Here is a 111,026-nt window from a genome sequence, read left to right as displayed (position 1 = left end):
CCCGACAGCGAATGTGTTATCAATTTCGTTAAAAAAACATGTATTTAAAGCTTAGATGTTAGCGCAATAACATATCCCCGCGGATATGCATTCTCCTTCCAGTAAAAAATGATGGGTTTACGAGCGCCGTTAGCGCTCGATATCCCAATGAAGCGGGAACATGGGGTCGAATACCGTGACCGGACCGGCGCCGGTCTCGATCTTAACAGGAAACGACACGGGTTCGGCGCGCTTCACCAGCGTTATTACTTCTTCGTTTATCGGAAGGCCGTACCAGGCCGGGCCGTTCAGCGAGGAGAAGGCCTCCAGTTTGTCGAGGGCATTGTCCTGCTCGAAGACATGCGCAAGGCAGCTCATCGTGTTGATCGAAGTATAGATGCCGGCGCAGCCGCAGCCGCATTCCTTGAGCGGATCGACATGCGGCGCGGAATCGGTGCCGAGGAAGAAGCGCGCGTCGCCGCTCGTAGCTGCCTGGCGCAACGCGACACGGTGGTGTTCGCGCTTGGCGACCGGCAGGCAGTAATAATGCGGGCGAATGCCGCCAACGAGAATGGCGTTGCGGTTGATGATCAGGTGGTGGGTGGTGATCGAGCCGGCGAGGTTGCGCTCGGCCGACTTGATGTAGTCGATGCCGTCCTTGGTCGTCACATGCTCCATCGTCACCTTCAGCTCCGGCAGTCGCTTGCGCAACGGATCAAGCACGGTTTCGATGAAGACGGCTTCGCGGTCGAAGATATCGACATCCGATGTCGTGACTTCGCCATGGACACAAAGCGGAAGACCGATCTTGGCCATGCGCTCGAGCACCGGCATGGCCTTGTCGATATCGCGTACGCCGCCATGCGAATTGGTGGTGGCGCCGGCGGGGTAGAGCTTGACGGCGGTGATCAGGCCGCTGGCCTTGCCCTTCTCGACATCGTCGGGATCGGTGTGCTCCGTGAGATAGAGCGTCATCAGCGGCTCGAAGCGGTCGCCCTTCGGAAGCGCGGCCATGATGCGGCCGCGATAGGCCTCGGCATCCGCTGTCGTGACAACCGGCGGCACGAGGTTCGGCATGATGATGGCGCGGGCGAAGTCGCGGCTTGAATCGGCAATCACGCCTTCCAGCATGGCGCCATCACGCAGGTGAAGATGCCAATCATCGGGGCGGCGGATGGTGATCGATTGCATGACTGTAACTCCGGCAAGGCTGCGCTTTAGGGCTCAGCCTTGGGAATTACATCCAAGCATGGGGGATGGCAAATGGTTTGCCCGTCGCAGCCAGGCAATTCGAGATCAGGCGATCTCCAGGGTGACGTCGGCGCGGCGGCGATTGCCGAGAATGAGGCGACCGTTCGGAAGATCGTTCTCATAGACCTTGCGCGCCGATTCCTCCTCGCTCAGCTTGTAGCCGCGCCAGCGCGCCCACAGCCGTTCCTCCAGCACCTCGATCGGTGGGGCGAGCATGATCGAATAATCGAACACGCCTTCGAGCTCCGCCCACTTGCCGAGGCTGAAGAGCAGATAGTTGCCCTCGACGATGATGAAGCGATGCTCCGGGCCGATGGGACGCGCCGAGGCGATGGCAAGCTCACGCGAACGATCGAACACCGGCACCAGCACTTCCTGATCGGCCAAGCGAACGGCGCGGATGATATCTAGGAAGCCGCGCACGTCGAAGGTCTCGGGGATGCCCTTGCGGGCAAGCTGGCCGCGCTCGATCAGGATGGCATTGTCCATGTGGAAGCCGTCCATCGGCAAGACTGCGGCCGTTTCGCCGCCGGCGCGCAAGGCGTCGGCGATGTGGTCTGCCATGGTGGATTTGCCGGCGCCGGGCGGGCCAGCGATGGCGATAAGAAAGCGCTTCGCGTCGCCGGCGCGGGCAAGAACCTCGCCGGCGATATCCTCGATCGTCATCGTCATGCGGCAACGGGCTCCGTAGGAACTGACTTGGCGCCGGTCATGAAGGCGACGGCGTCCGACATTGTGTATTCCTTCGGATTGATCACCGTCAAGCGACGGCCGAGGCGGTGGATGTGGATGCGATCCGCAACCTCGAAGACATGCGGCATGTTGTGCGAGATCAGCACGATCGGGATGCCGCGCGAGCGGACGTCGAGGATCAGCTCCAGCACGCGACGGCTTTCCTTGACGCCCAACGCCGCCGTCGGCTCGTCGAGAATGATGACCTTGGAGCCGAAGGCCGCCGCGCGGGCAACCGCCACACCCTGGCGCTGGCCGCCGGAGAGGGTCTCGACCGCCTGGTTGATGTTCTGGATGGTCATCAGGCCAAGTTCGGTGAGCTTCTGCCGCGCCATCTTTTCCATCGCCGAATGGTCGAGCTTGCGCATGACCTTGCCCATGAAGCCCGGTTTGCGGATTTCGCGGCCGAGGAACATGTTGTCGGCGATCGAGAGCGCCGGCGAGAGGGCAAGGTTCTGGTAGACGGTCTCAATACCGGCCTTTCTGGCTTCCATCGGCGAATGGAAGTTGATCGGCTGGCCCTCGAGGCGGATCTCGCCTTCATCGGGGCGGATGGCGCCGGAGATCGCCTTGATGAGCGAGGACTTGCCGGCGCCGTTATCACCGATCACCGCCAGGATTTCGCCCGGATAGAGATCGAAGTCGGCATGGTCGAGGGCGGTGACGCGGCCGTAGCGCTTGACGAGACCACGCGCCATGAGAAGGGGTTCGGTAGCCATCAGCCTGCTGCCTTTCTGATCCACTGGTCGATTGCGACGGCGACGATGATGAGGACGCCGATCAAGAGGTAGGTCCATTGCACGTCCGTGCCGAGCAGGCGCAGGCCGAGCGAGAAGACGCCGACGATGAGCGCGCCGAACATCATGCCAAGAACGGAGCCGCGGCCGCCGAAGAGCGAGATGCCGCCGATGACCACTGCGGTGATGCTTTCGATGTTGGCGAACTGGCCGGCGGTGGGCGATACCGAGCCGATGCGGCCGATAAGGGCCCAGCCGGCGAGCGCGCAGATGATGCCAGAGAGCACATAGACCGAGATCAGCATGCGCTTGACGTTGACACCCGACAGCTCGGCCGCCTCAGGATCGTCACCAACGGCATAGAGATGACGGCCCCAGGGCGTGTGATTGAGCACGTACCAGAGGAAGGCCACGAGCAGCACCATGGCGATCACACCATAGGTGAAGACCGCGCCGCCGATGCGGAAGGTGTCACCGAAGAGCTGCAGCAGCGGCGCCGTGGTTTCGATTTCCTGGGCGCGGATCGTCTCGTTGGCGGAATAGAGGAAGTTCGTCGCCAGAACGATCTGCCACATGCCGAGCGTGACGATGAAGGGCGGCAGTTTCATGCGGGCGACGAGCCAGCCATTGATGAAGCCGCAGAGCGCGCCGACGGCAAAGCCGCAGAGGATGGCGAGCTCGACCGGAAGGCCGTAGCGGAAGACGAACTGGCCCATGACGACCGAGGACAGCACCATGATGGCGCCAACCGACAAATCGATGCCTGCCGTCATGATGACCAGCGTCTGCGCGGCGCCGACGATACCTGTGATTGCCACCTGCTGAAGAATGAGCGTCAGCGAGAAGGCGGAGAAGAACTTGGTGCCCAACAGGGCGCCGAAGATGACCAGCGACAGCACGAGCACGATCAGCGATACCGCCGATGGGCTCGAATGCAGGAAATGCCGGAATTTCTGAAGGAAACTCTTGTCGTCCGTGTCGAACGAGGCGACGTCGGTCGAACTGTCCTTGAGGACTTTTTCGTAATCGTGATGCGGCGATGCCGCGGTTGGCTCACTCATGGAAATCCTCCGCGTGGCCCCACTCCCAAAGGGCATCCCGCCGATGCAGGCGAGACGTGGGTAGGCTGCACTCAATTCGGTGCGCTGTCAAAGATGAGCAGGGTGCGGGGACGCGCTTGGCGCATCCCCGCTTTCTTTATCAGGCTGTCAGGGCATCAGCCCCAGCACTTGCCAAGGCCTTCCTTGGTGTCGATCGACTTGACGCCGGAGACCGGCTTGTCGGTAACGAGCGTCACACCGGTGTCGAAGAAGTTCTTGCCTTCGGTCGGCTTCGGCTTTTCGCCGCTGTCGGCGAACTTCTTGATCGCCTCGATGCCGAGCGCTGCCATCTGCAGCGGATACTGCTGCGAGGTGGCGCCGATGACGCCGTCGGCTACGTTCTTGACACCCGGGCAACCGCCGTCGACGGAGACGATCAGCACGTCCTTCTCGCGGCCGACAGCCTTCAGCGCTTCATAGGCGCCGGCGGCAGCCGGTTCGTTGATGGTGTGGACGACGTTGATGGTCGGATCCTTCTGGAGAAGGTTTTCCATCGCGGTACGGCCGCCTTCTTCGTTGCCGTTGGTGATGTCGTGGCCGACGATGCGCTTGTCATCCTCGTCGCCGATCTTGTTCGGGTCCTTCGGGTCGATGCCGAAGCCCATCATGAAGCCCTGGTCGCGCAGAACGTCGACCGACGGCTGCGACGGCGTGAGGTCGAGGAAGGCAACCTTGGCGTCCGCGGCCTTGTCGCCCAGCGTTTCCTTGGCCCACTGGCCGATCAGCTTGCCGGCGAGCAGGTTGTCGGTGGCGAACGTCATGTCGGCGCTGTCGATCGGCTCAAGCGGGGTGTCGAGCGCGATGACGAGCAGGCCGGCGTCGCGGGCCTTCTTGACGTTCGGTACGATGCCCTTGGTGTCGGAAGCGGCAATCAGGATACCCTTGGCGCCATCGGCGATGCAGGTCTCGATCGCGGCTACCTGGCTTTCAGAGTCACCATCGATCTTGCCGGCATAGGACTTCAGATTGACACCGAGTTCCTTGGCCTTTGCGGTCGCGCCTTCCTTCATCTTGACGAAGAAGGGGTTGGTGTCGGTCTTGGTGATCAGGCAAGCGGAGACGTCCGCGGCCTTTGCAGGCGCCGAGAAGGCGACGCCGAGAGCCAGCGCGGCGAGCGCTGCGGAAAGCACTGATTTCTTCATTTACTCCTCCCAGAGTGTAGCCGGACCGCCCCATGGCTGGCCGGAATTTTAAAGCACGAACACCGCCTTCGAATACCGCCGATGGCTTCCTCCAAGCCGTTTCGTGCTGTTTACGATGCTAATTAAGGGCGAAAGAATTTGGCTTGTCAATAAATAAATCCAATTGAATTATTAATTCCTTGTGGCATGCTCAGCGAAAATAACGCATAGGCCGATCAAGGGAGGAATGGCCAATGTCGTCGATGAGAGGTCCGGTTCACTTGCCGGCCCAGCTGCCTGGCGTCAGTCCGGCAGGCGGTGCGAACCAGGTTCGGGTTCGCGCATACAATGAGAGATTGGTGCTTTCGCTGGTGCGCCTGCATGGCGCCCAGTCGAAGGCGGATATCGCACGCCGCACGGGCCTTTCGGCGCAAACCGTGTCGGTGATCATGCGCGTGCTGGAAAAGGAAGGGCTGCTTTCGCGCGGCGAGCCGATCCGTGGACGCGTGGGCCAACCGTCGGTTCCGATGCGGCTAAACCCCGACGCCGTCTACTCTTTCGGGGTGAAGATGGGACGGCGCAGCGCCGATTTGGTGCTGATGGATTTCGTCGGCAAGATCCGCATGCAGCTGCATGTCACCTACGCCTATCCCCTGCCCGACCTGTTTCTCGACTTCATCGTATCCGGCATACAGGAGCTGGAAAGCCGGCTGAGCGAGGACGAGCGCAGCCGGATCGCCGGTGTGGGCATCGCGGCACCTTTTGAGCTGTGGAACTGGGAAGAGGAAGTGGGCTCGCCGAAGGGCGCGATGGACGTCTGGCGCGATTACGACCTACATGCCGAGGTGGCGGCGAACCTCCCTTACCCCGTCTATCTGCAGAACGACGCGACCAGCGCCTGTGGCGCGGAACTCGTCTTCGGCATCGGTCCGCAACATCCCGATTTCGTCTATTTCTTCATCGGCTCCTTCATCGGCGGCGGCATCGTCTTGAACTCGGCGATCTTTTCCGGCCGCACCGGCACGGCCGGCGCGATCGGTCCCCTACCTGTGCGCGGCAAGAACGGCGAGACACTGCAGTTGCTCGAGGTCGCCTCGATCTTCGTGCTCGAAAACATGCTGCGCGAGCGCGGCATCGATCCGGAGCCGCTCTGGTATTCGGCCGACGACTGGATCGATTTCGGCGAGCCGCTGGAATTGTGGATCCAGGACACTGCCAAGGCGCTGGCACAAGGCATCGTCGCGGCCGCCTCGATCATCGATTTCAGCGCCGCCGTCATCGATGGCGGCTTTCCGGCCTGGGTTCGCGAGCGGATCGTGCAGGCAACGATTTTTGAAGCGGACAGGCTCGACCTGCAGGGCGTCGTCATGCCCGATATCATCGAGGGCGCGGTGGGGGCGCATGCGCGCGCCATCGGCGGCGCCAGCCTGCCGATCTTCGCCCGCTATCTCACGGACCAGAACGTGCTCTTCAAGGAGGTGGAGAATGCTGAAGGGACTTAACCCGATCCTGAGCCCCGAACTGCTCTCGACGCTGCGCGCCATGGGCCATGGCGACGAGATCGCCATCGTCGACGGCAATTATCCGGGCCTCGAGGATGCGCGTCGGCTGATCCGGCTCGATGGGCATGGCATCATCCCCGTACTCGATGCCGTGTTGAGCGTGCTTCCGATCGACGAGTTCGTGCCGGAGGCGATCTTCCGCGCCACGGTGAAAGGCGAGCGCGACAAGCTCGACCCCGTGCACGAGGAGATGATCGACTGCTGCGCCCATTACGAGCCGCACCGGCAGGTGGTGCCGCTGGTGGGGCCGGATTTCTACAACAGGGTGAAGGCGGCGCATGCGCTGATCCAGACCAGCGAACCGCGCCTTTACGGCAACATCATCCTGCGCAAGGGCGTGATCCATCCGGGCAAGCCGGGCGACAAGAGCAAAGCCCAAGTCGACCCGTTTCCCTACTAACGGATAAGCCGGCGATCAAATCTCGCCGGCGAGCGGTCCCCAGACATCCGTCAGCGCGAAGCCGCCAGGGTGCGGATCGAAGGGATCGAGCGCCACCTGCGACAGGCCGAAGGTGAAGCCGCGCCCGGCGATCGTCGGGATGACGGCGGGGCGGCCGGCGACGGTGGTCTCGGCCAGAAGCCCGACCTCGAATTCGGAATCGATGATCGAGAGCGACTTGAAGACATCGCCGATCTTTGCCTTGCCACGGGCATGCAGCGTCGCGAGGTTGGCGGAGTTGCCGGTGCCGCAGGGCGAGCGATCGGCGCGGCCCGGCCACATGGTGGTGCAGGTGCGCACCGTGCCATCGGCTTCGAGATCGCGGAACATCACATAGGCGACGCCGGAGATCGCCGGGATTTCCGGGTGCACGACCTTGATCTCGCGGTTGATTTTTTCCTTGATCACCATGCCGGCGCTGACGAGAGCTGCGGCATTGGACTTGGCTATCGTCAGGCCGATCTGGCCGACATCGACAAGCGCGTAGAAGATGCCGCCATAGCAGAGATCGAGCTTGATCGTGCCCCACGCCTCGGTCTCCAGCGAGACGTCGAGCTCGTGCACGAAGGACGGCACCATTGTCAGTTTGACCTTCTCGCAGCGGCCATCACGGCAGGTGGCGGTCGCCTTGACGAGGCCGGCCGCCGTTTCCAGCGTGACCACGGTTTCCGGCTCGTGCATCTCGACGATGCCGGATTCGAGCAGCGCCGTGGTGACGCAGATCGAGTTCGAGCCGGAGCTTGCATGCGCCTGATCGGGCTGCAGGATGATGAAGGCGGCGTCGGCATCCGGGTGCTTGGGCGGCAGCAGCAGATTGACGGATCCGATCGGCGCGCCGCGCGGCTCGAGGCAGAGGAAGCGGCGAAGCTCCTGACCCTTCGGATCGGTGTTCAGCCAGTGCAGCTGCTCGGCAACCGTGTTGCCCGGGATCTTCGGAACGCCGCCGATCGCGACCTTTCCGATCTCACCTTCGGCGTGGACATCCAGAAGCTGGATCGTGCGCTTCCATCTCATCGGCGTCTCCCATCATCCGCCGGCAGGGCGACCCCGTCGCCACCGGCAATCTCTGTTATGTCTCAATAGCGGTCAATACGGAACGGCGTCATGTCGACGGCGGATTTCACGCCCGTCACCATATCCGCGATCAGCTGGGCCGTGGTAGCCGAATAGGTGAGGCCGAGATGGCCGTGACCGGTCGCATAGTAGAGGCCCTGCATTTTCGACGACGGCGAGATGATCGGGATCGTATCGGGCAGCGCCGGGCGATGACCCATCCACTCTGTCGCGTCCTTGACCTCAAGGCCCGGCACGGCGCGCTGGGCATGGCGAACGAGAACGCGGGCGCGGCGGAAATCGGGCGCGGCATCGAGCCCCGCCAGCTCGACATTGCCGCCGACACGGATACCGCCCGCTGTCGGCGTGATCATGAAGGCGCGATGCGGCCAGATCACCGAATAGCGCATGGAGACGTCGGGCTGCATGATCTGCGTGTGATAACCACGCTCGGTCTCGAGCGGGATCGGCTCGCCGAGCTTTTCCGCCAGGAAGCGGGTGTGGACGCCGGCCGCCAGCACGACGAAATCGGCCGCGATACGCTCGCCGCTTTCAAGCAGTACGACGGATGTGCCGTCGGCGTTCTGTTCAACCGTGCGAACGGCGCCGGACACAAAGGTCGCGCCGCGTTCGCGGGCGGCATCGGCGAGCTTCACCACCAGGCGATAGGGATCGCGGATGGTCTTGTTGTCGGGCAGCAGCACCGCCTTGGCGATCGATGGCGAGAGCGAGGGCTCCAGATCGCGGATGGCAGCACCTTCGAGCACGTCGAAATCGAAGCCGTAGCGGCGCATGAAATCGATGTGGCCGCGGTCGCCTGTGAATTCCGCCTCGGTCTCGTAGATCGCCAGGCAGCCTTCGTCGGTCATCAGCTCGGGTGCCGAGATCGTATCCAGCATGGCGCGGAAATCGGCGAGCGCGGGGTTCGACAGGCTCATGCCCGCATCCTCGATGTCACGCAGCCGCGAGGGCCTGCCGGCGGCGATGAAGCGCAGGAACCATGGCGCCATCTTCAACGCATAGGCGGGGCGCAGCCAGACGGGACCTTCGGGATCGAGCAGCCAGCGGGGGATCTTGCGCCAGGTATTGGGGCCGGAGCCGGCGGCGAAATCGAGCGCGATGCTGGCCATGTTGCCATAAGAGGTGCCGCGCCCGGGCTCGCCCTTGTCGATCAGCGTGACCTGCAGGCCGCGACGCTGCAATTCGAGCGCGATCGCCGCACCGATGACGCCTGCGCCGACAACCGCGACCGTCTGCTTCTTCTCGTTCATCCCTCACCGCCCATTCGCGCGGCGGACCACACCACCGACCGCACTGTGATATATCAGAACACGGGCGACTTCCATCTGAATTTTCGGCTCTGGCGACCGCCGCGACATCGCATTACGCTGGACATGACGATGCAATTGCACAACGAAAAATGCGGGTGAAGGATGCAAAGGAGATGGGAAGGTCCAGAATGGAAAAGAGCCCGGTGCGGGAGGAGGTGCACCGGGCTCTTGATCCTGACTGACAACTGGGAGGAGGAGTGTTGTCAGTCCGATGAAGGAGCGCTGGGAGGAGGAGTGCGCTGCCTTCGAGGGGATAGATAGCCCATCGTTTCGATCAGGAATAGGGAGAATACCGCAACGCAGCAATGCGCCAAGCGCATAACACGCCCCTTCAAGCCGCCATTCGTATTCGCTTTATGCACATCATTTCATCAAATCTATCAAGATATAAGCAATTCAGCCGTCGCGGGCCGAAGGCGGCGGCCTGCGCTGCCGCCTTCGAGACCGACTTACCACTCGTTGCCGCATGGCATGGAGCCGTCGCCATTGGTGCCACCGAAGGTACCCTGGCAATAGGCCTGCCTGTGCATTTGCTGCATTGGGGGCTGCATCGGGCGCTCAGTGATCGAGCCGGTGGTCTGGCGGTCGACGCCAAAGGCGGCGTCAGGATACCAGTAGCCGTCGTGGCGGCGGGTGCCGGGCCGCTCGGTGCGCGAGCCATGATAGCCGTGCCAATAGCCCGGCTGGGTCTGCGCCACCTGAATCACTTGAGCCTGCGGCATGGACTGGTCGGCAGGTGCTGCCTGAACAGGCACCGCGGCCGAGAGCGCCGCGATGACGCCAAGCGACAGGACGGACGGGATGTAACGGGAGATTTTCATGATAAACCCTCCTTCAGGATTCACATGAAGAAAATGCCGTCTCAGCTTGCAAAGTTCCGCGCCTGCACGCGCGCTCCAACAGTCGTGATCGCAGGCGATTGCGCGTGATCCCGATTACGCCTACGGCGTGATTCCGGTCACGCTTGAGGCGTGACCTCGCTTATGCTCACTGCGTGACTCCGGCCGCTCCTACTGGTCGTAGACGGCGCGATAGCCCTGGCTGGAGATGCAGGTCACATATTGACGGCGCGCGGCCGCCCTCGCCTGCGCTTCCTCGTTGGCCGGATCGGTCGCATAGCGCGACATCTGCGCCCGCGCCTCGTATTGCTTGCGCGCCTCGTTATACATGACGTTGCCGTCGGCGACGCAGATGTTGTGGGCGATGCCGGGCGGATTGAGCGGCGGGTCGAGCGTGTTGACGGGCGTCAGCATCGGACCGTTGGCGTGATCGACGCAACCGGCCAGGGCCGCCACCGACGCCAGAAACACCATTCCACGAACCATATTGCTCAGCATTCAATCTCTCCGGCCCACGGCCACGGCATGTCCTGCCCCAAAGGCATCTTGCCGAGACAATCGTCTGGCAACATTGTGCCAAGCTAGCGCCACGCCCGCATCGCGCAGGCGCCAACATCAAGATGGAGGATCAGACAGTGTCAGCTCTTCAGGACGAACGCGCACAAGACATCCCCTCTCACCCGGAGGAAATGAAATCGGTCTTCGACCTGCGCGTCGGAAAGCACATCACGCTGCAAGGCAGCGCCAGGATCACGCCCGCCGGCGTCATCAGCACCGGGATCGCGGTGGCCGCGATGACGTTTGCCGTGGGGTATCTGATTTCGTCGGTTGGTCGGCGGCGGTAGGGCGATCAATCAGACGCGCTAGGCACGCCCTCAGACATAGATCCACCCTTTGCGAACGGCCTCTATAAGCTCGAGCTCGTAGCTATATTCGGCGGCCACGGCAAAGACCTTGATATCGCTGCTGGTCATGTCGATCCCGTGCCGTCGCGAGACATATTCGAAGGTCTCGATCCAATCCAGGCCCGACAAATGCAGCATGGCGATCTCCAGGGTGAAAGGGGCTTCCCGCTTCTTCTTGCGGCGGGCCATCAAGGTTGGAACCCGTGCCGATCAAGCAAAGCGCGCTCCTGCGCAAACATGCGGGTGGTGAGCTCCTCGAAATCGATCAGACCGGCGGCAGCAAGCGCATAGCAGGCCGCATCCGACGCACACCGGTCCCGCTCGAATCGATCTCGCAGAGATGACCCCGCATGACGAGAGCGGTTCGTCAAAACGTCAGTGGCTAGCTGCGCATAGAAATTTGAGTCCATCGGCCTGACCTCGCAACGAATGCGCGGACACACCTGCCCAGCTTCCGTGAGGAAATGCCGGCCTGTGCGACGCTCTGGTGATCGTATGGATTTCGTACCGGGGAAGTGTCTCACGACTCGCAGAGGATGGGAATCGCGGAGATCGACTTTAAAAATTTAGACGATCAGAATTCGACCTTGCTTGAGGTCGTCGTGCTAAATTTTCGTGAGAAAAGAGAAGTGGCGCACCCGAAGAGATTCGAACTCCTGACCCCCAGATTCGTAGTCTGGTGCTCTATCCAGCTGAGCTACGGGTGCGTCTGCAGCGGTGTGTCCCGCTGGCGTGAGCGGTTCTCTAAAGGGTCATCTGGATGAATGCAATAGGGTTTGTAAAAAAAGTGACGTCTTTCTTCGCGAGCTGCCGGGATCGCGGGATTGCATCACTTTTCCAAGAGGCTGCGGCCGCGGTAATCGTCCAGCGAGACAGGGCGATCCGGGATTTCGATGCGGAACTGCGTGCCGATCGATGGTTTTTCCACAAGGGCGATGGTGCCGCCGTGGGCGAGCACCAGTTCGCGGGCAATCGCCAGACCAAGCCCCGTGCCACCGGATCGGGCGGAGCCGCGAAACGCGGTGAAGAGGTTCTGGCGGGCCTTCTGCGGCATGCCGGGGCCGGTGTCGTCGACGGTGATGCTGACGACACTGCCGATGCGGTGAGCCGACACGGTGATGCGCCGTGGGCTTGCGCCTGCGTTGTTTGACGTCAGCGCCTGCAGGGCGTTGCGGCAGAGATTGTGGATGACGCGGAACAGCTGCTCGTTGTCGGCATCCACTTCGAGATCGGCGTTGATCTGCTCGACGAACTCTACATCGCTCTGCGGATCGATCGCCAACATGTCCCTGACGTCCTCGACCAGCGTGGTCACCCTTACAAGGCGGCGGCGGGGGGCCGATTCGCTGGCCTGGCCGTAGGAGAGAACTTCGGTGGTGTAGCCGACGGCGCGGTCGATGGTGCGCAGCAGTTTCGGGGCGAAGCGCTTCACCATGGGGTCGTCGACATCGACCAGGCGGTCGGACATCAGCTGCGCGGAGGCGAGGATGTTGCGCATGTCGTGATTAATCTTGGAGACGGCCAGGCCGAGGGCCGCGAGATTGCTCTGCTGCTTCAGCGTCTTTTGGAGCTGCAGCTGCATGGCGGTGAGGTGGCGGCCGGCGATCGCCAGCTCGTCGCGCCCGCCATCGCCGACGAAGACATGCTGCGGGTTTTCGGGATCGGCGGAAAATTGCTGCATGCTGCCCGTCAATCTACGGATCGGCCGGATCAGAATGCGGTTGATCGCGAAGAAGACGAGTGTGGCGGTAAAGAGCGAGATCAGGATCGACAACAGGAAGACGTTGCGGGAATAGAGCAGCATCGCATTGCGCAGATGCTTGTCCTTCATCAGCACCTCGACACCGATATTGGTGTCCTGCACCGGCCCGTAGACGCGGATCATCCGGTCGCCGCCAAAGACGAGCGTGTCGAGCGCGTCGCGCATGGCGGTAACGGCCGGCACGCTGGTCAGATCATATTGCGCATCGACGGATGCCGGCATGTCCCAGGTGGCGAGCAGGCGCGAGGTGCCGTCCTTGCGCAGCACGATCGCCTTGGTGCCCGTCGCTTCCAGGGTTTGCCGCTGCAGGTCGCGCGGCAGTTCCACTGGCTGCAGGCCATCGATGGCGATGGCGGCGGCGGCGGCGGCGTTCAGCCGCTCGTCCAGCCAGCGAAGGCGCATGGAGGCCACCGAGGGAAAGAAGATCAGCACTTCTGCGAGCATGATGCAGACAACGGTCAGCCACAGGAGCTTGCCGGAGATGCCGCCGAACATGCCAGCGGGCCGGGCGGCGTCGGTCGCCGTCGTGAGTGCTTCGGGAATAGTTTGGCCTTGATCAGGGGCGGGCATCGCTTCTCGTCCAATCGGCGCCACGCGCCACGGATTCAATCTCTATATTAGACGAAACCGCGTCGCTTTCAAATCTTTGCGAGCGGTGCGACATATTGCCGAAACGCGAACGCCGCCCGAAGGCGGCGCTCTTGTTCAGTTTGCAGGGCAAGAGATCAGAACTCTTCCCAGCTCTGGTCGACCGCGGCGTTGCCGTTGAAGGCGCGGGCAACGCTGCCGATCGCGCGGCGGGCGGGCGAGGCAACCGGGCGGTGCTCCTCGTAGCGGGCGACGGCCACGGGCGCCGCATGCTGCGCGTTCGACACCTTGAAGCGCGAGATCAGGCGCACGAGGCTGTCTGCTTCCGACGACAGCTTGTGGGTGGCCGCCGAGGTTTCCTCGACCATGGCGGCATTCTGCTGCGTCACCTGGTCCATCTGGTTGACGGCCGTGTTGACCTCCTTCAGACCGGTCGACTGCTCCTTGGCGGCCGTGGCGATCGAGTGGATGTGGTCGTTGATGGCGTTGACGCGGCGCTCGATCTGCGAGAGCGCCTCGCCGGTTTCCTGCACCAGCTTGACGCCGATCTGGACTTCGCCGCCGGACTTGGTGATCAGGCCCTTGATGTCCTTGGCGGCCGTTGCGGAGCGCTGCGCGAGTTCGCGAACTTCCTGTGCGACGACGGCAAAGCCCTTGCCCGCTTCGCCGGCACGCGCGGCCTCGACACCGGCATTGAGCGCCAGCAGGTTGGTCTGGAAGGCGATCTCGTCGATGACGTTGATGATCTGGCTGATTTCGCGCGAGGCCTGCTCGATGCGGCCCATGGCATCGACGGCGTTGCGAACGACGACGCCCGACTTGCCGGCATCGTCCTTGGCCTCGGAGACCATGACGCTGGCTTCCTGGGCGCGATCGGTCGAGTTGTTGACGACGGCGGTGATCTCATCGAGCGCCGCAGAGGTTTCCTCAAGCGCTGCCGCCTGCTGTTCCGTGCGCTTGGAGAGGTCGTCGCTTGCGGCGCGCAGCTCGTTGGTATTGCCGTGGAAGCCCTCAGCTGTCTCGCGCACTTCGCGCATGGTCGATTGCAGCGTGGCGAAGGTGCTGTTGACGTTCTTCTGCAGTTCGGCGAAGGCGCCCTGGAAGTTGCCGCGCATGGTCTGCGTCAGATCGCCTTCAGAGAGGCTCGCGATAACACGGCGGGTTTCACCGACGCCGCCATCGACGCCCGAGAGCAGCTGGTTGATGTTGCTGGCGAACTGGTTGAGGTTGTCGTCCTGGTAATCCTTGTCGATCCGGCGCGAGAAATCGCCGGCGGCGGCGGCGGCCACGACGACGGACATGCTCGACTGCAGGTCGTCGCTCTTGGCGCGCATGGCGGCTTCCTGGGCATTCATGCGGCGAACGGCCAGGCCGTTCTCCTTGAACACCGCGACGGCCGCGGCCATTTCGCCGATCTCGTCATTGCGGCCGGGGAAAGGAACATCGGTGTCGAAGTTGCCGTCGGCGACATTCTTGATCGCTTCGGTGACCTTCTTGATGGGACGCGAGAGATGGATGGTGCCGACATAAAGGCCCATGCCGATGCCGGCCGCGATGCCGAAGCCGGTGATGCCGAGAACCAGCCAGAGAACCGAGGTGCGGAAGCTTTCGACTTCCTGGTTGACAGCGTCGAGCGTCGCCTTGTCGGTGGCGACGATCGCGTCGATCTCGGCCTGGAAGGCCTTGCGGTTGGCGCGGTTGGCGTCGTTGTTGCCCTGCTCGTTGGCGGCCTGCGGGCTGACCTCGGTGCCGAGGCGCGCGGTTTCGGCGCGGAAGGTGCGGAATTCGGCCGAGCGGGCCTTGAGCTTGTTGAACGCATCCATCTGGTTGTCGGGAACCAGCGGCGTCCAGGATGTGATGGTGGCATCGATCTGGTCGAGTGCTGCCAAAAGGCCCTTGGCGAAGCTTGCGGCGTCCTTTGTCGAGGCAGCGCCATAGATGCCGCGCGCTTCCATCACGGTCGCGGTCACGTAGCGGTTCAGGCGCTCGCCGGAATAGGCGCGGCTGGCGGCATCCTCATAGGCGGAGAGATTGTTGTTGTAGCGCTGCACGGCCCAAAGTGCGGTCGCGCCGATAACCAGCGCGACACAGGACATGGCGCATACGAGTATGTTGATCTTGCCTCGGATTTTCAAAGGATCCCCCCAATAAGACTAGAGGCCGAAAACTGGATGCCCGGCCGTTAGATCAAATTGCGCTAAAACAATTAATGTTGAATTTCCGATATTTTCGCCGGCTACTGTAAAAAATCATCCATGAACGATGGTTGCCGGCCCTATTTTTTGCGCGAAAAACGCACATAGGCTCGATAGGCGCACGTTTGGGCTGCGGAAACGGAATAAAATGATAGCGGGCGCGATGTGGACCCGATGGCGCAATCATTAACAGCATCTGCTAATTTTCACACCCAAGAGGCGAGCGGAAGGGATTCTCCCTGCGATAATTGACTTTCGCGACCTTCGTCCGTATAAGCCGCCGCACGTCCGGTCATATAAGGCTTTTTGAGCCTCCCGCCGTTCGAAAAACAACGCTCCTTGCATTATGCAAATTCAAGAAGGGCCGCACTCCGCGGTGATTAAAATAAATGAAGCGTACTTACCAACCTTCCAAGCTTGTTCGCAAGCGTCGTCACGGTTTCCGTGCACGTATGGCTACCAAGGGCGGCCGTAAGGTCATCGTTGCTCGTCGCGGCCGCGGCCGCAAGCGTCTTTCGGCCTAAGGCCGGAAGTGCCCGATCAGATGACGGGCGATCCGACGACCAAAGATCCCAAAATAACTGCCGGGCGGCTGAAAAGCCGCCCGCAGTTTCTTGCTGTTCGCAATGGCGAAAAACGCAGGGGTGGATTCTTCCTTCTCGAGGTGCTCGACAGGAAGGAACCCGATACCGAAGCCCGCGTCGGCTTCACCGTCACCAAGAAGCATGGCAACGCGGTTGAAAGAAACCGCATGCGTCGGCGCCTGAAAGAGGCGGTACGGCTGCATGCAGGGTTTGCAATGAAGCCCGGACACGACTATGTGGTTGTCGCGCGAAGGGACGTGCTCCAAGCATCCTTCCATCAATTAGCCGCTGAGCTTACGGCTCGCGTCGAGACGAAGCCGAAACACAAGCGGTCCGGAGACGGCCGCCCCAGGAACGTATGATGCAAAACAACCGCAACTACTTCATTGCGATCGCTCTCTCCGTGCTGATCGTTCTCGGGTGGCAATTCCTTTACATGAGTCCGCGCATCGAAGCGCAACGCAAGGCCGAGCTTGCCCAGAAGGCACAGCAGACGACCCAGCAGACGCAGACACCGGCCGCCAATGGCGCAGCCGGTGGCGCGCAGACGAATGGCGCTGCTCCGACCGGCCAGGCACCGGCGACCACGTCGCTCGCCGACGCCCTTGCCAAGAACCCGCGCGTCATCATCGACACGGCAGCGCTTTCCGGCTCGATCAACCTTGCCGGCGGCCGCCTCGACGACCTGAAGCTCAAGGGCTACCACGAGACCGTGGATGACTCGAGCCCGATCATCACGCTGTTCAGCCCGTCGGAAACCAAGGACGGCTACTTCGCCGAACTCGGCTATATCGGCGACGCCGCGACCGGCAACGTCCCCGGCCCCTCGACGCTGTGGACGGCTCCCGAAGGTGCGAAGCTGACCGAAAAGACCCCGGTTACGCTGACCTACACCAATGACAAGGGCATCACATTCGCCCGCACGATCTCGGTCGACGAACGCTACATGTTCACGATCACCGACAAGATCACCAATGCCGGCCAGGCACCCGCCGCACTCTCCTCCTACGGCCGCGTGACGCGCTACAACAAGCCCGCGGTCGCCTCGACCTACGTGCTGCACGAAGGCTTCATCGGCGTGATCGGCGAAGATGGTCTGATCGAGAGCAAGTATGCTTCCGTCGAGAAGGAAGCCGTGACGCCGGCAACGGCGACCGGCGGCTGGCTCGGCATCACCGACAAGTATTGGGCCGCGACGATCATTCCGCCGCAGACGACCGCCTACGATGCCCGCTTCAGCCACTTCACGGATGGCCAGCCGCGCTTCCAGGCCGACTACAAGCAGAACGCCGTCACCGTCGCCCCCGGCCAGTCGCTCGAACTGAAGAACCTCGTCTTTGCCGGCGCCAAGGAAGTTCCCGTCATCGACGGCTACGAGGCTACCTACCAGATCCCGCGCTTCGACCGCCTGATCGACTGGGGCTGGTTCTACTTCCTGACGAAGCCGATGTTCAAACTGATGGACTTCTTCTTCCGTTACTTCGGCAATTTCGGCGTCGCAATCCTGATGACCACGATCGTCGTCAAGGCGCTGTTCTTCCCGCTCGCCAGCAAGCAGTACGCTTCGATGGCGAACATGAAGCGCGTGCAGCCGAAGATGGAAGAGCTGAAGGCGAAGTTCGGCGACGACCGCATGGGCCTGCAGCAGGCAACCATGGCTCTCTACAAGGAAGAGAAGATCAACCCGATCGCCGGTTGCTGGCCGATCGCGCTGCAGATCCCGATCTTCTTCTCGCTCTACAAGGTGATCTACATCACCATCGAGATGCGCCACGCGCCGTTCTTCGGCTGGATCCAGGACCTTTCGGCCCCCGATCCGACCTCGTTCATCAACCTGTTCGGCCTGCTGCCGTTCGCCGCTCCGACCTTCCTGCATCTCGGCGTCTGGCCGCTGATCATGGGCGTCACGATGTTCCTGCAGATGCGCATGAACCCGACCCCGCCGGACCCCACGCAGGCGATGATCTTCAACTGGATGCCGCTGGTCTTCACCTTCATGCTGGCGAGCTTCCCGGCCGGTCTGGTCATCTACTGGGCCTGGAACAACACGCTGTCAGTCATCCAGCAGGGCGTGATCATGCGCCGCCACGGCGTGAAGATCGAGCTCTTCGACAATCTGAAGGGGCTGTTCAAGCGAAAGCCGGCGCCAACAGAGAAATAGCAAAAAGCCCCGGTTCGCCGGGGCTTTTTCTTTTGTGGCACCAGGATGCTTCTCGCGACATTCAGGGCTGCCGGTTGACAAAATCGCCCGAAACCTGAATGCCATAGGTTCACTGGAATTGGACGCGCTGGAAAAGGCCGAATGACCGACAATAAAGACAAGCCGCTCTTCGGCCGCCCCTGGATCTTCATCCGCGGCGTGCCCTCCCTGAAGTTCCTGCCGCCGGAAGGGCCGGCCGAGGTGGCCTTCGCCGGCCGCTCGAATGTCGGCAAGTCGTCGCTGATCAACGCGCTCGTCGGCCAGCATGGTCTGGCGCGCACCTCGAACACGCCGGGTCGTACGCAGGAGCTGAACTATTTCGTGCCCGATGGCTATTCCGGCGAGGCCGGCGATCTGCCGCCGATGGCGCTGGTCGACATGCCCGGCTACGGCTATGCCAAGGCGCCGAAGGAGCATGTCGATGCCTGGACCAAGCTGGTATTCGACTATCTGCGCGGCCGCGCGACGCTGAAGCGCGTCTATGTGCTGATCGACAGCCGCCACGGCATCAAGAAGAACGACGACGAGGTTCTGGATCTGCTCGACAAGGCCGCCGTCTCCTATCAGGTGGTGCTGACCAAGACTGACAAGATCAAGCCGCCGGCGGTGGTGAAGCTGCTCGCCGAGACGGCCGAGAAGATCAAGAAGCGCCCCGCCGCCTATCCCGGGATCATCGCCACCTCGTCGGAAAAGAGCGAGGGGCTGGACGATCTGCGCGAGGCAATCGCGCTCACCGTGGGCGCCGATCACTGGAAGTGAGGTGGAGGCGCCCCAGTGGTGTTGATAGGGCGCCCCCGTTTGCTGCCTGAACTCAAGATTACATCTTCGGCAGCAAGACCTTGTCGATGACGTGAATGACGCCGTTCGACTGCTTGACGTCGGCGATCGTGACATGGGCGACGCCGCCGCTTTCGTCGGTCAGCGAGATCTTGCCCATGTCTTCCTTGGCCTTCAGCACGCAGCCGCCGACCGTCTTGATGTCATGCTCGCCGCCATCGTCCTTGATCATCTTGGCGACGGTCTTGGCCATGGCATCAGCGGCCACGACGTGGCAGGTCAGGATCTTGGTGAGCTTGGCCTTGTTCTCAGGCTTCAGCAGCGTGTCGACGGTGCCGGCGGGGAGTGCCGCGAAGGCTTCGTTGGTCGGCGCGAAGACCGTGAACGGACCCTTGCCCTCGAGCGTCGAGACCAGACCGGCAGCTTTCACGGCGGCGACCAGCGTCGTGTGATCCTTCGACTTCATGGCGTTTTGGACAATGTTCTTGGTCGGATACATGGCGGCGCCACCGACCATCGGGTTCTTGGCCTGCGCGGCAAAGGCGATTGCGGATACGGCGACTGCAAGGGCTGCGGTACGCAGTGCGGACTTGATCATGACTGGTTCTCCTCATCCGTCCGCTCGCGGGTCGCCGGCTGAATGCATCAGCGTCGCTGGGACATGAGGATCTACGGAAGGTTGCTGGAAAAAGTTTCAGCCGATCTTACGGCCGGTGCGCGGCACCGCTTGCAACGACGGGGCCGGTCGGCGCGCCCGTCGGCGAGCCGCCGAAGGGTTCGAGGCTGACCGCGAAGCTCGTGCCCTCGCCGATGGCGGAGCGCATATCCACGGGGATCACCAGTTCGCCGTCGCCGCCCTCTCCCGCGGCGAAGATGCCGAGCGACTTCGGCGTGCCGCCTTCGGGCAACAGCCACAGCTCGAGCGACTTCTCCTCAGGCTTGCCCGCGGCGACCGGAATGATCCGCATCCGGCCGGTTTGGGCCTCATAGGACGCAAGCAGATTGACCTGGCTCGCCGGTCCCGACAATTGCGCAACCAGCGGCGGAACGGTCGGCTTCAGCGGCGATACCGTCGCGACCGTCAGCGACAAGGCAGCCGACGTGATGACGAGCGAGACGGCGGCGAGACAGCGCCAGAAGAAAAGGGAATTCCAGACGCCTCTGCCCGGCACGGCTACCTGCTGCGGTGTGCCGAACAGGCGGGCTTCGACCTGCTTGAAGGTTTCCTGGCCGGGGGTGACGGCGTCATAATCGTCATTGAAAGTGGAGAGGTTCGCCTCCCAGCGACTGACGATCGCGGCGAACTGCCGGTCGACCCGCATCCGGTCTTCGACGACGCGACGATCCTGGAAAGAGAGAACACCGAGAACATACTCACCGGCGAGTACCTCATCGCGGGAGCGACCTCCCTTGCTTTGATCGGACGACGTCATCGTTCCAGGCACTCTCTCAGCTTCAATAGGCTGCGCCGCAGCCATGTGCGCATCGTGTTCAGGGGCACGCCGAACTCACCGGCCAGTTCCTGATAGCTCAGCCCTTCGACATAAGCCCGTCTGACCGCCACCGCACGATCAGCTTCCAACTGTTCCATGCAGGTGTCAATCCGCCTTCCTTCATCGCGGATCACAGTTGTCGCTTCCGGATCAAGTTGGCTGTCCGCGAGATCATAGGCACTGTCCAATTCGTCGGCTACCGGCTTGCGGCTTCTCAAGGTGTCAATCGCCTGGTTGCGCGCGATCGCCGCAAGCCAGGACGAAGGCGTTCCCGAAGAGATCGCGAAGGCGGAAGCGCGTTGCCAGACCTTGATATAGACCTCCTGCAATGCTTCCTCCCCCTCCGTCTTGTCCTTCAAGATACGCAGGCAGATCGCAAAAAGTTTCGGGCTTGTTTCACGGTACAGAGCCACGAAAGCCTTTCGGTCGCGCATTGCAACCCGACCGATCAGTTCGGCGATTTCCTCGCTCGTCATGCCGTGTCTCTTCCCCAATGTCCTTCCCTAACTATGGGTGTTCGGTCACGCTTGGCAAGACGGCGGCGCGTGCGCAAATTGCGCGAACTATCGGGCCATTGATTATTCCATCTGTCAAAAACTTGGGATAAAAGGCCGCAACCATTTTTCTGCGGGGTATCCGATGACCGAGACCGAAAGCGAAATCCAGGCACGGCTGCTGGCGCAGGCACTGCCCTTCATGCAGCGTTACGAAAACAAGACGATCGTCGTGAAATACGGCGGCCATGCCATGGGCAATCCCGAGCTCGGCAAGGCCTTTGCCAGCGATATCGCGCTTCTGAAGCAGTCGGGCGTCAACCCGATCGTCGTGCACGGCGGCGGACCGCAGATCGGCGCCATGCTGACGAAGATGGGCATCGAATCGAAATTCGAAGGCGGCCTGCGCGTCACCGACGCCAAGACGGTCGAGATCGTCGAAATGGTTCTCGCGGGCTCGATCAACAAGGAAATCGTCGCGCTGATCAACCAGACGGGCGAATGGGCGATCGGCCTTTGCGGCAAGGACGGCAACATGGTCTTCGCCGAAAAGGCGCAGAAGAAGATCAAGGATCCCGACAGCAACATCGAGCGCGTTCTCGACCTCGGCTTCGTCGGCGAAGTGGTTGAAGTCGACCGCACGCTGATCGACCTTCTGGCTCGCTCGGAAATGATCCCCGTCATCGCCCCGGTTGCTCCGGGCCGCGACGGCGCGACCTACAACATCAACGCCGACACGTTCGCAGGCGCGATTGCCGGCGCGCTCAACGCGACGCGCCTCCTGTTCCTCACCGACGTTCCCGGCGTTCTCGACAAGCAGGGCAACCTGATCAAGGAACTGTCGGTCTCGCAGGCCCACCAGCTGATTGCCGACGGCACGATCTCCGGCGGCATGATCCCGAAGGTCGAAACCTGCATCGACGCGATCAAGGCCGGCGTGCAGGGTGTCGTCATCCTGAACGGCAAGACGGCCCATTCCGTGCTGCTCGAGATCTTCACCGAGCGCGGCGCGGGTACGCTGATCGTTCCGTAAGGGCGGTCGTTTTTCTTCTCGGACGGGTGAAGTCCCCTCCCCCAACCCCTCCCCACAAGGGGGAGGGGCTAAGTCGTTGCGCCCTCCGTCATCTCACACCATCAGCGTCTATTGAGAGGCTTTGGCTTCATAGAGAGGGTGCGCCCAGCAAGCCCCTCCCCCTTGTGGGGAGGGGTTGGGGAGGGGTCTACCTCACAGCGCTCCGTAAACCGCCGCAGCCGCCTCTTTCAGCTTCTCCATCATCGCCCGATACGGCCCCGGCCCGTAGCTGACACGGCTGACGCCGAGCTTCGCCAGCGTCTTCACATCAGGCGCGCCCGGCCGCATCATGATGTTGACAGGCAGCGATGACGCCGCGCAGACCTTCTCGATCAAGGCTTCATCGATCAGCCACGGCACGAAGAAGCCATCGGCACCGGCGGCAGCATAAGCCTTGCCACGCTCCAGCGCCTCCTCGACCAAGCTGGCATGCTTGGCAAGATCACCTTCGCGCAAGAACAGGTCGGTGCGCGCATTGATGAAGAACGCGATGCCGCGACGATCCGCCATTTCGCGGATGGCGCGGATGCGGGCGGCCTGTTTCTCCACCGGGTGTAGCCCGTCTCCACCAACCACCTGATCCTCGAAATTAATGCCGATCGCGCCGGCATCGATCAGCTCACCGACATTGGCGGCAGCGCCTGAGGGATCGGTGGAATAGGCGCCCTCGAAATCGACGGAGAGCGGCAGATCGTTAACGGCGGTGATCTGGCGGGTCGTGGCGACCAAAGCCTCCATCGGAATCTTCTCGCCATCGCCATAGCCCTGCGCTGCCGCGACCGACCAGCTTCCGGTCGCCAACGCCTTGGCGCCGGCCTCGGTCACGGCCTTTGCCGTTCCCGCGTCCCACACATTGTAGAGAACGACAGGATTGCCCTTCTGGTGCAGCGCGCCGAACGTCTTCGCCTTCTCAGCCTGATTCATCTTCGCCTCCTCATTTCTCGTGCCGGAAAACTAGTGCGATCACGTCAGGCGATCAATCGGCCGGCGTGAATGGTCGCATTCCGGATTTCAATCGAAGGCGACGCGTGGCATAAGGCAAAGATGAGCAAGATCGATCGCACGCCCACCCATTCCGACTTCTCGCATGTGACAGAGTGGGTCTTCGACCTCGACAACACACTCTATCCGCATCATGTCAATCTGTTCGCGCAGATCGACAAAAACATGACGGCCTATGTCTCGACGCTGCTGCAGATGGAGCGGGACGAGGCGCGCAAGCTGCAGAAGCAGTATTATTACGATCACGGAACGACGCTGCAGGGGCTGATGATCCACCACGGCGTCGATCCCAACGACTTCCTCGAGAAGGCGCATGCGATCGATTATTCCAGCCTGACGGCGCAGCCGGAGCTGGGCGCCGCGATCAAGGCGCTGCCCGGCCGCAAGTTCATCTTCACCAACGGCAGCGTCAAGCATGCGGAGATGGCAGCCGGCGCGCTTGGCATCCTCGACCATTTCGACGATATCTTCGACATTGTGGCGGCCGAATTCGTGCCGAAGCCGGCGCAGCAGACCTACGACAAGTTCACCCAGCTGAAGCGCGTCGAGACGCAGAAGGCTGCGATGTTCGAGGATCTGCCACGCAACCTGATCGCGCCGAAAGCGCTTGGGATGCAGACCGTTCTGCTGGTGCCCAACAATCTCGAGGACACGGTTGTCGAGTGGTGGGAAAAGACCAGCGGCGAGGACGATCACATCGACTTCGTGACCGACGATCTTACTGATTTCCTTGGCAAGATTACGCCCAATATTACCGGCTAAATTACGAAAGTTTCATCCAGCTTACCGATGTTTAACTGGGTAATCGGCCTTGTCCGCCCTACCTTTTCGTCTGTGATCCCCAATGAGATTGCACACTGAAAGGAACCCAAATGTCTCGGAACAAGCTGATACTGGCCGCACTCTCCTCCGTCCTGATCGTCGGTGCCGCAGCCGGCAGCAGTTTTGCCGCGCCCGGCGACAAGCAGAAGCATCCGCCAAGGCCACACCACGCGATGATGGGCGGCGGAATGCGCGGGCCGATCATGCGTGAGGTCGTCTTCGTGCGCATGCTGCAGCAGTTCGACACGAACAAGGACGGCCAGATCTCCAAGGACGAAGCCCAGAAGGGCATGGAAGCGATCTTCGCGGCGATCGACACCAACAATGACGGCTCGCTGACGCCGGGCGAGATCCGCAAGTATCACGAAGCGCAGATGGCCAAGATGAAGGCGCCTGCCGAAGACATGGCGGCCGATGACGAAGCCCCGCCCGCCCCGCCGCCGGCTGACGCAGACGCTGGCCAGCCCGCACCGCCGCAGGACGAAGCCGGTCGTGGCCCAGGCCGACACGGCATGCGCGGCCCCGGCATGATCCGCGAACTGCTTTTGATGCAGCGCATCGACACGGACGAGAACGGCCAGATTTCCAAGCAGGAAGCCGAAGCCGCCTTCGACAAGTTCTTCACGCGGATGGACACCAACAAGGACGGCGTCATCTCGATTGCCGACATGCCGCAGCGTCCATTCCTGTAAAAACGGGAAACACCGACAACCGAGCCCGCCGCGACGATCGCGGCGGGCTTTTTCGTCTGATTGAAATACCCAAGTTGTTGGGTTATTTTTTCCACATGGTCACGAACAAGATCACCGACGCCGAACTCGCGCAGGCAAAGCAGCGTTGGGAAGCGGAGCGCGCCGAGCGGCCGATACCCGCATCGGTTCGCTTCGATGCGGCGTCGGAGCGCATCATCCTCGATTTCACCAATGGCGCATCATTTATCTTCCCCGCGCGGGCGTTGCAGGGATTGGAAGAGGCGACCGTGGCGGAGCTTGCGGAAGTCGAACGGCTTGGAGAGACCGGCCTTCACTGGGAAAGCCTTGACGCCGACTACACGATTTCAGGTCTGATGAACGGCGTGTTCGGCACCAGGAGTTTCATGGAAGCACAGCGTCGTGGCGGGCAATCCCGCTCGCCCGCGAAGGCGGCTGCAAGCCGGGCGAACGGCGCCAAGGGCGGCCGGACGAAGAAGGCCGGCGACGCCCCCTGAGCGCACCCTATTCCGGGTGTTCGTAGAATTCCTGGATGATCTTCCAGGCGGCGTCGGCGGTGTCGACGAAGCTGATCAGGTCGACATCATCGGGCGCGATCGTGCCGAATTCGGCCAAAGCTTCGAAATTGATGATGCTCTTCCAGAATTTTTCGCCGAACAGGATGAGCGGCATCTTTTCCATGCGTCCCGTCTGGATCAGCGTCAGGCATTCGAAGAACTCGTCCATCGTGCCGAAGCCGCCGGGGAAGACGGCGATTGCCTTGGCGCGCACCATGAAATGCATCTTGCGGATGGCGAAGTAGTGGAAGTTGAAGCTGAGCTCCGGCGTGACATAGACATTCGGCGCCTGCTCGTGCGGCAGCACGATGTTGAGGCCGATCGAGGGCGCCCCCTCGTCGGCAGCACCCCGGTTGCCTGCCTCCATCACGCCCGGGCCGCCGCCGGTGACGACGACATATTCGTGGAAATCGAAGCCGGCCGCGTATTTCGAGCACAGGCGGGCGAACTTGCGCGCCTCGTCGTAATAGACGGATGCCGCCTCAAGATTGGCGCGCTGCGTGTCGTTGCGCGCCGCCCAGGCGCTCTGGCCGGGCGCCGGAATGCGGGCGCCGCCGAACATCACTACTGTTGATTTGATGCCGCGCTCGGTGAGCAGCATTTCCGGCTTCATCAGCTCCAGCTGCAACCGGATCGGCCGCAGCTCCTCGCGGCACAAGAAGTCCTCGTCGGCATAGGCGAGACGATAGGCCGGCGACAGGGTCTGCGGCGTTTTCGGCACGGCTTCGGCGCGCTGCTTGTCGGTCTCGCTTGATTTCAACGGATCCCAGACGCCGTCCTTGCGCCGCAGTCTGCCGTTCTTCGCCTTTGCCATTCCAATGCCTTTCAGTCCTGCCGGCAGTACAGCCGGTATGTCGTTTTGTAGCAGCGATCGGGAGCCAAGCGGTCCCGAAAAATCATTCCATTTTAGCCCTGCATGCGATAGAGCAGATCGCATCCCGCCAATCACAATTCCCGGAGGCCTCCGCCTCCACGATTCCGCCTCCAACGATAAAGATCGAAGTTTAAGGAATTCTCATGAGCGCCACCGACCTCTCCGCCCTCGAAAAGACACTCGAAGCCGCCTTCGACAACCGCGACAGCGTCAACACCTCGACCAAGGGCGAAGTACGCGACGCGGTCGTAACCGCGCTCGAGCTTCTCGACGGTGGCAAGGTGCGCGTTGCCGAACGCGGCGCCGATGGCGCGTGGAAGGTGAACCAGTGGCTGAAGAAGGCCGTTCTCCTCTCCTTCCGCCTGAACGACATGGAAGTCGTCAAGGGCGGCTCGGGCAACTCGACCTGGTGGGACAAGGTGCCGTCGAAGTTCGAGAACTGGGGTGAGAACGAGTATCGCGCCGCCGGCTTCCGCGCCGTGCCGAACTGCGTCGTGCGCCGCTCGGCCCATATCGGCAAGAACGTCGTGCTGATGCCGTCCTTCGTCAACCTCGGCGCCTTTGTCGACGAGGGCACGATGGTCGATACCTGGGCCACCGTCGGCTCCTGCGCGCAGATCGGCAAGCACGTGCATCTCTCGGGCGGCGTCGGCATCGGCGGCGTGCTCGAGCCGATGCAGGCCGGTCCGACCATCATCGAAGACAATTGCTTCATCGGCGCCCGCTCGGAAGTCGTCGAAGGCTGCATCGTCCGCGAGGGCTCGGTTCTCGGCATGGGCGTCTACATCGGCAAGTCGACCAAGATCGTCAACCGCGCCACCGGCGAAGTCTTCTACGGCGAAGTACCGCCTTACTCGGTCGTCGTCGCCGGCTCCATGCCATCGGGCAACGCCACCATGCCGAACGGTCTTGCCGCGCCGCACCTCTACTGCGCCGTGATCGTCAAGACGGTCGATGAAAAGACCCGCTCGAAGACCGGCATCAACGAACTGCTGCGCGACTAATTCTGCTTCTATCCGGTGCCGCGCGTGACAGAATTCGTGCGCGGCATCGGACATTTCCTGCCCGATATCAGGCTGCCGTAAGCGAACGGCGCATTTCGCCTGATGCAACTCTCCCTTGCCTTTTCTTTGCCATTACCGCCGGATAGTTCCACTGTCATGACCGCTACCGATCCCGTTGCCAATCTCCAGACCCTGATCCGCTGCCCATCCGTTACGCCCGCCGAGGGCGGCGCGCTTTCGGCGTTGGAAGCGATGCTGTTGCCGCTCGGCTTTGCGGTGGACAAGGTGAAGGCGACGGAGCCCGGCACGCCCGATATCGAGAACCTCTACGCCCGGCTCGGCAATGACGGCCCGCACCTGATGTTTGCCGGCCATACCGATGTCGTGCCTGTCGGCGACGAAGGCGCGTGGACGCATCCACCCTTTGCCGCCGAGATCGCGAATGGCGAATTGTTCGGTCGCGGTGCTGTCGACATGAAGGGAGGCGTCGCCTGCTTCGTGGCCGCCATCGCCCGCCATATCGAAAAGCATGGCGCGCCGAAGGGTTCGGTCTCGTTCCTGATCACCGGCGACGAGGAAGGCCCCGCCGTCAACGGCACGATCAAGCTTCTGCAATGGGCCGCCGAGCGCGGCGAACGCTGGGACGCCTGCCTTGTCGGCGAACCGACCAACCCGAACACGCTGGGCGAGATGATCAAGATCGGCCGCCGAGGTTCGCTGTCGGGCAAGATCACCGCCCATGGCGTGCAGGGCCATGCCGCCTACCCGCATCTGGCAGACAACGCCGTGCGCGGTATCCTGCAGCTGACGCAGGCGCTGATGCACCCACCCTTCGATGCCGGCACCGAGAACTTCCAGCCTTCCAATCTCGAAGTGACGACCGTCGACGTCGGCAACCCGGCGACCAATGTCGTGCCGGCCAAGGCGACGGCGAGCTTCAACATTCGCTTCAACGACACCTGGACGGCCGAGACGCTGCAGCAGGAGATCATCCGCCGCCTCGACGCCGCCGCCAGCGACGGCGTGCTCCGGCCCGGCCGCGCGCCGTTCAAATACGATATCGTCTGGGCGGAGCGCCCGAGCCACGTCTTCCTCACCCGTAACAACGCGCTGATCGCCTCGCTGTCCTCGGCCATCGAAAGCGTGACCGGCCAGTCGCCCAAGCTGTCGACCACGGGCGGCACGTCGGATGCACGCTTCATCAAGGATTACTGCCCCGTCGTCGAGTTCGGCCTCGTCGGGCAGACCATGCACATGGTCGACGAACGCGTCGCCGTGGATGACCTCGAGCGGCTGACGGTCGTCTATGAAACCTTCATCGCGCGCTGGTTCGAGAATGCCGGGATTTAGGGAAGTCCAGTATTATCTGGCCGGCCTCTGGTTGCTGATCCGAATGGATCCGGCCGGCTTCCGGTTTCTCGACATGTCGGACCGCGGCGTCAACCGCTCCTTCTGGGCCTTCGTCTGGTGCCTGCCGCCGATGGGGATTTCCTGGCTCTGGTGGCGCGAATCCTTCCTGCGCACGATGCCGCCGCACACGGATGTCGGCCTGGTCTTCTACTTCAGACTGGGGCTGGTCGAAGCGGCGAACTGGTTCGTGCCGCTGGTACTGGCGGGGCTGCTCTTGCTCGCCATGAAGAAGGGCGAGCGCTTCTCAGCCGTCGTCGTCAGCGTCAACTGGCTGGGCGTGCCGCTCTCCTATATAAACGGTCTGCTGCTCGCGCTGGTGTTCTTCCTGCCCGGCACGATCGGCATCGTCTCGCTGCTGCTACTTGCCTTCATGCTGGCCCAGGTCTTCGCCATCGCCCGCATCTTGCGAATGATCTTCAACGGCAACGGGCTCTTGATCGGCGCGATGACGCTGGTGCTCTTCGTGCCGGCGCTGATGCTGTCGGAATTCATGCAGCGGTTTTTGGGAATCTATCCGGTTTAGACCGCGTGCTTGAGCCGGTGTTCGAGCATGTAACGTGTGGCGAAAGCGATGTGGCGCGGGATCGGCTTGTCCTTGCGATAGTCCGCGACCAGCCGCCTCGAAATCTGTAACGCCGCCGCCATCCCATCCAGGCTGTTGCCGAGCTCATCCATCGCCGCCCGGAAATCCGCATTCGAAAACTCGATCGGCGGAAGGCTGGCGAGCCAGACGGCGGAAAACTCCAGATCCTCGCCCGGCCATTCGATGCCATCACCATCCTCGTTGACGGCCACGCGGCGGAAAAGCGCGTCGTCTGCGCGCAGCGGAATGTAGATGCGCCGGCTCTGCAAGGCGGGGGCGAGGTCGAGCACGACCGTTTCTCCCGACGCCCAGTCTATCCTGACATTGCGCGCATCAAGCGCTTTAACCGCTGCGATTCTCGGGAGCGGTTCACCGACGACAATGATGTCATCGCGCGTTGAGACGTTGCCACTCATGTTCCAGACGCTCCCTGTTTTCAGCCGCCCATTTCACGGCGATCTCATAGCTGCGGCGATCGATCGAGCCACGCAGCACTGCGAAATCGGAGATCCTGACCAGCGCCTCGTAATCCGGTGTCAGCACATGGAAATGCGGCGGATTGTGATCATCCGCAAACATCCGCACCTTAATATTGCCGATCGTCACGAGGGTCGGCATCGCTGTCCTGTTGCGATCTCTGTTGACGATCGCAACAATAGTGCAACAGGCGCACTATTTCAAGCTGACTGCGTGGTCTAGCGACTACCGACGACCTCGCCGTCTTCCTTCGTAAAGACGCCGATACCGGGGTTCTCCAGTATCTCCAAAACGACTTCCGACGGGCGGCAGAGGCGGGTGCCCTTGGCGGTCTGGACGATGGGGCGGTTGATGAGGATCGGGTGGGCGAGCATGGCGTCGAGGAGGTGCTCGTCGCCGAGATCAGGGTCGGCGAGGCCGAGGTCGTGGTAGGGCGTGCCCTTCTCTCGAAGCAGCGCGCGGACGGAGATGCCCATTTCGGCGATGAGCGCGACCAGCGTCTCGCGGCTTGGCGGGGTCTTCAGATATTCGATGACAACGGGTTCCTCGCCGGACTGACGGATCATGGCCAGCACATTGCGCGAGGTGCCGCAGGCGGGGTTATGATAGATCGTCGTCGACATCGGTTGTTTCCGTTTCTTGTCTGCGGTCGACGATCACGTCGGGATAATCGACCTGCATGAAATAGAGACCGTCAGGCGGGGCGACGGGACCGCAGGCCTTGCGATCCCTCGCCTCCAGCGCCGTGCGGACATCATCCGGCGTCCAGCGCCCCTCGCCCGCAAGCTTCAGCGTGCCGGCGAAGGAGCGGATCTGGTTGTGCAGGAAGCTCTGGGCGGTGGCGCGGATTTCGATGAGATCGCCTGATCGCGTCACATCCAGACGATCGAGCGTGCGGATCGGGCTGTTGGCCTGGCAATGGGCGGAGCGGAAGGTGGTGAAATCGTGCTTGCCGACCAGCGTCTGGGCGGCGGCGTGCATGACGTCGTGATCGAGCGTCTTCGCCACGAACCAGGCCTTGCCAGCCTCCAGCGCCAGGGGGGCGCGGCGGCTGATGATGCGGTAAAGGTAATGCCGGCGCAGCGCCGAGAAGCGCGCATCGAAAAATTCGCTGGCGTTCTCTACATCGAGGATCGCGACGCGTTCGCCTGCTAGCCTCAGATGTGCATTCAGCGCGTTCTGCAGCTTGAAGGGCGACCACTCCCTGGAGAGATCGGCATGGACGACCTGGCCCATGGCATGGACGCCGGAATCCGTGCGGCCGGCGCCGCGGATGGAGACGACCTCGCCGCTCGCCGACAGGATGGCCTTCTCGATGGCGCCCTGTACCGATGGGCCATTCTCCTGCCGCTGCCAGCCGACATATTGCGAGCCGTCATATTCGACGATCATGCGGTAGCGGAACATCAGGCGAGCCTCGTGCCCTTGGCAAGGGGCGTGCCGCGCAGGAAGTCGGCGGCCGCCAACGGCTTGCCGCCGGCCTTCTGCAGCCTGGTCAATCTCACGGCGCCAGTGCCGCAGGCAACAACGAGATCATCGCTCAGCAATTCTCCCGCAACACCCGATCCCTCGGCGCGCTCGGAGCCCAGCACCTTGACGCGCTCCGGCTTGCCAGACATCTCGAGCTCGAACCAGGCGCCCGGGAACGGGGCCAGACCGCGAATGTGATTGTGGACGTCGGCGGCATCGCGGGAGAAATCGATTCGCGTCTCGGCCTTGTCGATCTTCGATGCGTAGAGCACGCCCTCTTCAGGTTGCGGCGTCAGCGGCAGGTCGTCCATCTCGAGCTTGACCATGGCCTCGGCCATCGCCTTGGCGCCCGTGAGCATCAAACGATCGTGAAGCTCGCCGGCGGTCATGTTTTCGCCGATCGCCACTTCGCTGGTGATGGCGACGGCGCCGGTGTCCAGCCCCTTGTCCATCTTCATCACCATCATGCCGGTCTTCTCGTCGCCGGCCATGATCGCGCGCTGGATTGGCGCTGCGCCGCGCCAGCGTGGCAGCAGCGAGGCGTGGCCGTTGTAGCAGCCATAGCGCGTGCCGTTGAGGATCGCTTCGGGCAGCAGCAGCCCGTAGGCGACGACGACGGCGACATCTGCCTTGTGGGCAGCGAAGCGTTCGCGCTCTTCCGGGCCCTTGAAATTGACGGGCGTGAAGACGGGCAGGCCCAGAAGTTCGGCCGCCTGATGCACCGGCGACTTCTGTAGATCAAGCCCCCGGCGGCCGCCCGGACGCGGCGGCTGGGTGTAGACCGCTAGGATCGTGTGACCGGCGTCGACCAACCCGCGCAGTGTCGGAACGGAGAAGTCGGGCGTACCCATGAAGATGATGCGAAGAGACATTCTATGCCGCCAATTCCTGGCTCGAGGCCAATCTTGAAGATCAGCCGCCTTCAAACGGGTTTACGAGCTTGAGATCAAGCCCTTCGAAGTCTTTTGTGTTGCGCGTCGCAAGCGTGGCGCCGTGGATGAGGCAGATTGAGGCGATCATGGCCTCCTGCACCGAGATCGGCCGACCGACCGATTCGCGGCGGGCGAGGAGTTTGCCTGTTTCGATTGCCGCAGAGCGGTCGCATGAAAGTATCCTACCGCTATAGGCGACCAGCAGCCTGTCGAGGGAGTCATAGTAGCGGCGGGATTTGTCACGGAGCCAAACGCGCTCGGCTCCGTACGATTGTTCCATCAGCACCGTATCACAGAGATACAGCCGATCTTCGGCCTGAACGGCAGTCCACGCGAGCACCCGTGGATCGCATCCCGGCTTTATAACTTCCGAAATTACGTTGGTGTCGAGAACGATCAATCGAAGCCCTCGAGCGGCCGGCCAAAATCCTTCTTCCGCTCTGCCTCGATGTCATCCATGATCTTCGCAAATTCTTCCCGCTCGTCATCGGTCAGCGGCGAAAATATCTCGCGAAAAACATCTAGAGCCGACCGCGTCGGCGTATCGGCGCCCGAGACATCGATTATGGCCTTCTGCAGGAGGTTCTTCGCCTCATCGGAAAGGCTATTCCCGTTCTTCTCGGCGCGCGCGGAAATATCGCGCTTTAACGCGTCCGAGATATTGCGGATCAGAAGATCACCCATATCGGCACCTCCTATTTGATATCAATGATATCATAGAAGGGCCGGGCGCTGTTTTCAAGCAATCGCTCAGAGCGCCTTGGTGGTCTTGGCGGCCTTGGTGAACTTCTTGATGACCATCTCGCGCTTCAGGCGGGAAATGTGGTCGATGAAGAGGACGCCGTTCAGGTGGTCGATCTCGTGCTGCAGGCAGGTGGCGAGCAGGCTGTCTGCCTCCATCGTCTGCTCCTTGCCGTCGCGGTCGAGATACTTGACGCCGACGGTGGCCGGGCGTTCGACCTCGGCATAGTAGTCCGGGATGGAGAGGCAGCCCTCTTCATAGACCGAGCGCTCGTCGGAGGACGAGACGATTTCGGGATTGATGAAGACGAGCGGCTGTTTTTCCTCGCCTTCGCGCGCAACGTCGATGACAAGCATGCGGCGGGCAACGCCAATCTGGATGGCGGCCAGCCCGATGCCAGGGGCATCGTACATGGTCTCCAGCATGTCGTCGGCGAGACGCTGCAGATCGCTGTCGACGCGCTCGATCGGCTTGGAAACCTGACGGAGCAGCGGATCGGGAAGAATGATGAGTGGCTTGATGGTCATGGCGTTCCCATAACCCATCTTTTTGCGGGATGGAATTATCCGATAGCCGGAGGCGGCGCTTTTTTACGCCGCCTTCGCAATTTCGACGCTTTTGCCTCAGGCGGCGCGGCGCGAGGCCTGATAGCCGGAGTGGCTGGCGCCGTCGGTACGGAAGCGCTCGAGCAGGCCGACCAAGCCTTCCACCTCGTTGCGCAGGCGCCGGGTTTCCGACGAGGTACGCTCCACCATGCCCGAATTCTGCTGGGTGATGGTGTCCATGTTGCGGATGGCGACGCTGACCTCGTTGACGCCGGTCGCCTGATCGCGCGCGGCGGCGGCAATATCGGCAACGAAGCTGCTGATGTTGTCGATGCGGTTGATCATGTCGCTGAGCGACTCGCCGGTGCTGCTGACGATGTCGACACCCTGGTTCACCTGCGCGGAGCTCTCGGAGATCAGCTTCTTGATCTCCTTGGCGGCATCGGCCGAGCGCTGCGCCAGCTGGCGGACTTCCTGGGCGACGACGGCGAAACCCTTGCCGGCTTCGCCCGCGCGGGCCGCTTCAACGCCGGCGTTCAGCGCGAGAAGGTTGGTCTGGAAAGCAATATCGTCGATGACGCCGATGATCTTGGTGATCTCGCTCGACGACTTTTCTATGCCGGCCATGGCGGAGACGGCGCTGGTGACCAGCTCGCCGGAGTTCTTGGCCTTCTGCTGCGTTTCGCGCACGGCTGCCGATGCCTTTTCGGCGTTGGATGCCGTCTGGCCGACGCTGACGGAGAGCTGCTGCAGGGCGGCCGAGCTTTCCTCGACGCCGGCGGCCTGCTGGGCGGTGCGCAGCGCCAGATCGTCGGAGCCCTTGGCGATCACATCGGTGCCGCGCAGGATTTCGCCTGATGTGGCGCGAACGGATGCGAAGGAGGCGCGAAGGGCGGCCACTGCGCGGTTGTAGTCGTCGCCCATATCCTTGAAGTTGCCCGGCAGATCAGCCGGCAAGGTGGCTTCGAGATCGCCGCGCGACAGCGCTTCGAGACCGCGACGGAGATGGCTCAGCGCCATTGCCTGATCGGCTTCCGCCTTTTTGCGTTCCTCTTCGAGCTTCAGCCGCTTTTCTTCGAGCGCTTCCAGATAGACCGAGATCGAATAATCCATATCCAGCATCGCGGCCTTGACGACGGCCGTGAGCTTTTCGCCGAGCAGCTTGCCCTGGCCGCGACCGAAGCGCGACGGCCATTCCTTGGCCATCAGCCCCTTGATCAGATCGCTCATCAACAGCGCGTAGCCGCCGATGTACCAGCGCGGCTCGAGGCCGATGCGCGCATGGGTCTTGCCGACCGCGACCACGCCCTTGACGTAGGCTTCGTCGAAATTGCCGCCGGCGAGGTTGGCCCAATGGGCTTCCTGCCGGGTCTTGGCGCTATTCATATGCGACTTGTCGGAGAAAAAGCTCGCGACCGAGGGTGTGCGTGCCAGCTTCCCGTAGAATCGTTCGAGCGCGCCGCTCAGCAGCTCCGAAATCGCCGGGCGCATCTGGCGCAGCGACTGGCGTGCGCTGTCATCCAGCTCGATGAAATCGAGGCGTTGCTTAAGACCGTTCTCAGGCTGCTGGCTGCTCATAATATATTTCTGCTTTTTCATTTGATGAAGGGCAATTTTCGCGCAGCTTTTCCCTAATATAGTTTCTTAAGCGTTAAATTATCGGGTTATTTGTTAGCTAGCGCTCGAATGCCGCATCACGCATCGTCGGAAAGACCATTTACGATGTTCACGTTTTGATCTGGAAATGCCACGCGACTTTGCTATGGTGCAATCATGACAACAAGCACCGACTCGCTTTCCGCCACCCTTTCCGGTCTCAGCCCCATGTCGCTCGCGCTTGCCGGCGCGGCACTGGCTATCGTCATCGTCTTGATGCTCGCCTTGCTCGTTCGTGGCGGCCAGGCGCGGCGCGAGCAGGCCGAGGAGGCGCTGGAGCGTGCCGCCGAGGCGGATGCGCGGATGATGGAGCTGTTGCGGATCCAATCGGAAATGCAGGGACGAATGGCGGCGATGGCCGAGGTGTTCGGCTCGCGCCAGTCGGAGCTCAACCAGGCGATCAGCCAGCGCCTGGATGGCATGTCGCAGCGGGTCAGCACCACGATTACGGAGCAGACCAAGTCCACGCATGAGAACCTCAGGAGGCTGCAGGAGCGGCTGGCGGTGATCGATGCGGCGCAGAACAATATCCAGACGCTCGCCAAGGACGTCGTCGGGCTGCAGGCGATCCTGTCCAACAAGCAGACGCGCGGCGCCTTCGGCCAATCGCGGATGGAGACGATCGTTGCCGATGGCCTGCCGATCGGCGCCTACGCCTTCCAGCAGACGCTGAGCAACGGCTCACGCCCGGATTGCACCATCCGCATGCCCAATGGCGCGCCGCCGCTTGTCATCGACGCCAAGTTTCCGCTGGAGGCATGGAACGCCATTCGCGATGCCGGCGGGCCGGATCTCGCCAAGGCCGCATCGCAGCAGTTTCGGCGCGACATGGAGACCCATATCCGCGATATCGCGGAGAAGTATCTGATCCAGGGGGAGACGCAGGATACCGCGTTTCTGTTCGTGCCGTCGGAATCGATCTTCGCGGAAATTCACGAGAATTTCGAGGCGATCGTGCAGAAGGCGCATCGCGCCCGCGTGGTCATCGTTTCACCCTCGCTTCTGATGTTGTCGATCCAGGTTATCCAGGCTGTCTTGAAGGATCAGCGGATGCAGGCGCAGGCGCATGTCATCCAGGGCGAAGTCGCCAGTCTGATGGATGATCTCGGCCGCCTCGACGATCGCGTGCGCAAGCTGCAGGGGCATTTCGCCATGGCGCAGAAGGATGTCGACATGATCGTCACCTCGGCCGACAAGCTGACCAAGCGCGGCGCCAAGATCGAGGCGCTGGAATTCGAGGGTGCGGATGCAGGCCGCGTTCCGGATGAAAGTGCTCCTACATCGAAATCCGTGGAGAGTAGAACAGGACTTCTCAAGCTGAGGGTGGTTGACGACGAGTGATGGCTTCGGCAGTGTCGCGCCCGACAAAAACACTGGGAAGGACACCTCGCATGATCACCGTTTTCGGCTCCATCAACATGGACCTCATCGCCACGACGCAACGGCTTCCGAAGCCTGGCGAGACGGTGGCCGGCAACGGCTTTTCGACGGCCGCCGGCGGCAAGGGCGCCAACCAGGCGCTGGCCGCACGTCGCGCCGGGCGCAGCGTGACCATGGCGGGCGCCGTGGGTCACGATGGATTCTCGGACGAGGCGCTGGCGCTCCTCAAGGACGCCGGCACGGATCTCCAGTCCGTCAAGCGCGCCGACCAGCCGACCGGAACCGCGATCATCCTCGTGGGCGGAGACGGCGAAAACATGATCGCCGTTGTGCCGGGCGCCAACGGTACTGTCACCGCGCAGGATGCGGATCAGGCCGTCGGCGCGATGAGCAAGGGCGACACGCTGATGCTGCAGCTGGAAATTCCGGTTGCCGCCGTCGAGCAGGCTCTGGCTGCCGCGCGGGCCAAGGGCGTCACCACCGTTCTCAATCTCGCGCCGCTGATCGACGATGCCGCCCGCCTCGGGCGCCTGGCCGATATCGTCATCGCCAATGAAACCGAGTTCGAGCTTCTGGCCGGGCAGGAAAACATGAGCGCGGAAGACCGCGAAGCCGCGCTGAAGCGCCTCAACGCCGAGACGGGGCAGACGCTGATCGTGACGCTTGGCGGCGATGGCGTGGTCGCGATCCGCGACGGCGTGATATCGCGGGCGAAGGGGTTGAAGATCGAGCCGGTGGATACGGTCGGCGCGGGCGATACCTTCTGCGGTTACTTCGCGGCCAGCCTCGATGAAGGGCTCGATTTCGAGCCGGCGCTGCGTCGCGCAGCCGTTGCCGGCTCGCTCGCATGCCTCAAGGCAGGCGCCCAGCCTTCCATTCCCTCGCGCGAAGACGTCGCAAACAAACTATAAGCGTTATCCGCCGACGACATCGGCGATGCGTTTACTTGCGATGGATCGAAACATCATCGCATTTCACTTAAATTTAATAGGTTTCCGGCGATCTTCCGCGTGATCGCCGGCTCCTTCTCCAAGGGGATACGGCACTCGCCACGGCGGCTCCATGATGTAGCCGCCCTCGCTTCTTGTGCCGGCGGATGCTTCGCCTGGCCCATCCTTGATCCCCCCGAGGAATGCATGTTCATCTTTCGCATGAAATCGCTTGCGGCCAAACTCATTGTGATTACCGGCAGCGCGATCGCGCTGGTTCTCCTGATTTCCAATTTCTTCCTCATCGGCGAGACCCGTGATCGCGTGGAAACGCTGACCATGGATCAAGCCAATCTCGAGGCGAAATCAATCGCCAACGAAGTCGCGTCCTCGGTCGGCGAACTCGCGGGTGCAGCGCGCTCCATGGCCGGCGTCATCGGCCGCGGCCACGAAGGCAAGTATCTCGATCGCAAGGCGATCGTCGACATGCTGAAGGCCAATGTCGAGCGCAACCAGTTCGCCTTCGGCAGCTGGTTCGGTGAAGAGCCGAACGCATTCGACGGCCAGTCGCCATCGCTTGCCGGCCGCACGGATCTCGGATCGGACAAGACAGGCGCCTTCAACGCCTATTGGACCAAGAAGCGGGATGGTGGCTTCACCTTCTCCGTGTTCGCATCGGACTACAAGGCCGAATGGTACAGCCTGGCAGCCGCCAGCAAGAAGGGCGCGATCTCGTCGCCCTACGCTGAAACCACCACCGGCGAGAATACCGCGATGACCTCGATCGCCTATCCCGTCATGTCGGGTGGCAAGATGATCGGCGTCAGCGGCGTCGATATTTCGCTGAAGTCGCTCGCCGACAAGCTCGGCGGACTGCACCCCTTCGGCACCGGCCGCGTGACGCTGCTTTCGCAGGGCGGCAACTGGATCGTCGCGCCGTCCAAGGATCTGGCGATGAAGCCCTACGAGGGTGAAGGTGCCGATGCGGTCAAGACCGGCCTCTCGACGCTTGCGCCTGCCGTCGTCAAGAACCTCTCGATCGATGGCGGCGAGCAGTTCGACCGCGTGGTCTATCCCTTCGCGCTCCCCGACGTGAACACCAACTGGGTCATCCTCGTCGACGTGCCGCATAGCGCGATCAACGCGCCGGTGCAGGACCAGACCTTCATGATGATCGTGGCCGGCATCGTCGTTCTGGCAGCCGTCATGCTGGCGCTCTACTTCGCCGTCCGCTCCTTCGTGCAGAAGCCGCTCGGCGGTCTCGTCGCCAGCGTCAAGATGCTGAGCGAAGGCCGCTACGAGCAGCCGGTCGCTGGCCAGGATCGCTCGGACGAAACGGGCTCGGTTGCCAAGGCGCTCGAAGGCTTCCGCCATGCGCTCGCCGACAGCCGCCGTCTCGAAGCAGAAGCCAAGAGCCAGCGCCAGGAAGCGGAAGACGAGCGTGGTCGTTCGGAAAGCGAACGCCAGCAGTCGGTTTCGCTGCAGCGCCACATCGTGTCCATCGTCGGCGCGGGTCTTTCGGAACTGTCGCAGGGCAATCTGAGCCACCGCATCACCGATGAATTCCCGGGTGAATACGGCAAGCTGAAGCAGGACTTCAACGCGGCGCTGGCCGCCCTTGAAGAAACCATCACGACGATGAACCTCAGCGTCGTCAACATCGGCTCCGGCACCAGCGAGATCAGCGGCAGCGCGTCTGATCTGGCCAAGCGCACGGAACAGCAGGCGGCGAGCCTCGAAGAGACGGCAGCGGCCCTGAACGAGCTGACCGCGCAGGTCAACTCCAGCGCCGACAATGCCCGCACCGCTGCCGACAACGTCAACCACGCCTGCGAGGATGCGGAGAAGTCGGGCGATGTCGTGCGCAAGGCGATCGCCTCGATGCACGGGATCGAACAGTCCTCCACCGAGGTCTCGCGCATCATCGGCGTCATCGACGAGATCGCGTTCCAGACCAACCTTCTGGCGCTGAATGCCGGTGTCGAAGCCGCGCGTGCCGGTGAAGCCGGCAAGGGCTTCGCGGTCGTTGCCCAGGAAGTGCGCGAACTGGCCCAGCGTTCGGCGAACGCCGCCAAGGAGATCAAGACGCTGATCAACACCTCGGCCGTCCAGGTCAAGGAAGGCGTCGATCTCGTCGGCCGCGCCGGCGATACGCTGCACAACATCTCCGAGCAGGTAATGCGCATCAACGGCTTGATCCGCGAGATCTCGGCATCGGCCAGCGAGCAGGCGATCGGCCTCAAGGAAGTCAGCCAAGCGATGAACCAGATGGACCAGGTGACGCAGCAGAATGCCGCGATGGTCGAGGAGACGACCGCGGCAAGCGTCACGCTGAACGAAGAGGCACAGACGCTGCAGCATCTCGTCGCCCGCTTCCGCGTCAGCAACGCCAACCATGGCGCATTGCTGCGCTCAACCGCTCAGCAGATGCGGGCACCGGCGGCACCGAGCTATCGCCCGTCGTCGCAGCCGGGCTACCGCCAGGCAGCCGCCCCTGCCCCGCGCCGCGCTGTTGCGCAGTCGCACGGATCGGCAGCCGTCGCGCAGGACAATTGGGAAGAATTCTGAGCCGATCGGCTGAGCTGAAACAAAAAGAGGCGCCGGAGCGATCCGGCGCCTCTTTTCATTTGAATTGAATAGGATCAGGCCGCGTTGGAGGTCTGCTCTTCATTGAGGAAGGCATAGATCGCCGAGGCGCTGTCGGTGGCCCGCAGCTTGGCCACGAGATCGTGGTCGCGCAGCACGCGGGCTATGCGCGACAGGGCCTTCAGGTGATCGGCGCCGGCGCCCTCGGGCGCCAGAAGCAGGAAGACGAGATCGACCGGCTGATCGTCCAGCGCTTCGAAATCGACCGGCTGGTCGAGACGCGCGAAGATGCCGACGATGGAATTGACGCTTGCCAGCTTGCCGTGCGGAATGGCGATGCCATTGCCGACGCCGGTGGAACCAAGCCGCTCGCGCTGCAGGACAACGTCAAAAATCTCGCGCTCGGACAGCCCGGTGACTTTCGACGCCTTGGCCGACAATTCCTGCAGGAGCTGTTTCTTGGAGTTGACCCTGAGAGCGGGAATGATCGCATTCTGCTGCAGCAAATCTGCCAAAGCCATTTCTTTTTCCTTTTGTGCCAAGCCGGGGGAGCGGCAGATGCCTGCCGCTCCGCTCCGTTTTCTCAGCTTTTGATGTTGGCTGCGTCTATCCAGCCAATGTTGCCGTCGTGCCGACGGTAAACGATGTTCAACTGTTCGTTACCCGGGCTGCGGAAGAGCAACAGGGGCTCGTCCGTCATGTCGAGCGCCATCACGGCGGTCGCGACGGACATGGTCTTCATCTGCTTGGTGCTTTCGGCAACGATCGCTGGTGCGAAATCATCGGCGATCTCGTCGTCATGATCCGGCATGCCATCCATGACGGTATAGGCGACTTCTGCAAAACCATTCAGATGATTCCCGGCATGGTGATCCTTGAGCTTGCGCTTGTAACGGCGAAGTCGCTTCTCGATACGCTCGGAAGCGGCGTCGAATGCCAACTGCGGATCCATTGCCTCGCCGGCCGCGTGCAAAATCACGCCACTGTCGAGATGAACCTTGCAATCGGCGGCGAAACGGGCGTTGGCCTTTTGTACGATCACTTGACCAGAATACCCTCCGTCGAAGTATTTCGTGACGGCCACGGCAATTTGGTCCTCTATCCGCTGACGGAACGAGTCACCAATTTCCATATGTTTACCGGATACACGCACACTCATGGAGTTTCCCTTCTTATGTGGTTTGCGAGTACCAGTTTACGCCAAGCCTGACTCTCATCCAAGCACTTCGCGCAATCTCAAGCAAGATCGGCCGAAGTTCTCGGCAGTGGGCGCCCTTAGGATTGATGGGGATAACCTCAGACACCATTCACAGCGTCAATTTGGCGCGGCTTCTAGCCAGAAGTTACCAAAAAGTCAACACACGCCCTGTTTTCTCGCGGGGGCGGGACGCGTCGGCCGCAACAGACCGAACTCCTCAGAAGCCCGCGACCTTCGCGAGCGCCCGCTTTTCCCGCCGGCGCTGGACGGAAGAAGCGATATTCATGGCTTCACGATACTTCGCGACCGTTCTGCGGGCAAGCTCCACCCCACTCCCCTTTAGGATGTCCACGATATCATCATCTGAGAGTACGGCGTCGGGGCTTTCCTGCGCTATAAGTGCGCGGATCTTGTGACGGACGGCTTCCGCCGAGTGGCTATCGCCGCCTTCGACCGCGCTGATCGACACCGTGAAGAAGTATTTGAGCTCGAACAGGCCGCGCGGCGTCAGCATGTACTTGTTCGACGTGACGCGGCTGACAGTGGATTCATGCATCTTGATGGCGTCGGCCACGGTCTTCAGATTGAGCGGGCGCAGGTGATCGACACCGTGGAGCAGGAAGGCATCCTGCTGGCGGACGATTTCGGTCGCCACCTTCATGATCGTCTTGGCGCGCTGATCGAGGCTGCGCGTCAGCCAGTTGGCGGTCTGCAGGCACTCCGACAGGAAGGCGTGATCGTCGCCGTTCTTGGTGACCTTGGCGAAATAGGCCTGGTTGACGAGCACACGCGGCAGCGTATCCGGATTAAGCTCCACCAGCCAGCTGCCGTCGGCGCTCGGGCGGACCACGACGTCGGGCATGATCGCCTCCGACACCGCCGTCTCGAAACCGCTGCCCGGCTTGGGGTTGAGCTGGCGGATCTCGCTCAGCATGTCGAGCAGATCCTCTTCATCGACACCGCAGAGCCGCTTCAGCGTCGCGAAGTCGCGACGGGCGAGCAATTCGAGATTGCCGACGAAAGCCTGCATGGCCGGATCGAGGCGATCCTTCTGGCGCAGCTGGATCGCCAGGCATTCCGACAGATTGCGCGCGAAGACGCCGGGCGGATCGAGCGTCTGCAGTGCCGCCAGAACCCGCTCGACATCCGCAGCGCCGGCACCCAGCCGTTCGGCCGCTTCCGCGAGATCGGCATGGAGATAGCCTGCCTCGTCCAGCTGGTCGGCGAGATATTGGCCGATCAGCTGGTCGGCCATGTCGGGAAGGACGAACGGCATCTGCTGGGCGAGATGATCGCGCAGCGAGACCTGGCCGGCGACGAAATCGTCGAGGTCATAGCCATCGGCACCGCCCTCACCGCCACCCGGCATCGACTTCCACTGGCTGATCAATTCGGGAGCGTCGGCGCGCTGCGGCACGCCATCGTCGGGAAAGACGTTGTCATAGTTGGCGTCGAGTTCGTCGCTCATTCTGGTGGCGCCGGCGCCATCTGCGCGATCGGACCAATCGCCGGACATCACTTCGGAGCGGCTGTCGTAATCTTCGTCGAAGCTCTGTTCTTCGGCCTGGCGGGAATGGCCATCGTCGTCATCGCCGGCGCGCTCACTGCCTGTTTCGGCGTCATTTGACGGAAACTCAAGCAGTGGGTTCTTTTCGACTTCCTGGGCGATGAACTGGTTGAGCTCGAAGTGCGTCATCTGAAGCAGCTGGATGGACTGCATCAGCTGTGGTGTCATCACCAGCGATTGGCTTTGGCGCAGGTATAAATTGGCCGAAAGTGCCATGATGGACGCAAAACTCCCGCTCGGTTCCTCCGGGAAACAGTGTCCTATAACGGGGCTAAGGCCACTGATATCCAAGTTGGCCCAAAAATTGCTTTTTTATTCTATTTGGTCAAGCGGAACTATGCGGGAAGGTGAATTTCCGCTGCGGGAGCCCCATGATCAAAGGGGCTCGCAATCAAAAAAAGATAAGCAATCAGAGGCTGAAGTTGTCGCCGAGATAAAGCCTGCGAACTTCGGCATTGTTAACAATGTCGTTTGCCCGGCCATGCGTCAATACTTCGCCCGCATGGATGATATAGGCGCGGTCGATCAGCCCGAGCGTCTCGCGCACATTGTGGTCGGTGATCAAGACACCGATGCCACGCGCCGTCAGGTGATGGACGAGGTTCTGGATATCGGAGACCGAGATCGGATCGACGCCCGCAAAGGGTTCGTCGAGCAGCATGAAGGTCGGGTCGGTCGCCAATGCGCGGGCGATTTCCAGACGGCGGCGCTCACCGCCGGACAGGGAGACCGCGGCACTCTTGCGCAGCTTGCGAATGTGGAATTCGTCGAGCAGCTCGTCGAGCTTCTTTTCGCGCGCCGCCTTGTCCTTCACATGCACTTCGAGAACGGCGCGGATATTCTCCTCGACCGTCAGCCCGCGAAAGATCGAGGCTTCCTGCGGCAGATAGCCGACGCCGAGGCGCGAGCGGCGATACATCGGCATCGACGTCACATCGTTGCCGTCGATCTCGATCGTGCCTTCGTCGACAGGGACCAGGCCCGTGATCATGTAAAAACAGGTCGTCTTGCCGGCGCCGTTCGGGCCGAGCAGGCCGACGGCCTCGCCACGACGCACGACCAGCGACACACCATTGACGACGCGGCGGGTGCTGTACGTCTTCGTCAGACCGCGCGCGATCAGGGTGCCCTGATAGCGGCTCTTGTCAACGGCGCCATCTGCGGCGGCCTGTTGCCCGGTCTTGCCGAACATATTCGATAGCGAGAATAATTTCACGTGGCAGCCGGGGTCAGTTCTTTTTCTGGGATTGCGGATCGAGCTGGATCTGGACGCGGCCCCCGCAGCTGTCCAATTGTGCCTGACCCGTTTCCATGTGCACCGTCAGCTGGCAGCCGGTGAAGACATTGCCGCCGTCGGTCAGAACGACCTTGTCGCCCTTCAGGATGAAGAGCTGCTTTGCCATGTCGAACGAACCGTTATCGGCGGTCGCGGTTTGCGTGCCCGAGGTGAGGTACACCTTGTTCGTCACGATGATGTGGTCGATGTCGGTGTTGCCCGACGACATCGAGGATGCCGGCGTCGTGGTTTCCGACGCCTTGGTCGCAGGCGCGGCACCATCGGCAGCACCCTTTGCCTTGTAGAAGACGGTCATGTGGCCGGCCTGCAGCGTGGTCGTTCCCTGAACGACCTTGACGTTGCCGGTGAAGTCGGCGGTGTGATCCTGATCGTGGATCTCAAGCTTGTCGCTTTCGATCTGGATCGGCTGATCCTTGTTGAGCTTCAGTCCGCTCATCTGGCTGGTCGTCGCCTGCGCCATCGCGGCTCCGGCCAACAGCAGGAGTGCAAGCGCACCGTTCGTGAATACTGCGCCCGCCTTGCGGGTAGAAATGCGACAATCTTTTGCCATGGTGACCCGGGTTAAGTGCCCTGTTTGCGGATAGCGGTGGGGTTCACATTCATTCGAACGTTCCCCTCGAATGTGATCGTCCGTCCCTTATCTGTCATCTTGAGCGAGCGCGCAACAACCGATGCGCCATCTTTTTTGATGTCGACAGGGTCGCTGGTTGTAAGCTTTCCGCCTTTCACATCGACCTGCGCGGTCTGGAATTTGGCGGTCAGGCCGTCGCTCATGTTGATGACGAAGGGTGACGTGATGTTCAGATTATCGGTCGCGCGATCATAATCGGCGGTCGTCGCCTCGACGCGGGCGACCACATCGTCCTTGACCGGAACCACTGCCTTGACCGTTTCAAGCGAGATCAGGTTCGGGTTCTTGATGTCCTGCAGCGCCCGTTCGGCGAGCATCGAATAGTTGATCCCGGACGCGTTGCGGCCAGCGATCGCCGGCTTCAGCATCACGACCTTGCCGTTTTCGATCCTGGCGCCTTCGATCTTGATGTTCTCGGGCAGATAGGTGCGGATGACGGACACGCCGATAAAGGCGAGCGACACGATCACGGCGGCGACCGGCAGCAGAACCTTCAGCCGGCGAACGCGGGCGGAGTGAAACCGCGCGGCGCCATAGGCACTTTGCGCGGGCTTCGCATAGGCAGCCTGTCCGCCATTATCCAAGGTGTTGAGCATTCATTCGGTCCGTGTCGATGATAGGACGGCGTATATAGGGAGCGCTTTCGCCCGATCACAGTTCATTTCGCATTATTACACTGACTTGCCAATATGGATTTTTTTCTGCAACAAGCAAGAAAACCGCAAAACCAATCGACACAGCGTTAACGCATATCTATGCACTCTACGTAAGAAGAGTTGCGTCAGACTTGCCGACCGGAGGAATAAATGGACAGCTCCATGATCGCAGATCGCCGCAGGCTGCGCCGCAAGGTCGGCTTCTGGCGCGTGGTGGCGGTACTGCTTGTTCTCGCGCTTGCGCTGGCTTTCTACGGCTTTCTATTCGCCGACAATGCAAACCGGCGTCCTCATGTCGCACATGTGACGATCTCCGGACTGATCACCGACGACAGCGAATTGCTCGAGCGGCTCGCGAAGATCAAGGACGAAGACGCGGTGAAGGCGCTGGTCGTCTCCATTTCCTCGCCTGGTGGTACGACCTATGGCGGCGAGCGGATCTTCAAGGCGATCCGGGCGATCGCCGCCAAGAAGCCCGTGGTCTCCGATGTCCGCACGCTTGCGGCCTCCGCCGGCTACATGATCGCGACGGCAGGCGATACGATCATCGCCGGCGACAGCTCGATCACCGGCTCGATCGGGGTCATCTTCCAGTATCCGCAGGTGAAACCCTTGCTCGACAAGATCGGTGTGTCGATGGAGGAGATCAAATCCTCGCCGCTGAAGGCGGAGCCCTCGCCCTTCCATCCGGCCAGCGAAGAAGCCAAGGCGATGATCAACAACATGATCGTCGACAGCTATGCCTGGTTCGTCGATCTGGTCGCCGATCGCCGCAAGCTGCCGCGCGAGGACGTGCTGAAGCTCGCCGACGGCACCATCTTCACCGGGCGCCAGGCGCTGAAGATGAAGCTCATCGACCAGCTCGGCGGTGATGAAGAAATCCGTGCGTATCTCGCTACCAAGAACGTCAGCAAGGACCTGCCCGAGATCGATTGGAACAAGAAGAGCAGCACGCCGTTCCTGCTTGCAGGCGCGGCCTCGCAGATCCTCACGCTTCTCGGTTACGGCGATCTCGCCAGAAGCCAGGACCTCACGGGAATTCTGCCGCAGAAGTTGCTTCTTGACGGGCTCGTTTCAGTTTGGCAGGTTGGCCATGATTGATAAGAAATCAATAATTTAAGGGGGCCACCGTGATCAAGTCCGAGCTGGTGCAGATAGTTGCGGCTCGCAACCCGCATCTTTACCATCGCGATGTGGAAAATATCGTGAACGCGGTTCTCGACGAGATCACCGATGCGCTGGCGGCGGGCAACCGCGTCGAGCTGCGCGGTTTCGGCGCCTTTTCGGTCAAGAACCGTCCATCGCGCTCGGGCCGCAACCCGCGCACCGGCGACACCGTGTTCGTCGAGGAGAAGTGGGTCCCCTTCTTCAAGACCGGCAAGGAGCTGCGCGAGCGGCTGAACCCGGGACAGGCCGATCAGGACGACTGATCGCCGCCTATCAGGTCCGACTGCGGCGAAACCGCACTTGAACTTCACAAGGTCTTTTCTATCCTGTGGCTGAAAGAACGCGCCGCTCATCCATGAGCGTGCGTGAGCATATGGAGGCCTGCGATGGCGAAGAAGATTATCAACCTCCTGATCTTGCTGCCGCTCGGCATCATCCTGATCATTTTTTGCGTGGCCAACCGCCAGAGCGTGACGCTGGCGTTCAATCCGTTCCGGCCCGAAGACCAAGTGCTGTCGCTCTCGGCTCCGTTCTTCGTCTTCCTCTTCATCGCGCTCATCATCGGCATGTTCGCGGGCTCGGCGGTGACCTGGATGAACCAGGGCAAGCATCGCAAGCGCGCCCGCAGCGAAGCCAAGGAAGCCGTCCGCTGGCAGAGTGAAGCCGACCGCCACAAGGCACGCTCGGAAGAAATCGCCGGACAGTTGCCGTCGCGGTAAGACTTCAGGCTTTTCAGCCTTTCCTGACATAAGTGCGCGCGGCGTTTTCGGCTTGCCAAGCCCTTGCACCGCGCCATTTGTCTTCATAGCTATGTCCAAAGAACCCGCTGCGCCCTTCTCCCAAAGCAGTTTCACTGCCTCAGCGCGTCGCTTCATGAGGATGAAACCATGAACACAGATCAGATCCTGAAATCGGTCGTCGCCGTCCGCGGCATCATTCCCGATGATGCCTATACTGCCGATACGCTCGGTACCCGGCGCGAGGGCAGCGGCGTCGTCATCAAGGACAGCGGCCTGGTGCTGACGATCGGCTATCTGATCACCGAGGCCGAGGAAGTGTGGCTCACCGCCCACGACGGACGGGTGGTCGCGGCGCATCCACTCGGCTACGACCAGGAAACCGGCTTCGGCCTGTTGCAGGCGCTTGGCCCCCTCAACCTGCCGGCGCTGGAATTCGGCGATGCGGCGGTGGCCGAGCTTGGGCAATCGGTGACGTTGATCGACGGGATCGGCGAGTTCGTCGATGCCAAGATCGTCGCCAAGCAGGAATTCGCCGGTTATTGGGAATATCTGCTCGACGAGGCGATCTTCACCACGCCCGCGCACCCCTCCTGGGGTGGCGCGGCGCTGGTCGATGGCGACGGCAAGCTCATCGGCATCGGTTCGCTGCGCTTGCAGATGAGCCAGGGCGGCGAGGTGGCGGATATCAACATGATCGTGCCGATCAATCTTTTGACGCCGATCCTCGACGACCTGACCACGCGCGGGCAGGTCAACAAGCCGGCGCGCCCCTGGCTCGGCGCGTTCTCCGCCGAAAGCAATGGCGACGTGATCGTGATGAGCGTCGCGGAGGGTAGCCCGGCGGATCAGGCGGGGCTCAAGCGCGGTGACGTCATCTCGGAAATCCGTGATGGCGAGGTCGATGGGCTGGCCGATTTCTACCGCAAGATCTGGAGCAGCGGCCCCGCCGGCGCCGAAATCCCCATGCGTATCTTGAGAGACGGCCGCGAGGCGTGGCTGCGCGTGCGCTCGGCCGATCGCAACAGCTTCCTGCGCAAGCCGCAGATGCAGTGAGGCGATCAGCGCTCGGGGAAGAACGTCATCTCTTCATATTCGCCTTCGCGCGATGAGCCCTTGCCCGTTACCACGAAGCCCCGGGCGCGATAGAAGGCCTTGGCGTGTTCGTTGCGGTCGAGGCACTTCAGCCGGTAGGTCTTGTCCGGCCAGTAGGGCAGCGCTCTTAGAAGAGCCTGGCCGATGCCGAGGCCGCGATACTGTTTCCTGATGTAGAGCATATGGATGAAGTCATCGGGCGACCACAGCGTCATGAAGCCCGCGATCTCGCCATCCGGCATCTCGGCGAGCCACAGAAGTTCCCCCTGCGTGTGCGCGTGAAAATCCTCGTGGCGGAAAACCTGCGGGTCGACCCAGGTGAAGGTGTCGCGACGCACCGCGAGATAGATATCCGCGAGTTCTTCCAGGTCGGCCTTTTCTGGCGATCGGATGGTCCACTGCATGGCTATGGATGTAGCGGAGACGGCGTGGGCTGCCAATTACCTCGTTGGACGGCAGCGGCCTTTTATTCGGCTGCCTTGGCGCTGACCGCCGCGTTGAAATCGGAAAAGAACCGTTGCGCGAGCTTCTGCGACGAGGAATCGATCAGCTTGGCGCCGAGCTGGGCGATCTTGCCGCCGACATCAGCGCCGGCGCGATAATGCAGGATGGTTTCGCCGCCGTCGTCCTCGAGCGTCACATCGGCCGATCCCCTGGCGAAGCCGGCGATGCTGCCTCTGCCTTCGGCCGACAGCGTGTAACTCGAGGGCGCATCGATGTTGGAGACGCGGATTTCGCCGGTGAAGGTGAGCGGCACCATGCCGATCTTGACCCGGATCGTGGCGACGAGCTCGTTCGGCCCCGTAAACTCCAGCGATTGGCAGCCGGGTATGCATCCCTTGAGGATATTGGGATCGTTGAGGCCGGCCCACACGGCATCGCGCGGCGCGGTAATCCGCTCTTGTCCGACGAAGTCCATCACAATCCTCCCATTTTCACCTTGTCGAACATATCGCGGCGGGAAAGCGCTTTGCCAAGGTGAAAATGGGATGCTATTTGCACGGGCTCTATCAAATTCAGCACGCGGAACACCACGTTGAGACAAAAAGAACGCCGGCCGGGCCAGAAATCCGGCACCGGCCCCGCCAGTGGACGACGCGGCGACGAGCGCGGCAACAGCCGCCCGCCGAAGCCCGTAAACAGACCCGCAGCGCCGCAACAGGCCGCGCGCGAGCCCGCCTCCGCGCCTGCGGCACTGGAGCGCCCATTGATGGAGCGCACCGGTGAACGCCCGCCCGAGCGCGTTCCGATCATTCTCGAATCCCTAGGCGCCGGCGATTTTCACCTGATCGACAGCGGCAATGGGGAAAAGCTTGAGCAATATGGCCCCTACCGGATCATTCGCCCGGAAGGACAGGCGCTGTGGAAACCATCGCTTCCGAAACACGTCTGGGACAAGGTCGATGCGGCCTTTACCGGCGATACGGATGAAGAAGGCACCGGCCGCTGGCGGTTTCCCAAGGAAGCGCTGGGCGAGACCTGGCCGCTCAACCTTCTCGGCGTCGATTTCCTCGGCCGCTTCACCTCGTTTCGCCATGTCGGCGTGTTTCCCGAGCAGATCGTTCACTGGACGTGGATGAAACAGCAGGTCGAAGCCGCCGGCCGGCCGCTGAAGGTGCTGAACCTCTTCGGCTACACCGGCGTTGCTTCGCTTGTTGCGGCAGCCGCCGGCGCCGAGGTCACGCATGTCGATGCCTCCAAGAAGGCGATCGGCTGGGCGCGCGAAAACCAGGCGATGAGCGGGCTTGAAAAGGCGCCGATCCGCTGGATTTGCGAAGACGCGATGAAGTTCATCCTGCGCGAGGAACGCCGCGGCAACACATACGACATCATTCTGACCGATCCGCCGAAGTTCGGCCGCGGGCCAAATGGAGAAGTCTGGCATCTGTTCGAGCACCTGCCCGTCATGCTCGACATCTGCCGCGAGATCCTGTCGCCGAAGGCTGTCGGCCTCGTGCTGACGGCCTATTCGATCCGCGCGAGCTTCTATTCCATCCACGAGCTGATGCGCGAGACGATGCGCGGAGCCGGCGGCGTGGTGGAATCCGGAGAGCTGGTGATCCGCGAAGCCGGGCTTGATGGCAACACGCCGGGCCGCGCGCTCTCCACATCCCTCTTTTCCCGCTGGGTGCCGAAATGAGCCACGAACACCGCGACAACGGTCCGCGCAGGGTCGGCCAGGTGAAGGAAGTCACCTCGCTTGCCAATCCCATCATCAAGGACATCAAGGCGCTCAGCGACAAGAAGACCCGCGAGCAGAGCGGCACCTTCATGGCCGAGGGCCTGAAGCTCGTCATCGACGCGATCGAGCTTGGCTGGACCATCCGCACGCTGGTTTACGCCAAGGCCGCCAAAGGCAAGCCGCTGGTCGAGCAGATGGCGGCAAAGACCGTCGCATCCGGCGGGCTGGTGCTTGAGGTCAGCGAGAAGGTTCTCTCCTCGATCACCCGTCGCGACAATCCGCAGATGGTGGTCGGCGTGTTCGAAAACCGCTGGAAGCCGCTGCGCGACATTCGCCCGGCCAAGGGCGAGACATGGATCGCGCTCGACCGGGTTCGCGATCCCGGCAATCTCGGCACGATCATCCGCACCGCCGATGCGGCCGGCGCTTCCGGCGTCATCCTGGTCGGCGAAACGACCGATCCGTTTTCGCTCGAGACCGTACGGGCAACGATGGGCTCGGTCTTCGCCATGCCGGTGTCGCGCGCGACGCCGGAAGAGTTCATCGCCTGGAAGAAGCAGGCGGGCGTGTCGCTGGTCGCCACGCATCTGGCCGGTTCCGTCGATTACCGCACGATCGACTACAAGGCGAAGCCCGTCGTCATCCTGATGGGCAATGAGCAATCCGGCCTGCCGGAGCAGCTTGCGCGCGAGGCCGATGCGCTTGCCCGCATCCCGCAGCAGGGGCTGGCCGACTCACTCAATCTGGCGGTCGCCAGCGCCGTCATGATGTTCGAGGCACGCCGCCACCTTCTCTCACTCACCGAGGCCAAATGACCGATCAGACGCTAGACCGCCCGACGCTGTTTTCGCGCCCGCTACCGATCCTGATCTTCGTCGTTCTTGCCGTGGTGCTCGACCAGATCATCAAGATCGTGGTCGATCACACGCTGCCGCTTCAAGAAGCGGTTCACGTCATCCCGATGCTGGCGCTCTACCGCACCTATAATCTCGGCGTCGCCTTCTCGATGCTCTCAGGCATGGACGGCTGGTTCATTGTCGGCATGCGGCTGATCATCGTCGCCTTCGTGCTCTGGCTCTGGCATCGCACGGGCAAGCAGCGCACCTTCGCCCATCTCGGCTACGCACTGATCATTTCAGGCGCGCTGGGCAATCTCCTCGACCGTTTCCTTTATGGACACGTGATCGATTACATCCTGTTCTATACCGAGACATGGTCATTCGCGGTTTTCAACTTGGCCGATAGTTTCATCACCATCGGCGCGGGATGCGTGATTTTGGACGAGCTATTGCAACCCAAGACCGCCGATAAGTAAAATCTTAGCGGTTTGCTGAAGGCATTTGGAACAGCCGGCGTGCTAATTTGAACCTATGGTCGGACTGGGTCAGTTACACGAGAAGCTTGCCGCTGCCTTCGGCGCGCCTGCCGCTCATCCTCAAGATGAGCAGGCCGCGATCCCGGCTGACATGTCGCCTGCTACCCCTGAACACAGCCCCGTCGTCGCCCCCTCGGCGCGCAAGCTGATTTCCTACTGGCTCGGCGGCGCCGGCATTCTCTCCGCTATCCTGCTGCTCGCGCTCGGCTATATGGGCGGCCTGCTCTGGGTCGCGATCGGCATCGGCGCGCTGGTGCTTGCCGCGATCGTCTGCTTCGCGATTGTCTCCACGCGCCGCCATCATGCCAAGGCCCGCGCCGGCGACGACACCGTGCGCGGCGGAAGCGATGCGGCGCTCTTTGCCAGTATCCACGATGCGCTCGGCGACATCACCGTGACCCGGACGATGGATCGGCGGATCGTTGCCGCAAATGACATGTTCCGCCGGCTGACCGGGCGGCTGAACCCGATCGGCCAGACCTGCGAGGAGATCGGCATCGCCTTTCGCCCCGGCACGGAGCCGCATCGCTACGATGTCGAGATGTCGACGCCCGAGGGCCAGCGCATCTTCTTCTGGCGCGATGTGGTGACCCGCAACCCCTCGGACGGAAAGCTTTTGCTGCACAGCATCGCCCGCGACGTGACCGCCGATCGCATCGCGGCGCAGGAGCGCGAGGAAGCTCGGCAGAAGGCGGAGTTCAACAGCGCCTCGAAATCGCGACTGCTTGCGACCGTCAGCCACGAGCTGCGCACGCCGCTCTCAGGCATTCTCGGCATGACGCATCTTTTGACCGAGACGCGGATGACGCAGGAGCAGGACAATTACCTGACCGGCATCCGCCAGTCCGGCCACGCGCTGACGCAGCTGGTCGAGGATCTCCTGGACTTCTCGACCATCGAAGTCGGGCGCTTCCAGCTGCGCCCGCGGTCGGAATCTGTGCGCAAGCTGCTTGAAAGCGTCGTCGAGATGCTCGCACACCGCGCCCATGAGAAGGGCATCGAGATCGGCTCGACCGTGTCGTCGGATGTTCCCGAACTCATGAATTTCGACGCGGCGCGCCTGCGCCAGGTGTTGTTCAACGTCATCGGCAATGCGGTGAAATTCACCCAGGTCGGCGGCGTGTTCATTCGCGTGTCGCTGCAGGATGGCGAGCTTGCGATCACGGTCACCGACACCGGCCCCGGCATGACCGAGGAGGAACAGGCGCGTGTCTTCGGTGAATACGAACAGGCGGGCACCATGGTGGAGAAGAGCAACGGCACAGGCCTTGGCCTTGCCATCTCGGCACGCATCATGCGCGAATTCGGCGGCGCGCTGACGGTTGCCAGCGAAAAGGGCACCGGCACGGAATTCTGCATCCGCTTCCGCACGGAAGGGGATGAGGAGCCCGTGGCCCGCCGCGACACGCTGCTTTCAGGCAATCTCGTCGTGCTCTTGGCGCCGGCCGGTGCCGCGCGCATGGCGATTTCCGAGACCATCCGCACGCTCGGCGGCCAGTGCCACTTCGTCGAGGACGGCGAGACGGCACGCTGGATCCTGCTCGACATGGCGGCCAACGGAAGGCGTCCGACCGACATCATCGTCGACCACCGCATGTCGGCGGAATTCGCGGCACACCTCGCCGACCGGACCGATATCGCAGCCCTTGGCCTGCGCAAGATCTTCCTGGTCAACCCGGAAGAGCGCAATGCCCATTCGCTCGATCTCTTCGACGCCTGGCTGATCCGGCCGCTGCGCGAGCAGTCGCTGATCGACGTCTTGCGCGGGCGCATGCGCGGCATGGAAAAGCGCGACGCGCTCAACGACAACCAGCCCGGCTTCAGCCCCGGCATCCCGGAGGCGGGCATTCAGAGCGGACTGAAGATCGTGCTTGCCGAAGACGATCCGATCAACGCCATGCTGATCCGCGCCATGCTGGAGAAGGCCGGACACAGCGTGCAGCATGTCGAGCATTTCGAAGCGCTGCTCGATGCGGCGCTGGCGGAAGGAAGCGTGCGGCCGGATATCGTCATCAGCGATCTTTCCATGCCGGGCGGCGACGGGATCGAAATGATTGGCCGGCTACGTGGCCATGAGCGCCGGCTTGAGGTTCCCTCGGTGCCGATCATCGTTCTCACCGCCGACAAACGCGATGAATCGCGCCGTCAAGTCTTGCTGAACGGGGCAAACCGCGTCATGCTGAAACCCATAGACCCGATACGGCTGCTGACGGAAGTCCAGGCTGTCGCCGCGCTTTCGGCACGTCGCGCAGAAGCATTGTAGCCCCAGAGCAACCCATGTGTTTCTTGCGTATCTGGGGGTTTAAAATGTCACTTTGCTGTCGCATATAAGTGTTTTATGGCGTCCTAAAGCCGGCAATGAAAGATTCGTCATGTCCGTAGATATCTGCAACCGTGACACCCTCGTCGAGGCTCTTCCCCCTGCGCGGAAAGCCGAACAGATCGAGAGCGACGTGTTCGGCCGGATCGGCAATCTCGAGACACGCCTTGCCCGTACGCCTGGCGAAATCGATGCCGCGCAGTCCGTCCGCTACCGTGTTTTCGTCGACGAAATGAAGGCCGAACTGCCCGCGGAAGCGATGCGCCGCAAGCGCGATTTCGACGCTTACGACGACTTTTGCGACCACCTTCTGGTGCTCGATCGCTCGATCGAGGGCGACAGCGAGGACCAGATCGTCGGCACTTACCGCCTGCTGCGGCAGGACGTTGCGATGGCCAATGGCGGCTTTTACTCGGCTTCCGAATTCGACATCGACACGCTGATCGCGCGCCATCCGGATAAGCGTTTCATGGAACTCGGCCGCTCCTGCGTGCTGCCGGACTACCGCACCAAGCGCATCGTGGAGCTTCTCTGGCAGGGAAACTGGGCCTATGCGCTGAAGCACGGCATGAGCGCGATGTTCGGCTGCGCCTCCTTCCCCGGCATTCACCCGGAACAGCACGCGCTGGCGCTCTCCTTCCTGCGCCATAACGTCGCTGCCAAGGACGAATGGGCTGTCGATGCGCTGCCGCATCTCGCCCGCGACATGGACCTGATGCCGGTCGAAGCCGTCAATCCGAAGCGCGCGCTGATGGCCCTGCCGCCACTGATCAAGGGCTACCTGCGCCTCGGCGCCATGGTCGGCTCCACCGCAGTGGTCGACAAGTCGTTCAACACGACGGATGTGCTGATCGTTCTGCCGATCGCGAGCATTTCGGATCGGTATGTGAATTATTACGGTGCTGATGCTGGGCGGTTTGCCAGCTGATTTAGGCCGGATCGTCCGTCTTTAGCGTTTTTCCGGGTAGCCCCCTCATCCGCCTGCCGGCACCTTCTCCCCGCTGGGGAGAAGAGACTCGGGGTGGGCTGCTCGCGCCGATCTCCCCTTCGCCCCAACGGGGAGAAGGTGGCCCGAAGGGTCGGATGAGGGGGCCACACGGCACCACCTCACCCATAGCCACCTCAGCTCACAATCACCTCACGACCCCGTATAAGCCGCAATCGCGGCCATGTTGACGATGTCGCTGTCCTTCGCCCCCATCGAGGTGATCTGCACCGCCTTGTCGACGCCGACGAGGATGGGGCCGATGACGGTCGAGCCGCCGAGTTCCTGCAGCATCTTGGTGGAGATCGAGGCCGAGTGGAACGCCGGCATGACCAGCACGTTGGCGGGGCCCGACAGGCGGCAGAAGGGGTATTGTTCCATCGCCTTGCGGTTCAGCGCCACATCCGCCGCCATCTCGCCGTCATACTCGAAATCCACATGGCGGCGGTCGAGGATGGCGACGGCTTCGCGGACGCGCTCGGAGCGTTCGCCGGAGGGATGGCCGAAGGTGGAGTAGGCGAGCATGGCGACGCGGGGATTATAGCCCATGCGGCGCGCGAAGCCGGCGGCCTCGACGGCGATATCGGCAAGCTCCTCGGCGGACGGCATGTCGTGGACCGCGGTGTCGGCCACGAAGACGGTGCGCCCGCGGCAGAGCGCGATCGACACGCCGATCACCCGGTGGCCGGGCTTCTCGTCGATGCAACGGCGGACATCCTCGAGCGCAGTCGAATAGTTGCGGGTGATGCCCGTCACCATGCCGTCGGCATCGCCGAGCGCCACCATGCAGGCCGCGAAGTGGTTGCGGTCGTTGTGGATCAGGCGCTGGGCATCGCGGTGCAGATAGCCTTTGCGCTGCAGGCGGGCGTAGAGATAGTCGATATAGGCTTCCACCCGGTTGGAGATGCGGGCGTTGACGATCTCGAGGCCGGGGCGGTTGAGATCGATGCCGGCACGCTCTGCCGTCGCATGGATCAGATCCTCGCGGCCGAGCAGGATGGCGGTGCCGAGCTGCTGGTTGGCGTAGGAGAGTGCGGCGCGCATGACCTGCTCCTCCTCGGCCTCGGCGAAGACCACGCGCTTGGGATGGCGGCGCACGCGCTCATAGAGGCTTGCGAGCGTGGAGGCGATCGGATCGCGACGCGCCGACAGTTCGCGGGCATAGGCGGCCATGTCGGGTATCGGCTTGCGGGCGACGCCGCTTTCCATGGCGGCTTGGGCGACCGCCACGGGGATTGCCGAAATCAGGCGCGGATCGAAGGGCACCGGAATGATGTATTGCGGGCCGAAGCGCGGACGGTTGCCCTGATAGGCGGCGGCGACATCGTCGGGAACGTCCTCTCGGGCGAGGCTCGCCAGCGCCCGGACGGCCGCGATCTTCATATCGTCGTTGATCGTCGTGGCGCGGACATCGAGCGCGCCTCTGAAGATGTAGGGGAAGCCCAGGACGTTGTTGACCTGGTTTGGATAATCCGAACGGCCGGTCGCCATGATGGCGTCGTCGCGAATGCGCGCGACCTCTTCCGGCGTGATCTCGGGATCGGGGTTGGCCATGGCGAAGATGATCGGGCGGTCGGCCATCGACAGGATCATCTTCTCGGAAAAGGCGCCCTTCTGCGACAGGCCGAAGACGACGTCGGCGCCCTTCATCGCTTCTTCCAGCGTGCGCGCCTTGGTCTTGACCGCATGCGCCGATTTCCACTGGTTCATGCCCTCGGTGCGCCCCTGGTAGATGACGCCCTTGGTATCGCAGAGCACGATATTCTCGGGCGCGAAGCCCATCGCCTTGATGAGTTCGACGCAGGCGATCGCAGCCGCACCCGCGCCATTGCAGACCAGCTTCGTCGTCTTCAGGTCGCGACCAGTCAGCTCCAGCGCGTTGATGAGGCCGGCGGCGGCGATGATCGCGGTGCCGTGCTGGTCGTCGTGAAAGACGGGAATGTCCATGAGCTCGCGCAGGCGGCTCTCGATGATGAAACAGTCCGGCGCCTTGATGTCTTCCAGATTGATGCCGCCGAAGGAGGGGCCGAGAAAGCGGACGCAGTTGATGAACTCGTCGACATTCTCCGTATCGACCTCGAGGTCGATGCTGTCGACATCGGCGAAGCGCTTGAAGAGGACCGACTTGCCTTCCATGACAGGCTTCGACGCCAGTGCGCCGAGATTGCCGAGGCCGAGGATGGCGGTGCCGTTCGAGATGACCGCAACCATGTTGCCGCGCGACGTATAATCATAGGCGGTGGCGGGATCGGCGGCGATGGCCTTGACCGGAACGGCGACGCCCGGCGAATAGGCAAGCGAGAGATCCCGCTGCGTGGCCATCGGCTTGGTCGGGTTGACTTCGAGCTTGCCGGGTTTTCCCTGCGAATGGAAGTCGAGCGCTTCCTTGTCGGTAATGCCGTTGGCGGGGCGCTGCTTGCTGTTCATGTCGGGCATATCTCCTCCAAATCTCCTGACAACCGGCCTTCGATTGCGCTAGTCGACCCTCTATAGACACGCTGTTTGGGGCTGACACGACGCCTTGCGAAAAAGCCGTACGGCTACAATCGATTAAAATATCCGGTGGAACTGACAGGCGCCCTTCCAAGGGGTTCCTGACCTTGCGGCTCGTTGAATACTTCCCTTAATCCTCCTGTGGGCTAACGGCTCCCATTTCCCGATAGCTGTTGTCTTCTATAGCCGCGCTTCGATAGGGTGGCACCCTGTTTTTTAGGGAAAAGCCCACTCCGTGAACGATCGAATGACCTTGAGACACGAAGCCTTTTCGGCTGCCGAGCTTGCAACGGAAGAGAGCCGCGCCTCGGCCACGCCGATGATGGAGCAGTTCATCGAGATCAAGGCGAACAATCCGGATTCGCTTTTGTTCTACCGCATGGGCGATTTCTACGAGCTGTTCTTCGAAGATGCGCTCGACGCATCGCGCGCGCTCGGGATCACGCTGACGAAGCGCGGCCAGCACATGGGACAGGATATCCCGATGTGCGGCGTGCCGGTTCATGCGGCCGACGATTATCTGCAGAAGCTGATCGGGCTCGGTTTTCGCGTGGCGGTCTGCGAGCAGGTCGAGGACCCGGCGGAAGCCAAGAAGCGCGGCAGCAAGTCGGTCGTTAAGCGCGACGTCGTGCGCCTGGTGACGCCGGGAACGATCACCGAGGAAAAGCTGCTTTCGCCTTCGGAATCGAATTATCTGATGGCGCTGACCCGTATTCGCGGCGCCTCCGAGCCGTTGATGGCGCTTGCCTGGATCGACATTTCCACCGGCGTTTTTCGTCTGGCCGAGACCGAGGCATCGCGGCTGCTTGCCGATATCCTGAGGATCGATCCGCGCGAGCTGATCGTGCCGGATACGATGTTTCACGATCCGGAGCTCAAGCCGGTGTTCGACGTGCTCGGGCGCACCGCCGTGCCGCAGCCATCCGTGCTGTTCGACAGCGCTACGGCCGAGGGCCGGATCGCGCGCTATTTCGGCGTCTCGACGCTCGATGGCTTCGGCACCTTTTCGCGCTCTGAACTCGCGGCGGCGGCAGCGGCCGTTGCCTATGTCGAGAAGACGCAGATCGCCGAACGCCCGCCGCTCGGCAAGCCGGAGCGCGAAAGCGCCGCCTCGACGCTCTTTATCGACCCGGCGACGCGCGCCAATCTCGAACTTGCGCGCACGCTTTCCGGCGATCGCAACGGATCGCTCTTGAAAGCCATCGACCGCACCGTGACCGGCGGCGGCGCGCGGTTGCTCGCCGAGCGCCTGATGTCGCCGCTGACCGATCCCGCGCGGATCAACGAGCGGCTGGATTCGATCGGCTTCCTGATCGAGGAGCCCTCGCTTTCGGGCGACCTGCGCGATCTTCTCAAACACGTGCCCGACATGCCGCGCGCGCTGTCGCGCCTGGCACTCGAGCGCGGCGGTCCGCGCGACCTCGCGGCGATCCGCCAGGGCTTGAACGCCGCCACGGACGTGGCGCGGCTCTTGGAAACCGCGATGCTGCCCGAGGAACTGGCCGACGCGCTGGCGGGCCTGATCGCCCTGCCCCATCAGGTGGCGGCACTTCTCAGCGAAACACTCGGCGACGAGCTGCCGCTTCTGAAGCGCGATGGCGGCTTTTTGCGCGATGGGGCCAATGCCGAGCTGGACGAAGTGCGCGCGCTGCGCGACCAGTCGCGCCGGGTGATTGCCGGGCTGCAGCTGCAATATGCCGACGAGACCGGCATCAAGTCGCTGAAGATCAAGCATAACAATGTGCTCGGCTACTTCATCGAGGTGACGGCGGGCAATGCCGGGCCGATGACCGACACGCCGGAGGCCAAGGCGCGCTTCATCCATCGCCAGACGATGGCGAACGCCATGCGCTTCACCACCACCGAGCTTGCCGATCTCGAAAGCCGCATCGCCAATGCCGCCGACCAGGCGCTGTCGATCGAGCTTGCAGCCTTCGACCAGATGAGCGCGGCTGTTGTCGCCGAAGCCGAAACCATCAAGGCCGGCGCGCGGGCGCTTGCCGTCATCGACGTCGCCGCGGGCCTCGCGCTGCTGGCCGACGAGCAGGCCTATTGCCGGCCGCTGGTCGATGGTTCGACCATGTTCGCCATCGAAGGCGGGCGGCATCCCGTGGTCGAGCAGGCGCTGCGCCGCCAATCCACCGGCCCCTTCGTTGCCAATAATTGCGATCTCTCGCCTGAGGGAGATGGCAAGGATGGTGCGATCTGGCTTTTGACCGGCCCGAACATGGGCGGTAAATCGACCTTCCTGCGCCAGAACGCGCTGATCGCCATTCTCGCGCAGATGGGCTGTTTCGTGCCTGCGACCTCGGCGCATATCGGCATCGTCGACCGGCTGTTTTCGCGCGTCGGCGCTTCCGACGATCTGGCGCGCGGGCGCTCGACCTTCATGGTCGAAATGGTGGAGACCGCAGCGATCCTCAACCAGGCGACCAGCCGCTCGCTCGTCATCCTCGACGAGATCGGACGCGGCACCGCCACCTTCGACGGCTTGTCGATCGCCTGGGCATCGGTCGAGCATCTGCATGAGGCAAACCGCTGCCGCGGGCTGTTCGCCACGCACTTCCACGAATTGACCGTGCTCTCGGAGAAGCTGGCACGGCTTTCCAACGCGACGATGCGCGTGAAGGAATGGGACGGCGACGTGATCTTCCTGCACGAAGTCGGCCCTGGTGCCGCCGACCGCTCCTACGGTATCCAGGTGGCGCGGCTTGCCGGCCTGCCGGCCTCCGTCGTTGCCCGCGCCCGCGATGTGCTGACGCGGCTCGAAGACGCCGACCGCAAGAACCCGGCGAGCCAGCTGATCGACGACCTGCCGCTGTTCCAGGTGGCGGTGCGGCGCGAGGATGTGGCGCGCGGGCCTTCGAAGGTCGACGAAGCGCTGAAGAACATGAGCCTCGACGACATGACGCCGCGCGAAGCGCTGGACGCGCTCTACGACCTCAAAAAGAAGCTGAAGCAGGGGTAAGCGCATGTTCATGGACCGCCTGCTTCGCGAAACGCAGCTGCTCGCCAATATCTTCACGGCGATCGAGGCGCTTCGCCTTGCCGACGAACACGGCAATCCGCGCGGCTGGGCCTCGCCCTTCGGGCTGCTGCAGATCATTGCCTGCTGCTCGCGCATATCGGATCTGACGGCATCGATCGCCAAGGCGGGCTACCGCGAATGCGACAGGGAGATGCTCGAAGAGATCGCCAGCGAAAACCGCAAGGTGCTCTATTCCGTCAACGCGCAGATCGCCGCCTAAGCGGGGCCGCGTCGCAGGCCGTCTCGGCGCACGATCACCTTTTCGCCAAAATTAAAGGTTCTTGCAGTATGAAAGCCCGTGTCAAACAGCGGGCAAAGAGGCTATAGCGCATGCAGACGAAACGAGAGGCGCAGCAGATGGCCGCGCCGCGCGAACAGGAAGCCGCCCAGCGCATGGCGCCGACGAACGACATCGATTTCTCCGACATTCTCGACACCGACTATCTGCGCAAGCAGTGCGACGCCGTGGTGGAGGCCAACAAGAACCGGCCGGACGCGATGCGCTCCGATCTGCTCGCCATCTTCAAGAAGGCCAGCACGGACGGGCGCAACAAGGCGCGCGAACTGCTGTCCGCCGACGGCAGCGGCCTGAAATGCGCGCGGCGGATTTCCTGGCTGCAGGACCAGATCATCACCGTTCTCTACGAATTTTCCACCGACCACGTCTTCCCGAAGCAGAAGGACAAGTTCTCGGTCACCGCCGTCGGCGGCTATGGCCGCGACACGCTGGCGCCGGGCTCGGATATCGACCTGCTCTTCCTGTTCCAGCCGAAGCCGGCGGAAGAGACGCACAAGGCGGTCGAATTCATCCTCTACATGCTGTGGGACATGGGCTTCAAGGTCGGCCACGCCACGCGCACCGTCGAAGAGTGCATCGCGCTGTCGAAGTCCGACATGACGATCCGCACGGCGATCCTTGAGATGCGCTACATCTGCGGCCTTCGTTCGCTTGAGACCGAGCTGGAAGCCCGCTTCGACAAGGAGATCGTCACCGGCACCGGCCCGGAATTCATCGCCGCCAAGCTTGCAGAGCGCGACGAGCGCCACCGCAAGGCCGGCGACACGCGCTATCTCGTCGAGCCGAACGTGAAAGAGGGCAAGGGCGGGTTGCGCGACCTGCACACGCTTTTCTGGATCTCCAAATATTATTACCACGTGCGCGACACCGCCGAGCTGGTGGCACTCGGCGTTCTCTCCAAGCACGAATATCGCCTGTTCGAGAAGGCCGACGACTTCCTCTGGGCGGTGCGCTGCCACATGCACTTCCTCACCAACAAGGCCGAGGAACGCCTTTCCTTCGACATCCAGCGCGAGATCGCGGCAGCGCTCGACTATCATTCGCGCCCCGGCCTTTCGGCCGTCGAGCGCTTCATGAAGCACTACTTCCTTGTGGCCAAGGACGTCGGTGACCTGACGCGCATTCTTTGCGCCGCACTCGAGGACCAGCAGGCGAAATCGACGCCGGGGCTTTCGGGCGTGTTCAGCCGCTTCACCCACCGCACCCGCAAGATCGCCGGCAGCACCGACTTCATGGAGGATCGCGGCCGCATCGCGCTCGCCAGCCCCGATGTGTTCAAGCGCGATCCCGTCAACATCATCCGCCTCTTCCATGTGGCCGATATCAACGGCCTCGAATTCCATCCGGATGCGCTGAAGCGCGTGACGCGCTCGCTCAGCCTGATCGACAACAGCGTGCGCGAGAGCGAGGAAGCCAACCGGCTGTTCCTTTCGATCCTGACCTCGAAGCGCGACCCGGCGCTGATCCTGCGGCGCATGAACGAGGCCGGCGTGCTCGGCCGCTTCATTCCCGAGTTCGGCAAGATCGTCGCGATGATGCAGTTCAACATGTATCACCACTACACTGTCGATGAGCATCTGCTGCGCAGCGTCGACGTGCTCTCCGAGATCGACAAGGGCAAGGCCGAAGAGCTGCACCCGCTCGCCAACAAGATGATGCCCGGGATCGAGGATCGCGAGGCGCTCTATGTGGCGGTGCTGCTGCACGACGTCGCCAAGGGTCGCCAGGAGGACCACTCGATCGCCGGCGCCCGCGTCGCCCGCAAGCTCTGCGCCCGTTTCGGCCTGTCGCACAAGCAGACGGACACCGTGGTCTGGCTGATCGAGGAACATCTGACCATGTCGATGGTGGCGCAGACGCGCGACCTTACCGACCGCAAGACGATCACCGACTTCGCCGACCGCATGCAATCGCTCGAGCGGCTGAAGATGCTGATGATCCTGACGGTCTGCGATATCCGCGCCGTCGGTCCGGGCGTGTGGAACGGCTGGAAGGGCCAGCTCTTGCGCACGCTCTATTACGAGACCGAGCTTCTGCTTGCCGGTGGCTTCTCCGAGGTGTCGCGCAAGGAGCGTGCTGCCGTGGCCGCCGAGGCGCTGTTCAACGCGCTTGCCGACTGGAGCCAGAAGGATCGCAAGATCTATAGCAAGCTGCACTACCAGCCCTATCTGCTTTCGGTGCCGCTGGAAGACCAGGTGCGCCATGCCGGCTTCATCCGCCAGGCCGACAAGGCAGGCCAGGCGTTGGCGACGATGGTGCGCACCGACAGCTTCCACGCCATCACCGAGATCACCGTGCTCTCGCCCGACCACCCGCGCCTGCTCGCCGTCATCGCCGGTGCCTGCGCCGCGGCAGGCGCCAATATCGTCGACGCGCAGATCTTCACGACCTCAGACGGCCGGGCGCTGGATACGATCCATGTCAGCCGCGAGTTCAAGGACGATGCCGACGAGCTTCGCCGCGCCGGCACGATCGGGCGGATGATCGAGGACGTGCTCTCAGGCCGCAAGCGGCTGCCCGAGGTGATCGCGACCCGCACCAAGAACCGCAAGAAGAGCAAGGCCTTCTTCATTCCGCCGTCGGTGCATATCTCCAACAGCCTGTCGAACAAGTTCACCGTCATCGAGGTCGAGTGCCTCGACCGTCCGGGCCTCTTGTCCGAGGTGACCGCCGTGCTGTCGGACCTTTCGCTCGACATCCAGTCGGCGCGGATCACGACCTTCGGCGAGAAGGTGATCGACACCTTCTACGTCACCGATCTCGTCGGCCAGAAGATATCGGGCGACAGCAAGCGCTCCAACATCACCGCCCGGATGAAGGCCGTGATCGCCGAAGAGCAGGACGAGCTGCGCGAGCGCATGCCGTCGGGCATGATCGCGCCGGCGGCGACACCACGCACCCCCGGCCCCACCCAGGAGACGGCGGATTGAGCCGATACGGCCGATCCGCCTGAAACAACCGTCATGAGAGCGTCCGCATGAGCCTCGTCAAGAAATTCGCCACCGTCGGCGGCGCCACGCTGGGCAGCCGGTTGTTCGGCTTCGCCCGCGAAACGCTGATGGCGGCGGCACTCGGCACCGGTCCCATGGCCGACGTGTTCTACGCGGCCTTCCGCTTTCCGAACCTGTTCCGCCGCCTGTTTGCCGAAGGCGCGTTCAACGCCGCCTTCGTGCCGCTCTTCGCCAAGGAGATCGAGGCGAACGGCACGGATGGCGCCAAGCGGTTTTCCGAGGAAGTGTTCGGCGTTCTGTTCTCGGTGCTGCTCCTCATCACCATCGTGATGGAACTGTCGATGCCGCTTCTGGTGCGCTTCATCATCGCGCCGGGCTTTACCGACGATCCGGAGAAGTTCTCGATCACCGTGCGCATGGCGGCGGTGATGTTTCCCTATCTGATGTGCATGTCGCTGACGGCGATGATGAGCGGGATGCTGAACTCGCTGCATCACTTCTTCGCCGCCGCCGTGGCGCCCGTCTTCCTCAACGTCGTGATGATCGGGGCGCTGTTCTACGCGCTCTACACCGGCGCCGAGCCGCTGCAGACCGCCTGGTATCTCTCCTGGGGCGTGCTGGTCGCGGGCGTCCTGCAGCTCGCCGTCGTCTATTTCGGCGTGCTGCATGCGGGCATGAGCATCGGGATCCGCTTCCCGAGGATCACGCCCAACGTCAAGCGGCTGCTGATCCTTGCCATCCCCGCCGCCGTCACCGGCGGCATCACGCAGATCAACCAGATGATCGGCCAGGCGATCGCCTCCAGCAAGGAGGGCGCGATCGCGGCCCTGCAATATGCCGACCGTATCTACCAGCTACCGCTCGGCGTGGTCGGCGTCGCCGTCGGCGTCGTGCTTCTGCCTGAGCTCGCGCGGGCGCTGAAAGGCGGGAACCTTCGCGAGGCGGGCAATCTGCAGAACCGCTCGATCGAGTTCGTGATGTTCCTCACGATCCCCGCCGCCTTCGCGCTGTGGATCCTCTCCGACGAGATCATCCGCGTGCTTTACGAGCGCGGCGCCTTCCATCAGGAAAACACAATGATCGTAGGCTCGATCCTTGCCATTTACGGCATCGGCCTGCCGGCTTTCGTGCTGATCAAGGCGCTGCAGCCGGGCTTTTACGCCCGCGAGGACACCAAGACGCCGATGCGCTTCTCAGCCGTTGCCGTCGGCGTCAACTGCGCCACGGCACTGACGCTGTTTCCCTATCTCGGCGCGCCGGGTATCGCGGTCGCGGAAGCCACGGCCGGATGGATCAGCACGGTTCTTCTCTTCTCCACGCTCTTGAGACGCGGCCACCTGACATGGGAGTGGGCGCTGGCGCGACGCACGGCGCTGCTCGTCGTGTCTGCCGCCGTCATGGGCGCCGTCATCATGTATCTCCAGCATCGCTGGGAGCCGTGGCTTGCCTCGAGCGCTTCGCTTGCCACCAAGGTCGGCACGCTCGGCATGCTGATCGGCATTTCGATGGTCGTCTATTTCGCCACCGCGTTTTTGATCGGCGGCGCGAACCTCGGCATGATCCGCCGCAACCTCAACCGCAAGCCGGCGGTTACCAAGACCGACGGCTGAGCCGCCCCCGGCTGGCGCAGCGCTAACAGTGCGTCCAGCGGCGCTTCGGGCCGACATCGACATGGATGATGCCGTTGCAATAGCGGCCGATGCCACCGATGCCGGGCGCCTGCGCGGCAATCGCGATGATCGTCTTGTCGGACACGCCGGGCACGCGGATGTCGGCGGCGGCGCAATTGCGGTGTTGCGAATGCGAGCGGCCGGAATGCGCCCTCAGCCCCGAGGTGACCAGCGGCCGGCGGCCCGTCTTGTCGGCGATATAGGTGAGGATACCCCTCAGTTTCGGTGGAAAACAGCCGGCGCGGACGCTGACGGTCTGCAGGCTATAAGCGAGCGTTTCATTTTTCTTCAGCGGCCCGATCGAGAGTTTTCGAACATTCTGGGCGGTGGCGCCATTAAGGCTGGAGAGGCTGAACAAGCCGGCGAGTGCGATTGAGAATGCAGGATGCATCATGTCGTCCCCCAGTTGGGAGCGCCGCAAAGAACGGCGCTCGCGTTTGCGGGCGGAAAAACTCTCCTCAAAAATGGCCAATTTAAGGAAACTCCTACCTAGTATATCAGGTGAATGCCTTATTTTACGTCGAATTGCTACATTCAAGATACCTAAAATGAAGTATGAATTGCCCTTTTCGCGAGAGCGACGGAGCATGTTCACAAAAAATCGCCCGCCGATTTTCCCCGCCTCGAAAACCCCGCCCTACACTATCGGCGTCCCGTCATCGGATACACCGGCAGGCGTGCCGGCGAGACGGGATCGGCGCGGAGCGTGAGGGTAGGACGCAAAACTTCACGGTCCGGGTCCGCGGAAAATGATCTCCCTCCGGTGACGGCGGGTTCCATCGCGAGATGGTGCCTGAGTTGAGCCCGGACGTGCCTGTGAGGCACACATGGTTCCGCCGCGAAATTGGGCGGAAAGGCAGAGAGATCGGAGTCGCGGACAAAAACCGCCGAACGGGGCGCTGGAAAGCGCCATATTCTACTTACTCAATCGAGGTGATTTCCAGCGCCCCGTCCGAGTGAAGTGCATGGTGGAGACACGGGCTTTTGGGCGGCGTGGGGATTTGGTGTGTCGATATGGCGTAATGATGGAGAGGTTTTGCCGTGGAATACCCCCCCTCTGCCCTGCCGGGCATCTCCCCCACAGGTGGGGAGATTGGCTGGGCGCACCCGCTCGCTCCGACCTTCATTGGTTGATTGGGGAGCAAGCCACTTGCCGATCTCCCCCCTTGTGGGGGAGATGCCCGGCAGGGCAGAGGGGGGTATCACACGGCACAACAATCCCCTTCACAAGCACCGCCCAACACCGCCGCCCACGATTTGCGGATCCCAACCGCAACACCTCCGATCTCATCCACCACAACCCCTTGATCACAAGCCATCCGACGTGCATAAGCCGCGACGTTAGCAACATGGGCCGTTGGCCCTGGGGCCCTCCACAAGCCTAATCGAGGACATGATGAACGAATTCAAGAAACTCGTCTTTTCGGGCGTTCAGCCGACCGGCAATCTCCATCTCGGCAACTATCTCGGCGCGATCCGCAAGTTCGTGGCGCTGCAGGACGGCAACGACTGCATCTACTGCGTGGTCGACATGCATGCGCTGACCGCGCAGCTGGTGCATGAGGACATGCCGAACCAGATACGCTCGATCGCCGCCGCCTTTATCGCCTCCGGCATCGACCCGGTGAAGCATATCGTATTCAACCAGTCGGCCGTGCCGCAGCATGCGGAACTCGCCTGGATCTTCAACTGCGTGGCGCGCATCGGCTGGATGAACCGCATGACGCAGTTCAAGGACAAGGCCGGCAAGGACCGCGAGCAGGCCTCGCTCGGTCTCTACGCCTATCCGAGCCTGATGGCCGCCGACATTCTCGTCTATCGGGGAACGCATGTTCCCGTCGGCGACGACCAGAAGCAGCATCTGGAACTTGCCCGTGACATCGCGATGAAGTTCAACCTCGATTACGCCGAGCATATCCGCAAGGCCGGATACGGGGTGGATATCACCGTCGGCAAGGAGCCGGTGCATGCCTACTTCCCGATGGTCGAGCCGATGATCGACGGCCCGGCGCCGCGCGTCATGTCGCTGCGCGACGGCACCAAGAAGATGTCGAAGTCGGACCCATCAGATCTGTCGCGCATCAACCTGATGGACGACGAGGACGCGATCTCGAAGAAGATCCGCAAGGCAAAGACCGATCCGGATGGCTTGCCGAGCGAACTCGACGGCCTGCAGGGCCGCCCGGAAGCCGACAACCTCGTCGGCATCTACGCGGCACTCGCCGACAAGTCGAAGGCCGAGGTGCTCGCCGAGTTCGGCGGACAGCAGTTCTCGGTGTTCAAGCCGGCGCTGATCGACCTCTCGGTCAAGGTGCTTTCGCCGATCACCGCCGAGATGCGCCGCCTGATGGCCGACACCAGCCATATCGACGCGATCCTGCGCGATGGCGGCGAGCGGGCGCGGGCGCGGGCCGAAGTGACGATGAAGGAAGTCCGCGACATCGTCGGCTTCCTCTACTAGCAACAACAGCCGGGCGGCTTCGGCCGCCCGGGCTTCTCCGGTCGTACTTGTCGAAGCCCCACACTTGTCGAAGGCAAGGCTGCGGCGTACTCTCCTCAGAGCCATGAGGAGGCCAAGATGCGCAACCGGAACCTCATTCAGATTGGCATGATGGAGGTTCGGCTGCTGGTCGATGAAGACCAGAGCGCGGGCAGCATGGTCATGTTCGAATTCGTGGTCCCCTACCAGTCGCGCGTGCCGGCGGCGCATTATCACGAAGATGTCGACGAAGTGATCTTCGGTCTCTCGGGAACAATGACGACGACAGTCGACGGCGAGCGCTGCGAGGTGCGGGCCGGCGACACGGTGTTCATTCCGCGCGGCGTGGTCCACACGCATGAGAACCTGCACCAGGAAACGGCGCGCGCCCTGATCACCATGACGCCAGGGCTGATCGGCAGGCGCTTCTTCGAGGAGATCGCCTCGGCGATCAACGTCATCGGCAAGCCCGACATCGAGCATGTGAAGGAAATCATGCTGCTCTACGGGCTCGTTGCAGCACCACGATAGCCTCGGCCGAACACCTGTCGGTGAGCGGACAGTTTGCGGCAAAACGGGGACTTGCAAATCTCCCGGATCAAGTGTCAGAGTCGCGCCCATGGTATCAAAACGACTCTCACGGCTCGAAGGTCACCGCCGCAAGTTCATGGCCGTGATCGATGACACGCCCGAATGCCAACGCGCCGTCCATTATGCCGGCCGGCGCGCCAAGAATTCCAATGGCGGGTTGGTGCTCGTCTACGTGATCCCCGACGGCGACTTCCAGCAATGGCTGGGGGTCGAGGAGATCATGCGGGCCGAAGCACGCGAGGAAGCCGAAGCGGTCGTCGCCAAGTCGGCGCAGCTGGTGCGCGAGAATATCGGCATCGAGCCGGAGATCGTCATTCGCGAGGGTGGTGCGGCCGAGCAGATCAACGCCGTCATCGAAGACGACCGCGACATCGCCATTCTGGTGCTCGCCGCAAGCTCCGCCAAGGAGGGACCGGGACCACTGGTGTCGTCGGTTGCCGGCCGAGGTGCGGCTTTTCCCATCCCCGTTACTGTTTTGCCTGATACACTGAGCGATGAGGAACTGGACGCGTTGGCATAAAGCGCTTTCTTGAGTATCAGTCTCTTGAATAGCGAGGCCAAACGGCTTATTTCTACTTTTGAAGAATTCTAAATACGTCGCGGGCGCGCGCCTGCCGCACGGAGAGCACCATGTTTATCCAGACCGAAGCCACGCCGAACCCTTCCACGCAGAAGTTCCTGCCGGGCAAGATCGTCATGGAGAGCGGCACCGCCGAGTTCCGCAATCGCGAGGAAGCGGCTGCCTCGCCGCTCGCCGCGCGCCTGTTCGAGATCAACGGCGTCACCGGCGTCTATTTCGGCTATGATTTCATCAGCGTTTCCAAGGAAGACCAGGAGTGGCAGCACCTGAAGCCCGCCATCCTCGGCTCGATCATGGAGCACTTCATGTCCGGCAAGCCGGTCATGGGCGCTTCTTCCGTGCTTGGTGAAGCAGCCGATGCCGATGGCGAATTCTTCGACGAGGGTGACGAGACGATCGTTCTGACCATCAAAGAACTGCTGGAGACGCGCGTGCGTCCGGCCGTTGCCCAGGATGGCGGCGACATCACCTTCCGCGGCTTCAAGGACGGCACCGTCTATTTGAACATGAAGGGCTCGTGCGCGGGTTGCCCGTCCTCGACGGCAACGCTGAAGCATGGCGTCCAGAACCTGCTGCGCCATTTCGTGCCGGAAGTTCAGGAAGTCGAAGCCGTCTGACGAACTGAACCGACATTCGCGATGACGCGGCGTTTGCAAACGCGGCGTCTTGCGATGTATGGACAGGTCAGGAACGGTTTATTCGGAAATAGATGCCATGATCATACTGGCGCTCGACACCGCAGGTGTGGATTGCGCTGCTTCTGTCTATGACAGCAGCAGGAATACGGTGCTGGGGGAGGCATCGGACATGATCGGCAAGGGGCATGCAGAGCATCTGATTGATATAGTCGATCGCGCGCTGGATCAGGCGGGCGTTCAGCTTTCCGATGTCGAGCGCGTTGCCGTTACCATCGGTCCGGGCTCATTCACCGGCATCCGCGTCGGCGTCGCCGCCGCCCGTGGCTTTGCCCTTTCGCTTGGCGTGCCGACCGTCGGCATCACGACGCTCGCGGTCATGGCCGAAGCCGAGCGTGAACGCTCGCCGGGCCAACAGGTGCTGGCCGCGATGGATGCCAAGCGCAACGAGATTTATCTGCAAGCTTTCGACGCCGTTGGCATGCCGCTCGATGAAGCCAGGGCCGTGACCGTCGAGGAAGCGCAGGCCTTCGCGGCCTCCTTCGACGGCGTCGTCACCGGCTCGGCAACGCCCTTGCTGCGGCCCGATGCTACCGGCGAACACGCCAATCATTTCCCGATCTCCATCGTGGCGCGCCTTGCCGCTGCCGCCGACCCCTCTTCCGGAAAGCCGAAGCCACTTTATCTGCGCGGACCCGACGCCAAACCGCAGGCCGGGTTTGCGATTGCGCGAGTATGACCATGCTGGAATCCTATCTGTCGCTGAAGCCGGAATTCGAAATCATCCCTATGGATGCCGATGATTGCCATGCGGTCTCGACACTGCATGGCGAGCGCTTCGCCCGCCCCTGGGGCGATGGCGAGTTCTACAGCCTGCTCAGCCAGGGCAACGTCTTCGGCTTCGTGGCACGGCAGACCAATGCCTTCCTGAAAAAGCCGCTGCCGGGCTTCGTCCTGGCGCGCGAGGTTGCCGGCGAGGCCGAGATCCTGACGATCGCCGTGCAGGCCAAGGTCGGACGGTCGGGGCTTGGATGGCGGCTGATGCAGGCGGCGATGCGCGAGGCCAAGCAGCGCGGCGGCGAAAGCATCTTCCTCGAGGTCGACAAGGGCAATGTCGCGGCACTCGGCCTTTACCGCAAGCTCGGTTTCGACCAGGTCGGAGAACGCCGTGGATACTACAAGGACGCCAATGGCGACGTATCTACGGCGCTTGTCATGAAGCGCATTCTTCGCTAGTTCCGTCTTGAGACGTTGACTATCGAAAGGCTCCTGATGACGGATGTGGCAAAGACCCTCGAGGAACTCTGCACCGAGCGCGGCATGCGCATGACGGAGCAGCGCCGGGTCATTGCGCGCATTCTCGAGGAATCGGAAGACCATCCTGACGTCGAGGAGCTCTATCGCCGCTCGGTGAAGGTCGACGCCAAGATCTCGATTTCCACCGTCTACCGCACCGTCAAGCTGTTCGAGGACGCCGGCATCATCGCCCGCCACGACTTCCGCGACGGCCGCTCGCGCTACGAGACGGTGCCGGAAGAGCATCACGATCACTTGATCGACCTGAAGACCGGCGTCGTCATCGAGTTCCGCTCGCCGGAGATCGAGGCGCTGCAGGAGCGGATTGCCCGCGAGCACGGCTTCACGCTGGTGGATCACCGGCTTGAGCTCTACGGCATACCGCTCAAGAAGGACGATCACTGATATCATGCGTGCAGCCGCGGAGTGTTCGACTTGATCGCCTGGCTGCGCGTCGCCCTCGCCGGCATCGTCATTCTCATCGCCAGCATCCTGCTCATGCCCTGGCAGCTTCTTGCCCTGCGCTACGACTGGAAGATGCGCCGCTGGTTGCCGCGCGTCTGGCACCGCATCATCTGCTTCTGTCTCGGCATTCGTGTGCGGGTTCACGGGCAGATGGAAACACACCGGCCGCTGATGCTGTGCGCCAACCACTCCTCGTGGATGGACATCATGGTGCTGTCCTCGATCGCCGACGTCGCCTTCATCGCCAAGAACGAGGTGCGCGACTGGCCGATCTTCGGAACGCTCGCCAAGCTGCAGAAGAGCGTGTTCGTTGTGCGCGAGGAAAAGCGCAACACCGGCAACCAGGTGAGCGAGATCGCCGCGCGCATGGCCGACGGCGAAATCGTGGTGCTGTTCCCCGAGGGCACGACATCAGACGGCAACCGGCTGCTCGAGGTGAAATCCTCGCTGTTCGGCGCCGCCGCCATGGCCGTGCCCGCTTCGCCCACCGGCACCGTCATCGTGCAGCCGGTGGCAGTCGCCTATACCGGCGTGCACGGGCTTCCGATGGGTCGCTACCACCGCCCGCTCGCCTCCTGGCCCGGCGATGTCGAGATGCTGCCGCACCTGAAAGATATGCTCCGCTGTGGCGCCTTCGACGTCGACGTCCACTTCGGCGAAGCCGTCTCCTACAGCGCCGAGACCAACCGCAAGCAGGTCAGCGCCACGATCGCCAGCCGTATCCGCGCCATGCTGGGTGCGGCGCTCAGAGGCCGGCACGCAAACTGAGGCAAGATTCCCTTTTCTCGCGCGGCAAAAACCACTAAATAGCCGGCATGACCCAGGACAGCGCCCTCCTCCCGGCCCCGGAGACTACACTCCGCGATGGCAGCAACAGCCGCAAGGTTTTCATCAAGACCTATGGCTGTCAGATGAACGTCTATGACTCCACGCGCATGAGCGATGCTCTGGCGCGCGACGGCTACGAGCCGACGGAGGACATGGAGCAGGCCGATCTCGTGCTGCTCAACACCTGTCATATCCGCGAGAAGGCGGCCGAGAAGGTTTACTCGGCGCTGGGACGACTGCGCGACATGAAGAAGGAGCGCAACAAGGAAGGCCGCGAGTTCATGATCGGCGTGGCCGGTTGCGTGGCGCAGGCCGAAGGCGAAGAGATTCTTCGCCGGGCGCCCGCCGTCGACGTCGTCATCGGGCCGCAGACCTATCATCGCCTGCCGGAAGCGCTGCGCCGCGCCAAGGAAGGGCAGCGCATCGTCGATACGGAATATGCGCTGGAAGACAAGTTCGAGCATCTGCCGATCGCCGAAAAGACCAAGATCCGGGCGCGCGGCGTCACCGCGTTCCTGACCGTGCAGGAAGGCTGCGACAAGTTCTGCACCTTCTGCGTGGTGCCCTATACGCGCGGCTCGGAAGTGTCGCGCCCGGTTTCGCAGATCGTCGAGGAAGCGCAGAAGATGGTCGAGGGCGGGGTGCGCGAGATCACGCTGCTCGGCCAGAACGTCAATGCATGGCACGGTGCCGGGCCTGATGGCCAGGAATGGACGCTGGGCGACCTGCTCTACCGGCTGGCCGAAATCCCCGGCCTTGCCCGGCTTCGCTACACCACCAGCCATCCGCGCGACATGGACGACCGGCTGATCGAGGCGCATCGCGATCTCAGAGCGCTGATGCCCTATCTGCATCTGCCGGTGCAGGCGGGTTCCGACCGGATCCTGAAGGCGATGAACCGTCGCCACACCGCTGCCGAGTATCTGACGCTGGTCGAGCGCATCCGCGCCGCGCGTCCCGATATCGCGCTCTCGGGCGACTTCATCGTCGGTTTTCCGGGGGAGACAGACGCCGATTTTGAGGATACACTAAAGCTCGTTGAGAAGGTCCGCTATGCGCAGGCCTTTTCGTTCAAATACTCGACGCGGCCGGGTACGCCCGGCGCTGATCTGAAGGACCAAGTGCCGGAAGAGATCAAGGCAGAAAGGCTCGAACGCCTGCAGGCGCTTCTCTTGAAGCAGCAGCAGGAATTTGCCGAATCCTGCGTCGGAAAGACCATCGAACTGTTGCTCGAAAAGCCCGGTCGCATGTCTCAACAACTTATCGGCCGTTCCCCCTGGCTTCAGTCGGTGAATGTTGATGCAAAAGCATCGCAAATCGGTGACATTATTAAAGTGCGAATCACAGGTACCGGACCCAACAGCCTGTTTTCCGAGATGGTAGAGGCTGGTGCCTAACTCAAGGAGCTCGACCGCTTGAACGGACAAGAATTGGTTTCTTCTTCACCGCGCCACCCACGCATCGCGAGCGACGCCAATCACTTTATTCTGACGTTCGAAAACAATCGGTTCGCCAGCGAACTGTTTGGTCAATTCGACCAGAACCTCAAGCTTCTCGAGGAACGCCTGAACATCGATGCCCGAGCGCGCGGCAATTCCGTCGTGATCTCGGGTGACATCGTCACCACCAACCAGGCGCGCCGCACGCTGGACTATCTCTATGACAAGCTCCAGAAGGGCGGCAGCGTGGAACGCTCCGACGTCGAGGGCGCGATCCGCATGGCTGTTGCAGCCGACGATCAGCTGAGCCTGCCGACGATGGAGAAGAAGGCCAAGCTGACCATGGCGCAGGTCTCCACGCGCAAGAAGACCATCATTGCCCGCACGCCGACGCAGGACGCCTATCTGCGTGCGCTCGAGCGCTCCGAACTCGTCTTCGGCTGTGGTCCCGCCGGTACCGGTAAGACCTATCTCGCCGTTGCCCACGCCGCCCAGCTTCTGGAGCGCGGCGTCGTCGAAAAGATCATCCTCTCGCGTCCGGCCGTTGAAGCCGGCGAGCGCCTGGGCTTCCTGCCCGGCGACATGAAGGAGAAGGTCGACCCCTATCTGCGCCCGCTCTATGACGCGCTCTATGACATGATGCCGGCCGACAAGGTCGATCGCGCCATCACCGCAGGCGTCATCGAAATCGCGCCGCTGGCCTTCATGCGCGGACGCACGCTGTCGAATGCCGCCGTCATCCTCGACGAAGCGCAGAACACGACGTCGATGCAGATGAAGATGTTCCTGACGCGTCTCGGCGAGAACTCGCGCATGATCGTGACCGGCGACCCGAGCCAGATCGACCTTCCGCGTGGCGTCAAGTCGGGCCTGGTCGAGGCGCTGCAGCTCTTGAACGGTGTCGAGGGCATCTCGATCATCCGCTTCAAGGACACGGATGTCGTGCGCCATCCGCTGGTCGGCCGCATCGTTCGCGCCTACGACGCGACCTATCTGACTGATACAGCAGAGGCCGCGCAGCAGGACTGATGGCCGAACTCGACATACAGATCAGCATCGAAGAGGGCGAATGGCCCTCCGAAGACGCGCTCCACGCGCTGGCCGACCGCGTGCTGGAGATGGCCGCGACCTATCTGCGCGAGACCGAGAAGCAGCCGTTTCCGAAAATGGTCCCCGAGGTGTCGCTGGTCTTCACCGACGATGCCTCGATCCAGGACATCAACGCGGAGTGGCGCGGCAAAGACAAGCCGACCAACGTGCTTTCATTCCCCGCCTTCCCGGTTCAGCCGGGCAAGGTTCCGGGGCCGATGCTTGGCGATATCATCATCGCCAGGGAAACCGTGGCCCGCGAGGCGGTCGAGCTCGAAAAGAGTTTCGATGACCATCTCACTCACCTAATGGTGCACGGCTTCTTGCATCTCTTCGGCTACGATCATAATAATGATACCGAAGCCGAGATAATGGAGGGGCTGGAGACTCGCATTTTGGCGAAACTCGGCCTATCTGACCCATACGAGGGTCAAGACCTTAAAATGGAACCATGAGCGACTTTACGACGAGACCGGCCACCGAGGCCAAGGACACCGCCGATCAATCATCCTCCGACGAGGGTGGCAGTAGTAGCAGGCAGTCCGGACGATCCCAATCCTTCTGGTCGCGGGCTGCCCGCATATTGAGGCCACAGCAGGGTTCGCGTATCCGCGAAGACCTTGCCGACGCGCTGATGACCGACGCGGCCGATGGCGATGCCTTCTCCGCCGACGAGAAGGCGATGCTCAACAACATCCTGCGCTTCCGCGAAGTGCGCGTTGCCGACGTGATGGTGCCGCGCGCCGATATCGAGGCGGTGGACCAGACGATCACCATCGGCGAGCTGATGATCCTGTTCGAGGAATCCGGCCGCTCGCGCATGCCCGTCTATGCCGAAACGCTGGATGATCCGCGCGGGATGGTGCACATCCGCGATCTCCTCTCCTACGTCGCCAAGCAGGCGCGCAACAAGCGCCGCGGATCGACCAAGGCTGCCAAGGGCGCCGAGCCGATCGTCGAGGTCGCGCCTGAGAACCTGCAGAAGGCGCCGCGCTCGGCCAAGCCGAATTTCGACCTTGCCCGCGTGGACCTGCAGAAGACGCTTTCCGAAGCGGGCATCATCCGCAAGATCCTGTTCGTTCCACCCTCGATGCTCGCCTCCGACCTTCTGCGCCGCATGCAGGTGAACCGCACCCAGATGGCGCTCGTCATCGACGAATATGGCGGCACCGACGGGCTGGCCTCGCATGAGGACATCGTGGAAATGGTTGTCGGCGACATCGACGACGAGCATGACGACGAAGAAGTCATGTTCAAGCGGGTCTCCGAGGACATGTTCGTGGCCGACGCCCGCGTGGAGCTCGAGGATATCGCCGAAGCCATCGGCCCGGATTTCGACATCACCGAGCAGGTCGACGAAGTCGACACGCTGGGCGGGCTGATCTTCTCCGAGCTTGGGCGCATTCCCGTGCGCGGCGAAGTCGTTCAGGCGCTGCCGGGCTTCGAGTTCCACATTCTCGACGCCGATCCGCGCCGCATCAAGCGCGTGCGGATTACCCGCAAACGCCAGGCGATCCGCCGGCGCGCGAAGAGCGACGGTGACGGCGCAATGGGTCTCGACCACGGCGACGAGCGGCAGAGCGAGACGCCGACGGCAAACTGATCACTGCCAACCACGACAACGGGCGGCTTTTTTGAAACACTGCGACCTCAGTTGATTCGCGGATTGGTGGGGTGCGCATGGAGCGAATTGCCGACAGGGTGATCCTGGTTTGGGGCTACAAGAGAGTGCTGCTGGCGATCCTTGCAGGCGCATTCGGCGTTCTGGCCCTCCCGCCCATCGGCTTCTTCGCCGCGATGTTCGTGTCCTTCACGCTACTGGTCTGGCTGATCGATGGTGCGGCTGCCGCACCCGACAGCGGCATCATCGGCAGGCTGTGGCCATCCTTCGTCACCGGCTGGCTGTTCGGCTTCGGCTACTTCGTCGCCGGCCTCTGGTGGCTCGGGCATGCGCTGATGATCGATGCCGAGGAGTTCGCCTGGGCGCTGCCGCTGGCGATCTTCGGACTTCCGGCCGTGCTGGCGATCTTCTACGGCCTTGCCGCAGCACTTGCCCGCATCCTCTGGTCCGATGGGGTCGGGCGGATCGCGGCGCTGGCGGCGAGCTTCGGCCTGCTTGAGTGGGCGCGCAGCGTGCTCTTCACCGGCTTTCCCTGGAACGCCATCGGCTATGGCATGACGCCGGTGCCGGTGATGATGCAGTCGGCCCATATCATCGGGATCATGGGCATCACCGCGCTCTCGGTCTTCGTCTTCGCCGCCCCTGCCCTGCTGGGCACCAAGCAGGGCGCCAAGACCGGCATTTCGCTGGCGCTGCTGCTGCTTGCCGCGCATGTCGGATATGGCGCCTATGTGCTTTACGGCGCACCGAAGCCGGTTGCCGCCACTAGCGACAAGAGCCCCGTCATCCGTCTCGTGCAGCCGATGATCGACCAGAGCGCCAAGATGGACAGCGACGCCGACCGGGCGGCGATCTTCGAGAAGCATCTGAAGCTCTCGGCAGAGGCGCCCAAGGATGGTGGACGCAAGCCCGACATCATCGTCTGGCCGGAGACGGCGATCCCCTTCATCCTGACCGATAACCAGGATGCGCTGACGAGGATCGCCGATACGCTCGACGACAACCAGGTGCTGCTGGCCGGCGCCGTGCGCGCCGAGGACATGGGGCCCGGCAATCCGCCACGCTACTATAATTCGATCTACGTGATCGACGGTCGTGGCCAGATCATCGCCGCCTCGGACAAGGTGCACCTCGTGCCGTTCGGTGAATACATGCCGTTCGAGAGCCTTCTCAGCGAGTTCGGCATCCAGAATATCGTCGAGATGCCCGGCGGCTTCTCGGCGGCCGCCACGCGCCAGCTGCTGACGCTGCCAAGCGGGCTGAAGCTCTATCCGCTGGTCTGCTACGAGATCATCTTCCCCGGCGAAATGACCGGCGATATCGGCTCGGCATCGGCCATCTTGAACATCACCAACGATGCCTGGTTCGGCGCCACGCCCGGCCCCTACCAGCACTTCCAGCAGGCCCGCGTTCGGGCCGTGGAAACGGGCCTGCCGCTGATTCGCGACGGCAATAGCGGGATTTCCGCCCTTGTCAGCCCCCGTGGTGAAATTATTGCAGGTCTTTCGCTCAATGAGACCGGCTTTATTGACGCAACCCTTGATAGTTTCGCCTCTCCGGCCCATCCGCCGCTGTCACGCGAAACGTACTTCTGGTTGATCGAGACACTTCTGCTTGCAATTGCAATGGCTTCGCGTTTTGGTTTTGTTTTCAAGCGTAATTGACCGAAAACCCCTAAAATTGCATAGTGGTTAGGATCGGCATTCTTAACGTATGGTTCAAGGTGAATAGATCGCACTTTGCAACGTGGCGTTTTGGGGATGGGTTTGGGCGTGCCGGTTTAAACAAGGGCAGAATTATTGTTAGGGCAGCACCATGATTGAGAACAAGAAGAAGCCGAACCCGATCGACATCCATGTTGGCAGTCGCATCCGTCTTCGCCGAACGATGCTTGGAATGAGCCAGGAAAAGCTTGGGGAAAGCCTTGGCATTACATTCCAGCAGATCCAGAAATACGAAAAAGGCACCAACCGCGTCGGCGCGAGCCGGCTGCAGAATATCTCCAGCATTTTGAACGTTCCGGTCTCCTTCTTCTTCGAGGATGCACCCGGCGAGAACGCTGGCATGGCGGGTGGCATGGCGGAAGCCTCCAGCTCCAACTACGTGGTCGACTTCCTGTCCTCCTCGGAAGGGCTGCAGCTGAACCGCGCCTTCGTGAAGATCACCGATCCCAAGGTGCGCCGAAAGGTCGTCGAACTGGTCAAGGCGCTGGCCGCCGAAGCCGACTCCGAATAAGCATCCCTCATAAGTCACAGTCGAGAAAGCGGTCGTAAAGGCCGCTTTTTTGCGTTTTTTGGGCAAAATTTGTCACTTCGACGCAGATATAAAGATATATTTATGTCCTTCTGCGCTTGTTTTTCGGCCCTGAACTGAGTACCACTACGCAGCTTTTTATTCTTTGAGGGGAATCCCGGAATGCGTGCCAATTACCTCTTCACCAGCGAATCCGTAGCCGAAGGTCACCCGGACAAGGTCTGCGACCGTATCTCCGACGAGATCGTGGATCTGGTGTACCGCGAAGCCGCCAAGACCGGCATCAACCCATGGGGCGTGCGCATCGCATGCGAAACGCTGGCAACCACCAACCGCGTGGTCATCGCCGGTGAAGTTCGCCTGCCGCCGAGCCTGATGAAGAAGGACAAGAACGGCGCCGACGTCATCAACCCGTCGAAGTTCAAGACCGCCGCACGCCGCGCCATCAAGGACATCGGCTACGAGCAGGACGGCTTCCACTGGAAGACCGCCAAGATCGACGTGCTCCTGCACTCGCAGTCGGCTGACATCGCGCAGGGCGTCGATAACGCCGCCGACCAGCAGGGCGACGAAGGTGCCGGCGACCAGGGCATCATGTTCGGCTACGCCTGCAAGGAAACGCCGGATCTCATGCCGGCGCCGATCTACTACTCGCACAAGATCCTGCAGCTGCTCGCCGCCGCCCGCAAAGCTGGCAATGGCGACGCCGCCAAGCTTGGCCCCGACGCCAAGAGCCAGGTCACCGTTCGCTACGTCGACGGCAAGCCTGCCGAAGTCACCTCGATCGTTCTGTCCACGCAGCATCTCGACGACAGCTGGGATTCGAAGAAGGTTCGCGCCGTCGTCGAGCCCTATATCCGCGAAGCTCTCGGCGAGCTGCCGATCGCCAAGGATTGCGCCTGGTACATCAACCCGACCGGCAAGTTCGTCATCGGCGGCCCTGACGGCGACGCTGGTCTCACCGGCCGCAAGATCATCGTCGACACCTACGGCGGTGCGGCTCCGCACGGCGGCGGCGCATTCTCCGGCAAGGACACGACCAAGGTCGACCGTTCGGCAGCCTACGCCGCTCGCTACCTCGCCAAGAACGTCGTGGCAGCCGGCCTTGCCGAAAAATGCACGATCCAGATCTCCTACGCCATCGGCGTTGCCCAGCCGCTGTCGATCTATGTCGACCTGCACGGCACCGGCAACAAGGTAACGGAAGACCAGGTCGAGGCGGCGATCCGCAAGACCATGGACCTGTCGCCGACCGGCATTCGCCGTCACCTCGACCTCAACAAGCCGATCTACGCCAAGACCTCGGCATACGGCCATTTCGGCCGCAAGGCTGGCCGTGACGGCTCGTTCTCCTGGGAGAAGACCGACCTGGTGAAGCCGCTCAAGGAAGCGATCAAGGCTTAAGACGATGACTGACATGGAACGTCGCGGACGCGCGACCGAGGCTTTCTTCGGTCGCCGCAAGGGTAAGGCACTTCGCGGACAACAGGCGGAGAAGCTCAGCACCCTCTTGCCGGCGTTCATCATCGACCTCTCAGCGGCTCCCCCAGAGCCGCTGAGCACGCTGTTTCCCGTCGAGACCAACCGGCTGAGGCTGGAGATCGGCTTCGGCGGCGGCGAGCATCTGATCCACCGCGCCATCGAGACTCCTTCGACCGGGTTCATCGGCGTCGAGCCCTTCATCAATTCGATGCAGAAGCTGCTTGCCAGCGTCGACAATGCCGGCGCCCGCAATGTCCGCGTCTACAACGACGATGCGACACAGCTGCTCGACTGGCTGCCGGATGGATCGATCGACCAGATCGACCTGCTCTACCCGGATCCCTGGCCGAAGCGGAAGCACTGGAAGCGCCGCTTCGTCTCGAAGACCAATCTCGACCGCTTTCACCGCGTGCTGAAGCCCGGCGGCCTGTTCTGCTTTGCCTCCGACATCGACACCTACGTGAACTGGACGCTCCTGAAGTGCCGCGACCACGGCGGCTTCGACTGGCAGGCCAGCAACGCGGCCGACTGGCTAACGCCCTACGAGGGCTGGCCGAGCACGCGCTACGAGGCCAAGGCCCGGCGCGAAGGACGCTCGTCGGCCTATCTGACGTTCAAGCGCGTCTAGCAATCAAACGAGGTCGGCGAATGGCATCCTACCTGACCGATCTTCGCCGCCTTATCGGCAATCGCCTCATCCTGCTTCCCGCCGTCGCCGCCGTCATCCATGACGAGGCGGGTCGCCTGCTGCTGCAGGAAAAATCATCCGGAGAAGCATGGAGCCTGCCCGCCGGCGCGATCGAGCCGGGCGAGACGCCGCAGGAAGCCATTATCCGAGAGGTCATGGAAGAGACCGGGCTTGTCGTCACATCGACCAGCATTCTCGGCGTCTTCGGCGGACAAGAATTCAGATATGTTTATCCGAATGGCGATCAGGTCGAGTATGTCGTGACGCTGTTCAAGTGCCGTGTTGGCGGCGGCAGCGGCGTCTGGGCGGACAGCGAGACGAAATCCATCCGATACTTCACACAAAACGACATGCCGCCGCTGGCGCTGCCTTATCCGATGTCCGTGCTGTTCGGCCAAGACTGAACATCGGGACTGACCATCGGCTTAGACCGGTAGCGTCAATCAATATCCAGCAGGATAGCGCCCTCCTCCCATTCAGGCACCTTGCTCGCGATCACGCCATCAGGCCCGACGGCGAGCGTGCAGCCGCAGCTCATCCAGCCATCTCCCCTGTCGCCGACGACATCGGAGGAGATGACCCAGCTGCCCGTGCGGACCGCGCAGGCGCGAAGGCTCTCGATCGCGGGCTCGCGCCATTGATCCACCTTGTGCGCCCGGATCATCATGTTGAGCGGGGCGCAGACGACGGAAGCGCCGTTTGCCACGATGGCATCGGAGAATGCCGGATCACGAAAGTCGCTGCAGATATTGATGCCGAAGCCGCGACCGGCTCTTTGCCAGACGGGAAATGCATCGCCCGGCGTGCAGCCGTCTTCGAGCGGGTTGGCCTTGGCGTATACGCCCGCGACGGTGCCGTTCTCGATCAGCATGGCGCTGTTGTAGACCAGATCACCGCGACGCTCGACAAAGCCGACGATGGCGGCTGTCCTGATGGAACGGAGCGGTTCGAGCAGCTTTTGCAGCGCCGGATCATCGACGCAAAGCGCGCGCCGCTCGTTGATCGCGCGGTCGTAGCTATGGCCCTGGAGGTAGCATTCGGGAAAGATGGCGAGATCAGCGCCGTGGCTATCGGCCCATGTCAGGTCGCGCAGGATCACACCTGCCGCCTTCTCAGCGTCATCGAAAATGGGGAAACGCTGGAAGGACGCTATTCGCATGAGATGGGGCGTAGCATGAGTCGCCCCTCAAAAACAAAACAACGGCGCTCCGGGGAACGCCGTCTGTTTTCATGCTGACCCGCCTTTAGAGCCTTTCCTGGTTAGATTGAAGCATTCTGCCGGAGCAGGTTTTCGTCAGGGCAAAGGCGATTGGCGAAGGGCATACCCTAGGTACGGTCGAGCCGATCGCCTTTGATCCTGGCGGAAAGATGCCCGGCCCTAGCTGGTTTGCGAAGCAAACCACCGGGGTTGGCTGAAACGGGCCGCCTGATCGTCCGGCCGGCTTGGCCGTATGCGTTGGCTACGACACGCGCCAGCCGGACGACCATCCGACTCCGTTTGAGCCAACAGAATGCTTCAATCTAACCAGGAAAGGCTCTAGTGCAGGCTGACCGTCTTCAACTCGTCTTCAGCGGCCTTGAAGAAGGTGCTGGAGCGGTTGTCCGTGAGGAGGATCGGGGTTCCGTCCGCGCCGAAGAGCGCCCATAGATCGACGTTCGGATCGATATCGGGAGCTTCCGGAAAACACCGGGGAACATCCTCGGAACGGATTTTCCTGATATAGGCGACCTCGCCGTTGCCGATGCCGGCAAGCTCGGTCTTGGTCAGGTGCGAATTGGCTTCTTTCATCAACATTCCTGTACCTCCAGAGAGAAGGGACCAACGGTGCGATTTGCGCCGTTGTCCTACTGTGGGACCGAAATGTTAATTTTCTTCACCATACGCGACGGCTCCGGGCGAATGAGATCCACCGACAGCAGGCCGTTCTTCAGGCCCGCGCCGAGAACCTGCATGCCATCGGCGAGCACGAAGGTGCGCTGGAATTGCCTGGCGGCGATGCCGCGATAGAGATATTCCCGCTCGCCCTGCTCGACCTGGCGGCCACGGATGACCAACTGGTTTTCCTCGACGGAGATGTCGAGTTCCTCCTCGCTGAAGCCGGCGACGGCCAGCGTTATGCGCAGGCGCTCAGGATCATCGGTGATACGGTCGGCGGCGAGGCGCTCGATATTATAGGGAGGATATCCGTCACTCGCCTTGGAAATCCGCTCCAGCGTCTTTTCCATGGCGTCGAAACCCAGCAACAGCGGGCTGGCGAAAGGCGTCATACGGCTCATCAGCGTTCCAAGTCCTTGATGCAAGCGACCCTTCCGGACCTGAAGACAGCATCCGGATGTTGCTAATATGGGAACGAATGCTGTCATTCGCAAGACGGGCGCAGGACAGCCGGCGCAAGACGTGCGCTCCTCCCGCACGCGATTGCACCGCCTTGACAAAGCTTGCTGCGCCTCGCATCAAATCCTGCCCCGCGCCGGCTGTGCCGATTTGCGGCGGGAAGATAAACAGATGGTGCATGCATCGGTAAATGCGTCGATACAGGCACTGGGAGGATGGGACGAAACGGAATGGCAAACCCGAGAAAGATCATTATCGACACCGACCCAGGTCAGGACGATGCGGCCGCGATCATGCTGGCCTTCGGCAGCCCTGAGGAACTGGAACTGCTCGGCATCACCACCGTCGCCGGCAACGTGCCGCTCTCCTATACCAGCCGCAATGCGCGCATCGTCTGCGAGCTCTGCGGCAAGACCGACACCAAGGTTTTCGCCGGCGCCGACAAGCCGATCGCCCGGCCACTCGTCACCGCCGAGCATGTGCATGGCAAGACCGGCCTCGACGGCCCCGAGCTCGACGAACCGACCATGCCGCTGCAGGCGGGACACGCCGTCGACTTCATCATCGAGACGCTGCGCAGCGAGCCTGAAGGCACGGTGACGCTCTGCACGCTCGGACCGCTGACCAATATCGGCCTCGCCTTCCAGAAGGCGCCAGATATCATCGGCCGCGTGCGCGAGCTGGTGATGATGGGCGGCGGCTATTCCGAGGGCGGCAACATCACGCCGGCGGCCGAATTCAACATCTTTGTCGATCCCGAAGCCGCCGACATCGTGTTCCGCTCCGGCGTGCCGATCGTGATGATGCCGCTCGACGTGACGCACAAGCTGCTGACGCTGAAATCGCGCGTCAAGCGCATGGCCGAGATCGGTACGCGGCCGGCGATCGCGATGGTGGAGATGCTGGAGTTCTTCGAGCGCTTCGATATCGAGAAATACGGCTCGGACGGCGGCCCGCTGCACGACCCGACGGTGGTTGCCTATCTGCTGAAGCCGGAACTGTTCAAGGGACGGGTCTGCAATGTGGAGATCGAAGTGAAGTCGGAACTGACCGTCGGCATGACCGTGGTCGACTGGTGGCACGTGACCGACCGCAAGCGCAACGCGACCGTGATGCGCGATGTCGACGCGGACGGCTTCTTCGATCTCCTGATCGAACGCTTCGCCCGCATCTGACAGTCTGAATGAGATCAGGCCCGCTTAGGCGGGCCCGATCGGATCAGGCGTCCTTCTGGTCGAAGACCGAGTTGGTTTCGGCTTCGACGATCTTCGGGCCGCCCTTGGCGACGCCGACCATGGCGGGGCGCAGGACGCGTTCGCCGATGGAATAGCCGGCCTGGACGACCTGGACGACAGTGTTGTTTGGTACGTCGGGATTTGGCACTTCGAACATTGCCTGGTGGAAGTTCGGGTCGAACTTCTGGCCGACCGGCTCCAGCTTGCGCACGCCGTGGCGCTCCAGCGTCGACAGCATCGAGCGCTCGGTCATCTCGACACCTTCGATCAGCGTCGTCAGGCCGGCATCGGCGCCGGCGCGGGCCTCTTCCGGAATGGCGTCGAGCGCGCGGCGCAGGTTGTCGGAGACAGCCAGCATGTCGCGGGCGAAGCCGGCTGCGGAGTAGGACTTGGCGTCCTTGACTTCGCGCTCGGTGCGGCGACGCAGATTGTCCATGTCGGCGGCGAGGCGCAGATAGCGGTCGCGCAGCTCGGCATTCTCAGCTTTCAGGAGCTCGATCGGATCGGGCTCGGCTGCGGTCTCGTTCTCGACGTTTGCGGCGGCGTCGGCTGCGGCTTCTTCCGCGGCTGCGTCAGGTCCGTTCTTCGTCGTCTCGTCAGTCATGACGTTCTCCGGTCATTGGTGGCTTTTGGATGAGCCCGATATCGAACTTTGAACATCAAAAATCAAGTCTGCGTGACGAAGAAGGTCGGAAACACAGGCATGTTCGGCCCGTGACGACCGTGTATGAAAGCGACAGCGAGGTGGCAACCACATGTCATTCTTACTTTCGCAAAACCTAATACGGTGCCACACTCATCTCTCAACCTGGGAGGTGCTGAGATGGCCGACGAAAACGTCTATGTCGGGAAATGCTTTTGCGGTGCCGTGGAACTGACCGTGACCGGCACGCCGGTCGCGATGGGCTATTGCCATTGTCGCTCCTGCCAGCACTGGTCGGCCGGGCCGATCAACACCTTCACGCTGTGGCAGCCTCAGGCGGTTCGGGTCACCAAGGGTGGCGAGCATGTCGAGAGCTTCCAGAAGACCGACTACAGCGTGCGCAAGTTCTGCGACACGTGCGGCGGGCATCTCTATAGCGAGCACCCGCTCTGGGGCGTGACCGATGTATACGCGCCCGTTATCCCCGATCTCGATTACAAGCCGACCATGCATGTGAACTACGAGGACACCATCCTGCACGTGAAGGACGGGCTGCCGAAGTTCAAGGACATGCCTGCGGAGATGGGCGGTTCCGGCGTGCAGCTGCCGGAATAGCGTTATTTGGACGGGCGCGAGAGCCTTGCCATGAGCTGGGCAGTGTAATCGACCATCGGCACGATGCGCGAATAGTTGAGCCGCGTCGGGCCGATGACGCCGACGGCGCCGACGATGCGATCGTCCTCGTCGCGATAGGGTGCGACGATCAGCGAGGAGCCGGAGAGCGAGAAGAGCTTGTTTTCCGAGCCGATGAAGATGCGGACCCCAGGGCCGCTTTCGGCAAGGTTCAGCAGCTCCAGCAGGCTGTCCTTCTTCTCGAGATCATCGAACAGCATGCGCAGGCGGTCGAGATCATCGGGATTGCCCAACCCCTCCAGGAGATTGGCGCGGCCGCGGATGATGAGCTGCGCGGGCTTGCCTTCATCCGCGCTGCCGGACCAGACCGCGATGCCGCGCTCGACGAGATCCTGCGACAGCGCGTCGAGCTCGTGGCGCACATCGGCCTTGAGGCGGCCGAGCTGGCTGCGCAGCTCGGGCAGCGTCTGGCCGGTCATGTGGGCGTTGAGGAAGTTCGCGGCTTCGGTGAGCTGCGAGGAGGTGACGCCGGCGGGCAGTTCGATGATGCGGTTTTCGACCTGATCGTGATCGCCGACGAGAACGGCCAGCGCCTTGGTGGGCTCCAGGCGGATGAACTCGACGTGCTTGAGCACGGGATCGCTCTTGGACGTGATGACGAGACCGGCGCCGCGCGACATTCCCGACAGCATGCGGCTTGCCTCGTTCATCATCGCTTCCATCGGGCCATCGCGGCTTTCCGCCCGCACCTGCCGGTCGATATTGGCGCGGTCCTCGGCGGAGAGATCGCCGACCTGCATGAAGGCATCGACGAAGAAGCGCAGGCCTACCTGCGTGGGCAGGCGGCCGGCGCTCACATGCGGGGAATAGACGAGGCCGAGCTCTTCCAGATCGCTCATGACGTTGCGCACCGAGGCCGGCGACAGCGACATGGGCAGGATGCGCGAAAGATTGCGCGAGCCCAGCGGCTCGCCCGTCTCCAGATAGCCCTCGACGATGCGACGGAAGATTTCCTTGGAGCGTTCGTCCAGCGCGGCAACGGCGTCCGAAATCGTCGACGACCTGAATTCCATTAAGCCTTGCGCACCCATGCTGATAATGATGCCGCAAAATATAGCCAATCTCCCCGTGCGCGCAAAAGGGAATTTGCAAATGCGCGCCGCCAATCGTAGAAGCGGTCAACAACAGACCCGCACATAGGATGAAGCCTGGGATCGCGCCCGCGTTCCCGGTCCCGTGCACCGAGGAGAATTAGGATGCGGCCATCAGGCAGAAAAACCGACCAGATGCGCAAGGTCACCTTCGAGCGCAACTTTTCCAAGCACGCCGAAGGCTCCTGTCTGGTGAAGTTCGGCGACACGCATGTGCTGTGCACGGCGAGCCTTGAAGAAAAGACGCCGCCGTGGCTGCGCAACACCGGCAAGGGCTGGGTCACCGCAGAATACGGCATGCTGCCGCGCGCCACCGGCGATCGCATGAAGCGCGAAGCCGCCGCCGGCAAGCAGGGTGGCCGCACCCAGGAAATCCAGCGCCTGATCGGCCGCTCGCTGCGCGCCGTGGTCGACCTCAAGGAACTCGGCGAACGCCAGATCACGCTCGACTGCGACGTCATCCAGGCCGACGGCGGCACCCGCACGGCATCGATCACCGGCGCATGGATCGCGCTCTACGACTGCCTGAAGTGGATGGAAAGCCGCAACATGATCAAGGTCGAGCGGGTCCTGAAGGACCACGTCGCCGCGATCTCCTGCGGCGTCTTCGCCAGCCAGCCGGTGATCGATCTCGATTACCTCGAGGACTCGTCTGCCGAGACCGATGCGAACTTCGTGATGACTGGTTCGGGCGGCATCGTCGAGATCCAGGGAACGGCCGAGGGCACGCCGTTCAGCGAGGAAGAGTTCGGCGCTCTGATGGCGCTTGCCAAGAACGGCATTGCCGAGTTGGTGGAGATGCAGAAGGCGGCGATTGCCTGAGGGGAGCTGAATAAAGGCCCCTCCCCAACCCTCCCCACAAGGGGGAGGGCTTAACCCAGACGCCCCGTCGACGGTCAATTTGGGCAGTCGCTTGCCACAAGCCTTCTCCCCCCTCGTGGGGGAGATGGCCGGCAGGCCAGAGAGGGTCTTTGGCGCCCCGGAGAATGACAGCATGATCGACGGCATTCTTGAAACCGCGCTTTATGTCGACGACCTCGATGCCGCCGAAGGCTTCTATCGCGATGTTCTCGGCCTCGAGAAAGTTCTGCGCCACGACAACCGGCATGTCTTCTTTCGCTGCGGCCCGGGCATCCTTCTGATCTTCAACCGCCACGAGACGATCAAGCCGCCCTCTTCTGACGCGCTGCCGGTTCCGCCGCATGGCACCACCGGCGCGGGGCATGCCTGTTTCCGGATGAGTGCGGAAGCGATTGACTTGATCGCGGAAAAGCTGAACAAAGCGGGCGTTTCCATCGAAAGCGATTTCTGCTGGCCGAACGGGGCGCGATCGATCTATTTCCGCGATCCTGACGGCAACAGCCTGGAATGCGCCGAACCCAAACTTTGGAATCTTTGAAGGACCGCCCATGCGCAAGCTCGATACCCGCACCATCGTCGTTGCCAGCCACAATGCCGGCAAGATACGCGAGATCGCCGACCTGATCGGTCCTTTCGGCTTCTCGGCGAAATCGGCAGCCGAACTGAAGTTCGAGGAGCCGGATGAGACCGGCACGACCTTCGAGGAAAACGCCGCGATCAAGGCGCTGGCTTCCGCCAAGGCTTCCGGCCTGCCGTCGCTCTCCGACGACAGCGGCCTTGTGATTGACGCGTTGGGTGGCGCACCTGGCGTGTACACCGCCAACTGGGCGGAAACGGCTGATGGTACGCGCGATTTCGCCATGGCGATGCAGAAGGTCGAAACCGCTCTTCAGGAAAAGGGCGCGACCACGCCGGAACAACGCACCGCGCGCTTCGTCAGCGTGCTCTGCCTGGCATGGCCTGATGGCCATACCGAGATGTTCCGCGGCGAAGTCGAAGGCTTCGTCGCATGGCCGCCGCGCGGCACCGCGGGCTTCGGCTACGACCCGGTCTTTCAACCCGAGGGCTACGACACCACATTCGGCGAGATGAGCGCGGAAGAGAAGCACGGCTGGAAGCCGGGCGACGCTGCCGCCCTCTCGCACCGCGCCCGCGCCTTCAAGATCTTCGTCGAAACCTGCCTGGACGCATAAGACCCGAATCGTGGACACTTTGGAACAGCCTAACCTGACGCGCTATGCATCTCTTTTGCCCGATACCGGTGAGCCCGGCTTCGGCGTCTACGTGCATTGGCCGTTTTGTGCCGCCAAGTGCCCCTATTGCGACTTCAACAGCCATGTGCGCCACCAGCCTGTCGACCAGGAGCGCTTCACCGCCGCCTTCCTGAAGGAAATGGCGGCGATGCGGCAGCTGAGCGGCCCGAAGACGGTGACCAGCGTGTTCTTGGGCGGCGGCACACCCTCGCTGATGAACCCATCGACGGTTTCGGCCATTCTCGACGGCATCGCCAAGGAATGGCACATGCCTGATGGCATCGAGATTACCATGGAGGCCAACCCTTCAAGCGTCGAGGCCGAGCGTTTTCGCGGCTACCGCGCCGCCGGCGTCAACCGCGTGTCGCTCGGCGTGCAGGCGCTGAACGATCGTGACCTCAAGTTTCTCGGACGTCTGCATGACGTCGAGGATGCGCTGAAGGCGATCAAGCTGGCGCGCGATATCTTCCCGCGCATGTCCTTCGACCTGATCTACGCCCGTCCCAAGCAGACGGTGGAGGAATGGGAGCGCGAGCTGCGCGAGGCGATCTCCTACGCCGTCGATCACCTGTCGCTCTACCAGCTGACGATCGAAGAGGGTACGCCCTTCTTCGGACTGCACAAGATGGGCAAGCTCGTGGTGCCCGACGACGACCAGTCGGCGCTGCTCTATGAGGCGACACAGGAAATCACCGCCGCCGAGGGCATGCCCGCCTACGAGGTCTCCAACCACGCCCGCCCGGGCGCGGAGAGCCGTCACAATCTCACCTACTGGCGCTACGGCGACTATGCCGGCATCGGCCCCGGCGCGCACGGCCGGCTGACGCGCGGGCCCATCAAGCTCGCCACCGCCACCGAGCGCAAGCCGGAAGCCTGGCTCGAGCTCGTGGAGCGCGACGGCCACGGCGTGCTTGACCAGGAACAGCTCGGCTATGACGAACAGGCCGACGAACTGCTGCTGATGGGCCTGCGCCTCACCGAAGGCGTCGACCTCGCCCGCTGGCAGCAGCTCTCCGGCCGCGATCCGGATCCGAAGCGCGAAGAGTTTTTACTGGAACACGGGTTTATCGAGCGGATCGGCAACTCGCGCATCCGCTGCACGCCGTCGGGGATGCTGATCTTGGATTCGGTGGTGGCTGATCTGGCTTGTTGAGTTGGGGGGTTAGGGCGGTCAGCGTCTTACCGTGAAGCCCCCTCATCCGCCTGCCGGCACCTTCTCCCCGTTGGGGAGAAGAGACCTAGGGCTAGCCGCTCGCTCCCTCTTCCCTTCTCCCCAGCGGGGAGAAGGTGGCCCGAAGGGTCGGATGAGGGGGCTCCAACCGATGAGCTATCCTATTGTTTTCCTAAATAACTTCCGCACTCACACCACCCTCCTCCGCACCCGCGCAAACAACCGCCCATCGATCGCAGCCAAACCGATCGCGATCATCGCCATGCCGATCAGATGCTTGGCCTGAAGCTGCTCGCCCAAGATCGCGGCGCCGAGCAGGATGGCGCTGACGGGGATGAGGAAGGTGACGAGCATGAGGTTGGTGGCGCCGGCGGTGGCGAGGATGCGGAAGAAGAGGACGTAGGCGACCGCGGTTGAGAGCAGCGCCAGGCCGAAGAGCGCCATCCAGGTCTCCATAGAGGGGGCGGCGAGTGTCCAGGGGTGGTCGACGATGAGGGCGATGGGGAGCATCAGCACGCTGGAGGCGGTGACCTGGCCGGCGGCGGGGAGAAGTGGTGCCATGCCCATCTGGCGGAAACGGCGGCCATAGATGCCGGCGAAAGAGTAGGAGAGTGCGGCGCCGAGAACGGCGAGCTGCGCCAGCACATTGGTTCCGAGATCGCGCAGCGCATCGAAGCCGATCATGTAGGCGACGCCGGCGAAGCCGACGATGACGCCGAGCAGGCGGTTTCCGGTCATCTTCTCATCCGCCGTCAACAGATGCGCGACGACGACGCCGAAGAGCGGCGTAGTGGCGTTGAGGATCGAGGCGAGGCCGCTCGCAATATGGGTCTGCCCCCAGACGATAAGGCAGAAGGGGATCATGTTGTTGATCAGGCCCATGACGAAGAAGGCCGCCCACGATTTTCCGTCGCGCGGCATGGCGTGACCGGTGGCGCGCACGATCAGGTTCAGCGCGACGGCGGCGATCAGCACGCGGCCAGTGACGATGGTAAACGGCGGCAGGGTCTTCACCAGGATGCCGTTGAACAGGAAGGATCCGCCCCAGAGCAACGACAGCACCAGCAACATTCCCCATTCGGCAAGGCCCATCTGTCTCTGCTGCATCGCGTCTCTCCCTTTTGCGGCATGACCGGCTTAGCGCTCGGCGCTAGCCTACGCCACCCGATTCCTGCGCGGACTATTACCATCCGTCGAGTTATTCTTATCCGTGACGATCAAGCTCTGACTTGGAATGATCACCTTGATGCATATACTATGGTGGTCAGAGCCATGCGACAAACGAGTCTTTTTCGTTTCATGATTGAGCTGAGCTAAAGCATGAGTGATTTTCTTCCATCGCTTTCGGCGCTGCGCGCCTTCGAGGCCGCCGCCCGGCATTTGAGCATGACGCTTGCGGCGCGGGAACTCAATGTGACGCCTGGCGCCGTCAGCCTGCAGATCCGCGATCTCGAGACCTCGCTCGGCGTTCGCCTGTTCGAGCGCAAGGCGCGGGCGCTGGCGCTGACGCCCGAGGGTGCCGACTATTTCACGACGTTGCGGGCGGCATTTCGGCTGGTGCGAGAGGCAACGGCGGCGATCACGGCGCGAAACCGCGGCACGGTGCTGAACGTCACATGCACCGCGGGCTTTGCGACCTACTGGCTGGTGCCGCGGCTTTCGCGCTTCGAAGCGCTGAACCCGGAGATCGACGTGCGCATCAGCGCCTCGCACAGGGTGATGGATTTCCAGCGCGATGGCATAGACCTCGCTATCCGTCACGGGCTCGGGGGCTATGACGGGCTCGTCAGCGAGCGGCTGGTGGATGACGAGCTGGTGCCGGTCTGCACGCCGAAGCTCGCCGATGCGCTCGGCCCGGATCCGTCGCCCGATGCACTAGCGCCGTTCCAGCTGATCCACGACGTCTACCGCCACGACTGGCAGCTATGGCTGGAGGCGGCGGGCGCAAGCAATGTCGATGCCGCCCGTGGGCCGGTCTTCATGCACGGCAACGGCGCCTACGAGGCGATGAAAGCGGGGCTCGGCTTCGCGCTGATGCGGCGCTCCTTCGTGACAACTGAACTGGAAGAAGGCCAGCTCGTCGCCCCCTTCCCCGTCGGCGTCGCCAGCCGGCTCGCCTTCCATCTCGTCTATCCCGGTCAGGCGCTGGAACGGCCGGCAGCGGCCGCCTTCCGCCGCTGGCTGCTGTCGGAAGCGCAGCGCTGATCGCGGCGCCTGCGCGCTTACTTCAGCAATCGCGGAAAAAGTGGACACCCGCACTCATAAAACACTTTCCTGCCGCGTATTTGCTGATTATCATAATCAGGATTAAGACGCATACGGGCAAGGCCGAACCTCAGTCATGGCAGTTCAACAGATCGCGCGGACGGCGCCCGGGCTCCCGCAGCCGATCGGCTTGTCCCACGCTTTTTCCGGCGATCACGCCTGGTGCCGCGAGAAGATGATGCTGGCGGATGAACTGGCCGGTGGCGTCGCCCTCGCCACATTCTTCGAGGATGGCGGTTTTGAGCGGGCGATCGACCGGTACACCGAGGTGACCAAAGGTACCGATCGCCGTGCCGTCGTCTCCATGTGGTCGCTCTATTACTTCGCCGGGATCACCATTCCCTATCTGCTCGCACGCCGCCTGGCCGGCCAGGTGCTGCCGGTGGCATTCGATGCGATGACGATCGCGCTGACAGAGGACGGGCTGCCGCGCGCCTTCGGCGTCTCCCATCGCGGCATGATCGGCGAAGAGACGAGCGGCGACGAATTTTCCGTGGTCGGGCCGCTGATGTCCGGCCATCTCAACATGGCCGTCGAGCGCCTGAAGCGCTGCGGGCTCTCGGCAAAGCTCCTGTGGAACAACGCCGCCGTCTACATCGACTATACGCTGCGTCTGACCGATAGCGACGGCTGTGGGCGTTCCGCTCCTGACCTGCCGCTCTTCGTGCGCGGGTGCCTGCCGGATGGCGGGCCGAACCCCTTGTGCGGCAGCGTCAAACGGATCGAGGACGGCGGCGAGATGATCCAGCGGCGCAAGCTCTGCTGCCTGCGCTACATGCTGCCAGGGGTCGCCAGCTGTGGCAATCGCTGCGCACTGCCCAGCCAGCGCAATCCGCAATAGACACATTGCACCGCTTCAACTCAGAACCGATGACGACGCGGCGCGTCACTTGGCCCACGCCTTGACGTAGTCGATGTCGAATGTGGCAGTGAGCGCCTGCGAGCGATCCTCGTCGCCGGGCAGATCGTAGAGGTTCAGCATGAGCTGCATCGGATAATCGGGGCTCTGGCGGGTCTGCGTCACGATTGCCCCATCGACGAGAAAATCGATCCCCTCGGGCGTCCAATCCATCGCGTAGACATGCCAGTCGCCAACAGCGATCGATACGCTCGTCTCATCGAGCTCGGTTGTCAGTTTCGGATCGTGGATCTTCTTGATGCCGCGTCCGATCTTCACCGCATCGGGCTCGACATTGCGGCCAAAGACTTCGAAGACGGTTATCTCCCCGGAGCGATGCGGCTCGTCCTCGAAGCCGATCAGCCATAGCGCCGCGAGGTTCCATGGGTTGAGGCTTGCGCGAGCGCGCATCTCCAGACGGCAGTAATGCGGCAGGAAAAGGCGGCGGGGCGGGATCGCCTCGCGCACCGTGAGATCCTGATTGAACCGGTGCTGGCCGGCGCGGCTGCCGACCGGGCCGGACCAATGGCCCGTCTGCAGGTTGGAGACCCTGACGCCGCCATCGAATTCCGGGCACCAGGGCTGCTGGTCGTCTTCGAGCATGAGCCGAAGGTAGCCATCGCGGATCTTGTAGCGCGCCTGCGACCGTTCCCACGAACTCCAATGCGGGAGATAGCAGGGCAGCCAGCTTTCGCCGTTCAGCTCGGGCGCATCGAAGTCGTCGAAAAAAAGCAATGCCGGCATGATCAGCTCCGCGCCTCAATCGTCTAACGCCGACTATGCAGAGGCGCGCGCCAAAAGCAAACGGCCGGGATTGCCCCGGCCGTCTGGCGATGATGCGAGCAGCGATCAGGCTCTGCGGGACGCACCCGTCTTGAAGAGGCTGCCGGTCGGGGTCTTCAGGAACATGTCGAGCGGAATGTGCTCCTGGTGCAGGAAGCCGGTTGCGGGCAGCAGGCCGTCGCGCACCATCTCGATGACGGCAACGACCGATGCCGAAGTTGTCCAGGCGATCGCCGTGCGGCGGGCGCCTGATATCTCGATCGGGTAATAGGCGCGCACGAATTCCTTGCGGCGCAGGTTGCCACGCTCTGTGCCTTCGGCGGCCACATGCACATAGACGACATCGTCATCGACGGGGGGCTTGGCCTCCGTCAGGATTTCGCCGGCGAGCTTGCGCTTGTCGCGCATCAGAAGCTCGTGGAAGAAGAAGTTCATCAGATCCATGTGGCCGGGATAGCGCATGGTCTTGTAGTCAAGGTTCTCAACCTTCCCCAGAAGCGTGTCGCACATGGTGCCGAGACCGCCCGAGGTCGTGAATGCCTCAAGCTTCACGCCCTCGACGTAGATGGTCTCCAGCCACTCCATCGGCGACACCAGCTTTCGCACACCGCCTTCGATCACTTCGCAATCGTTCAGATACTCGTTGACCACGCCCTCCGGCGACCAATTGAAGGCATAACCCAAGAGGCCCGTCGGATTTTGCGGAAGGGCGCCGACGCGCATGCGGATCGAGCGGCAGCGATCGAAGCCATCTGCAAGGCTCGAGCCGACGATGCCGACAAAGCCCGGGGCCAGCCCGCATTGCGGCGCCATCAGGCCACGCGCGGTTTTCGACAGCTCAATGATGAAGTTGGTGGTGGGCACATCTTCCGTCAGATCGAAATAATGGATGCTGGCGGCATGGGCGGCGCGCGCCAGCCCGATATTCAGGTGATAGGGCAGGCACGACAGCACCGCATCGACACCCGACAGCAATTCACCGATGACGGCGGGATCGGAGATATCGCCGCTATGGCACTTGAACGGCACCTCGCCGACAGGCAGCTGCGCATCCACACCCGTGACCTCGAAGCCGCCCTCATGCAAAAGCGTGGCGGCCAGCCGCCCGACCTTGCCCAGACCGAGTACGGCGATTTTCGTAAAGCTCATTTATATCCTCCCAAGGCGCGGCGTTTTCCTCCCGCCGCGCGTATGCTTGAAAGGGCTGTATAAAATAAACAGTGCATAAAAGGAAACGGCCGGGATCGCTCCCAGCCGCTTAATTTCGATGCTATGATCGCGACTATTCGTTGATCAGGCGCTTCAGCAGCTCGATCTCGTGCGACAGCTTGCTATCACCTGAAATCAGCTCCTCGATCTTGCGCACGGCGTGCAGCACGGTCGTGTGGTCACGGCCACCGAAGCGACGGCCGATCTCCGGGAAGGAGCGCGGCGTCAAGGTCTTGGCCAGATACATGGCGATCTGGCGTGGCTTGACGATGACGCGCGTGCGACGGTTCGAGACCAGCTCCTGGCGCGACACGTTGTAGTGACGGGCGACGATGCGCTGGATATCCTCGATACGCACGCGGCGCGGCTCGCCGGAGCCGACCAGGTGGGCGAGAAGCTCGTCCACGCGCTCGACCGTCAGGTTCGGCTCGAAGGAGCGACGGAAGAGCAGCTGGTTGAAGGCGCCTTCCAGTTCGCGGCCGCTGGCGGTGATGCTGCGGGCTACGTGGTTGAGCAGCTCGGTCGACATTTCCAGCGACGGATCCTCGGTGCGGGCGACATCAAGACGGCGCTGGAGGATTTCGAGACGCATCTCGTAATCCGGGCCGTCAAGCTCGATCGCCACACCGCCCTGCAGACGCGAACGAACGCGCGGGTCGAGCGATTCCAGTTCCCAGGGCGCACGGTCGGCTGCGACGACGACCTGCTTGGCGCTGTCGAGCAGCATGTTCAGCAGATGGCAGAACTCGTGCTGGATCATCTTGCCCTGCAGGAACTGCATGTCGTCGATGATCAGAAGGTCGATGTTGCGTAGCGAGTCCTTCAGCGTCAGCGCATCATTGTCGCGGATCGCGGTTGCGAAACGCCACATGAAGTATTCGGCCGTCAGGTAGACGACGCGCAGCTGGCGCGGGTTCTGTACGGCTGCATTGGCGATTGCCTGCAGCAGATGGGTCTTGCCGAGACCGACCGTGGAATGAACGAAGAGCGGGTTGAAGCGCACTGCGCCCTGACCGGCTTCGGCAATGGTCTTTGCAGCCGCGAGAGCGACGCGGTTGGAGCTGCCTTCGACGAAGGTGTCGAAGGTGAAGCGGTTATCGAGCGGCGAGCCGAAGAGCGGCTGGCCAGAGGTCGCCGGACGCGCCGCAGACGCTGCCGAAACGGCCTGCTGTACGATCTGGCCGGCCTGCTGAGCGACCGGGCGACGGATCGGCGCGACGGATGATACCGGCTCCTGGGTCGCCGTTTCTTCCGGCTTGCTGGTTGCGCGCGCTGCCGTGCGAACCAGGATTTCGACCTTCAGGATTTCAGCGTCTTCCGCCTGGAAGATGCCGGTGATCAGGTCGAGGTAGCGATTGTTGATCCAGGACTTCAGAAAAGTTGTTGGGACCGTCAGCCGTACGACACTCTTGGAGACGGAATGGAGCTTCAGTCGTGCAAACCAGCTTGCGTAGACATCCGGACCGACCTGCGCCTTCAGGCGTGCACTTGCTCGTTCAAAAAGTATGCCATCATTCTTCATGTCTCCCTTTTCCCCCGCCGCGTCTGGGCAAATAGAGCCTAACGTCTGAGATACCTTGTCCGAGTTGTCCAAAGCACTCGCCGCCATCGAATTCATGTGCATCTTGCCGCCTTATAGTTCCATCGGCCGACCTAATCCTGGTCGCCCGATCATTTCCCCGCTTATGACCAGACAGCATCACCCTCATGCTCTGCTGTCGGCCGGTTCACTCAAACGCGTGCCTCTTAACGAGAGGCGACTGTTGGAGGCGAAGCCAACCGCTTCATGCGGTCTTATTGCTTCTTGTCTCCTAGGTGCCCGCTCCTCGTCCAACGAACACCAGCCTGCCTGCGTATGCTTTTTTCCATTTCCCGAGATCGCACGCGCTGCGTGCAGCCCTCAAAAATGGCGCACAGATGATCCCGTTCCGCGGCAGCCACAGCCGCAGTCCAATCTGCATCGGTGCGTGAAAATCCGGAGGTCGAAACTTCCGCAACAAAAGACACTAAAGCATCGTCCTGCCGACGTGGCAGTTTCAGACCAAGCCTTAAAACAGGTGATGTCCGAGCCCCTTGTTGGGAGGCATTTAGGCAGGATCGGGGGTCGAGATCAACGGGCATATTTCCGCAAAATTAAGCGTAGCCGGTTGACTCCTGCGGCAGATTTAGGGCGCTGCATTAGCGCAAAAAAAGAATCGCTTTTGAATCAAGGAGATTCCGGAAACCGGCAATTTTGACACGCATAAAAAGAAAAAAAGAAAAAAGCTTCTTGACTCGTTTTAGACGCCGCAAGGGAAGGTCTGAGTCTCTTCGTTCAGGAACAACCTGACACAAGCCTTTGTAATTACTCATTTTTTTGTGTCATTTGCCGGACACGAAATCGTCGCCAAATTAACCATAGTCCGGGCAGTTGGCGGAATCGAAAAAGCCCGACAAAGTTGCCGGGCTAATCATATAGCTGTCTTTATTAACGGAAGCTTAAGCGGTCGCGCCGACCGACAGAGCCTTCACACGAGCAGCGAGGCGCGAGACCTTGCGGGATGCCGTGTTGGCGTGCAGGACGCCCTTGCTTGCTGCGCGGGCCAGTTCCGGCTGCGCGGCCTGGAAGGCTTCCTTGGCCTTGGCAGCATCGCCAGCTGCGAGTGCTTCTTCGACCTGACGAACGAACGTGCGAACGCGCGAGCGACGAGCCTTGTTGACGTCGGTACGGCGGGCGATCTTGCGGGTCGCTTTTTTCGCCGAAGTTGTATTGGCCATGGATGCCTCTCTCAAGAATTCGAACAAATTCCGCTACCGCCGCGGGCCTTGCAGCCACTTCCTACACAGCAATGCGGGAGTATTATCGGAAAACCGGACTGGCTTCCCGAACCTTGGGCGGGCATATAACCCTAAAGCCGACCGGCGTCAACGCGCATTTTCAAGGAACCGTCGCCTTTTCTCTTCAGGGGTCAGCGGTTCTTGAAGGCGGGTTTACGCTTTTCGATGAAGGCTGTCATCCCTTCCTTCTGATCTTCCGTCGCAAAGAGACTGTGGAACAGGCGGCGCTCGAAGCGCAGACCTTCCTCCAGCGTGGTCTCCAGCGCACGGTTGACCGCCTCCTTGGCCATCAGCACCGAGGGGCGCGACAGGGAGGCGATCTTGGCCGCGGCCTCGAGCGCCTCATCGAGCAGACGATCGGGCGCCACCACACGCGATACGAGTCCTGCCCGTTCTGCTTCCGCCGCATCCATCATGCGGCCTGTGAGCACCATATCCATCGCCTTGGCCTTGCCGACGGCGCGCGTCAGGCGTTGGGAGCCGCCCATGCCGGGGATGACGCCGAGCGTGATTTCCGGCTGGCCGAACTTGGCGGTCTCCGACGCGATGATGAAGTCGCAGATCATCGCAAGCTCGCAGCCGCCGCCGAGCGCGAAGCCGCTGACGGCGGCGATGACGGGTTTGCGCACCTTGGCGACATCGTCCCAGCCGCCGAGGAAATTGCGGGCGTAGACATCGGCGAAATCGAGCGGCTGCATTTCCTTGATATCGGCGCCGGCGGCAAAGGCGCGCTCGGAACCGGTCAATACGATGGCGCCGATGGCGTCGTCATTCTCGAATGCGGCGTAAGCCTGCAGCAGTTCCTTCAGCACCGTCGAGTTCAAGGCGTTCAGCGCCTGCGGGCGGTTCAGCGTGATCAGCCCCACGGCGCCACGGGTTTCGACGATCAGCGTTTCATAAGACATGCGTTCCTCCCGGTCGGGCCAATGCCCAGGCTTACTTCTGGCAGGTAGGGCAATAGAAAGTCGAGCGCCCGGCCTGAACGATGCGGGCGATGGTACCGCCGCAATCGGGCGTACGGCAAGGCTGCCCTTCGCGATCATAGACGGAGAAGGAGTGCTGGAAATAGCCGAGCGAGCCATCCGTCTGGATATGATCACGCAGCGACGAGCCGCCCGCCTTGATGGCGTCGGCGATGACGTCGCGGATCGAGGAGACGAGCAGGTCGAGCTGCTTGGTGGGCTTGCCGGTCGGTGTCACCAGGGTGGTGGCGGCACGCGTCGGCTTAAGGTGGGAGCGCCATAGCGCCTCGCACACATATATATTGCCGAGGCCGGCAATGTTCTTTTGGTCGAGCAGTGCGCTCTTCAGCGGCTGCGCCTTGCCCTTGAAGCGCTCGGCCAGATAGGCGGCGCTCAGCGCATTGCCTGTCGGCTCCGGGCCGAGACCATAGAGAAAGGGATTGATGTCGAGCGCGGTGCGCTCTGCCATGTCCATGAAGCCGAAACGGCGCGGGTCATTATAGATAACGCGGCTAACGCCCGACGGCCCCTCCAGATGGAAGATCACGTGATCGTGCTTTTCATCCTTGGAGCGCGGATGATGGAAATCGCCCGGTGTTTCGGAGATGGGCATATCCGCAATCGGGCCCGCCTCGATGCGGAAGGAGCCGGACATGCCGAGATGGGCGATGATGGTGGCGCCGCTGTCGAGATCGATCAGCAGATATTTCGCGCGACGACCGAGAGAGACGATGGTGCGGCCGGATGCCTTTTCGCCGAAGGCCTCCGGAAACGGGAAGCGCAGGTCCCCTCGCCTAAGCTCCAATTTGACGATACGCGCGCCCTCCATGGTGGGCGCGAGGCCGCGCTTGACGGTTTCGACTTCTGGCAATTCCGGCATCTTAACCCATCTATATCGAACATGTTTCAACCGCCCGCGATGTGCGCTATAGCGCCATGGTGTCGCGGACCGGACCGTTGCCCACAGATAGCGTCGCCTGCCTGATTTCGCTATGGTCGCCGCGTTGTTTTAAGAGATTGGAGTATTCGATGTCAGACAGCCGCACCTCCGCCGACGGCGGCATGGAAACATCATACGGCTTCCGCGAAGTTTCAGGCGGCGAAAAGCAGGGCCTTGTCAACGAAGTCTTCCATAAGGTCGCCAAGCGCTACGACATCATGAACGACGTCATGTCGGTCGGCATGCACCGCGTCTGGAAGGATGCGATGATCGCGGCGCTGAACCCGCGCAAGGAGCCCGGCTACAAGACGCTCGACGTGGCCGGCGGCACGGGCGACATCGCATTCCGCATCATCGAAGCCTCGAACCGGATGGCGCACTCCACCGTGCTCGACATCAACGGATCGATGCTGGCAGTCGGCGCCGAGCGCGCCGCCAAGAAGAAGCTCTCCGACAACCTGACCTTCGTCGAGGCCAACGCCGAGGAACTGCCTTTCGAGGCCAACAGCTTCGACGCCTATACGATCGCCTTCGGCATCCGCAACGTGCCGCGCATCGACGTGGCGCTCAGCGAAGCCTACCGCGTGCTGAAGCGCGGCGGCCGGCTGCTGGTTCTCGAATTCTCCGAAGTCGACATGCCGCTGCTCGACCGCGTCTATGAAAGCTGGTCGTTCAACGCCATTCCGAAATTCGGCAAGGCCATCACCGGCGATGCCGAGCCTTACCAGTATCTGGTCGAATCCATCCGCAAGTTCCCGAACCAGGAAAACTTCGCGGCGATGATCCGCAATGCCGGCTTCTCGCGCGTCAGCTACACCAATTATACCGGCGGTATCGCCGCCCTTCACTCCGGCTGGAAGCTTTAAGCCGGAATGAGCACTGTTTCGGCATATTTCCAGCTCTGGCGGGTTGGCTGGATTCTCGTGCGCGAGGGCGTCGTCTCGGCGCTGCCTTCCGACGAGCTTCCGCCTTCGGTCGCGGCTGCCAAGTCCTTCGTCGGCATGTTTGCGCGCAAGCGCGCCAAGACCCAGAAGCGCAGCGACCGGCTCTCCAAGGCCGTCGAACGGTTGGGGCCTTCCTATGTGAAGATCGGCCAGTTCCTGGCGACGCGTCCAGACGTCGTCGGCGTCGAGTTCGCCGACGACCTGTCGCAGCTGCAGGACCGGATGGCCTTCTTTCCTGATGCCGCCGCCAAGGCCAATATCGAGGGATCGCTCGGCCGGCCGGTGGATGAGCTCTACGTCAGCTTCGGCGAGCCGATCGCCGCGGCCTCGATCGCGCAGGTGCATCCGGCCGAGGTGATGACGCCGCAGGGACGTAAGAAGGTTGCCGTCAAGGTGGTGCGCCCCGGCGTGCGCCAGCGCTTCACCCACGATCTCGAGGCGATGTATCTCGTCGCCCATCTGCAGGAGCGCTTCATGCCCTCCAGCCGGCGCCTGAAGCCGGTGGAAGTGACGAAGACGCTGGAGCAGACGACCAAGGTCGAGATGGACCTGAGGCTCGAGGCGGCGGCCCTTTCGGAGATCGCCGAGAACACGCGAGATGATCCGGGCTTCCGCGTTCCGACCGTCGATTGGGAACGAACGGGACGCGACGTCATCACCATGGAGTGGATCGACGGCGTCAAGATGTCCGATGTCGAGGGCCTGAAGGCCGCTGGCCACGATCTCAATGCGCTGGCCGATACACTGATCCAGTCCTTCCTGCGCCATACGCTGCGCGACGGCTTCTTCCATGCCGACATGCATCCGGGCAATCTCTTCGTCGACCCCAAGGGGATGATCGTCGCCGTCGACATGGGGATCGTCGGGCGTCTCGGAAAGAAGGAGCGCCGCTTCCTCGCCGAGATCCTCTACGGCTTCATCACCCGCGACTATATCCGCGTCGCCGAGGTGCATTTCGAGGCGGGGTATGTGCCCGGCCACCACAATGTCGAAAGCTTCGCGCAGGCGATCCGCGCGATCGGCGAGCCGATCCACGGGCAGCCGGCCGAGACGATCTCGATGGGCAAGCTGCTGACGCTTCTGTTCGAGGTGACCGAGCTGTTCGACATGGCCGCACGGCCCGAGCTGGTGATGCTGCAGAAGACCATGGTCGTGGTCGAGGGCGTCGCCCGCATCCTCAACCCGCGCTTCAACATGTGGAAGGCATCCGAACCCGTCGTCGGCGAATGGATCCGCAACAATCTCGGACCGAAGCGGATCGCGACCGATATCAAGGACGGGCTGAAGGCCGCCGTGAAGCTTGCCGAGGCCGCACCCGAGATCGCCGCCAAGACCGAGAAGTTCCATCACGAGCTGCTCAGGATGAGCGAGAACGGCCTGCGCTTCGACGCCGAGACGGCCGAGGCGATCGGCAAGTCGGAAGCCCGCCACAGCCGCTCCGGCCGCTGGGCACTGTGGCTGATCGCGCTGACGTTGATCTATATCGCCTGGGCGGTTAGCTGACCGCTCGCACGAGCCTACCAATAATGAGAAAGCCCGCCATGTCGCGGGCTTTTCCTATTTTTGCTATCGACGCGACAGCCGTGCTGCGGCAAGTGCCGCGACCATGCCGATCGCCAGCAGCGTCAGGGTGAAGATAACGACCGCGTTCCAGCCATCAGCACCCCAGAAATAGCCGCCGACGGAGCCGGCGACGCTGGAGCCTATGTAATAGGACAGGAGATAGAGCGACGAGGCATGGCCCTTGGTGCCCTTTGCGAGCCGTCCGACCAGCGCGCTTGCGACCGAGTGGGCGACGAAGAAGCCTGAGGTCAGGAGCACGATGCCCAGGATGATCAGCGGCAGCGAGGCCGAGAGCGTCAGCGCCACGCCGATCGCCGAGAGCGCGATGCCGGAAGGCAGCACGACGAAGTGGCCGAAGCGGTCTCCAAGCAGGCCGGCGATCCAGGAGGCGGCGATGCCGAAGATGTAGACGGTGAAGATCAGACCGAGTTCGGTCTGGTTCAGATTGTACGGCGCTTCTACGAGGCGGAAGCCGATATAGTTGTAGACCGTGACGAATGTGCCCATGGCGAGGAAGCCGATGGCGAACAGGAAGGGCAGCGCCGGGCTTCTGATATGGCCGGCCCAGGCGCCGAGATGGAAGCGGGCGTTGAAGCCCTTGCGCGGGGTGAAATTGCGCGAGGCGGGCAGCAGCAGGAAGAAGCCGATGGCCGCCGCAAGGCCGATGGCGCCCAGCGTGCCGAGCGCGATACGCCAGGAGAAGAACTCGGCCAGCGTGCCGGTGACGACGCGGCCGGCCATGCCGCCGAAGGCGTTGCCGGCGATATAGAGGCCCATGGATGCGCCGAGGCCGCGCGGATCGATCTCTTCCGAGAGATAGGCCATGGCGACGGCGGGAACGCCGCCGAGGAGCAGGCCTTCAAGGGCGCGGATGACCAGCAGCGCATGCCAGCTCGGGACCAGCGCGCAGGCAATCGTGCAAAGGGCGGCACCGAGCAGCGAGGCGAACATCAGGCTGCGGCGGCGGAAGCTTTCGGAGACGGCGGCGGCGCAGAAGATGGCGAAGGCGAGCAGGCCCGTCGACAGCGACAGGGAGAGCGAGCTTGCGGCCGGACTGATGCCGAAGTCGCTGGCGAAGATCGGCATCAGCGGCTGGACGCAATAGAGCAGAGAGAAGGTGGCGAAGCCCGAGAGGAACAGGGCGATGCTGGCGCGCCTGTAGGCCGGCGTGCCGCGCAGCAGGAACTGCTTTTCCTGCGCTTCGCTTCCCTGGTGCTGGGGAGCGGCATTCTCGATCACGGTCAGATGAGGACGGGAGGGGATTTCCGAGGGGACGGACTGCTTGTCTGCGGCGCGTGGCATTGAGGACCAACCTTTCACGCCCTTTGATCTAGCCAACGGGCCATCATTTGTCCAATATATGAAACTGGCTTTCTTGATAGGTTTTGGAGATACCGATGGAGCTGCGCCATATCCGCTATTTCCTTGCCGTGGCCGAGGAGCGTAATTTCACCCGCGCCGCCGCCAAGCTCGGCATCGGCCAGCCGCCGCTCAGCCAGCAGATCCGCGATCTCGAAAACGAAATCGGGGCGGCGCTGTTTCACCGCGTGCCGCATGGCGCGGAGCTGACGGAGGCGGGAGCGGCCTTCCTGCCTGAGGCGCGCGCGGCAATTGCCTCGGCCGAGAAGGCGAAGCTTGCAGCCCAGCGAGCGACGCGCGGCGAAACTGGGCGACTGGCGCTCGGCTTCACGGCGTCGTCGGCCTTCAACACCGCCGTCAGCGGCACGATCCGCCGGTTTCGCGGACAATGGCCGGATGTCAGCCTGTCGCTCACCGAGATGAACAGCAACTGGCTGATGGAAAAGCTGATGCGGCAGGAGATCGACGCCGCCTTCATTCGCCCCGGGCTGGAAGATCCTGGGGATGTGTACCTGAAGCGGCTGGCGGACGAGCCGATGCTGATCGCGCTGCCGGCGCACCATCCGTTGGCGAAGCTGAAGACGGTGCCGCTTGCCGCGCTTGCGGGCGAGCCCTTCATTCTCTTTCCCCGCACCGTCGGTCTCAGCCTCTATGACGATATCGTGCGCGGCTGCCGGGATGCCGGTTTCGAACTTGTCGTGACGCAGGAGGCGCCGCAGATCCCTTCCGTCATCAATCTGGTCGCCGCGGACCTCGGCGTGTCGATCGTGCCGGGTTCGCTCGCGCATCTGAAGCTCGACGGCGTCGCCTACCGGCCGATCGAGGGGCCGCCTTTGGTGGCGCGGCTTGGACTGGCGATGCTGAAGTCGCGGCGGTCGCGCGTTGTCGGCAATCTGATGAGCCTGATTTGAGTTGCCCGACCTGATCAGCCTGATGGGTCCCAATAGGGCGGATCGCCGAAGGTCTTGCGCAGATGATCGGCGACGGCGCGCAGCTTGGCGGAGGGATTGCGGCCTTCGGGATGAGCCATATAGATGAACTCGGCCTCCGGCTTGTAGCCGACGTCGATCTCGCTCAGCAGCCCCTCGCTCACCGCCGGGCCGGCGATGAAGGCGGGGAGCAGCGCGATGCCGAGGCCGGCCACCGCCGCATCGCGGATCATGTCGCCATTGTTCATGCCGAGCACTTGGCTGGCGCGCACCACGATGGCGCCATCGGGCGTCTGGAAGCGCCAGTCGGAGACGCCGCGGTTGGTGTAGAAAATGCCCTTGTGGCCATCGAGATCGTTGAGCGTCTTCGGCGTGCCGTGGCGCTCGAGATAATCGGGGGACGCGACCAGCAGACGGCGGCTGCGGCTGAGCTTCCAGACGACGAGGCGGGAATCGACGATCGGCCCGTTGCGCACGATGGCGTCATAGCCTTCCGATGACACATCGACGCGGCGATCATCGATATCGAGCACCAGCTGGATCTCCGGGTGCTTGGCCAAAAACGGATAGAGCGCCGGGCCGAGATGCATGCGGCCGAAGGTGACGGGGGCGGCGATCCTGAGCGGCCCGGAGAGCGTGCCGCGCCGCTCGGCCATCTCGGCCGTGGCGTCCTCGATCTCGCGGACGATGCGGGCGGCGCGCTCGAGAAAGGCGGTGCCATCCTCGGTCAGCGTCAGCTTGCGGGTGGTGCGGTGAAGCAGCATGCCGCCCAGCGAGCGCTCCAGTTCCGCCAGCCTTTCGCTGACCACCGATTTCGACAGGCGAAGGCGCCGCGCCGCCTCGCTGACCGAGCCGGATTCCACCACCGACACGAATGCCGTTATTCCTTCGATCCTGATCATCGTTCGGTATTTCCGAATTCGAGTTCCGTTATTTGGAGACTAATCCGAACAAAAGGAAAATGCCATCTTCCACTCATCGAACGGGGCGGCAAACGCCACCCCAACCCAAAAAGGAGATGGAAGAATGAACCGCTTGAATGGAAAAGTCGCCATCATCACTGGTGCCAGCGCCGGCATCGGCCGCGCAACGGCCAAGCTCTTTGCCGCCGAAGGCGCCAAGGTCGTGGTCGGCGCCCGCCGCCAGGCCGAACTGGACAGCCTGGTCGAGCAGATCAAGGCCGCCGGCGGAGACGCAGTCGCATTGGCCGGCGACGTGCGCTCGGAAGATTATCACAAGGCGCTGGTCGCCGCCGCCGTCGAACGCTACGGCAAGCTCGATATCGCCTTCAACAATGCCGGTATCCTCGGCGAGGCAGGCCCGAGCACTGGCGTTTCGGAAGCCGGATTCACGGAGGCGGTAACGATCAACCTGACGGCCTCCTTCCTTGCCGCCAAGCACCAGATCGGCCAGATGGAACGGAACGGCGGCGGCTCGGTGATCTTCACCTCGACCTTCGTCGGCTACAGCTTCGCCTTCCCTGGTGTGGCAGCCTATGCCGCCAGCAAGGCCGGCCTGATCGGCCTGACGCAGGCGCTGGCCGCCGAATACGGCCCGAAGAACGTGCGCGTGAACTCGGTGCTGCCAGGCGCCGTCGACACCGACATGTATCGCGAGATGAACGACACGCCCGACAAGCAGGGCTTCGTCACCAACCTGCATGCGCTGAAGCGCGTGGCAACGCCGGACGAACTGGCCCGCTCGGTGCTCTACCTCGCCTCGGACGATTCCAGCTTCGTGACCGGCACGGCCTCGCTGGTCGATGGTGGCGCCTCGATCACCCGCACCTGATGCGCATACTCGCTCGATCACCTTCGCCTTTCGGAGGGGGTGATCGCGACCGAACAGCAAGGCATTCTGCCCACCGCCCCCAACAACACATCATGGGCAAGCAGCCCACCCCACAAGGATATCGATCCATGTCACGCCTTCAGAACAAGACTGCCCTCATCACCGGCGGCACCAGCGGCATCGGCCTTGAAACCGCCCGCCAGTTCATCGCCGAAGGCGCCCGCGTCGCCATCACCGGCAGCAGCGCCAACAGCGTCGCCGCCGCCCGCGCCGAACTCGGCGACAAGGCCATCGTCATCCAGGCCGATGCCGGCAATGTCGCCGGGCAGCAGGTCGTCGCCGAAGCCATCAAGAACGCCTTCGGCCATCTCGACATACTCTTCGTCAATGCCGGCGTGGCCGAGTTCGGCCCTGTCGAGCAATGGAGCGAGGCCGCCTTCGACAAGTCGATCGCGATCAACGTCAAGGGTCCGTTCTTCCTGATCCAGGCGCTGCTGCCGATCTTCTCCAAGCAGGCCGCGATCGTGCTCAACACCTCGATCAACGCGCATATCGGCATGCCGAACTCCAGCGTCTATTCGCTGACCAAGGGGGCGCTGCTGACGCTTGCCAAGACGCTGTCGGGCGAACTGATCGGTCGCGGCATCCGCGTCAACGCCGTCAGCCCCGGCCCGATCGCCACACCGCTCTACAGCAAGCTCGGCGCATCGGAAGCGGATTCGAAGGCGATGGCCGATCATATCCAGTCGCAGATCCCGGTTGGGCGCTTCGGCGACGCCGCCGAGGTCGCCAAGACCGTCATCTTCCTCGCCTCCGACGAGGCCGCCTATATCGTCGGCAGCGAACTCGTCATCGATGGCGGGATGAGCAATCTCTGAGATCGAGTATCAAGCTCGCATGGAAGGCCGCGGATGTTTCGTCCGCGGCCTTTCTTTTGTATCAGGCGGCTTCGACCAGCCGGCGGATGGCTGTCTCCAGCGTCGTCGATCCCTTCTCTGGCTGGCCTTCGAAGCGGATCCAGCCCTCGTTGAAGCCGTCGATCATGCGGATGCGCGGCATCGGGTTGCGCATGCCTTGCCCCTTGAACAGCGCCTCCCAGCTGTCGCGTGCGACGATTTCCGCGCTGACCGGCTTGCTGAGCACCTTGGAGAAGGCGGCTGCGATGTCGGCGGGCGTCACCTTCTCCGGCCCCTGCAGCTCGACGATGCGCTTGCCGGTCCAGTTCTCCTGCAACAACGACGCGGCCCTTTCGCCGACATCGGCGACCGAGACCATCGGATAGGCCTGGTCGAGCGGCTGGAGAAAACTTGCGATGACGCCGGCCTCGCGCGCGGCCGCCGCATCCCATGCGGCGTTCTCCATGAACCAGGCGGCGCGGAGGAAGGCGATCGGCAGCGGCAGCGTCGAAAGCTCCTGCTCGACGAGGCCCAGCTGGCTGAGCAGGTTCGGCTCCTCGGCCTGCGCGCCGATGGTGGAGAGGCAGACGACCCTTTCCGGCCGCGCCCGCAGCAGCGCCGTCTTCAGCGCGGCAATGACGGCACGCACTTCCGGGAAGCCTGATGTCGGGTCGAAGGTCGGCGGGATCAGCAGGAAGACGCCCTCGGCGCCGGTGAAGGCGGCGGTCAGCGCATCGGCATCGGTCATTTCGGCAAGCGCCAGTTCGGCGCCCTTCTCGCGCCAGGCCTTGCCTTTCTCGGCGTTGCGAAGGATGGCACGGACCGGCAATCCGGCCTGTAGCAGCTGCGCGGCGACGATGCCGCCGACCTGCCCAGTTACTCCTGTAATGGCGAACATTGGAAACTCCTTTGGTTCAGTTTTCCGTTCGCCCGCAAAATGATCCTTTCCTATCTTTGATTGAAGTGCGCATATGTCATCGTATTAGTGACTGAAAATCACGGATGGATCGATGTTCGATGGACGACTGCTGAACGGAGTGAGTGTGCTGGCGGCCGTGATCGAAAGCGGAAGTTTCGCGCGGGCGGCGGATGCGATGGGTCTGTCTCCGTCAGGCGTCAGCCGCGCCATTGCCCGGCTGGAAGGCCGCATCGGCTTGCGCCTGCTCGACCGCACCACCCGCACCATGCGCCTGACCGACGACGGCGCCCGCTTCTACGAGCAGGTGGCGCCACTGCTGAGCGGCATAGAGGAGGCGGCGATGGCGGCCTCGGGCGTGGCACAGTCGGTGCGCGGGCGGCTCAGGGTCAATGTCGATCCGTATTTCTCGCGACTGGTTCTGGGACCTAGGCTTGGCGCGTTTCTCGATCTCTATCCCGAGCTGCAGATCGAGATCATCACCCGCAACGAGATCGGCGATCTGGTGGCCGACGGCATGGACGTGGCGGTGCGCTTCGGCGATCCCTCACACACCACGCTGATCTCGCGGCTGTTGATGCGCACACGGGTGATCACCATCGCGGCGCCCGCCTATCTCGCCAAGCATGGGCGGCCGACGGCGCCCGGCGATCTTGCCGACCACACCTGCATCCAGTTCCGGGATTCGCTGACAGGCCGGCCCTTCGAATGGGAATTGCGGCGTGGCGCCGAGGTCGTGCCGATCGAGACGCGCGGACGCATTCTCGTCAATGACGCCGGTACCACGCTTGCCACCTGCCTTGCCGGGATCGGCATCGCGCAGGTGTTTTCGCTTGGGATGCAGGACTATCTGGAAAGCGGCCAGCTGATCGACCTCTTTCCTGACTGGCCCGACGAGACCTTCCCGCTCTACGCCTTCTATCCGTCGCGCCAGCATGTGCCGGCGAAGGTCAGGGCGTTCATCGATTTCTGTGTCGGGATCGTTCAAGAGTAGGGAGTGAGGAGGCATCGACGATGCCTCCTCACGGCTTTCAGATCGATCGGCGGCGGCGGGTTCTGACGTAGATCCAGTCGAGCGCCAGCATGACGACGAGCGACAGGCCGACCAGCGGGAAGATGATGCCGCCGATGGCGAGGATGGCGATCAGGCCGCGAAACACCCGCTTGTCCGACGGCATGGGCGGGACGCCGAGCGAGCCTGCCGGGCGGCGCTTCCACCACATGACGCCCGCGGATACCGCGAGCACCGCGATGCCGATGCAGGCGGCGAGCAGGACAAGCTGGTTCGCCAGCCCGAACTCCTGCCCCATATGGACGTTGATGCTCCACTCCAGTGCCTTGCCGAGTGGGCCGTAATCGGCATAGCTCATGTCGATCAGCGGTTTTCCGGTGAACTGATCAAGATGCACGACGCGCTGTTCGGCGAGATCGTCAGGATAGACGGAGCCGGTGTAGACGCCCATCGCATCCACGGGGATATTGACGGCATAGCCGCGATGCAGGCCGAGGCGATCGAAGGTGGCGACGGCTTCATCCAGGCTGATCGGCATCGCGCCGTGCTGGTGGCCCGGGGATTGCGGGACCTGCGCCTGTTCGAGCGACCATGTGGTCTTGGCGATATGATCGAGATGTTCGTCCGACATGGGCACGGCGACGCGCACGCCAGCCGGATAGCCGAAGTTGTTTCCGTTCGCCCACTCGTTAACCTTGGCGCCCCAGACGCCTGACCAGGGCATGCCCGTGACGGCTAAGAAGACGATGAAGCCGCCGACGAAGAGGCCGAGGACAGCATGGGTATCGCGCCAGAAGACGCGCTTTCGGGGCGTGCCGCGAATGCTGAGCACCCCTCCCGTCTGCTTGCGCGGCCACCAGAGATAGATGCCCGTGCCGACAAGCAGGATCGCCCAGCCAGCCGCGATCTCGATCAACGAGCGGGTGACGGAGCCGAAATATTTGAGACTGTGGAGATAGCGGACCGTCCACATGATCGTGCCGCGATCGGGCAGTTCGCCGAGCACCTTGCCGCTATAGGGATCGACATAGACGGCGATGTTGCCCTCGGCCACGGTATGGATGGTGATCTCCGCCGACGCGCCGGGGTCGACGGGATCGGTGAACTTGATTGCGGTGCCGGGATGGGCGGCAAGGGCTGCATCCACCATCGCGGATGGCGATCGCGTTATCTGCTGGCTGATTGCCACGCGCTTCAGATCGGCATGAACGACATTGTCGATCTCGTCCCTGAAGAGATAGAGCGCGCCGGTGACGGCAAGCGAAAGCATGAAGGGCAGGACGAGAAGACCCGCGTAGAAATGCCAGCGCCAGACGGCGCGGTAGAGATCGGACGGGGAACGCACGGCAGCGCTCGCACCTTCCCGACCGATGGTGAAATCGGACATGATATGTCTCCAATGAAAGAACACAAGGGATAAAACACCAGCGTTGGCGGCGTTTCCTTGGGTTCTGGTTGTGTTTTGACCGGC

General features: G+C 62.5%; 113 protein-coding genes and 1 tRNA gene. 61 read left to right on the top strand and 53 right to left on the bottom strand.

Translation table 11 applies throughout. The features are described 5' to 3' along the window. Positions 1-129 precede the first annotated feature (129 nt). The 5 genes from pyrC to ACCD05_RS10660 form a co-directional block, all read right to left on the bottom strand. Positions 130-1,170, bottom strand: a complete 1,041-nt coding sequence (gene pyrC, locus ACCD05_RS10680; protein WP_413392520.1) for a dihydroorotase — start codon at positions 1,168-1,170, stop codon at positions 130-132. Between the two features lie 105 nt (positions 1,171-1,275). Beyond that, positions 1,276-1,902 carry a nucleoside triphosphate hydrolase gene (locus tag ACCD05_RS10675; protein ID WP_111561617.1) on the bottom strand — a complete coding sequence of 209 codons (627 nt, stop codon included), beginning with the start codon at positions 1,900-1,902 and terminating at the stop codon, positions 1,276-1,278. Next, a complete protein-coding gene (locus ACCD05_RS10670; RefSeq protein ID WP_111561616.1) occupies positions 1,899-2,681 on the bottom strand; it encodes an ATP-binding cassette domain-containing protein in 783 nt (260 codons plus the stop codon). Before ACCD05_RS10670 ends, ACCD05_RS10675 begins: the two co-directional genes overlap by 4 nt. After that, complete coding sequence (locus tag ACCD05_RS10665) at positions 2,681-3,760, bottom strand: ABC transporter permease (RefSeq protein WP_018898261.1); 1,080 nt, start codon at positions 3,758-3,760, stop codon at positions 2,681-2,683. The genes ACCD05_RS10670 and ACCD05_RS10665 overlap by 1 nt, the downstream gene beginning before the upstream one ends. A 155-nt stretch (positions 3,761-3,915) precedes the next feature. Continuing rightward, complete coding sequence (locus tag ACCD05_RS10660; protein WP_018898260.1) at positions 3,916-4,941, bottom strand: sugar ABC transporter substrate-binding protein; 1,026 nt, start codon at positions 4,939-4,941, stop codon at positions 3,916-3,918. A gap of 233 nt (positions 4,942-5,174) precedes the next feature. Here ACCD05_RS10660 and ACCD05_RS10655 point away from each other — a divergent pair, with 233 nt between their 5' ends. Both ACCD05_RS10655 and ACCD05_RS10650 read left to right on the top strand, forming a co-directional pair. Continuing rightward, positions 5,175-6,422: an ROK family transcriptional regulator gene (locus ACCD05_RS10655; RefSeq protein WP_413392516.1), complete on the top strand. Its 1,248-nt coding sequence runs from the start codon at positions 5,175-5,177 to the stop codon at positions 6,420-6,422. Then, entirely contained in the window at positions 6,406-6,882 is a 477-nt protein-coding gene (locus ACCD05_RS10650; protein WP_018898258.1) for an RbsD/FucU family protein, read from the top strand. Before ACCD05_RS10655 ends, ACCD05_RS10650 begins: the two co-directional genes overlap by 17 nt. 15 nt (positions 6,883-6,897) lie before the next feature. Here the strand turns inward: ACCD05_RS10650 and ACCD05_RS10645 are convergent, their stop codons facing one another. The 4 genes from ACCD05_RS10645 to ACCD05_RS10630 all read right to left on the bottom strand — a co-directional run bounded on the left by ACCD05_RS10645 (position 6,898) and on the right by ACCD05_RS10630 (position 10,642). Further along, positions 6,898-7,935: a 4-hydroxyproline epimerase gene (locus ACCD05_RS10645; RefSeq protein ID WP_413392514.1), complete on the bottom strand. Its 1,038-nt coding sequence runs from the start codon at positions 7,933-7,935 to the stop codon at positions 6,898-6,900. A 62-nt stretch (positions 7,936-7,997) separates the two neighbouring features. Next, entirely contained in the window at positions 7,998-9,245 is a 1,248-nt protein-coding gene (locus tag ACCD05_RS10640; RefSeq protein ID WP_413392512.1) for an NAD(P)/FAD-dependent oxidoreductase, read from the bottom strand. 509 nt (positions 9,246-9,754) lie between these two features. After that, entirely contained in the window at positions 9,755-10,126 is a 372-nt protein-coding gene (locus ACCD05_RS10635; RefSeq protein ID WP_413392510.1) for a surface protein, read from the bottom strand. Positions 10,127-10,315: 189 nt separating this feature from the next. Then, positions 10,316-10,642, bottom strand: a complete 327-nt coding sequence (locus tag ACCD05_RS10630) for a hypothetical protein (RefSeq protein ID WP_413392508.1) — start codon at positions 10,640-10,642, stop codon at positions 10,316-10,318. A 122-nt stretch (positions 10,643-10,764) separates the two neighbouring features. On the opposite strand from ACCD05_RS10630, the gene ACCD05_RS10625 reads away from it, so the two are divergent. Beyond that, a complete protein-coding gene (locus ACCD05_RS10625) occupies positions 10,765-10,989 on the top strand; it encodes a hypothetical protein (protein WP_413392506.1) in 225 nt (74 codons plus the stop codon). A 30-nt stretch (positions 10,990-11,019) separates the two neighbouring features. Here ACCD05_RS10625 and ACCD05_RS10620 read toward each other — a convergent pair whose 3' ends face one another. From ACCD05_RS10620 to ACCD05_RS10605, 4 genes are all read right to left on the bottom strand, one after another. After that, the gene (locus ACCD05_RS10620; protein WP_413392504.1) at positions 11,020-11,187 is read right to left on the bottom strand and encodes a hypothetical protein; all 168 of its coding nucleotides are present in this window, start codon (positions 11,185-11,187) and stop codon (positions 11,020-11,022) included. 492 nt (positions 11,188-11,679) lie between these two features. Beyond that, a tRNA-Arg gene (locus ACCD05_RS10615) sits at positions 11,680-11,756 on the bottom strand. 122 nt (positions 11,757-11,878) lie between these two features. Further along, positions 11,879-13,381: an ATP-binding protein gene (locus tag ACCD05_RS10610; RefSeq protein WP_413392502.1), complete on the bottom strand. Its 1,503-nt coding sequence runs from the start codon at positions 13,379-13,381 to the stop codon at positions 11,879-11,881. 155 nt (positions 13,382-13,536) lie between these two features. Continuing rightward, the gene (locus tag ACCD05_RS10605) at positions 13,537-15,534 is read right to left on the bottom strand and encodes a methyl-accepting chemotaxis protein (protein WP_413392500.1); all 1,998 of its coding nucleotides are present in this window, start codon (positions 15,532-15,534) and stop codon (positions 13,537-13,539) included. A gap of 449 nt (positions 15,535-15,983) precedes the next feature. Between ACCD05_RS10605 and rpmH the strand changes: the two genes are divergently transcribed. The 4 genes from rpmH to yihA all read left to right on the top strand — a co-directional run bounded on the left by rpmH (position 15,984) and on the right by yihA (position 19,137). Beyond that, a complete protein-coding gene (rpmH, locus tag ACCD05_RS10600) occupies positions 15,984-16,118 on the top strand; it encodes a 50S ribosomal protein L34 (protein ID WP_065689331.1) in 135 nt (44 codons plus the stop codon). 20 nt (positions 16,119-16,138) lie between these two features. Next, the gene (gene rnpA, locus ACCD05_RS10595; RefSeq protein WP_081619887.1) at positions 16,139-16,540 is read left to right on the top strand and encodes a ribonuclease P protein component; all 402 of its coding nucleotides are present in this window, start codon (positions 16,139-16,141) and stop codon (positions 16,538-16,540) included. Continuing rightward, positions 16,540-18,339 (top strand): membrane protein insertase YidC, encoded by a 1,800-nt coding sequence (yidC, locus tag ACCD05_RS10590; protein ID WP_413392498.1) that lies wholly within the window; start codon positions 16,540-16,542, stop codon positions 18,337-18,339. Before rnpA ends, yidC begins: the two co-directional genes overlap by 1 nt. 141 nt (positions 18,340-18,480) lie before the next feature. Continuing rightward, positions 18,481-19,137: a ribosome biogenesis GTP-binding protein YihA/YsxC gene (gene yihA, locus ACCD05_RS10585; protein WP_047507129.1), complete on the top strand. Its 657-nt coding sequence runs from the start codon at positions 18,481-18,483 to the stop codon at positions 19,135-19,137. 58 nt (positions 19,138-19,195) lie between these two features. Here yihA and ACCD05_RS10580 read toward each other — a convergent pair whose 3' ends face one another. From ACCD05_RS10580 to ACCD05_RS10570, 3 genes are all read right to left on the bottom strand, one after another. Beyond that, positions 19,196-19,753 (bottom strand): fasciclin domain-containing protein, encoded by a 558-nt coding sequence (locus ACCD05_RS10580; RefSeq protein ID WP_413392496.1) that lies wholly within the window; start codon positions 19,751-19,753, stop codon positions 19,196-19,198. 106 nt (positions 19,754-19,859) lie between these two features. Continuing rightward, positions 19,860-20,588, bottom strand: coding sequence for an anti-sigma factor domain-containing protein (locus tag ACCD05_RS10575; RefSeq protein WP_413392494.1), 729 nt, complete (start codon positions 20,586-20,588; stop codon positions 19,860-19,862). Beyond that, positions 20,585-21,124 (bottom strand): sigma-70 family RNA polymerase sigma factor, encoded by a 540-nt coding sequence (locus tag ACCD05_RS10570; protein ID WP_018898242.1) that lies wholly within the window; start codon positions 21,122-21,124, stop codon positions 20,585-20,587. Before ACCD05_RS10570 ends, ACCD05_RS10575 begins: the two co-directional genes overlap by 4 nt. Before the next feature lie 163 nt (positions 21,125-21,287). On the opposite strand from ACCD05_RS10570, the gene argB reads away from it, so the two are divergent. Continuing rightward, positions 21,288-22,175 carry an acetylglutamate kinase gene (gene argB, locus ACCD05_RS10565; protein ID WP_111561606.1) on the top strand — a complete coding sequence of 296 codons (888 nt, stop codon included), beginning with the start codon at positions 21,288-21,290 and terminating at the stop codon, positions 22,173-22,175. A gap of 192 nt (positions 22,176-22,367) precedes the next feature. Here the strand turns inward: argB and ACCD05_RS10560 are convergent, their stop codons facing one another. Next, complete coding sequence (locus ACCD05_RS10560; protein ID WP_413392491.1) at positions 22,368-23,138, bottom strand: isocitrate lyase/PEP mutase family protein; 771 nt, start codon at positions 23,136-23,138, stop codon at positions 22,368-22,370. Positions 23,139-23,258: 120 nt separating this feature from the next. Between ACCD05_RS10560 and ACCD05_RS10555 the strand changes: the two genes are divergently transcribed. From ACCD05_RS10555 to ACCD05_RS10545, 3 genes are all read left to right on the top strand, one after another. After that, positions 23,259-23,978 (top strand): pyrimidine 5'-nucleotidase, encoded by a 720-nt coding sequence (locus ACCD05_RS10555; RefSeq protein WP_112941035.1) that lies wholly within the window; start codon positions 23,259-23,261, stop codon positions 23,976-23,978. A gap of 110 nt (positions 23,979-24,088) precedes the next feature. Beyond that, a complete protein-coding gene (locus ACCD05_RS10550) occupies positions 24,089-24,730 on the top strand; it encodes a calcium-binding protein (protein ID WP_413392489.1) in 642 nt (213 codons plus the stop codon). Between the two features lie 95 nt (positions 24,731-24,825). Next, positions 24,826-25,245, top strand: coding sequence for a DUF2442 domain-containing protein (locus ACCD05_RS10545; protein WP_413392487.1), 420 nt, complete (start codon positions 24,826-24,828; stop codon positions 25,243-25,245). A 7-nt stretch (positions 25,246-25,252) separates the two neighbouring features. On the opposite strand, the gene ACCD05_RS10540 is transcribed toward ACCD05_RS10545, so the two are convergent. Continuing rightward, positions 25,253-26,119, bottom strand: a complete 867-nt coding sequence (locus ACCD05_RS10540) for an LOG family protein (protein ID WP_018898236.1) — start codon at positions 26,117-26,119, stop codon at positions 25,253-25,255. A 203-nt stretch (positions 26,120-26,322) separates the two neighbouring features. On the opposite strand from ACCD05_RS10540, the gene dapD reads away from it, so the two are divergent. From dapD to ACCD05_RS10525, 3 genes are all read left to right on the top strand, one after another. Continuing rightward, on the top strand, positions 26,323-27,183 hold the full coding sequence (dapD, locus tag ACCD05_RS10535; RefSeq protein WP_413392485.1) for a 2,3,4,5-tetrahydropyridine-2,6-dicarboxylate N-succinyltransferase: 861 nt from the start codon (positions 26,323-26,325) through the stop codon (positions 27,181-27,183). Between the two features lie 156 nt (positions 27,184-27,339). Continuing rightward, on the top strand, positions 27,340-28,533 hold the full coding sequence (gene dapE / locus ACCD05_RS10530; RefSeq protein ID WP_413392483.1) for a succinyl-diaminopimelate desuccinylase: 1,194 nt from the start codon (positions 27,340-27,342) through the stop codon (positions 28,531-28,533). Then, a complete protein-coding gene (locus tag ACCD05_RS10525) occupies positions 28,520-29,116 on the top strand; it encodes a hypothetical protein (RefSeq protein WP_112940998.1) in 597 nt (198 codons plus the stop codon). The genes dapE and ACCD05_RS10525 overlap by 14 nt, the downstream gene beginning before the upstream one ends. Here the strand turns inward: ACCD05_RS10525 and ACCD05_RS10520 are convergent. The 9 genes from ACCD05_RS10520 to ACCD05_RS10480 all read right to left on the bottom strand — a co-directional run bounded on the left by ACCD05_RS10520 (position 29,113) and on the right by ACCD05_RS10480 (position 34,920). After that, the gene (locus tag ACCD05_RS10520; protein ID WP_413392481.1) at positions 29,113-29,592 is read right to left on the bottom strand and encodes a DUF2442 domain-containing protein; all 480 of its coding nucleotides are present in this window, start codon (positions 29,590-29,592) and stop codon (positions 29,113-29,115) included. The genes ACCD05_RS10525 and ACCD05_RS10520 overlap by 4 nt on opposite strands. Then, a complete protein-coding gene (locus tag ACCD05_RS10515; RefSeq protein WP_047507527.1) occupies positions 29,564-29,794 on the bottom strand; it encodes a DUF4160 domain-containing protein in 231 nt (76 codons plus the stop codon). Before ACCD05_RS10515 ends, ACCD05_RS10520 begins: the two co-directional genes overlap by 29 nt. Positions 29,795-29,871: 77 nt before the next feature. Further along, positions 29,872-30,276, bottom strand: coding sequence for an arsenate reductase (glutaredoxin) (arsC, locus tag ACCD05_RS10510; RefSeq protein WP_413392479.1), 405 nt, complete (start codon positions 30,274-30,276; stop codon positions 29,872-29,874). After that, the gene (gene truA, locus ACCD05_RS10505; RefSeq protein WP_413392477.1) at positions 30,254-31,060 is read right to left on the bottom strand and encodes a tRNA pseudouridine(38-40) synthase TruA; all 807 of its coding nucleotides are present in this window, start codon (positions 31,058-31,060) and stop codon (positions 30,254-30,256) included. Before truA ends, arsC begins: the two co-directional genes overlap by 23 nt. Beyond that, positions 31,060-31,995, bottom strand: a complete 936-nt coding sequence (gene fmt / locus ACCD05_RS10500) for a methionyl-tRNA formyltransferase (protein ID WP_413392475.1) — start codon at positions 31,993-31,995, stop codon at positions 31,060-31,062. The genes truA and fmt overlap by 1 nt, the downstream gene beginning before the upstream one ends. A gap of 40 nt (positions 31,996-32,035) precedes the next feature. Then, positions 32,036-32,455, bottom strand: a complete 420-nt coding sequence (locus ACCD05_RS10495; RefSeq protein ID WP_413392473.1) for a type II toxin-antitoxin system VapC family toxin — start codon at positions 32,453-32,455, stop codon at positions 32,036-32,038. Then, on the bottom strand, positions 32,452-32,739 hold the full coding sequence (locus ACCD05_RS10490; RefSeq protein ID WP_413392471.1) for a FitA-like ribbon-helix-helix domain-containing protein: 288 nt from the start codon (positions 32,737-32,739) through the stop codon (positions 32,452-32,454). Before ACCD05_RS10490 ends, ACCD05_RS10495 begins: the two co-directional genes overlap by 4 nt. A 66-nt stretch (positions 32,740-32,805) precedes the next feature. After that, positions 32,806-33,324, bottom strand: coding sequence for a peptide deformylase (def, locus tag ACCD05_RS10485; RefSeq protein WP_026282951.1), 519 nt, complete (start codon positions 33,322-33,324; stop codon positions 32,806-32,808). Between the two features lie 96 nt (positions 33,325-33,420). Further along, positions 33,421-34,920, bottom strand: coding sequence for a methyl-accepting chemotaxis protein (locus ACCD05_RS10480; protein ID WP_413392469.1), 1,500 nt, complete (start codon positions 34,918-34,920; stop codon positions 33,421-33,423). Between the two features lie 195 nt (positions 34,921-35,115). On the opposite strand from ACCD05_RS10480, the gene ACCD05_RS10475 reads away from it, so the two are divergent. From ACCD05_RS10475 to ACCD05_RS10465, 3 genes are all read left to right on the top strand, one after another. Continuing rightward, positions 35,116-36,339, top strand: coding sequence for a DNA recombination protein RmuC (locus ACCD05_RS10475; protein ID WP_413392467.1), 1,224 nt, complete (start codon positions 35,116-35,118; stop codon positions 36,337-36,339). A 50-nt stretch (positions 36,340-36,389) separates the two neighbouring features. Then, positions 36,390-37,289, top strand: coding sequence for a ribokinase (locus tag ACCD05_RS10470; protein ID WP_413392465.1), 900 nt, complete (start codon positions 36,390-36,392; stop codon positions 37,287-37,289). Between the two features lie 225 nt (positions 37,290-37,514). Continuing rightward, a complete protein-coding gene (locus tag ACCD05_RS10465; protein WP_413392463.1) occupies positions 37,515-39,875 on the top strand; it encodes a methyl-accepting chemotaxis protein in 2,361 nt (786 codons plus the stop codon). 74 nt (positions 39,876-39,949) lie between these two features. On the opposite strand, the gene ptsN is transcribed toward ACCD05_RS10465, so the two are convergent. From ptsN to lptC, 6 genes are all read right to left on the bottom strand, one after another. Further along, a complete protein-coding gene (gene ptsN, locus ACCD05_RS10460) occupies positions 39,950-40,414 on the bottom strand; it encodes a PTS IIA-like nitrogen regulatory protein PtsN (protein ID WP_018898220.1) in 465 nt (154 codons plus the stop codon). A gap of 62 nt (positions 40,415-40,476) precedes the next feature. Continuing rightward, on the bottom strand, positions 40,477-41,052 hold the full coding sequence (hpf, locus tag ACCD05_RS10455) for a ribosome hibernation-promoting factor, HPF/YfiA family (RefSeq protein WP_026282950.1): 576 nt from the start codon (positions 41,050-41,052) through the stop codon (positions 40,477-40,479). Positions 41,053-41,308: 256 nt separating this feature from the next. Continuing rightward, the gene (rpoN, locus tag ACCD05_RS10450) at positions 41,309-42,874 is read right to left on the bottom strand and encodes an RNA polymerase factor sigma-54 (RefSeq protein WP_413392461.1); all 1,566 of its coding nucleotides are present in this window, start codon (positions 42,872-42,874) and stop codon (positions 41,309-41,311) included. Between the two features lie 193 nt (positions 42,875-43,067). Beyond that, positions 43,068-43,850 carry an LPS export ABC transporter ATP-binding protein gene (gene lptB / locus ACCD05_RS10445; RefSeq protein WP_047507090.1) on the bottom strand — a complete coding sequence of 261 codons (783 nt, stop codon included), beginning with the start codon at positions 43,848-43,850 and terminating at the stop codon, positions 43,068-43,070. A gap of 37 nt (positions 43,851-43,887) precedes the next feature. Continuing rightward, entirely contained in the window at positions 43,888-44,505 is a 618-nt protein-coding gene (locus ACCD05_RS10440; protein ID WP_112981929.1) for an LptA/OstA family protein, read from the bottom strand. 11 nt (positions 44,506-44,516) lie between these two features. Next, positions 44,517-45,182: an LPS export ABC transporter periplasmic protein LptC gene (gene lptC / locus ACCD05_RS10435; protein WP_047507087.1), complete on the bottom strand. Its 666-nt coding sequence runs from the start codon at positions 45,180-45,182 to the stop codon at positions 44,517-44,519. A gap of 210 nt (positions 45,183-45,392) precedes the next feature. On the opposite strand from lptC, the gene sppA reads away from it, so the two are divergent. The 4 genes from sppA (at position 45,393) to ACCD05_RS10415 (ending at position 48,202) form a co-directional block, all read left to right on the top strand. Then, the gene (sppA, locus tag ACCD05_RS10430) at positions 45,393-46,343 is read left to right on the top strand and encodes a signal peptide peptidase SppA (protein WP_413392458.1); all 951 of its coding nucleotides are present in this window, start codon (positions 45,393-45,395) and stop codon (positions 46,341-46,343) included. Between the two features lie 29 nt (positions 46,344-46,372). Then, entirely contained in the window at positions 46,373-46,672 is a 300-nt protein-coding gene (locus tag ACCD05_RS10425; RefSeq protein WP_018898213.1) for an integration host factor subunit beta, read from the top strand. Positions 46,673-46,795: 123 nt separating this feature from the next. Continuing rightward, on the top strand, positions 46,796-47,128 hold the full coding sequence (locus ACCD05_RS10420; RefSeq protein ID WP_112941013.1) for a LapA family protein: 333 nt from the start codon (positions 46,796-46,798) through the stop codon (positions 47,126-47,128). Positions 47,129-47,296: 168 nt separating this feature from the next. Further along, a complete protein-coding gene (locus ACCD05_RS10415; protein ID WP_413392455.1) occupies positions 47,297-48,202 on the top strand; it encodes a S1C family serine protease in 906 nt (301 codons plus the stop codon). Positions 48,203-48,207: 5 nt separating this feature from the next. Here ACCD05_RS10415 and ACCD05_RS10410 read toward each other — a convergent pair whose 3' ends face one another. After that, positions 48,208-48,645, bottom strand: coding sequence for a GNAT family N-acetyltransferase (locus ACCD05_RS10410; protein ID WP_047507083.1), 438 nt, complete (start codon positions 48,643-48,645; stop codon positions 48,208-48,210). Positions 48,646-48,707: 62 nt separating this feature from the next. Further along, a complete protein-coding gene (locus ACCD05_RS10405; protein WP_413392452.1) occupies positions 48,708-49,160 on the bottom strand; it encodes an SRPBCC family protein in 453 nt (150 codons plus the stop codon). A gap of 117 nt (positions 49,161-49,277) precedes the next feature. Between ACCD05_RS10405 and ACCD05_RS10400 the strand changes: the two genes are divergently transcribed. The 5 genes from ACCD05_RS10400 to ACCD05_RS10380 all read left to right on the top strand — a co-directional run bounded on the left by ACCD05_RS10400 (position 49,278) and on the right by ACCD05_RS10380 (position 55,046). Next, on the top strand, positions 49,278-50,381 hold the full coding sequence (locus ACCD05_RS10400; protein WP_209188948.1) for a class I SAM-dependent methyltransferase: 1,104 nt from the start codon (positions 49,278-49,280) through the stop codon (positions 50,379-50,381). Next, complete coding sequence (locus tag ACCD05_RS10395; RefSeq protein WP_113237508.1) at positions 50,378-51,238, top strand: TrmH family RNA methyltransferase; 861 nt, start codon at positions 50,378-50,380, stop codon at positions 51,236-51,238. Before ACCD05_RS10400 ends, ACCD05_RS10395 begins: the two co-directional genes overlap by 4 nt. Then, the gene (gene lspA, locus ACCD05_RS10390; protein ID WP_047507075.1) at positions 51,235-51,738 is read left to right on the top strand and encodes a signal peptidase II; all 504 of its coding nucleotides are present in this window, start codon (positions 51,235-51,237) and stop codon (positions 51,736-51,738) included. The genes ACCD05_RS10395 and lspA overlap by 4 nt, the downstream gene beginning before the upstream one ends. A gap of 55 nt (positions 51,739-51,793) precedes the next feature. Beyond that, positions 51,794-54,061, top strand: coding sequence for a hybrid sensor histidine kinase/response regulator (locus tag ACCD05_RS10385; protein ID WP_413392448.1), 2,268 nt, complete (start codon positions 51,794-51,796; stop codon positions 54,059-54,061). A 109-nt stretch (positions 54,062-54,170) separates the two neighbouring features. Next, positions 54,171-55,046 (top strand): GNAT family N-acetyltransferase, encoded by an 876-nt coding sequence (locus ACCD05_RS10380; RefSeq protein WP_047507068.1) that lies wholly within the window; start codon positions 54,171-54,173, stop codon positions 55,044-55,046. A gap of 210 nt (positions 55,047-55,256) precedes the next feature. Here the strand turns inward: ACCD05_RS10380 and ACCD05_RS10375 are convergent, their stop codons facing one another. Continuing rightward, the gene (locus ACCD05_RS10375) at positions 55,257-57,539 is read right to left on the bottom strand and encodes an NADP-dependent malic enzyme (RefSeq protein WP_413392446.1); all 2,283 of its coding nucleotides are present in this window, start codon (positions 57,537-57,539) and stop codon (positions 55,257-55,259) included. Positions 57,540-57,843: 304 nt separating this feature from the next. On the opposite strand from ACCD05_RS10375, the gene mutS reads away from it, so the two are divergent. The 4 genes from mutS to murJ all read left to right on the top strand — a co-directional run bounded on the left by mutS (position 57,844) and on the right by murJ (position 65,483). Then, entirely contained in the window at positions 57,844-60,564 is a 2,721-nt protein-coding gene (gene mutS, locus ACCD05_RS10370) for a DNA mismatch repair protein MutS (protein ID WP_413392444.1), read from the top strand. 4 nt (positions 60,565-60,568) lie between these two features. Beyond that, positions 60,569-60,844, top strand: coding sequence for a hypothetical protein (locus ACCD05_RS10365; protein WP_112981919.1), 276 nt, complete (start codon positions 60,569-60,571; stop codon positions 60,842-60,844). A gap of 110 nt (positions 60,845-60,954) precedes the next feature. After that, positions 60,955-63,852: a [protein-PII] uridylyltransferase gene (locus tag ACCD05_RS10360; RefSeq protein WP_413392441.1), complete on the top strand. Its 2,898-nt coding sequence runs from the start codon at positions 60,955-60,957 to the stop codon at positions 63,850-63,852. Between the two features lie 47 nt (positions 63,853-63,899). Beyond that, positions 63,900-65,483 carry a murein biosynthesis integral membrane protein MurJ gene (murJ, locus tag ACCD05_RS10355; protein WP_111561578.1) on the top strand — a complete coding sequence of 528 codons (1,584 nt, stop codon included), beginning with the start codon at positions 63,900-63,902 and terminating at the stop codon, positions 65,481-65,483. Positions 65,484-65,505: 22 nt separating this feature from the next. On the opposite strand, the gene ACCD05_RS10350 is transcribed toward murJ, so the two are convergent. After that, on the bottom strand, positions 65,506-65,934 hold the full coding sequence (locus tag ACCD05_RS10350) for a YcbK family protein (RefSeq protein WP_209189597.1): 429 nt from the start codon (positions 65,932-65,934) through the stop codon (positions 65,506-65,508). A 1,005-nt stretch (positions 65,935-66,939) separates the two neighbouring features. Here ACCD05_RS10350 and trpS point away from each other — a divergent pair. The 17 genes from trpS to ACCD05_RS10265 all read left to right on the top strand — a co-directional run bounded on the left by trpS (position 66,940) and on the right by ACCD05_RS10265 (position 81,393). After that, complete coding sequence (gene trpS, locus ACCD05_RS10345) at positions 66,940-68,004, top strand: tryptophan--tRNA ligase (RefSeq protein ID WP_018898196.1); 1,065 nt, start codon at positions 66,940-66,942, stop codon at positions 68,002-68,004. 117 nt (positions 68,005-68,121) lie between these two features. Further along, positions 68,122-68,553, top strand: coding sequence for a cupin domain-containing protein (locus ACCD05_RS10340; protein WP_113198698.1), 432 nt, complete (start codon positions 68,122-68,124; stop codon positions 68,551-68,553). An 88-nt stretch (positions 68,554-68,641) separates the two neighbouring features. After that, a complete protein-coding gene (locus ACCD05_RS10335; RefSeq protein ID WP_047507053.1) occupies positions 68,642-69,133 on the top strand; it encodes a universal stress protein in 492 nt (163 codons plus the stop codon). Positions 69,134-69,243: 110 nt separating this feature from the next. Beyond that, positions 69,244-69,810, top strand: a complete 567-nt coding sequence (locus ACCD05_RS10330) for a NifU family protein (RefSeq protein ID WP_018898193.1) — start codon at positions 69,244-69,246, stop codon at positions 69,808-69,810. Between the two features lie 97 nt (positions 69,811-69,907). Further along, positions 69,908-70,567: a tRNA (adenosine(37)-N6)-threonylcarbamoyltransferase complex dimerization subunit type 1 TsaB gene (tsaB, locus tag ACCD05_RS10325; protein ID WP_413392437.1), complete on the top strand. Its 660-nt coding sequence runs from the start codon at positions 69,908-69,910 to the stop codon at positions 70,565-70,567. Next, positions 70,564-71,064 (top strand): GNAT family N-acetyltransferase, encoded by a 501-nt coding sequence (locus ACCD05_RS10320; protein ID WP_018898191.1) that lies wholly within the window; start codon positions 70,564-70,566, stop codon positions 71,062-71,064. The genes tsaB and ACCD05_RS10320 overlap by 4 nt, the downstream gene beginning before the upstream one ends. A 36-nt stretch (positions 71,065-71,100) precedes the next feature. Beyond that, positions 71,101-71,529, top strand: coding sequence for a Fur family transcriptional regulator (locus ACCD05_RS10315; protein ID WP_018898190.1), 429 nt, complete (start codon positions 71,101-71,103; stop codon positions 71,527-71,529). A gap of 30 nt (positions 71,530-71,559) precedes the next feature. Beyond that, positions 71,560-72,357, top strand: a complete 798-nt coding sequence (locus tag ACCD05_RS10310) for a lysophospholipid acyltransferase family protein (protein WP_413392616.1) — start codon at positions 71,560-71,562, stop codon at positions 72,355-72,357. 47 nt (positions 72,358-72,404) lie between these two features. Then, on the top strand, positions 72,405-73,814 hold the full coding sequence (gene miaB, locus ACCD05_RS10305) for a tRNA (N6-isopentenyl adenosine(37)-C2)-methylthiotransferase MiaB (protein ID WP_413392434.1): 1,410 nt from the start codon (positions 72,405-72,407) through the stop codon (positions 73,812-73,814). Positions 73,815-73,832: 18 nt separating this feature from the next. Continuing rightward, on the top strand, positions 73,833-74,885 hold the full coding sequence (locus tag ACCD05_RS10300) for a PhoH family protein (RefSeq protein ID WP_026282943.1): 1,053 nt from the start codon (positions 73,833-73,835) through the stop codon (positions 74,883-74,885). After that, positions 74,885-75,400: an rRNA maturation RNase YbeY gene (gene ybeY, locus ACCD05_RS10295; RefSeq protein ID WP_413392431.1), complete on the top strand. Its 516-nt coding sequence runs from the start codon at positions 74,885-74,887 to the stop codon at positions 75,398-75,400. Before ACCD05_RS10300 ends, ybeY begins: the two co-directional genes overlap by 1 nt. After that, a complete protein-coding gene (locus ACCD05_RS10290) occupies positions 75,397-76,548 on the top strand; it encodes a hemolysin family protein (protein ID WP_413392429.1) in 1,152 nt (383 codons plus the stop codon). Before ybeY ends, ACCD05_RS10290 begins: the two co-directional genes overlap by 4 nt. A gap of 77 nt (positions 76,549-76,625) precedes the next feature. Continuing rightward, positions 76,626-78,230 (top strand): apolipoprotein N-acyltransferase, encoded by a 1,605-nt coding sequence (gene lnt / locus ACCD05_RS10285; RefSeq protein WP_413392427.1) that lies wholly within the window; start codon positions 76,626-76,628, stop codon positions 78,228-78,230. A gap of 151 nt (positions 78,231-78,381) precedes the next feature. Continuing rightward, positions 78,382-78,801: a helix-turn-helix domain-containing protein gene (locus tag ACCD05_RS10280; protein ID WP_018898182.1), complete on the top strand. Its 420-nt coding sequence runs from the start codon at positions 78,382-78,384 to the stop codon at positions 78,799-78,801. 180 nt (positions 78,802-78,981) lie between these two features. After that, positions 78,982-80,223 carry a methionine adenosyltransferase gene (gene metK, locus ACCD05_RS10275; RefSeq protein ID WP_209232534.1) on the top strand — a complete coding sequence of 414 codons (1,242 nt, stop codon included), beginning with the start codon at positions 78,982-78,984 and terminating at the stop codon, positions 80,221-80,223. A 4-nt stretch (positions 80,224-80,227) separates the two neighbouring features. Continuing rightward, positions 80,228-80,929, top strand: coding sequence for a tRNA (guanine(46)-N(7))-methyltransferase TrmB (gene trmB / locus ACCD05_RS10270; RefSeq protein ID WP_047507043.1), 702 nt, complete (start codon positions 80,228-80,230; stop codon positions 80,927-80,929). Between the two features lie 20 nt (positions 80,930-80,949). Then, positions 80,950-81,393 (top strand): NUDIX domain-containing protein, encoded by a 444-nt coding sequence (locus ACCD05_RS10265; RefSeq protein WP_413392424.1) that lies wholly within the window; start codon positions 80,950-80,952, stop codon positions 81,391-81,393. Positions 81,394-81,428: 35 nt separating this feature from the next. On the opposite strand, the gene ACCD05_RS10260 is transcribed toward ACCD05_RS10265, so the two are convergent. From ACCD05_RS10260 to ACCD05_RS10250, 3 genes are all read right to left on the bottom strand, one after another. Beyond that, complete coding sequence (locus ACCD05_RS10260; protein ID WP_413392422.1) at positions 81,429-82,088, bottom strand: carbon-nitrogen hydrolase family protein; 660 nt, start codon at positions 82,086-82,088, stop codon at positions 81,429-81,431. A 438-nt stretch (positions 82,089-82,526) separates the two neighbouring features. Continuing rightward, the gene (locus tag ACCD05_RS10255; RefSeq protein ID WP_018898177.1) at positions 82,527-82,784 is read right to left on the bottom strand and encodes a DUF1150 family protein; all 258 of its coding nucleotides are present in this window, start codon (positions 82,782-82,784) and stop codon (positions 82,527-82,529) included. 50 nt (positions 82,785-82,834) lie between these two features. After that, positions 82,835-83,266 carry an Hsp20 family protein gene (locus ACCD05_RS10250; protein WP_047507035.1) on the bottom strand — a complete coding sequence of 144 codons (432 nt, stop codon included), beginning with the start codon at positions 83,264-83,266 and terminating at the stop codon, positions 82,835-82,837. A gap of 288 nt (positions 83,267-83,554) precedes the next feature. Here ACCD05_RS10250 and ACCD05_RS10245 point away from each other — a divergent pair, with 288 nt between their 5' ends. Further along, on the top strand, positions 83,555-84,499 hold the full coding sequence (locus tag ACCD05_RS10245) for a nucleoside hydrolase (RefSeq protein WP_413392420.1): 945 nt from the start codon (positions 83,555-83,557) through the stop codon (positions 84,497-84,499). 43 nt (positions 84,500-84,542) lie between these two features. On the opposite strand, the gene grpE is transcribed toward ACCD05_RS10245, so the two are convergent. Beyond that, a complete protein-coding gene (grpE, locus tag ACCD05_RS10240) occupies positions 84,543-85,163 on the bottom strand; it encodes a nucleotide exchange factor GrpE (protein ID WP_018898174.1) in 621 nt (206 codons plus the stop codon). 219 nt (positions 85,164-85,382) lie between these two features. Between grpE and ACCD05_RS10235 the strand changes: the two genes are divergently transcribed. Then, positions 85,383-85,817 (top strand): GFA family protein, encoded by a 435-nt coding sequence (locus ACCD05_RS10235; RefSeq protein WP_047507031.1) that lies wholly within the window; start codon positions 85,383-85,385, stop codon positions 85,815-85,817. Between the two features lie 2 nt (positions 85,818-85,819). Here ACCD05_RS10235 and hrcA read toward each other — a convergent pair whose 3' ends face one another. Further along, positions 85,820-86,908, bottom strand: coding sequence for a heat-inducible transcriptional repressor HrcA (hrcA, locus tag ACCD05_RS10230; RefSeq protein ID WP_018898172.1), 1,089 nt, complete (start codon positions 86,906-86,908; stop codon positions 85,820-85,822). Between the two features lie 183 nt (positions 86,909-87,091). On the opposite strand from hrcA, the gene rph reads away from it, so the two are divergent. From rph to hemW, 4 genes are all read left to right on the top strand, one after another. After that, positions 87,092-87,808: a ribonuclease PH gene (gene rph / locus ACCD05_RS10225; RefSeq protein ID WP_018898171.1), complete on the top strand. Its 717-nt coding sequence runs from the start codon at positions 87,092-87,094 to the stop codon at positions 87,806-87,808. A 172-nt stretch (positions 87,809-87,980) separates the two neighbouring features. Beyond that, positions 87,981-88,385: a VOC family protein gene (locus ACCD05_RS10220; protein WP_413392416.1), complete on the top strand. Its 405-nt coding sequence runs from the start codon at positions 87,981-87,983 to the stop codon at positions 88,383-88,385. 10 nt (positions 88,386-88,395) lie between these two features. Beyond that, positions 88,396-89,040 carry an RdgB/HAM1 family non-canonical purine NTP pyrophosphatase gene (gene rdgB, locus ACCD05_RS10215; RefSeq protein WP_413392414.1) on the top strand — a complete coding sequence of 215 codons (645 nt, stop codon included), beginning with the start codon at positions 88,396-88,398 and terminating at the stop codon, positions 89,038-89,040. Between the two features lie 10 nt (positions 89,041-89,050). Beyond that, the gene (hemW, locus tag ACCD05_RS10210) at positions 89,051-90,253 is read left to right on the top strand and encodes a radical SAM family heme chaperone HemW (RefSeq protein ID WP_413392412.1); all 1,203 of its coding nucleotides are present in this window, start codon (positions 89,051-89,053) and stop codon (positions 90,251-90,253) included. 207 nt (positions 90,254-90,460) lie between these two features. Here the strand turns inward: hemW and ACCD05_RS10205 are convergent, their stop codons facing one another. After that, positions 90,461-91,378 carry a DMT family transporter gene (locus ACCD05_RS10205; RefSeq protein ID WP_209188914.1) on the bottom strand — a complete coding sequence of 306 codons (918 nt, stop codon included), beginning with the start codon at positions 91,376-91,378 and terminating at the stop codon, positions 90,461-90,463. A 213-nt stretch (positions 91,379-91,591) separates the two neighbouring features. Here ACCD05_RS10205 and gcvA point away from each other — a divergent pair, with 213 nt between their 5' ends. Next, a complete protein-coding gene (gene gcvA / locus ACCD05_RS10200; protein WP_413392410.1) occupies positions 91,592-92,476 on the top strand; it encodes a transcriptional regulator GcvA in 885 nt (294 codons plus the stop codon). Positions 92,477-92,612: 136 nt separating this feature from the next. Further along, complete coding sequence (fhuF, locus tag ACCD05_RS10195; protein WP_413392408.1) at positions 92,613-93,377, top strand: siderophore-iron reductase FhuF; 765 nt, start codon at positions 92,613-92,615, stop codon at positions 93,375-93,377. Positions 93,378-93,422: 45 nt separating this feature from the next. Here fhuF and ACCD05_RS10190 read toward each other — a convergent pair whose 3' ends face one another. From ACCD05_RS10190 to mutM, 6 genes are all read right to left on the bottom strand, one after another. Then, positions 93,423-94,178 carry a glycoside hydrolase family 16 protein gene (locus ACCD05_RS10190; protein WP_413392406.1) on the bottom strand — a complete coding sequence of 252 codons (756 nt, stop codon included), beginning with the start codon at positions 94,176-94,178 and terminating at the stop codon, positions 93,423-93,425. Between the two features lie 105 nt (positions 94,179-94,283). After that, positions 94,284-95,366, bottom strand: a complete 1,083-nt coding sequence (locus tag ACCD05_RS10185; protein ID WP_413392404.1) for a saccharopine dehydrogenase C-terminal domain-containing protein — start codon at positions 95,364-95,366, stop codon at positions 94,284-94,286. Between the two features lie 133 nt (positions 95,367-95,499). Beyond that, positions 95,500-97,050 carry a chromosomal replication initiator protein DnaA gene (dnaA, locus tag ACCD05_RS10180; RefSeq protein ID WP_047507008.1) on the bottom strand — a complete coding sequence of 517 codons (1,551 nt, stop codon included), beginning with the start codon at positions 97,048-97,050 and terminating at the stop codon, positions 95,500-95,502. An 854-nt stretch (positions 97,051-97,904) separates the two neighbouring features. Then, positions 97,905-98,183: a 30S ribosomal protein S20 gene (rpsT, locus tag ACCD05_RS10175; RefSeq protein ID WP_111563244.1), complete on the bottom strand. Its 279-nt coding sequence runs from the start codon at positions 98,181-98,183 to the stop codon at positions 97,905-97,907. 191 nt (positions 98,184-98,374) lie between these two features. After that, complete coding sequence (locus ACCD05_RS10170; protein ID WP_413392402.1) at positions 98,375-99,148, bottom strand: enoyl-CoA hydratase; 774 nt, start codon at positions 99,146-99,148, stop codon at positions 98,375-98,377. Between the two features lie 31 nt (positions 99,149-99,179). After that, entirely contained in the window at positions 99,180-100,085 is a 906-nt protein-coding gene (gene mutM, locus ACCD05_RS10165) for a bifunctional DNA-formamidopyrimidine glycosylase/DNA-(apurinic or apyrimidinic site) lyase (RefSeq protein WP_413392400.1), read from the bottom strand. A 149-nt stretch (positions 100,086-100,234) separates the two neighbouring features. Here mutM and ubiE point away from each other — a divergent pair, with 149 nt between their 5' ends. Further along, positions 100,235-101,011, top strand: coding sequence for a bifunctional demethylmenaquinone methyltransferase/2-methoxy-6-polyprenyl-1,4-benzoquinol methylase UbiE (gene ubiE, locus ACCD05_RS10160; RefSeq protein WP_047507000.1), 777 nt, complete (start codon positions 100,235-100,237; stop codon positions 101,009-101,011). A gap of 6 nt (positions 101,012-101,017) precedes the next feature. Next, entirely contained in the window at positions 101,018-102,592 is a 1,575-nt protein-coding gene (gene ubiB, locus ACCD05_RS10155; protein WP_413392398.1) for a 2-polyprenylphenol 6-hydroxylase, read from the top strand. A 63-nt stretch (positions 102,593-102,655) separates the two neighbouring features. Here ubiB and ACCD05_RS10150 read toward each other — a convergent pair whose 3' ends face one another. Beyond that, complete coding sequence (locus tag ACCD05_RS10150) at positions 102,656-103,954, bottom strand: MFS transporter (protein WP_413392396.1); 1,299 nt, start codon at positions 103,952-103,954, stop codon at positions 102,656-102,658. Between the two features lie 95 nt (positions 103,955-104,049). Here ACCD05_RS10150 and ACCD05_RS10145 point away from each other — a divergent pair, with 95 nt between their 5' ends. Further along, entirely contained in the window at positions 104,050-104,922 is an 873-nt protein-coding gene (locus ACCD05_RS10145) for a LysR family transcriptional regulator (RefSeq protein WP_413392395.1), read from the top strand. 14 nt (positions 104,923-104,936) lie between these two features. Here the strand turns inward: ACCD05_RS10145 and ACCD05_RS10140 are convergent, their stop codons facing one another. Beyond that, positions 104,937-105,842: a LysR substrate-binding domain-containing protein gene (locus tag ACCD05_RS10140; protein WP_209188894.1), complete on the bottom strand. Its 906-nt coding sequence runs from the start codon at positions 105,840-105,842 to the stop codon at positions 104,937-104,939. A 124-nt stretch (positions 105,843-105,966) separates the two neighbouring features. Here ACCD05_RS10140 and ACCD05_RS10135 point away from each other — a divergent pair, with 124 nt between their 5' ends. Both ACCD05_RS10135 and ACCD05_RS10130 read left to right on the top strand, forming a co-directional pair. Next, positions 105,967-106,731 carry an SDR family oxidoreductase gene (locus tag ACCD05_RS10135; protein ID WP_413392392.1) on the top strand — a complete coding sequence of 255 codons (765 nt, stop codon included), beginning with the start codon at positions 105,967-105,969 and terminating at the stop codon, positions 106,729-106,731. A 128-nt stretch (positions 106,732-106,859) separates the two neighbouring features. After that, on the top strand, positions 106,860-107,609 hold the full coding sequence (locus tag ACCD05_RS10130) for an SDR family oxidoreductase (protein WP_047506987.1): 750 nt from the start codon (positions 106,860-106,862) through the stop codon (positions 107,607-107,609). Between the two features lie 61 nt (positions 107,610-107,670). On the opposite strand, the gene ACCD05_RS10125 is transcribed toward ACCD05_RS10130, so the two are convergent. Further along, positions 107,671-108,525 (bottom strand): NmrA family NAD(P)-binding protein, encoded by an 855-nt coding sequence (locus ACCD05_RS10125; protein WP_413392390.1) that lies wholly within the window; start codon positions 108,523-108,525, stop codon positions 107,671-107,673. 112 nt (positions 108,526-108,637) lie between these two features. Between ACCD05_RS10125 and ACCD05_RS10120 the strand changes: the two genes are divergently transcribed. After that, positions 108,638-109,537: a LysR family transcriptional regulator gene (locus ACCD05_RS10120; protein WP_413392388.1), complete on the top strand. Its 900-nt coding sequence runs from the start codon at positions 108,638-108,640 to the stop codon at positions 109,535-109,537. 37 nt (positions 109,538-109,574) lie between these two features. On the opposite strand, the gene ACCD05_RS10115 is transcribed toward ACCD05_RS10120, so the two are convergent. Next, positions 109,575-110,942, bottom strand: a complete 1,368-nt coding sequence (locus tag ACCD05_RS10115; protein WP_413392386.1) for a PepSY-associated TM helix domain-containing protein — start codon at positions 110,940-110,942, stop codon at positions 109,575-109,577. Between the last annotated feature and the right edge of the window lie 84 nt (positions 110,943-111,026).

This window comes from Rhizobium sp. Rhizsp42 (assembly GCF_047304155.1).
Classification (GTDB): domain Bacteria; phylum Pseudomonadota; class Alphaproteobacteria; order Rhizobiales; family Rhizobiaceae; genus Rhizobium.
Note: the sequence above shows the minus strand (reverse complement) of the source record. Positions and strands in the feature narration are given on the sequence as shown.

What these genes read in the sequence shown, in the direction of transcription:
- pyrC (WP_413392520.1), bottom strand. Translation starts at nt 1,170, where the DNA reads ATGCAATCGATCACCATCCGCCGCCCCGATGATTGGCATCTTCACCTG.
- ACCD05_RS10675 (WP_111561617.1), bottom strand. Translation starts at nt 1,902, where the DNA reads ATGACGATGACGATCGAGGATATCGCCGGCGAGGTTCTTGCCCGCGCC.
- ACCD05_RS10670 (WP_111561616.1), bottom strand. Translation starts at nt 2,681, where the DNA reads ATGGCTACCGAACCCCTTCTCATGGCGCGTGGTCTCGTCAAGCGCTAC.
- ACCD05_RS10665 (WP_018898261.1), bottom strand. Translation starts at nt 3,760, where the DNA reads ATGAGTGAGCCAACCGCGGCATCGCCGCATCACGATTACGAAAAAGTC.
- ACCD05_RS10660 (WP_018898260.1), bottom strand. Translation starts at nt 4,941, where the DNA reads ATGAAGAAATCAGTGCTTTCCGCAGCGCTCGCCGCGCTGGCTCTCGGC.
- ACCD05_RS10655 (WP_413392516.1), top strand. Translation starts at nt 5,175, where the DNA reads ATGTCGTCGATGAGAGGTCCGGTTCACTTGCCGGCCCAGCTGCCTGGC.
- ACCD05_RS10650 (WP_018898258.1), top strand. Translation starts at nt 6,406, where the DNA reads ATGCTGAAGGGACTTAACCCGATCCTGAGCCCCGAACTGCTCTCGACG.
- ACCD05_RS10645 (WP_413392514.1), bottom strand. Translation starts at nt 7,935, where the DNA reads ATGAGATGGAAGCGCACGATCCAGCTTCTGGATGTCCACGCCGAAGGT.
- ACCD05_RS10640 (WP_413392512.1), bottom strand. Translation starts at nt 9,245, where the DNA reads ATGAACGAGAAGAAGCAGACGGTCGCGGTTGTCGGCGCAGGCGTCATC.
- ACCD05_RS10635 (WP_413392510.1), bottom strand. Translation starts at nt 10,126, where the DNA reads ATGAAAATCTCCCGTTACATCCCGTCCGTCCTGTCGCTTGGCGTCATC.
- ACCD05_RS10630 (WP_413392508.1), bottom strand. Translation starts at nt 10,642, where the DNA reads ATGCTGAGCAATATGGTTCGTGGAATGGTGTTTCTGGCGTCGGTGGCG.
- ACCD05_RS10625 (WP_413392506.1), top strand. Translation starts at nt 10,765, where the DNA reads ATGGAGGATCAGACAGTGTCAGCTCTTCAGGACGAACGCGCACAAGAC.
- ACCD05_RS10620 (WP_413392504.1), bottom strand. Translation starts at nt 11,187, where the DNA reads ATGCTGCATTTGTCGGGCCTGGATTGGATCGAGACCTTCGAATATGTC.
- ACCD05_RS10610 (WP_413392502.1), bottom strand. Translation starts at nt 13,381, where the DNA reads ATGCCCGCCCCTGATCAAGGCCAAACTATTCCCGAAGCACTCACGACG.
- rpmH (WP_065689331.1), top strand. Translation starts at nt 15,984, where the DNA reads ATGAAGCGTACTTACCAACCTTCCAAGCTTGTTCGCAAGCGTCGTCAC.
- rnpA (WP_081619887.1), top strand. Translation starts at nt 16,139, where the DNA reads ATGACGGGCGATCCGACGACCAAAGATCCCAAAATAACTGCCGGGCGG.
- yidC (WP_413392498.1), top strand. Translation starts at nt 16,540, where the DNA reads ATGCAAAACAACCGCAACTACTTCATTGCGATCGCTCTCTCCGTGCTG.
- yihA (WP_047507129.1), top strand. Translation starts at nt 18,481, where the DNA reads ATGACCGACAATAAAGACAAGCCGCTCTTCGGCCGCCCCTGGATCTTC.
- ACCD05_RS10580 (WP_413392496.1), bottom strand. Translation starts at nt 19,753, where the DNA reads ATGATCAAGTCCGCACTGCGTACCGCAGCCCTTGCAGTCGCCGTATCC.
- ACCD05_RS10575 (WP_413392494.1), bottom strand. Translation starts at nt 20,588, where the DNA reads ATGACGTCGTCCGATCAAAGCAAGGGAGGTCGCTCCCGCGATGAGGTA.
- ACCD05_RS10570 (WP_018898242.1), bottom strand. Translation starts at nt 21,124, where the DNA reads ATGACGAGCGAGGAAATCGCCGAACTGATCGGTCGGGTTGCAATGCGC.
- argB (WP_111561606.1), top strand. Translation starts at nt 21,288, where the DNA reads ATGACCGAGACCGAAAGCGAAATCCAGGCACGGCTGCTGGCGCAGGCA.
- ACCD05_RS10560 (WP_413392491.1), bottom strand. Translation starts at nt 23,138, where the DNA reads ATGAATCAGGCTGAGAAGGCGAAGACGTTCGGCGCGCTGCACCAGAAG.
- ACCD05_RS10555 (WP_112941035.1), top strand. Translation starts at nt 23,259, where the DNA reads ATGAGCAAGATCGATCGCACGCCCACCCATTCCGACTTCTCGCATGTG.
- ACCD05_RS10550 (WP_413392489.1), top strand. Translation starts at nt 24,089, where the DNA reads ATGTCTCGGAACAAGCTGATACTGGCCGCACTCTCCTCCGTCCTGATC.
- ACCD05_RS10545 (WP_413392487.1), top strand. Translation starts at nt 24,826, where the DNA reads ATGGTCACGAACAAGATCACCGACGCCGAACTCGCGCAGGCAAAGCAG.
- ACCD05_RS10540 (WP_018898236.1), bottom strand. Translation starts at nt 26,119, where the DNA reads ATGGCAAAGGCGAAGAACGGCAGACTGCGGCGCAAGGACGGCGTCTGG.
- dapD (WP_413392485.1), top strand. Translation starts at nt 26,323, where the DNA reads ATGAGCGCCACCGACCTCTCCGCCCTCGAAAAGACACTCGAAGCCGCC.
- dapE (WP_413392483.1), top strand. Translation starts at nt 27,340, where the DNA reads ATGACCGCTACCGATCCCGTTGCCAATCTCCAGACCCTGATCCGCTGC.
- ACCD05_RS10525 (WP_112940998.1), top strand. Translation starts at nt 28,520, where the DNA reads ATGCCGGGATTTAGGGAAGTCCAGTATTATCTGGCCGGCCTCTGGTTG.
- ACCD05_RS10520 (WP_413392481.1), bottom strand. Translation starts at nt 29,592, where the DNA reads ATGAGTGGCAACGTCTCAACGCGCGATGACATCATTGTCGTCGGTGAA.
- ACCD05_RS10515 (WP_047507527.1), bottom strand. Translation starts at nt 29,794, where the DNA reads ATGCCGACCCTCGTGACGATCGGCAATATTAAGGTGCGGATGTTTGCG.
- arsC (WP_413392479.1), bottom strand. Translation starts at nt 30,276, where the DNA reads ATGTCGACGACGATCTATCATAACCCCGCCTGCGGCACCTCGCGCAAT.
- truA (WP_413392477.1), bottom strand. Translation starts at nt 31,060, where the DNA reads ATGTTCCGCTACCGCATGATCGTCGAATATGACGGCTCGCAATATGTC.
- fmt (WP_413392475.1), bottom strand. Translation starts at nt 31,995, where the DNA reads ATGTCTCTTCGCATCATCTTCATGGGTACGCCCGACTTCTCCGTTCCG.
- ACCD05_RS10490 (WP_413392471.1), bottom strand. Translation starts at nt 32,739, where the DNA reads ATGGGTGATCTTCTGATCCGCAATATCTCGGACGCGTTAAAGCGCGAT.
- def (WP_026282951.1), bottom strand. Translation starts at nt 33,324, where the DNA reads ATGACCATCAAGCCACTCATCATTCTTCCCGATCCGCTGCTCCGTCAG.
- ACCD05_RS10480 (WP_413392469.1), bottom strand. Translation starts at nt 34,920, where the DNA reads ATGAGCAGCCAGCAGCCTGAGAACGGTCTTAAGCAACGCCTCGATTTC.
- ACCD05_RS10475 (WP_413392467.1), top strand. Translation starts at nt 35,116, where the DNA reads ATGACAACAAGCACCGACTCGCTTTCCGCCACCCTTTCCGGTCTCAGC.
- ACCD05_RS10470 (WP_413392465.1), top strand. Translation starts at nt 36,390, where the DNA reads ATGATCACCGTTTTCGGCTCCATCAACATGGACCTCATCGCCACGACG.
- ACCD05_RS10465 (WP_413392463.1), top strand. Translation starts at nt 37,515, where the DNA reads ATGTTCATCTTTCGCATGAAATCGCTTGCGGCCAAACTCATTGTGATT.
- ptsN (WP_018898220.1), bottom strand. Translation starts at nt 40,414, where the DNA reads ATGGCTTTGGCAGATTTGCTGCAGCAGAATGCGATCATTCCCGCTCTC.
- hpf (WP_026282950.1), bottom strand. Translation starts at nt 41,052, where the DNA reads ATGAGTGTGCGTGTATCCGGTAAACATATGGAAATTGGTGACTCGTTC.
- rpoN (WP_413392461.1), bottom strand. Translation starts at nt 42,874, where the DNA reads ATGGCACTTTCGGCCAATTTATACCTGCGCCAAAGCCAATCGCTGGTG.
- lptB (WP_047507090.1), bottom strand. Translation starts at nt 43,850, where the DNA reads ATGTTCGGCAAGACCGGGCAACAGGCCGCCGCAGATGGCGCCGTTGAC.
- ACCD05_RS10440 (WP_112981929.1), bottom strand. Translation starts at nt 44,505, where the DNA reads ATGGCAAAAGATTGTCGCATTTCTACCCGCAAGGCGGGCGCAGTATTC.
- lptC (WP_047507087.1), bottom strand. Translation starts at nt 45,182, where the DNA reads ATGCTCAACACCTTGGATAATGGCGGACAGGCTGCCTATGCGAAGCCC.
- sppA (WP_413392458.1), top strand. Translation starts at nt 45,393, where the DNA reads ATGGACAGCTCCATGATCGCAGATCGCCGCAGGCTGCGCCGCAAGGTC.
- ACCD05_RS10420 (WP_112941013.1), top strand. Translation starts at nt 46,796, where the DNA reads ATGGCGAAGAAGATTATCAACCTCCTGATCTTGCTGCCGCTCGGCATC.
- ACCD05_RS10415 (WP_413392455.1), top strand. Translation starts at nt 47,297, where the DNA reads ATGAACACAGATCAGATCCTGAAATCGGTCGTCGCCGTCCGCGGCATC.
- ACCD05_RS10410 (WP_047507083.1), bottom strand. Translation starts at nt 48,645, where the DNA reads ATGCAGTGGACCATCCGATCGCCAGAAAAGGCCGACCTGGAAGAACTC.
- ACCD05_RS10405 (WP_413392452.1), bottom strand. Translation starts at nt 49,160, where the DNA reads ATGGACTTCGTCGGACAAGAGCGGATTACCGCGCCGCGCGATGCCGTG.
- ACCD05_RS10395 (WP_113237508.1), top strand. Translation starts at nt 50,378, where the DNA reads ATGAGCCACGAACACCGCGACAACGGTCCGCGCAGGGTCGGCCAGGTG.
- lspA (WP_047507075.1), top strand. Translation starts at nt 51,235, where the DNA reads ATGACCGATCAGACGCTAGACCGCCCGACGCTGTTTTCGCGCCCGCTA.
- ACCD05_RS10385 (WP_413392448.1), top strand. Translation starts at nt 51,794, where the DNA reads ATGGTCGGACTGGGTCAGTTACACGAGAAGCTTGCCGCTGCCTTCGGC.
- ACCD05_RS10380 (WP_047507068.1), top strand. Translation starts at nt 54,171, where the DNA reads ATGTCCGTAGATATCTGCAACCGTGACACCCTCGTCGAGGCTCTTCCC.
- ACCD05_RS10375 (WP_413392446.1), bottom strand. Translation starts at nt 57,539, where the DNA reads ATGCCCGACATGAACAGCAAGCAGCGCCCCGCCAACGGCATTACCGAC.
- mutS (WP_413392444.1), top strand. Translation starts at nt 57,844, where the DNA reads ATGACCTTGAGACACGAAGCCTTTTCGGCTGCCGAGCTTGCAACGGAA.
- ACCD05_RS10365 (WP_112981919.1), top strand. Translation starts at nt 60,569, where the DNA reads ATGTTCATGGACCGCCTGCTTCGCGAAACGCAGCTGCTCGCCAATATC.
- ACCD05_RS10360 (WP_413392441.1), top strand. Translation starts at nt 60,955, where the DNA reads ATGCAGACGAAACGAGAGGCGCAGCAGATGGCCGCGCCGCGCGAACAG.
- murJ (WP_111561578.1), top strand. Translation starts at nt 63,900, where the DNA reads ATGAGCCTCGTCAAGAAATTCGCCACCGTCGGCGGCGCCACGCTGGGC.
- ACCD05_RS10350 (WP_209189597.1), bottom strand. Translation starts at nt 65,934, where the DNA reads ATGCATCCTGCATTCTCAATCGCACTCGCCGGCTTGTTCAGCCTCTCC.
- trpS (WP_018898196.1), top strand. Translation starts at nt 66,940, where the DNA reads ATGAACGAATTCAAGAAACTCGTCTTTTCGGGCGTTCAGCCGACCGGC.
- ACCD05_RS10340 (WP_113198698.1), top strand. Translation starts at nt 68,122, where the DNA reads ATGCGCAACCGGAACCTCATTCAGATTGGCATGATGGAGGTTCGGCTG.
- ACCD05_RS10335 (WP_047507053.1), top strand. Translation starts at nt 68,642, where the DNA reads ATGGTATCAAAACGACTCTCACGGCTCGAAGGTCACCGCCGCAAGTTC.
- ACCD05_RS10330 (WP_018898193.1), top strand. Translation starts at nt 69,244, where the DNA reads ATGTTTATCCAGACCGAAGCCACGCCGAACCCTTCCACGCAGAAGTTC.
- tsaB (WP_413392437.1), top strand. Translation starts at nt 69,908, where the DNA reads ATGATCATACTGGCGCTCGACACCGCAGGTGTGGATTGCGCTGCTTCT.
- ACCD05_RS10320 (WP_018898191.1), top strand. Translation starts at nt 70,564, where the DNA reads ATGACCATGCTGGAATCCTATCTGTCGCTGAAGCCGGAATTCGAAATC.
- ACCD05_RS10315 (WP_018898190.1), top strand. Translation starts at nt 71,101, where the DNA reads ATGACGGATGTGGCAAAGACCCTCGAGGAACTCTGCACCGAGCGCGGC.
- miaB (WP_413392434.1), top strand. Translation starts at nt 72,405, where the DNA reads ATGACCCAGGACAGCGCCCTCCTCCCGGCCCCGGAGACTACACTCCGC.
- ybeY (WP_413392431.1), top strand. Translation starts at nt 74,885, where the DNA reads ATGGCCGAACTCGACATACAGATCAGCATCGAAGAGGGCGAATGGCCC.
- ACCD05_RS10290 (WP_413392429.1), top strand. Translation starts at nt 75,397, where the DNA reads ATGAGCGACTTTACGACGAGACCGGCCACCGAGGCCAAGGACACCGCC.
- lnt (WP_413392427.1), top strand. Translation starts at nt 76,626, where the DNA reads ATGGAGCGAATTGCCGACAGGGTGATCCTGGTTTGGGGCTACAAGAGA.
- ACCD05_RS10280 (WP_018898182.1), top strand. Translation starts at nt 78,382, where the DNA reads ATGATTGAGAACAAGAAGAAGCCGAACCCGATCGACATCCATGTTGGC.
- metK (WP_209232534.1), top strand. Translation starts at nt 78,982, where the DNA reads ATGCGTGCCAATTACCTCTTCACCAGCGAATCCGTAGCCGAAGGTCAC.
- trmB (WP_047507043.1), top strand. Translation starts at nt 80,228, where the DNA reads ATGACTGACATGGAACGTCGCGGACGCGCGACCGAGGCTTTCTTCGGT.
- ACCD05_RS10265 (WP_413392424.1), top strand. Translation starts at nt 80,950, where the DNA reads ATGGCATCCTACCTGACCGATCTTCGCCGCCTTATCGGCAATCGCCTC.
- ACCD05_RS10255 (WP_018898177.1), bottom strand. Translation starts at nt 82,784, where the DNA reads ATGTTGATGAAAGAAGCCAATTCGCACCTGACCAAGACCGAGCTTGCC.
- ACCD05_RS10250 (WP_047507035.1), bottom strand. Translation starts at nt 83,266, where the DNA reads ATGAGCCGTATGACGCCTTTCGCCAGCCCGCTGTTGCTGGGTTTCGAC.
- ACCD05_RS10245 (WP_413392420.1), top strand. Translation starts at nt 83,555, where the DNA reads ATGGCAAACCCGAGAAAGATCATTATCGACACCGACCCAGGTCAGGAC.
- grpE (WP_018898174.1), bottom strand. Translation starts at nt 85,163, where the DNA reads ATGACTGACGAGACGACGAAGAACGGACCTGACGCAGCCGCGGAAGAA.
- ACCD05_RS10235 (WP_047507031.1), top strand. Translation starts at nt 85,383, where the DNA reads ATGGCCGACGAAAACGTCTATGTCGGGAAATGCTTTTGCGGTGCCGTG.
- hrcA (WP_018898172.1), bottom strand. Translation starts at nt 86,908, where the DNA reads ATGGAATTCAGGTCGTCGACGATTTCGGACGCCGTTGCCGCGCTGGAC.
- rph (WP_018898171.1), top strand. Translation starts at nt 87,092, where the DNA reads ATGCGGCCATCAGGCAGAAAAACCGACCAGATGCGCAAGGTCACCTTC.
- ACCD05_RS10220 (WP_413392416.1), top strand. Translation starts at nt 87,981, where the DNA reads ATGATCGACGGCATTCTTGAAACCGCGCTTTATGTCGACGACCTCGAT.
- rdgB (WP_413392414.1), top strand. Translation starts at nt 88,396, where the DNA reads ATGCGCAAGCTCGATACCCGCACCATCGTCGTTGCCAGCCACAATGCC.
- ACCD05_RS10205 (WP_209188914.1), bottom strand. Translation starts at nt 91,378, where the DNA reads ATGCAGCAGAGACAGATGGGCCTTGCCGAATGGGGAATGTTGCTGGTG.
- gcvA (WP_413392410.1), top strand. Translation starts at nt 91,592, where the DNA reads ATGAGTGATTTTCTTCCATCGCTTTCGGCGCTGCGCGCCTTCGAGGCC.
- fhuF (WP_413392408.1), top strand. Translation starts at nt 92,613, where the DNA reads ATGGCAGTTCAACAGATCGCGCGGACGGCGCCCGGGCTCCCGCAGCCG.
- ACCD05_RS10190 (WP_413392406.1), bottom strand. Translation starts at nt 94,178, where the DNA reads ATGCCGGCATTGCTTTTTTTCGACGACTTCGATGCGCCCGAGCTGAAC.
- ACCD05_RS10185 (WP_413392404.1), bottom strand. Translation starts at nt 95,366, where the DNA reads ATGAGCTTTACGAAAATCGCCGTACTCGGTCTGGGCAAGGTCGGGCGG.
- dnaA (WP_047507008.1), bottom strand. Translation starts at nt 97,050, where the DNA reads ATGCACATGAATTCGATGGCGGCGAGTGCTTTGGACAACTCGGACAAG.
- rpsT (WP_111563244.1), bottom strand. Translation starts at nt 98,183, where the DNA reads ATGGCCAATACAACTTCGGCGAAAAAAGCGACCCGCAAGATCGCCCGC.
- ACCD05_RS10170 (WP_413392402.1), bottom strand. Translation starts at nt 99,148, where the DNA reads ATGTCTTATGAAACGCTGATCGTCGAAACCCGTGGCGCCGTGGGGCTG.
- mutM (WP_413392400.1), bottom strand. Translation starts at nt 100,085, where the DNA reads ATGCCGGAATTGCCAGAAGTCGAAACCGTCAAGCGCGGCCTCGCGCCC.
- ubiE (WP_047507000.1), top strand. Translation starts at nt 100,235, where the DNA reads ATGTCAGACAGCCGCACCTCCGCCGACGGCGGCATGGAAACATCATAC.
- ubiB (WP_413392398.1), top strand. Translation starts at nt 101,018, where the DNA reads ATGAGCACTGTTTCGGCATATTTCCAGCTCTGGCGGGTTGGCTGGATT.
- ACCD05_RS10150 (WP_413392396.1), bottom strand. Translation starts at nt 103,954, where the DNA reads ATGCCACGCGCCGCAGACAAGCAGTCCGTCCCCTCGGAAATCCCCTCC.
- ACCD05_RS10145 (WP_413392395.1), top strand. Translation starts at nt 104,050, where the DNA reads ATGGAGCTGCGCCATATCCGCTATTTCCTTGCCGTGGCCGAGGAGCGT.
- ACCD05_RS10140 (WP_209188894.1), bottom strand. Translation starts at nt 105,842, where the DNA reads ATGATCAGGATCGAAGGAATAACGGCATTCGTGTCGGTGGTGGAATCC.
- ACCD05_RS10135 (WP_413392392.1), top strand. Translation starts at nt 105,967, where the DNA reads ATGAACCGCTTGAATGGAAAAGTCGCCATCATCACTGGTGCCAGCGCC.
- ACCD05_RS10130 (WP_047506987.1), top strand. Translation starts at nt 106,860, where the DNA reads ATGTCACGCCTTCAGAACAAGACTGCCCTCATCACCGGCGGCACCAGC.
- ACCD05_RS10125 (WP_413392390.1), bottom strand. Translation starts at nt 108,525, where the DNA reads ATGTTCGCCATTACAGGAGTAACTGGGCAGGTCGGCGGCATCGTCGCC.
- ACCD05_RS10120 (WP_413392388.1), top strand. Translation starts at nt 108,638, where the DNA reads ATGTTCGATGGACGACTGCTGAACGGAGTGAGTGTGCTGGCGGCCGTG.
- ACCD05_RS10115 (WP_413392386.1), bottom strand. Translation starts at nt 110,942, where the DNA reads ATGTCCGATTTCACCATCGGTCGGGAAGGTGCGAGCGCTGCCGTGCGT.